This window comes from Streptomyces megasporus (genome assembly GCF_000718985.1).
GTDB classification, from domain to species: Bacteria; Actinomycetota; Actinomycetes; order Streptomycetales; family Streptomycetaceae; genus Streptomyces; species Streptomyces megasporus.
This window is the reverse complement of record NZ_JODL01000004.1, coordinates 56,636-168,852: the sequence shown is the minus strand read 5'-3', so window position 1 is coordinate 168,852 and position 112,217 is coordinate 56,636. Positions and strand designations below refer to the sequence as shown.

The window sequence follows — 112,217 nt, the reverse complement described above, 5'->3', positions numbered from 1 at the left end:
CCGCGGACGGACAGGAGCACACCGCCGACCTCGTCGTCGCCGCCGACGGCGTCCGCTCCGCCGCCCGGCGGGCCCTCTTCCCCGACCACCCCGCGCCCCGCTACGCCGGATTCACCGCCTGGCGCTTCGTCGTCCCCGCACCCGAACGTCCCTTCAGCCCCCACGAGACCTGGGGTCGCGGCTCGCTGTGGGGCACCGTCCCGCTGCGCGACGGCCGGGTGTACGCCTACGCCACCGCCGTCGTCCCCGCCGGGGAGAGGGCCCCGGACGACGAACGGGCCGAACTCCTGCGCCGCTTCGGCGACTGGCACCATCCCGTGCCCGACCTGCTCACCGCGGTGGACCCCGCCGCCGTCCTGCGGAGCGACGTGTACCGCACCACCGCCGCGCTGCCCGCCCACCACCTCGGCCGCACCGCGCTGCTCGGCGACGCCGCCCACGCGATGACGCCCAACCTCGGTCAGGGCGGCTGCCAGGCCGTCGAGGACGCCGTCGTCCTCGCCCACCACGCGGCCCCCGACCCGGAGTCGACCCCCTCGGCCCTGGCCGCCTACACCCGCGACCGGCTGCCCCGCACCATGGCCGTGGCGCGCCGTTCCGAACGGGTCGGACGGCTGACCACCCTCACGTCGCCGCCCGCCCTCGCGCTGCGCACCGCGGCCGTCGCCGTCCTCGACCGGATCGGTCCGCGCCTGGTCCTGCGCGGCCTCGACGGCATCGCCGACTGGCGACCGCCGGAGCCGTATGCTGCCGGGACACAGGAGACGGAGACGGAAGCGGACCGACGGCAGCGACGTCGGCGACACCGGGAGGCCCCGTGAAGGTCGGTGTGATCGGACTCGGCGACATCGCGCGGAAGGCGTACCTCCCGGTGCTCGCCACCCGAGCGGGGCTGGAACTCCACCTCCACACCCGCACCCGCGCCACCCTGGACCGGGTCGCGGACGCCCACCGCGTCCCGACCGGACAGCGCCACGCCGACCTCGACTCGCTGCTCGCCGCCCGCCCCGACGCGGCGTTCGTCCACGCCCCCACCACCGAGCACCCGGGCATCGTCGCCCGGCTGCTGGAGGCCGGGGTGCCGACGTACGTCGACAAGCCGCTCGCCTACGAGTACGCGGAGGCCGAGCGGCTGGTGCGCCTCGCCGACGAGCGGCACGTCACGCTCGCCGTCGGCTTCAACCGCCGCCACGCCCCCGGCTACGCCCAGTGCCTGGAGCACCCGCGCGACCTGGTCCTGATGCAGAAGAACCGCGTCGGGCTGGCCGCCGATCCGCGCGTGGTCGTCTACGACGACTTCATCCACGTCGTCGACACCCTCCGCTTCCTGCTGCCCGGCCCGGCCGAGCACATCGACGTCCGCTCCCGCATCCGCGACGGGCTCCTGCACCACGTGGTGCTGCAGATGTCCGGCGACGGCTTCACCGCCATCGGCACGATGAACCGGATGAGCGGCAGCGCCGAGGAGATCCTGGAGGTCGCGGGGGAGGACACCAAACGCCAGATCCTCAACCTGGCGGAGATCGTCGACCACAAGGGCCAGCCCACCGTCCGCCGCCGCGGGGACTGGGTGCCCGTCGCCCGCCAGCGCGGCATCGAACAGATCACCCTGGCCTTCCTCGACGCCGTGCGCGTCGGAAGGCACCTGAGCGCCGAGGACGCCCTGCGCACCCACGAACTGTGCGAACGGATCGTCACCACCGTGACGGAGCGGGACGGGTGAGCGGCTCCCGCCCCCGCCGCGCGTCCGCCCCCACCGGGGCGCCGTCCGACCCGCGACCGGGCCCCCGCCGGAGCCGGCCGCCCGCCGCGACGGCACCCGACACCAGCAGCGCCGCCACCGCGACGGCGGCCACCCAGTCCCCGAACCGCACGTAGGGGCTGGCGCCCGCGGCGAGCGGCACCTCGTACACCGCCGATCCGATCCGATCGGTGCCCAGCCGTTCGCCCACCGGCTCGCCGCGCGGCCCGTGCACGGCGCTCACCCCCGTCAGCGTGGCGTGCACCATCGGCCGCCAGGTCTCCGCCGCCCGCAGCGCGGCCAGGGAGGCGTGCTGCTCGGGCGCCCAGCTCCCCTGGAAGGAGGACGTCGCCGACTGGGCGACCAGCACGCCCGCGCCGTCGCGCGCCAGCGCCCGGCTCATGTCGGGGAAGGCCGACTCGAAGCACACCAGCGGACCGACGCGCACCGCGCCGGTGTCCATCACCACCGGCGCGTCGCCGCGCCCGCGGTCCTCGTCGGCCGCCCGTCCCACCGCCGTCGCCCAGCCCAGCAGCGAACGGGCCGGGACGTACTCGCCGAACGGAACCAGGCGCATCTTGTCGTAGTGGTCCCCGGTGGGCCCGTCCGAGTCGACCAGCACCGAACTCTTGAAGATCCCCGGCCGGTCCGAGCGCCGCGCGTCCACGTTGACCAGCACCGGCGCCCCGACGCGCGCGGACAGCGCCGCCAGCCGCTCCCGCAGGTCGGCACGGTCGTCCAGGTCGTGGCCGACGCTGCTCTCGCCCCACACCACCAGGTCCACGTCCCGGCCCGCCAGGTCGCGGGTCAGCCGCTCGCCGGTGTCGAAGCGCACGTCCGGCCCGACCACGACGCCCGGCTGCACCACCGCGATCCGGACGGTTCCCGCGGGCCGCGGCGACGGCGCCCAGGCCCAGGCCGCGGCCGGGAGCAGCGCGCACACCACCGCGGCGACCACCGCCACCCGGCGGGCCGGGGGCACCGCGACGAGCAGCGTCAGCACCGTGTTGACGGCCACCACCCACACGGTGACCAGCCACACCCCGCCCAGCGACGCCAGCCGCAGCGCGGGCGGCACCTGCCACTGACTCGCCCCCAGCAGCGCCCAGGGCCCGCCCAGGTACTCCCAGGAGCGGACCAGCTCGATCACCAGCCACGCCGAGGGCACCAGCACCACGGCCGCGACCGCCCGCCCGGGAGTCGGCGAGCCCGCCAGCAGCCGCCGCGCCAGCCACCCCCAGGGCGCCCACAGCAGCCCCAGCAGGGCCGCCACCACCACGACGAAGACGTGCAGGTTGGGAGTCAGCCAGTGGTGGCCGGCCAGCAGGAAACCGGCTCCGCCCAACCACCCCTCCACGGCGGCCCGCCGCCCGTCGTCCGCCGTCCGCAACAGCAACAGCCACGGCACCAGCGCGACGTGGGCCCACCACCACAGGGACGGCTCGGGGAAGGCCAGGGCCGGCAGCGCACCCGCCACCGGCGCGAGCGCCCACCGCCGCCACCGCGCGTCCCGTGCCACTCGCATGCCGCGCCTCCTCGCCTCGGCCACGACCAGTGTGGGGGAGCACCGGCCCGAGGACAGGGCGCCGTGCCGCACCCACCTCCGTGAACCGTTCCCGCGGAACGCACCGGGGAACAGCCGGCCGAGAACCGCCTCTTCGGGGTTTCGGTGGTCCGTATATGGGTCCCCGTTCCCGGGAACCGGCCGGTGATGGCCCGGCCACGGCGGGGAACACGGACCGGAGAAGGCCGGATAAGACCGGAAAGACCAGAGAAGGCCGATAAAGGCCGAAGAAGGCGGAGCAGAACCGGAGCGGGACCGGAGAAAGAGGAGAAGGCGACGGTGGAACTTCCCCTGCTGGTGGGCGCCGACGGCTCCGAGTCCAGCCTGGACGCGGTGGACTGGGCCGCGGACGCGGCGGTCCGCCACGGAGTGCCGCTGCGGCTGCTCCACTCCTCCGCCGAGTGGACGGAGGAGGAGCCTCGGCCGGAGGATCTGACGGCCGCCGCCGCGGAACGCGCCCGCCGGCGCGCTCCCGGCGTGCGACCGACCACCGACATCCTCACCGAGGACCCCGCGGACGCCCTGGTCCGCGCGGGCCGCAACGCGTTCGCCCTGGTCGTCGGCTCCCGTGGCCGGGGCCGGATCGCCGGACTGCTGCTGGGCTCGGTGGGGCTGTCGGTGGCGGGTCGCGCCGACTGCCCGGTGATCGTCGTACGCGGCGGGGAAGCCGCCCGCCGGGGCAAACGGGGACGGATCGTCCTCGCCGTCGGAGACGGGCCGGAGGACGCGCCCACCACGCGCTTCGCCTTCCGTGAGGCCGCGGCCCGAGACTGCGAACTGCACGCCGTACGGGCCTGGCGCCGACCGGCGACCCAGGCGCGGAAACACCCGCTGATCCAGGGGAACCCGTCCGCGCTCCGCGAACGGGAGGCCCTGGAGCACGTGGACGGCGCCCTGCGCGCCGTCGCCCGCGACCACTCCGGGGTCGACCTGCGGATGCGGGCCGTGGAGGGCCCGACCCGGGCGGTGCTGCTGGAGGAGTCCGAAGGCGCGGATCTGCTCGTGGTCGGAGCGCACCGTCGCCGGGAGCACCTCGGCCTCCAACTGGGGATGGTCGACCACACCGTCCTCCACCACGCCGACTGCCCGGTCGCCCTCGTACCGGAGCACATCTGACCCGACCACCGGACGGAGACTCATGTCGTCTGCCGCCACCGAACCACGGGAGAACGGTCCCTACGAGCCCGGAGGCCCCACGACCCCGGGGCCGGCCGCCCACCGGGAGGAGACCGCCGCACCGGCCCGGTGCCTGCGCCGGGTCCGGGCCGTGATCTTCGACACCGACGGGGTGATCACCGACTCCGCCCGGCTCCACGCCGCCGCGTGGAAGAAGGCCTTCGACACCTGCCTGGAGACGTGGCGCGAACGCTCCGGCGCCACGAGGACGGGCCCACAAGACCGATTCCGCCCCTTCGACGTCGACGAGGACTACCGGCGCCACGTGGACGGACGGTCCCGCATCGACGGAGCCGCCGCCTTCCTCGCCTCCCGGGGCCTGGACCTGCCGATGGGCACCCCGCAGGACCCACCGGGAGACGACACCGTCCGGGCCGTTGCCGCCCGCAAGGAGAAGCTGTTCACCGACGCGCTGCGGGAACACGGCGTCGACACCTGGCCCGGAACGCTGCGGCTGCTGCGCGTCCTGCGCCGCGAGGGGATGCCCATGGCGGTGATATCCGCCTCCCGGCACGCCCGGGAACTGCTCTCCGGCGCCGGGGTGCGGGCGACGTTCGACGCCGTGGTGGACGGTCACGAGGCGGCCCGCCTGAACCTGCCGGGCAAGCCGGACCCCGCCGTCTTCCTGGAGGCCGCCCGGCGGCTGGGCGTGCCCGCGGCGGAGGCGGCCGTCGTCGAGGACGCGCTCGCCGGCGTCGAGGCGGGACGCCGGGGCGGTTTCGGCCTGGTCGTCGGGGTGGACCGGACGGCCGGCCCCACCAGCGCCGAGGACCTGCGCGAACACGGCGCCGACGTGGTCGTGCGCGACCTGGCGGAGCTGCTGACCGAACCCGGGGACGACCCCGGTGAGGAGAACCCCGGCCGGCGGGACACCGGCCGGCGCGACGAGGAGAGCTGAGACCGTGGAACAGTGGGTGTGGGGGTACGAGGGCTACGACCCTACCGAGGAGCGGCTGCGAGAAGCCCTGTGCACGCTGGGCAACGGCTACTTCGCGACGCGCGGCGCGGCGCCGGAGACCGACGCCGGCGAGGTGCACTACCCGGGCACGTACGTGGCCGGCTGCTACAACCGCCTGGCGTCCACCGTGGGGGACCGCGAGGTCGAGAACGAGGACATGGTCAACCTCCCCAACTGGCTGCCCCTGCGCTTCAGGATCACGGACGGCCCCGGACCGCGTCCCGAGGACGGCCCCGGACCGCCCTGGTGGACCCCCGACGGGGACGGACTCCTGGAGTACCGGCAGGAGTTGGACCTCAGGCAGGGCGTCCTGAACCGCGCGATCCTCCTGGAGGACGCCCGGGGACGGCGGCTGCGCGTCGAGCAGAGCCGCCTGGTCCACATGGGCGAGCCGCACCTGGCGGCCCTGCGCACCACGTTCACCGCGGAGGGCTGGTCCGGGACGATCGAGGTCGAGTCGGCCGTCGACGGCGGCGTCGTCAACGCGGGCGTCGCCCGCTACCGCGCGCTCAACGGTCGCCACCTGACCGGCCACCGGGCCGGCACGGCCGACCCCGACACCCTGTGGCTGCACTGCCAGACCACGACCTCCGAGATCTGCGTCGCCGTGGCCGCCCGCACCCGCCTCGCGGACGGGGAGCCCGAGACGGTCCGCGACGACCCCACGGCCCCGCGCCCCGCCCGTCGGCTGACCCTCGCCGTCCGGTCCGGGGAGCCCGTCACGGTCGAGAAGGTCGCGGCCCTCCACACCTCGCACGACCTGGCGATCAGCGACCCGTTGCAGGCGGCGCTGGAGGACATCGAGCACGCGCCCGGCTTCCCCGGCCTGCTGGAGACCCACCGCGCCGCCTGGGGGGAGCTGTGGCGCCACGCCGACCTGGAGGTGCCGGGCAAGGCGGGCCACATCCTGCGGGTGCACCTCTTCCACGTCCTGCAGACGCTCTCCCCGCACACCGCCGACCTGGACGTGGGCGTCCCCGCCCGAGGGCTGCACGGGGAGGCGTACCGGGGGCACGTCTTCTGGGACGAGCTGTTCGTCCTGCCCTACCTGAACATCCACTTCCCGGAGGTCTCCCGCGCCCTGCTGAGCTACCGGTACCGGCGGCTGCCCGAGGCCGTGCGCACCGCCGAGGCCCACGGGTACGCCGGGGCGATGTACCCGTGGCAGAGCGGCAGCGACGGCCGGGAGGAGACCCAGACGCTCCACCTGAACCCCCGCTCGGGCCGCTGGCTGCCGGACCACTCCCGGCTCCAGCACCACGTGGGCTCGGCCATCGCCTACAACGTCTGGCAGTACTGGCAGGCCGCCGGCGACACCGACTTCCTGCACTCCAGGGGCGCCGAGATGCTGCTGCGGATCGCCCAGTTCTGGGCGAGCGCGGCCCGGTACGACCCCGACCACGAGCGCTACCGCATCCTCGGGGTGGTCGGCCCCGACGAGTACCACGAGGCCTACCCGGACACCGACCGGCCGGGCCTGGACGACAACGCCTACACCAACGTCACCGCCGCCTGGACGATCGCCCGCGCCCTGGACCTGCTGAAGGAGCTCCCCGAGCCGCGCGGTCGCGAACTGCGCGAGGAGCTGGGGTTGGACGGCGAGACGGTCGAACGCTGGGAGGACGTCTCACGGCGGCTGCGGGTGCCCTTCCACAACGGTGTCATCAGCCAGTTCGACGGCTACGGGGACCTGGCCGAACTGGACTGGGAGGGGTACCGGGAGAAGTACGGCGACATCCGCCGGCTGGACCGGATCCTGGAGGCCGAGGGCGACACGGTCAACCGCTACCAGGCGTCCAAGCAGGCCGACGCGCTGATGCTCGGCTACCTGTTCTCGCCCTCCGAACTGGCCCGACTGTTCCGGCGGCTCGGCCACACCCTCGACGACGACCTGTGGCACCGCACGGTCGACTACTACCTGCACCGCACCAGCCACGGGTCCACCCTGAGCTCTCTGGTGCACGGCTGGGTGCTGGCCCGGGTGCGCCGTCCCGAGGCGTGGACGTACGTACAGGAGGCGCTCATCAGCGACGTCGCCGACATCCAGGGCGGCACGACCCCCGAGGGCATCCACCTGGGCGCCATGGCCGGGACGCTGGACCTGGTGCAGCGCGGACTGACCGGTCTGGAGACCCGCGAGGACGCCCTGTGGCTGGACCCGGCGCCGATCCCGGAGCTGTCGGAGTTCGGCTTCACCCTGCGCTACCGGCACCACTGGGGCGTGCGGGTGCGGATGCGCTCGGAGGAACTGAGCATCGGCCTGCCCGTCTCCGCCGAGGCCCCCGTCCGCCTGGTGCTGCCCGACCGGACCGTCACCATCGAACCCGGCGAGTCCTGCCGGCTGGGGCTGACCGGAGCCTGACGGGCCGCCCCACCGGTCCGGCGCGCGCTCGCGCGCCGGACCGGCACGGGCCGCCGGTCACGTGGCGGTCACGTGGTGGTCATGGACCCCGGTGCCGGTCCGGACGGTCCCCGCGGCGGTCGAGCCAACTCGCCGTCCCCATGACGAGGACGGAGACGAGCAGCAGCGCCCCGATCGCGGGGTGGAGGATCATCAGCGCCGGGACCAGGACCACGCAGACGCCGAAGAGCACCCACGGACGGCGCCGCGCCGGCGGGGCGTCCGGAGGCGGTCCGGGCACGGGCTCGCCGAACTCACGGAAGCGCGCCGCGAATTCGGCGTCCTCGCGCAGCGCCCGCTCGGTCTCGTGCAGGATGCGGAGTTCTCGGGGTGTGAGTCGGGATTCGTTCATGGTCTCGGATGAGTGTGGACGACGGTGGACGGTCTACTGCCGTCGGGTACCCCATCCGCGCGGGTCATCCCCGGTTCTCCCCATCGACGACACGCCGACGACGGCGAGAGCGAGGGACGTCCCCGTCCCTCCGCCGGCCTCCCCGGCGCACGCCTCCCCCGGCGTGTTCCGGCGTGTTCCCGCTCCGGCACCCGGGCGGTTTGTCAGCCCGGTCGGCCCAGTCGCGCCGGCCCCCGGATGCCGTCCGTCTCCGCTCGCGCTCACGCTGCCGGTGAGGAGGGCGACGCCGCCTTGAGGGAGCGGCGCGCCGCGACACACAGGAGGCGGACGATGCGCCGAACGGAACGAACGGGACCCGCGGCACGGACGGCACACCGGGGGGCGGCGCGAATACGGCGTCCCCTCCGGATACGCCGGGCGGTCCCGGCCGCGGCCCTGGCGCTCACCGGCCTGGTCGCCTCCCTGGCCTCGTGCACCGCGCACGGCGGCACCGACCGGGACGACGGGGCGCGTCCGGCGGACGACCGACGCCGGCCGTTCACCCTGCTCGCGACCGGCGACATCATCCCCTACCCCTCGATCATCCGACAGGCGGAGGAGGACGCGGGCGGCGACGGCCACGACTTCTCCCGCATCCTGGCGGGCGTGAAACCGATCGTGGCCTCGGCGGACGTGGCACTGTGCCACATGGAGACGCCCTACGGGGACGAGGACGGACCTTTCACCGGCTACCCGATGTTCCGCTCCCCGCCCCGGCTCGCGGAGGCGCTGCGCGCCACCGGGTACGACAGTTGCTCGACGGCCTCCAACCACAGCCTCGACGACGGTTTCGAGGGCGTGCGCCGCACCCTGGACGCGCTGGACGAGGCGGGTCTGCGGCACGCGGGCACGGCCCGCAGCGCGCGTGAGGCCGCCCGCCCCGCCCGGTTGAGGGCGGGCGGCGCCGAGATCGCCCACCTGGCCTATACCTACGGCACCAACGGCATCCCCCTCCCCGACGGCCGGCCGTGGGCGGTGAACCTGCTGGAACCGGACCGCGTGATCGCCGACGCCCGAGCGGCCCGCCGCGCCGGGGCCGACGTGGTCGTCGTCAGCCTCCACTGGGGGACCGAGTGGCAGCAGGCCCCCGACGACACGCAGCGGGAACTCGCCCGCCGGCTGACCGCCGCGCGCACCGACGGCCGCAAGGACATCGACCTGCTGATCGGCACCCACAACCACGTTCCGCAGCCGTACGAGAAGGTGAACGGCACGTGGGTGGTCTACGGCCTGGGCGACCAGATGGCCAGTTTCGTCCCGGCGGAGAAGCGCGGCGGCAACGAGGGCTCCATGGCCCGCTTCACCTTCACCCCCGAGCCCACCCCCGAGTCCGGGGAGGGAGGCTGGACCGTCTCCGCGGCGGAGTACCTGGTCGGCCACTCCGACACCGGGCCGCCCTTCCGCGTCGTCCACGCCACCGAGGAGAACTTCCCCGAGGTGCGCGAGCGGGTGCGCGAGGCGGTGCTGAGCCGGGGCGCGGCGAAGGACGGTCTCGTCGAGGGCCGGTGACGGAAGACCGGTGCCGGAAGACCGGCGACGGAGAAAAGCCGTTCGGGGGCCGACCCCCGAACGGCGCCGCGCGCGGCCCCTCAGCCCACCGACCCGCCCGCGTGCGGGGAGACCGCCCCGACCGCGATGAGCCCGAAGATCAACAGACCCAGCAGTATCCGATAGACCACGAACGGCATGAAGCTCCTGGTGGAGATGAACTTCATGAACCAGGCGATGACCGCGTAGGCCACCAGGAAGGCCAGGGCGGTCGCCAGCAGCGTCGGCCCCCACGAGACGTGCCCCTCGCCGATCTCCGTCAGCTCGAACAGACCGGAGGCGAGCACCGCGGGGATGGCCAGCAGGAACGAGTAGCGGGCGGCGGCCTCACGGCTGTAGCCCATGAACAGGCCGCCGCTGATCGTCGCGCCCGACCGTGACACGCCCGGCACGAGCGCCATCGCCTGGGCCATGCCGTACAGCAGGCCGTCGCGCACGTTCAGGTGGTCGAGCGACTTGCGCTCCCGCACCGCGCGGTGCCGCCCCCCGGAGGCGCCGCGCGCCGCGAGGCGGTCGGCCACACCCAGGACGACGCCCAGCAGGATCAGCGTCGTGGCGATCAGCCGCAGGTCGCGGAAGGGGCCCTCGATCTGGTCCTTGAGCGTCAGGCCGAGCACACCGATCGGGATGGAACCGACGATCACCAGCCAGCCCATCCGCGCGTCGGGGTCCCGCCGCGCCTCCCTGTCGCGCAGCGAGCGGAACCAGGCGGAGAGAATCCGCGCGATGTCCTTGCGGAAGTAGATCAGCACGGCGGTCTCGGTGCCGACCTGGGTGACCGCGGTGAAGGCCGCGCCCGGGTCCTCCCAACCGGCGAAGACCGCGGTCAGCCGCAGGTGGGCGCTGGAGGAGACGGGGAGGAACTCGGTCAGCCCTTGGACGAGCCCGAGGATGAGTGCTTCGAACCAAGACATGTCGGGGTGTGCTCGTCCTTGCGTTGCGATCATCGGTCAGGTCGGGCAGAGGCTAGGGCCGCCGAGCGACGGAAGGGGAAACGGCGGACGAACGTACACCTGTGGTGTGTGCCGAATCCGTCACCGTCCGGCCGGGGGCCGTGACCGAGGCTATCCGGCGGTCGCCAGAGCCTGACGCAGCCGCGCCCGTCTGCGCCAGGCGACGACGGCGGCGGCCGACCCGGAGACCGCGATGAAACCGAACGCGACCAGGAAGACGGGCGAGGTGGGCGTCGAGGCGGTGCTGCCCGCCACGACGTAGGCGGCGGTGTTGGGCACACTGCCCAGCGCGGTGGCGGACAGGAAGGCGGTCCAACCCATCCGGGAGACGGCGGCGCCGTAGTTCGAGACGGCGAACGGCACACCGGGGAACAGCCGGAGCGCCAGCATCGAACGGAAGCCGTGGCGGCTGAGCTGCCGGTCGCCGGCCGCCAACCAACGGCCGCGCAGCAGGGGCCGCAGCGCGTCCTGCCCCAGCAGCCGCCCGAGCCCGAAGGCGATCCCCGCGCCGAGCACCGTACCGGCCACCGCCGCGACCGTGCCCGGAACGAAGCCGAAGAACGCGCCCGCCGCCAGGTTCAGCACCGGCCGCGGCACGAGCGCCGCCGTGGACAGGCCGTACGCGGCGGCGAACAGCGCCACCGAGGCGCCGCCGGGAAGGCCGGAGAGCGCGGGGAGCCGCCCGTCGGCGATCAGCCGCTGCGGCTCGTGGGCGGCCACCACCACAGCGGCGCCGACCAGCAGCGCGACGAGCAGGGACAGACGGAACCACGGGGAGAACAGCAGCGCGGAGCATCGGGCGGCGAGTCCGGCGGGCCGTCGGGGAGCGGGGACGAGCACCGGTGGAGCGTAACCGACGAAGGTGAAGACGACGTACGCCCCCGTCTCGGGGCCCCGCGCGGACGCTTCGGCACGGAACGGGCCGCGCCGGCCGCCCCATCGGCCGTCCCCCGGTCGTCCCACACCCCCCACAATGGACCGATGGAGAAGACGGCGGACGAACCGGTGCCCGTGATCAGGGACGTGGACCAGGGCACCGCCCGGCTGCTGCCCGACGTGGACCGCGAGCGGGCCTGGCTGCTCACCGTGGACGGCGCCCCCCAGTCGTACGTGGACCTCGACGCCCCGGAGCACCTGGAGTTCGAGTACGCCCGCAGGATCGCCCACGTCCTGGACAGCGCCGCCGCGCCGGGCGAGCCGCTGGACGTCCTCCACCTGGGCGGCGGGGCGCTGAGCCTGCCCCGCTACCTGGCCGCCACCCGCCCCGGCTCGCGCCAGCACGTGGTGGACGCCGACCGGGCGCTGCTGGAGATGGTCGCCGAACACCTCCCGCTGCCCCGGGACAGCGGGATCACGGTGCGCGCCGAGGACGCCCGGGCCGCCCTGCGGAACCGGCGGCCGGCGTCGGTGGACGTGGTGATCGCCGACGTGTTCGGCGGTTCCCGCGTCCCGGCGCACCTGACCACCCTGCCCTACGCCCGCGCGGCGGCCCAGGTGCTGCGCCCGGAGGGGATCTACGCGGCCAACCTCGCCGACGGCGCGCCCTTCGCCTTCCTCCGCTCCCAGCTCGCCGGCTTCGCCGCGGTCTTCGACCACCTGTGCCTGATCGCCGAGCCCGCCGTGCTGCGCGGTCGCCGCTTCGGCAACACCGTGCTGGTCGCCTCCCGAGCCGAGCTGCCCCTGGAGGAGCTGGCGCGGCGGGCGGCGAGCGACCCGTTCCCGGCCCGGGTGGTGCACGGCGCCGCGCTGGAGAGGCTCGTCGGGGACGCCCGTCCCGTTCAGGAGGCCGACGCCGCGCCCTCGCCGGAGCCGCCGGACGGCGCCTTCACGGTCGGCTGACCCTCAGGACGGTCCGCGGGTTCCCCGGGCGGGGCGGAGGCGACGACCGTCTCGCGCCGGGTGAGGTTCCGCACGTCCGGCACGCACAGCACCGCGGCCGTCAGCAGGGCCACCAGGATCGAGCAGCCCCACAGCGCCGCGGGCCGCCCCACCAGCCCCTCGACCGGTCCGGCCGCGGCGGTGGCGACCGGCACCAGGGCGATGGAGCCCAGCCAGTCGTAGGCCGAGACCCGGGAGAACTTATCCTCGGGCACCTCCTGGTGGAGCGCCGTCATCCAGGTCACCCCGAACACCTCCAGGGTGACGCCGGTCACGAACATCGCCGCGATCAGCCACCCCACCGGCACCGGCACCGCGAGCGCCGCCGAGGGCAGCGCCAGCGGGAAGACGCACAGCGTGCCGGCGAGCAGGACGCGGCGCGGTCGCCAGCGGGTCATCAGCAGCCCGCCGAGCACCGTGCCCGCCCCGAAGGAGGCCAGTGCGACGCCCCACGGCCGGGCGCCGCCCAGGTGCTCCTCGGCGACCTGCGGCCCGTACACCGCCTCGGCCGCCGCGACCACCGCGTTGACGACGGAGAACTGCAGGACGATCGCCCACAGCCACGGTCGCCCCACCACCTCGCGCCAGCCGTCGCGCAGATCGCCGAGGAGGCCGCCGCCCGGCTCGCGCGCGGGCATGTCGGTCAGGTCGAGGAAGGCGCGCAGCGCGCCCGCCACCGCGAAGGCGGCGGCGTCGAGGGCCAGCACCCAGCCGGGGCCGACCGCGGCGATCAGCGCGCCACCGAGCGCGGCGCCGCCGATGGAGGCGCCGTTCACGCCCATCCGGAAGACGGCGAAGGCACGCCCGGCCTGCTCGCCGCGGACGCTGGAGAGCACCATCCCCTCGGCGGCCGGGGCGAAGAACGCGTGGCCGACGCCGCCCAGCGCGGACAGCAGCACCATCTGCCACAGCTCCGCGCTCCCGGAGATCACCAGGGCCGCGAAGACGCCCTGGGAGAGGCAGTTGAGCGCGTTGGCCGCCACCATCACCCGGTGGCGCGGCAGCCGGTCGGCGACGGCCCCGCCGACGAGGAGGAAGACGACGAGGGGAACGGTGCGGGCGGCGGCGACCAGGCCGACGTCGGTGCCGTCCCCGCCGGAGGCGAGCACGGCGAAGGCCGCCGCGATCAGCGCTCCGAAGTTGCCGAGACCGGTGATCACGGCGGCGGCCGTCAGCAGGGTGTAGTTGCGGCCCGCCCAGGTGGGTCGGCCGCCCCGTCCCACCCGGCCCGCCCCGCGGTCCGTCACTCCTCCTCGGCGTAGGGCCGCAGGCTGGCGGTCATCTTGTCGATGGTGGCCTGGGGCACCTCGTCCTTGACCCCGGCGTCAGTGACGATCAGCCAGATGCGCAGGTCGTTGGTGCCGTCGATCCAGGAGACGGCCACGACCTTGCCGTCGGACTCGCACTTGTTCTCCTTCTTGACCCCGGTGGCCGTGGCGGTGGCGATGTGCCCCTTGATGCCGTGCTCGTTGGAGAACTTCTCGGCCTTGGCGCGCTTGACGGTCTCCTTCTGCTCGCCGTAGGCGAAGTAGACGAAGTTCTCCGCGGCGACCTCCGCGGCCTCGGCGGTGTTGCGGGAGCCCTGAGCGCCCTTGCTGCCGACGATGGCCCGGGTGTACTTGCCGCCGCCGGACTCGCACCACCCCCTCTTGTAGCTGGCCGGGCCGCTGAAGGCGACCTGCGGTCCGGAGAAGGGGTCGTCCTCGTCCTTCTGCCCGTAGCCGATGATCGTCGTCTCCGAGTTCACCTCCCAGTCCGACGGCACGTCGAAGGCGTTGTGGTGCTTGGCGTTGGTGACGACCTGCCAGCCGGAGACCACCGGGTCGGGCTTCTCGGGGTTGAGGCCGTCACGCGGGTTGTTGGGGTCGTCCCCCCGCCGGCCGGACTCGTCCTCGTCCTCCAGGGCGCTCTCCTCGGCGGAGGGGCCGGCGGTCGGCGACGCGGTGCCCTCGGGCTTGGTGGTGGTGTTCTCCCCATCGTCCTTGAGGACGAAGATCCCGGTGATCACGGCGGCGGCGATCACCGCGACGGCCGTGACGACGGCGATCGCCACGGTCTTCCCGCTCTTCCCGTTCTTGCCCCCGCCGCCCTGCGGCGGCTGCGGGGAGCCGGGCATGCCGGGATATCCCCACTGGCCGCCCGGCTGCGTCTGCTGGTACGGGTTCGGCGCCTGGTACCCCGGCGTCTGGTAGGGGTTGGGCGCCTGGTACCCGGGCGTCTGGTACGGGTTGGGCTGCTGCGGGTTCTGCTCGCCCCCGGGCTGCTGCTGTCCTGGCCACATGGCCGAAACCATAGAGGCGTCCCGGGGGCGGAGCCACGCCCACCCCCGTTTCGGTACGGAGCCGGTACACAGGGGACCACACGGGGAACGCCTCTCCGCCTCTCCTGCGCTCGGCTCCCGCCGCTCAGCCCTTGCCGCCCTCCTGCTCCTGTCGGTGCATCCGGGCCAGGTCCCCGTACGCCGCCGCGTTCACCCGGATGCCCTCCCGCTCCTCGGCGGTCAGCTCCCGCTTGACGCGGGCGGGGACCCCGGCGACCAGCGAGCCGGGCGGGATCTCCATGCCCTGGGGCACCAGCGCGTGCGCCGCCACCAGCGAACCGGCGCCCACCCGGGCCCCGTTGAGCACGGTCGCGCCCATCCCGATCAGCACATCGTCCTCGACGGTGCAGCCGTGCAGCACCGCGTTGTGCCCCACCGAGACGCGCGCCCCCACGGTCAGGGGGAAGCCCGGATCGGCGTGGAGGGTGCAGTTGTCCTGGATGTTGCTGTCGGCGCCGACGGCGATCACGTCGCAGTCACCGCGCAGCACCGCGTTGTACCAGACGCTCGCGCCCGTGCTCAGCGACACCTCCCCGACCACCACGGCCGTCGGAGCCACGTACGCCCCCAGGGCGACCACCGGTTCCCTGCCGCCCACGCCCGCGATCATCGCTCGTCTCTCCATCCGCGCCGTCTCCCGTCGTCGAGGCCGTGCCGTTCCCCGCGCGCCGCCGCGTCGCCGTGCCGCGCTCCGGTTCACCGTTCCCGGGCATCGATCACCCGTCCACCGGCACCGTAACCGGTGGTTGGGGCGAGGATCACAGCACAGGGGGCGGTGTGCCACGCGCGGCGGCGTCTACGGTGAGCGGGTGCCGAACCGCAGGAACGTGTTCTCATCCCTGTTCTCCCGTGTTCTGTCCCGCACCGTGCACGCCCTGTGGCGGCACGCGCAGCGGGCGGGCGCCGTCACGGCCGAGCACCCCGGCCCGTACGTCTTCCGTCGGATCGGGGACGGCACCCGGCTGGCCTTCCCCCAGGGCACGCTGTTCGGCACCGAGTGGATCGAGCTGGGCGACCACTGTGTGATCGGCGCCGAGGTCACGCTGACGGCCGGGATGATGCCGGACCTCGACCTCGGGCCGGACACGGTGCTGCGGCTGGGCAACGGGGTGGTCCTCGGCCGCGGCAGCCACGTGGTCGCCGACACCTCCCGGGCGCGCGTGACCATCGGGGACGACGTCTTCTGCGGCCCGTACGTCTACATCACCTCCACCAACCACTCCTACGACGACCCCCACACGCCGGTCGGCCGGCAGTGGCCGCGCTCGGCGCCCGTGGAGATCGGCGCGGGCAGTTGGCTGGGCACGGGGGCGGTGGTGCTGCCGGGGGCGCGGCTGGGCCGGAACGTGGTGGTGGCGGCCGGGGCGGTCGTCCGCGGCGAGGTGCCCGACCACGCCGTGGTCGCCGGGGCGCCCGCGAAGGTCGTACGGCGCTGGGACCCCGAGGAGGGCTGGCTGCCCCCGCTGCGCACCCCGCCGCCCGTGCCGATCCCCGAGGGCGTCACCTCCGAGCAGTTGCGGGCCCTGGCGGCGCTCGACACCGCGGGGCCCGAAGCGGGCACACTGGACGCGGCGGCCGGCCACTGACGGGACCGGCCGGAGCCGAGACCTGTCGAGACCTGTGGGGTGGATGCGCGTGAGCAACCGGAATCTGCGACTCATCCTGCTCTTCGCCGTGCTCCTGCACGGCCTGGCGGTGCTGCTCTACGCCGCCCGGTACCACTGGTTCGCGTGATGTCCGGGCGGCGTCCGGGGGGCTTTCGCGCCGCCGCGCCGACCCCGCGCACCGGGCTCCCGGTCGTCCGGCGGGCCCGCCCACGGGGCTGCTAGCGTGCGGAGCATGCGTGCGCCCATCGGAGAGTTCACCGACGCCTGGCCGGTGACCGACAAGCTCGACCTGCTGCCCCCGCCCGTCGTCGCCGCGCTGCGCGGGCCCGTCCCCGCCGACGGCGTCGTCTACGTGGACAGCGACCCGGACGACGCCGACACCGCCCGTTTCTGCGAGGTCCACGCCATCCCACCGGAGCTGTCGGCCAACTGCGTGGTCGTCGCCGGCCGTCGGGGCCAGGAGACCACCCTCGCCGCCTGCGTGATCCTCGCCCACACCCGTGCCGACGTCAACCGCCTGGTCCGGCGCGAACTGGGCGCCCGCAAGGCCTCCTTCGCCCCCATGGAGACGGCCGTCGACGAGTCCGGCATGGAGTACGGCGGCATCACCCCGATCGGTCTGCCCGAGGACTGGCCGCTGCTGGTCGACGCGGCCGTGGCCGACGCCGAGTACGTCGTCGTCGGCAGCGGGCGCCGCCGCGGCAAACTGCTGGTCCCCGGCAAGCTCCTCGCCCACCTGCCCGGCGCGCGGGTGCTGGAGGGGCTGGGCGTTCCGGTCGCCTGAGCCGGCGCCGGCTCAGGCGACCGGAACGCCCGGGAGCGCTACTCTGCCCGCATGTCGATCCACGATGACCTGCTCGTCGACATCGCCGAGAAGGTGGAGACCGAGCAGAGCAACCAGATGCCTCTGACCGTCGTGGTGCCCGGCGCGGTCATCACCGGCAGGCTGGCGCCCGAGGCGGTTTGGAAGGCGCGAGTGGCCGAGGTCCTGCGGGATTCCGAACGGCTGAAGCCGTTCGCGGAGCTGTTCGAGCCCTCCGGGGCGGACGCCCGCCGCAGCGGGGAACGCTCCCGGCCCACCCACCTGCACCTGCACCTCGCCCGCATCCTCCAGGGCAGCTACGGCCTTCCCGACACCGGCGGGATGTACCGCGTCGCCATCGACGAGGTCAGTAGCTGGACGCTGGGAGAGCTCAGCTACTCGGACGGGTGATCCGTGCGCGGCGCGGCGGCGGTCCGGGCGCGTTCCGCCGGACCGCCGCCGTGCCGCCGCCGTTCAACCCAGCTTCGGGATCTCGATGGCCGGGCAGCGGTCCATCACCATGTCCAGCCCGGCGGCGCGGACGCGCTCGTACGCCGCCTCGTCGATCACGTCGAGCTGGAACCAGACGGCCTTCGCCCCGATCGCCACCGCCTCGTCCGCGACGCCGCCCGCCAGGGCGGAGTTGACGAACACGTCCACCACGTCCACCGGGAAGGGGATCTCGGCCAGGGAGGCGTAGCCCTTCTCGCCGTGCACCGTCTCGGCCTTGGGGTGGACGGGCACGATCCGCTTGCCGAAGCGCTGGAGCACCCGGGCCACGCCCCAGGCGGCGCGGTCGCGGTTGGACGACAGGCCGACCACGGCCCAGGTGTCGCCGGTCTCGGTCAGGATCCTGCGGACCGTCTCTGTGTCTGCGTACATGTTCAGGTCAACCGGGGTCCCGGCCGGGCCATTCCCGGTGGACGCGTGGACGCCGGCGGGCCTGCCGACGGCCGGACGGAGCCCGTCGGGGGAGGGCGCGGGAGCCGGAGCCGGGAAGCTGATCTAGGCTGGGCCGGGTGCGGGAGCAGTATGTGACGGTGGCGGGCGAGGGCGTCCACGAGACCGAGGTGAACCGGTCGCGCTTCATCTGCTCGCTGGCGCCCGTCGCCACCGAGGAGGAGGCGCAGGCGTTCGTCGCCCGGATCCGCGCCCGGTACGCGGACGCCACCCACAACTGCTGGGCCTACGTCATCGGCGCCGACGCCGGGGTGCAGAAGGCGAACGACGACGGGGAGCCCGGCGGGACGGCCGGGACGCCCATGCTCCAGATGCTGCTGCGGCGCGACGTCCGCTATGTCGCGGCGGTCGTCACGCGGTACTTCGGCGGGGTGAAGCTGGGCGCGGGCGGGCTGATCCGCGCCTACGGCGGCGCGGTCGGCGAGGCCCTGGACGCCGTGGGCACCGTCGTCCGGCGGCGGATGAGGCTGGTGACGGTCACGGTGGACCACCAGCGGGCGGGCCGGATCGAGAACGACCTGCGCACCGGCGGGCGGGACGTGCGCGGCGTCCACTACGGGGCCGAGGTCGCCATCGAGGTCGGGCTGCCCGAGGCCGAGGTCGACGGGTTCCGCGCCTGGCTCGCCGACGCCACGGCCGGAACCGCCCGGCTGGAGCTGGGCGGCGAGGCGTACGGGACGGCGTAGGACGGTAGGACGGAGTAGGGCCGCACAGGACGTCCGAGGCGGCCGGCGCCGTCGCGCCGGGCACCGTGTGAACCGCGCGTCGTGGTCGGTCACACCTTGGGTAAACAGCAGCGAAACGCACAACTGTGTTCTAGTCTTCACTCTCGGTACGGAGGCGACCGCACGACCGGCGCCGTCGGTGCCGTCGGTTGCGCGGGGGAGGAAGGTGCGCACGACCGAGTAGGGGGGCAAAGGGGTTGTCCGAAGCTGCCGGATCGCGGGTCATCGAGTCGCCCGCGGAGTTGGCCGAACCGTTCCGTGTCCGGGCACGCGAGCGAAGGGGGAGGAGGGGGCCGGAGGCGGAGTGGCGCCTTCCGGTGGCCCTGACGGTGGACGTGCTGGGGGCCTCCGCGCCGGTCGGCGCGCTGTGCGCCCTGACGGGCCGACCGCATCCGCTGTGGACCGGTGTGCTGGTCGGCCTGGTGTGGTCGTCGACCGGGGCGCTGCGCCGCCGCTACGCCGCCGACGTCCTGGGGGAGAGCGGGGCCGTGCTGCCGGTCGTCCGCGACTGGCTGGTGATGCTGGGCGTGCTCGCCGCCGTGTGCGTCACGGTGCGGGCCGAGGTCTCGGTCGCCGCCTGGGTTCCCGCGCTGTTGCCGTGCCTGGTGTTGACCGCCGTCCACCGCAAGGTGATGTTCCGCCACACCCTGTCCCTGCGACGCGACGCCCGGGGCCTGCGGCGGGTGCTGGTGGTGGGGGAACCGGAGGCCGTCGGGGACCTCCTGGCGCGGATGGGCACGCGCACCGACGGCCCGTACGTGGTGGTCGGCAGTTGCGTGATCGGGGACGGCGACACCGTCCCGGCGCCGCCCACGACCGCCCGACTGCCCCTCGACGGCGGCGTCGGCGGCGACCGGGTGGACGACGACGGCGCCGGGACGGTCCTGCGGTGCGCCGCCGGCCTCGACGCCGACCTGGTCCTCGTCGTCCCCGGAGCGGCGATGTCGGGGGAGCGGCTGCGCCGCCTGGCCTGGGCGCTCCACGACGACGGCCGCGACCTGGCCGTCGTCCCCGGCCTGATCGAGGTCGCGCGGCACCGATTACGGCCGGCCGAGGCCGCGGGAATGACCGTGCTGCACGTCGATCCCGCGCCACGCCGAGGGCTGCCGATGCTGCTCAAGCGGGCCACCGACACGGTGGGGGCCCTGCTGCTGACCGTGCTCCTCGCCCCCCTGTTGGCGGCGGTGGCGGTCGCCGTCCGGCTCTCCTCCCCGGGCCCCGCGCTCTACCGGCAGGTCCGCGTCGGCCGGAACGGGACGACGTTCCGGATGTGGAAGTTCCGCACGATGGTGGCCGCCGCCGACCGGATGCGCCCCGAGCTGGAGACGGCGAACGAACACGACGGGGCGATGTTCAAGATGCGTCGGGACCCCAGGGTCACCCGCCTGGGACGCTTCCTGCGCCGCTCCTCCCTGGACGAACTGCCCCAGCTCTACAACGTGCTGGTCGGCCACATGTCGCTGGTCGGGCCGCGCCCGCCGCTCCCCGAGGAGGTGGAGCGCTACGACACCACCGAACTGCGGAGGCTGTCCGTCAGGCCCGGCCTCACCGGGGTCTGGCAGGTCGGCGGACGGTCCGACCTGTCCTGGGAGGAGACCGTCGCGCTCGACCTGAACTACGTGGACAACTGGTCGTACGCCCGCGACATCGACGTCCTGGCCCGTACCCTCCGAGCCGTGGTGAGCGGCCGTGGCGCCTACTAGCCCCGGACGCGGCCCGGTCGGCCCGGACCGCTCAGACCGACTCCGGCGCCCGGCCCGACTCCGGGGCGTCCCGCCAGGCGCGGTAGGTCGCGGCGACGCCCTCGGCGAGAGCGATCGAGGGGGACCATCCCAGCGAACGGATCCGAGTGGTGTCGAGCAGCTTGCGCGGAGTGCCGTCGGGCCTGGTGGAGTCGAAGGCGATCCGGCCCTCGTACCCCACCACCGAGGCGACCAGTTCGGCCAGTTCGCGGATCGTCAGGTCCTCGCCGCAGCCGACGTTGACCGGCTCGTCGCCGTCGTAGCGGCGCAGCAGCACCTCACAGGCGGCGGCCAGGTCGTTGACGTGCAGGAACTCGCGGCGCGGTGTGCCGGTGCCCCACAGCACGACCTCGTCCAGGCCCTTCTGTCTCGCCTCGTGGAAGCGCCGCACGAGCGCGGGCAGGACGTGGGAGGTCTCCGGGTCGAAGTTGTCGCCCGGCCCGTAGAGGTTGGTCGGCATCGCCGAGACGAAGGAGGCGCCGAACTGCCGCCGGTAGGACTGGATCTGGACGATGCCGGCGATCTTGGCGATGGCGTACGCCTGGTTCGTCGGCTCCAACGGGCCGGTCAGCAGGGCGTCCTCGGTGATCGGCTGGTCGGCGTGCCGGGGGTAGATGCAGCTCGACCCGAGGAAGAGCAGCCGCCGTACCCCGGCGGCGTGGGCGCCGGAGACCACGCCGAGCTGGATGCGGAGGTTGTCCTCCAGGAACGGCACGGGATACGTGCTGTTGGCCATGATCCCGCCCACCCGCGCGGCGGCCAGGACCACGGCGTCGGGACGGGTGTCGCGCAGGTACGCGGCGGTGGCGGCGCCGTCGCGCAGGTCGAGTTCGGCGCGCGTACGGGTCAGCACCGTGTAGCCCCGGTCGGACAGCCGCCGGGCCACGGCGGAGCCGACCAGACCGCGGTGCCCCGCGACGAAGACGCGGGCGGGCGGAGGCAGCAGGTCGTCCATGGCGCGGATTCTGCCAGGGACGGACCGAACCCGTCGTACATCTCATGAAATACGACCAGTTGTCGCCGCCGGTCTCCGAACGGACGGGCACCGGCGGCGACCTTCCGAGGGGGGCACCATGGCGCGCACCGCTGTGATCACGGGCGTCACCGGACAGGACGGCTCGTACCTGGCCGAACTGCTGCTGGGCAAGGGCTACACCGTGCACGGCCTGATGAGACGCTCGTCCAGCTTCAACACCGAACGCATCGACCACATCTACGAGGACCCGCACACCCCCGACCGGCGGCTGGTGCTGCACCACGCCGACCTGTCCGACGGGGTGGCGCTGGTGAACCTGCTGCGCGACGTGCGGCCGGACGAGGTGTACAACCTGGGCGCGCAGTCCCACGTCCGCGTCTCCTTCGACGCCCCGCTGTACACCGGCGACGTGACCGGTCTGGGCGCCCTGCGGCTGTTGGAGGCCGTCCGCGCCAGTGGTGTGGAGACCCGGCTGTACCAGGCGTCGTCCTCCGAGATGTTCGGCTCCACCCCGCCGCCGCAGAACGAGACCACGCCGTTCCATCCCCGCAGCCCGTACGGCTGCGCCAAGGTGATGGCGTACTGGGCCACCGTCAACTACCGCGAGGCGTACGGCATGCACGCCGTCAACGGCATCCTCTTCAACCACGAGAGCCCGAGGCGCGGCGAGACCTTCGTCACCCGCAAGATCACCCGCGCCGTCGCCCGCATCCAAGCGGGCCTCCAGGAGCACCTGTACCTGGGCAACCTCGACGCCGTCCGCGACTGGGGCTACGCGCCCGAGTACGTCGAGGCCATGTGGCGCATGCTCCAGCGCGACGAACCCGACGACTACGTGGTGGCCACCGGGGTGGCCGCCACCGTCCGGGACTTCCTCGACGCCGCGTTCGGCACCGTCGGCCTGGACTGGGAGCGTTACGTCCGCCACGACCCCAAGTACGAGCGTCCCACCGAGGTGGACGCCCTGATCGGCGACGCCTCCAAGGCGGAGCGGCTGCTGGACTGGAGCCCGAAGGTCCACTACGACGAGCTGGCCCGGATCATGGTCGAGGCCGACATCCGGCAGTTGGAGGCCGAACTGTCCGGACGGCACGTGCGGGTGGACCGGTGAGCGCCCCGGCCGAGGAGCGCCGGCTGCGCGGCTTCACCGGCGCCGGCTACGACAAACAGCGCGGCCTGCTCGCCCAGGCCGCCTGGTTCGCCGCGCTCAACCTGCTGTTCGTCAAGTGGTGGTTCCCGCCGCGCTGGCGCCCCGCGCTGCTGAGGGCCTTCGGCGCGCGCGTGGGGAAGCGGGTCCTCATCCGGCACCGGGTGCGCGTGCAGTGGCCGTGGAAGCTGACGATCGGCGACGACGTCTGGATCGGCGAGGGCGCCTGGCTGATCAACCTGGAGCCCATCACGATCGACAGCGACGTGTGCGTCTCCCAGGAGGCGGTGCTGTGCACCGGAAGCCACCAGCGCCGCTCGCCCACCTTCGAGTTCGACAACGCGCCGATCCGCCTGGAACGCGGCGCGTGGGTGGCCGCCCGCGCCCTCGTCCTGCGCGGCGTCACCGTCGGGGCGGGCGCGGTGGTCGGCGCCGGGGCGGTCGCGCACCGCGACCTGCCCCCCGGAGCCGTGCACACCACCGGAGGCGCCCGGTGAGGATCCTCCACACCGTCACCCTGGTCGGCGACGACGGGGCGTACGGCGGCCCGGTGAGCGTGGCCACGGGCCAGTTGAGCGAACTCGCCGCCCGCGGCCACGAGACCGCCCTGGTGTCGCTGTGGCGCGGCGCGGCGCCGCCTCCGCCCACCGTGGACGGCGTCCCGCTGCGCGCCCACCGGGCCCGCGCGTTCGTACCCGGCCAGGGGTTCCTGGGCCTGTTCCACCCCCGTCTCGCCCTCACCCTGTGGCGGCTGACGGGCCGGGCCGACGTGGTGCACGTCCACGCCGGACGCGACCTGGTCTCCCTCGCGGCGCTCGCCGTGGCCGTCCTGCGCCGTCGCCCCTTCGTGGCGCAGACGCACGGCATGATCCAGCCCCGCCGCTCGATCGCGGTCCGCCTCTTCGACCGCTGCCACGTCCCCCTGCTGCGCCGGGCGCACGCCGTTCTGGCCCTGACCGACTCGGAGGAGGCCGGACTGCGCGAGGTGCTGGGGCCGGACGGCCCGCCACCGGTCCGACTGCCCAACGGCGTGCGCCCTTCGGGCGGGGAGGGCGACGAACGCGACGAGCACGACGAACGCGGTGAGCCCGAGGAGGAGGACGTGCTCTTCCTCGCCCGGCTCCACCCCCGCAAGCGTCCCGAGGCGTTCGTCCGGATGGCCGCGCTGGTGCGCCGCGAGCGCCCCCTGACCCGCTTCACCCTCCACGGCGCGGACGAGGGACGGCTGGCGGAGGTGCGCCGGCTGATCGAGGCCGAGGGCCTGGCGGGAGCGGTGGAGTACGGCGGGCCGCTGGACCACGCCGCCGCCCTGCGGCGCCTGGCCCGCGCCACCGTGTACGTCCTGCCCAGTGTGGACGAGCCGTTCCCGATGAGCGTGCTGGAGGCGCTGGCCGCGGGCACGCCCGTGGTGTGCACCGACCGGTGCGGCATCGCCGCCGACCTGGAGCGGCGCGGGGCCGCCGCCGTCACCGACGGGACGCCCGAACGGCTCGCCGAGGCGGTGCTGCGCCTGCTGGCGGACCGTCCGCTGCGGGAGAAGACCGTCGCCGCGGGCCGCGCCGCCGTCGAGGAGGAGTACGCGATCGCCGCCGTGACCGACCGGCTGGAGGACCTGTACCGGTCCGCCGTCCGGTCCGGGGCGCGGTGAGGGGCGGTCGGCGGCCGAGGCCGCCCGCGCGCCGCTCACCGGGCCCCGGTCACCCGCCGCCCGGTCCCTCGGGCGCCCCCTCACCCGGCGTCGAGCGCCTCCCGCAGCAGGTCCGTGACGCGCGCCAGGCCGGCTTGGCGGCTCAACCGCCGCTCGACGTACTCCCGCCCCCGTCCGCCCAGTTCGGCGCAGCGCCCGGGATCGGCGGCCAGCGAGCGGACCGCCGCCAGCAGCGCCTCGGGGTCCTCCGGAGCCACCACCACCCCGGCACCGGAGCGCTCCACCTCCAGCGCGGTGCCGCTGCCGGGGGCGACGGAGGCCACCACCGGCCGGCCGGCGGTGAAGTACGAGGTCAGCTTGGACGGCAGGCTCATGTCCACCACCGACGCCTTCTGGGTGACGGCCAGCACGTCCGCCGCGGCCAGGACCTCGGGGAACTCCGCGTCGCCCGCGGGCGGCAGGAAGGTCAGCGACTCCACCCCCACGGCGGCCTTCCGCAGCCGCTCGCGTTGGTGACCGTCGCCCATCAGCACCACCCGCACCCCGCCGCCGTCCCGGTCGGCGAGCCGGGCGGTCTCCACCAGGACCTCCAGCCCCTGCTTGAGCCCCATGTTGCCGGAGTGGAGGACGACGGCGACGTCCTCGGGCCAGCCCAGCCTCGCCCGGGTCAACGTGCGGTCGCCGGCGGGAGGACGCACGTGCGTCCAGTTGGGCACCACCCGCACCCGCTCGCGCGGCACGCCCATCGCCGTCACCCGGTCGACGAACGACTCGTGCACCACCGCGACCACCGTCGCCGAGCGCAGCACCCGGCCCTCCACGCCCCCCGTCACCGCCGCGACCCGGCCGCCGCCGCGCATCCCGCTCTGCCCGGCCGCCGCGCCCATCAGGTCCTGGACGACCACCACGTGCGGCACCCCCGCGCGCCGCGCGATCCGGGCGCCCAGCACGCCCCCGGCCAGGGTGGGCATCTGGGTGAGCACCACATCGGGGCGGACCGGGGGCGGCGCCAGCACGCCGTGCGCCAGGAAACTCGCCTCGAACAGCCCCCGCCGCACGGCGGTCTGACGAGCCGGCACGGTGTGCCGCCGGCGGTGGACCACGACCCCCTCACGGACCTCCCGCATCCGCCACCTGCCGCGGTAGCCCTCGCGCACGCGCCACGCCGGGTAGTGCGGCATCCCGGCGAGCACGTGGGTGTCGGCGCCCGAGGCGGCCAGGTGCTCGGCCGTCTGCGTCGAGTACGGGCCGATCCCGGCGTGCTCCGGCGCGTAGTTGGTCGAGACCACCAGCACACACCGGCCCGCGAAGAAGTCCTGCACGGCCGTCCCCCCTCCGAAGTCGAGGTCGTCACGGGTGTCCACGGGCCCCCGTGGACCCGGAACACACGGGGAACGGCGAACGACCACGGCCCCGCCCACCCCCGCCCCACGGATTGTGGGGCCGGCCGGGAAGCGGGGGAAGGAGATCCGGCCATGCCCGGCAGGGAACCGGCCCACACCCGACCGGACGGCGGACGCCCCGAGCGCCCCGAGCGGCGCGACGTCGGCGCGCTGTGCTGCTGGACGGCCCTGCTCGTCCTGGTGCTGCCCGTGCTGGTCCTGTACGGGCAGGACGTCCGACCCTCCGCCGCGCTCGCGCTGCAGTGCGTGGTGGTCGCGCACGCGGGGGCGGCACTGGCCCGCGTCCTGACCGATCCCCGGACACGGATCGTCGCCCTCGGTTTCTGGCTCTTCTGCTACGTCTGGCTGGGACTGGCCCCCCTGGCGATGCTCGCGACCGACACCTACCCGTGGGGCTTCGCCGTCGACGCCGACACCGCCTTCACCGCGACGCTCGTGGTGGAGACGGGCCTGCTGGCCCACAGCGCCGGCTCGGCACTGGGCCGGGAGCGGCCGGGCCGTCCCTCCACCGTGCTCGAACCGGTGCTCGCCCGCCGGCCGGCGCCCGCGCGCGTGCTGCTGCTGTGCGGGATCGCGTTGGCGCTGGCCGCCGTGCTGGTCCCCGCCCAGGGCGGCGTCCCGGCGTTCTTCACCAGCCGTCAGGCCGTCAACGAGGCGGCCGGCCAGGCGGCGCCGGGCGGTGCCGCGGACCAGGCCATGGCGGCGTGGCTGCTGTCGGTCCCGGCGTTCTGGGCACTGGCCGCGCTGCTGTACGTGCCGCGCGTCGAAGGGGGCGACCGGGTGCTGCGCGGGCTGCGCGTACTCCTCCTACCGGTCCTGATCGCGGTGAACGCCGTGGTCAACAACCCCGTCAGCCAACCCCGCTTCTGGGCCGGGACGGTCCTGCTGACCCTCCTGTTCGCCGCCCCCGTGCTGCGCCGGCCGAGGGCCTTCCGCGTCGGGGCGGCGGCCGTCACCGCCGCGGTGCTGGTGGCCTTCCCCTACGGCGACTACTTCCGCCACGACGAGCGCGCGCCGATCGAGGTGGTCTCGCTCGCCGAGCAGTTCACCTCCAACGGCGACTACGACGCCTTCCAGCAGATCGCCACCGGGGTCGACCGCGTCCGGGAACACGGCCACTCGCCCGGCGACGCGCTGGGGCCCCCGCTGTTCTTCGTGCCGCGCGCGGCCTGGCCCGACAAACCCGAGGACGCCGGCATCCTCCTCGCCCGGCACGCCGGCTACTCCTTCGAGAACCTCTCCGCCCCCCTGTGGATCGAGAGCCACCTGTGGGCGGGACTCCCCGGAGTCGCCGCGGTCTTCGTCGCGCTGGGGGCCGCGAGCCGGCGGATCGACGACGTCCGGCACCGGCTGCGGGGGCACGGCGGCACCCTGGCGGCGATGCTCGTCCCCGCGTTCGGCTTCTACCAGCTCATCCTGTTGCGGGGCAGCCTGATGTTCGTCGTGGGGCCGCTCACCCTGATGATCCTCGTGCCGTTGCTGATCACGAGGAGGGCGGACCGCCGGCCGTCCCCGCGGCCACCGCGACCGCCCGCCGTCGGGCCGCTTCCCGCACCCCTGCCCGCCGGCGCCGCCGCGCACCGGACCAGCACCCCGCCCCCGCCCACAGGAGAGACACGCACGTGAGCGCCCTCGACCACTCCCCACGGGAACCGGACCAGCTCCGCGACCAGGTGAACCGGCTCCTCCGCCACCGCGCCGCCATCGCCTCCGGCCTGCTGCTGGGCACCCTCGCCGGCGGAGCCGTCGCCGCCCTGGGAGGCGACGACTACACCGCGACCGGCGAGGTCGTCGTCCAGCCCGTCGGCACCGCGTCCCCGGAGAGCGGGAGTTCCGCGGACCGGCGGATCAGCATGGGCACCGAGCGGCGGATCGCGCTCGGCGCGGCGGTCGCCGACCGCGCGGCCGAGGCCCTGGGCGGGGGGACCGCCCCGGCCGACCTCCGACGCGACCTGCGGGTGACCAACCCTCCCGAGACGCACGTCCTGGAGTTCGAGTACACCGCGGACTCGCCCGAACTGGCCGCCCGAGGGGTCGACGCCTTCGTCCGGGCCTATCTGGACCACCGCCGGGACACCGCCGACCGGCGGATCGACGCCACCGTCGAGAAGCTGACCGGGGAGTTGGAGCCCCTCCTGGAGCGGCGTGGGGAGCTGGACCGCAGGATCGCGGCCGGCGGGCCCGACGCCTCGGCCGCCGAGTCCGAACGCGAGGGACTCACCGCCCGCACGGCCGACCTCCAAGGGCGCATCGCCGCCCTGAAGGCCCTGGACACCACCCCCGGCGAGGTGGTGCGCGAGGGCGAGCCGCCCGACGCCCCGTCCGGCCCCGGCGCGGCCGTGCTCCTCGCGGCCGGAGCGGTCGTCGGGTCCGCCGGGGGGCTGGTGGCCGCCTGGGTGCGCTCCCTCCTCGACCCCCGCGTACGGTCCGCCGACGAGGTGCGCGCCCTGCTGCGCGCGCCGGTGCTCGCCGGCCTGCCCCGCCGCCGCGCCGGCGGGGGCGCTCGGGGCATCGGCCTGGAGGTCGGCCCGTCCCACGAGGGCGAACGCGCCGAGACGTACCGGACGCTCGCCCGGCGGATTCTGGGCCACGAGCGGTTCGCCGAGCCCGGCGGCCTGTTGGTCGCCTCCCCGGGGGAACCCGACGCCGCCGCGGCCGTCGCGGTCAACCTCGCCGCCGCCCTGGCGGAGACCGGCCGCGACGTGCTCCTGGTCGAGATCGACCCGCGCGCGCCGCGTCTGGCCGGAGCGCTGCCCCTGCGCGGCGCGTCCCCCGCCGAGTGGCCCGGCCGCGCGCGGCTCACCGTGGACGCCGGCACCGCCGGGAGCCTCGAACTCCTCCCCGGGGACCGGTTCCCCGACGTCCCGCGGGCCCTGAACTCCCCCGAGATCGCGCGCCTGCTGAGCGGGGGGACCGGCCGGGACGAGTACGTCGTCGCCGTCACCCGTCCCCTGCTGTCCCACGCCGACGGCACGGCCGTCGCCCCGCTCGTGGGCGGCGTGGTGGTGGTCTGCGACCCGGACGCGACCCGCGGGGAGGAACTGGAACGGGTGCGGGAGCTGGTGCCCGCCGTCGGCGGTCACCTGCTGGGCGCGGTGCTCCACCACGGCGCCCGCCGCGACCGCCGGTCCCGCCGCGCCCCGGACGGAGCCCCGCCGGACTCGCCGCGTCCAAAGACCCCGCCCACCGCCCCGCCGCCGGCCGGCGGCAGGGGTCCGGAGCCGTCCGAGATCCGGCAGGACACCGCCTACGGCTCGTACGGGCGGTACCGCCGCACCGGTGACGGCACCACCTCGCGCACATGACCGGCGTCCGTTCCGCTCCGGGCGCCTCCGAGGACGCTTCCGACGGTGCCCCGGGGGGCACCGAGGCCCGGGACCGGGGCGTCGCGGCGACCGTGCGCGGCGGCTGGTTCGGCCTGGCGGGCTCGGCGGTGAACGCGCTGTTCGGCTTCGCCCTGGTGGCGATCGTCACCCGTGGACTGGGCGCGCACGGCGCCGGCGCGGTCTTCGCCGGCGTCGCGGTGTTCACCATCCTGGGCAACGCCTGCAAGCTGGGCGCCGACACCGCGCTGGTGCGCTTCGTCTCCCGCGACGTGGAACTCGCCGGAGGGGCCGGGGTGCCCGCGCTGCTGCGCACCGCGGTGCCGCCCGCCCTGCTGGCGAGCACGGCCGTCGCGGCGGCGCTGTTCGCCGTGCCCGATCTCGCGGCCCGGCTGCTGCCCGACCTCCCCGCGGACCAGGCGTCGGCGGTGCTGCGGCTGTTCGCCGTCTTCCTGCCGCCGGCGACCGTGACGCTGGTCCTGCTCGGAGCCACCCGAGGTTACGGCTCGGTGGTGCCCTTCGTGGGCGTGGAGCAGATCGGCAAACCCGTGCTGCGGGTCGGGGCGGCCCTCCCCGTGGTGCTGCTCGCCCCGAGCGTGTTCGCGCTGTCCGCCGCCTGGCTGGCGCCCACGCTCCTGGGCGCGTCGGCCGCCTGGCTCGCGCTGCGCCGGGCGCGCGCGGCCCACCCGGGCACCGGCGGGCCTCCGCCGGCCGGCCCCGGCGAGTTCTGGGCCTTCGCCGGGCCGCGCGCGCTGTCCTCGATCTTCGACATCGCCGCGGTGTGGGTCGGCGTGGTCCTGCTGTCGGCGCTGGGCACCAGCGCCGAGGCCGGTGTGTACACCGCGATCGGCCGCCTGGTGACGGCCGGCACGCTGCTCCAACTCGCGGTCCGGCTGGCGGTCGCCGCACAGCTCGGCAGGTTGCTCGCGGGCGGCCGGGAGCGGGATGCCGAACACCTCCACCGCCTGTCGACCCGGTGGATCGTGCTGTTCTCCTGGCCGGTCTTCGCGCTCTTCGCCGCCTTCCCCGGCACGGTGCTCTCCCTGTTCGGGGCGGAGTTCGACCGGGGCGCGGCGGCGTTGGCGGTGCTCTCGGCGGCCTGCGCGATCAACGTCGGGGTCGGCAACGCCCAGACCGTCCTCCTCATGGCCGGACGCAGCGTCTGGAACCTCGCGGTCGCCGGTGCCGGCTTCGCCGTCCAGGTGGGCCTGGGGATCTGGCTGGTGCCGCGGTACGGGGTGGAGGGCGCGGCGGTGGCCTGGGGGACGGCGATCGTGGTGGACAACGTGGCCTCGGCGCTGCTGGTCCGCCGGCGGCCGGGCTTCCGCACCGTCGACCGCGGCTACCTGTACGCCGCGGCCGTCGCCCTCGGGGCGGTCGCGCCGTCGGCGTTCGGCGTCCGCGCGCTGCTGGGCGACACGGGTCGGGGAGCGCTTCTCGGTCTTGCTTTGGCCATCTGTGCCTTCGGGGCGGCGGCCTGGCGCTATCGTGAGCCGTTGGGGGTGGGGGATTTCCTCCGGGTGGTGCGCAAGGGCGACGGGGGGAGCCCACGGTGACCGCGGGCGGCTTCTCGGGCGCGTCACCCACCGCGGACACGGTCCCTTCCCTCCGGCTCGTGCCGTTCTCGCTCGCGCTGCTTCCAGGGGGGAACCATGCGCAGAAGAAGATCCGTCACAACCCTGCTCGCCGCCGTGCTCCTCGGACTGTCGTCACTGGCGCTGGGCACCGGGCCGGCCCACGCGGCCGGCGAGCCCACCCTGACCGCCGACCCGCTGAGCACCTGGCAGACCGACGGCGTGGTGTGGGCCCTGGCCCACGCGGGCGGCGTCGTCTACGTGGGAGGGACCTTCGACCACATCCGCCCGCCCGGTGCGCCCGCCGGCACCGACGAGTTACCGCGTGAGAACTTCGCGGCCTTCGACGCGGTGACCGGCGAACCCCTGCCGTGCGCGCCGCGGTTCACCGGGGGATCGGGGACGGTCCGGGCCCTGAAGGCGTCGCCCGACGGCTCGCTGCTCTTCATCGGAGGCTCGTTCGGCAACGCCGGGGGAGTGGGCCGCTCCAACACCGCCGCCCTCCGCACCGCCGACTGCACCGTCGACCCCGCCTGGAAACCGGTGGTCTCCTCCACCGTCCGGGCCATCGACGTCACCGACACCACCGTCTACATCGGCGGCCAGTTCTCCACCGTCCAGGGCCAGACCCGCACCCGTGTCGCCGCGCTGACGTACAGCGGTGGACTGCTGCCCTTCAACGTGACCGTCGAGGGCTCGTCCATCTCCAACGACCCCACCCCGGGCATCAACGCCATCACCGTCGCCCCCCGGTACAACAAGGTCATCATCGGCGGACGCTTCACCTCGGTGAACGGCAGCCTGCTCAACTCCGTCCACGGACTGGTCGGTCTGGACGCGACCACCGGACGGATCACCAACACCTTCACCGGCTGGATTCCCCGCCGCTCCGCCGTCAAGGCGCTGGTCAACGACGGCACCAACTTCTACCTCGGCGCCGAGGGCACCGGCGGAGGGGTCTTCGACGGCCGGGCGGCCGGGCGGCTGTCCGACGGCGCGATGCTGTGGAAGGACACCTGCCTGGGCGCCACCCAGGCCGTCGTCCCCCACCAGGGCGTGCTCTACAGCGGATCGCACGCGCACGACTGCGGGCAGACCCCCGGAGGGTTCCCCGAACACAACAACCGCCAGCACCTGCTGGCCCAGTCGATCGCCGACAAGACCATCCTCCCGTGGTTCCCGGACACCAACGACGGCATCGGCGAACAGATCGGCCCGCGCGCCATGGTGATGGCCGACGGAATCCTGTGGACGGGCGGCGAGTTCACCACCGTCAACGAGCAGCCGCAGCAGGGGCTGACCCGCTTCGCGGCCGAGCCCGACACCGGGGCCCCACAGGTGCCGCTGATGAGCGGGGCGCCCGGCACCAGGCCGGGCGAGATCATCCTGAGCTGGAAGGCCTCCTGGGACCGGGACGACGGCGTCCTGACCTACCGGATCCACCGGGACGGCGTGTACCTGACCTCCATCGAGAAGGAGTCCCGCTACTGGGACCGGCCCACGATGACCTTCACCGACACCGTGGAGCCCGGCTCGACGCACCGGTACTCGCTGGAGGTCACCGACGGAACCAACCTCTCGGGTCGCAACGGACCCGTGTACGTGACGGCCCCCGACGCGAGATGAGCCGAGGAGAGCCACGGATGACGTACCGAGTGGGCTACGCGCCCGGGGTCTACGACCTGTTCCACGTCGGACACCTGAACATCCTCCGGCACGCCAGGAACCACTGCGACCACCTGGTGGCCGGCGTGGTCTCGGACGAGATGGCCGAGCTGGCCAAGGGGAGGGCGCCGGTCGTCCCCCTCACCGAACGGCTGGAGATCGTCCGCAGCATCCGGTTCGTGGACGCGGCGTTCGTCGAGACGGTGCCCGACAAGCTGGAGACCTGGCGCCAGGTGCGCTTCGACGCCATCTTCAAGGGCGACGACTGGAGGGGGACGGAGAAGGGGGAGAAGCTCGAACGGGACTTCGCCACCGTCGGAGTCGACGTCGTGTACTTCCCCTACACCGTGCACACCTCCAGCACCCTGCTGCGCGGGGCGCTCGACGGGCTGGCCGGGACGGCCCGACGGACCGGGACCTAGATCGGGTCCCGGACCGGCTCCCGGGCCGGTTCCCGGGGGGCCGGGGCGGACAGCTCGCGGTACCACTTCACCGAGAACGCGACCAGGAACAGCAGGTGGGCGGCGCACAGCGCGCAGTACAGCGCCGTGAAGGGCCCACGGGCGCCGAGGAGGAGGAACACCGCGCAGAACACCCCGTAGTCCACGGGCAACAGCGCGACCGAACGGAGGGTGGAGGGCGGCGCCGCGGGAGCCGGCCGCTCCGCCCTCCGTTTGAGCTGCTCGGTCAGGACGCCGCCGAAGAAGACCAGCACGGCGGCGAACTGGAAGACGACCGGCACCAACAGCCACCGGGGGTCGGGGAGGTCGAAGTGGCGGTGGAAGGAGACGAGCACCGCCATGTGGAGGGCGAGCATCTTCGCGCAGTCCACCACGTGGTCCAGCCACTCGCCGGCCGCGCTGCCCTTCCCCGTCAACCGGGCGAGCTGCCCGTCGGCCGAGTCCAGCGCGAAGCCCACCACCAGCGCGGCGAACACCCCCGCCCCCACGGCGTGGGACGGCGGCAGGGCGGCCAGCAGCGCCACCCCCGTGAAGGTGAACACCGCGCTGACCACCGTGACCTGGTTGGGCGACAGCCTCAGGGCGTAGGCCGCCGCGGCCAGTAACCGTCCCGCCGGACGGTTGACGTACCGCGAGTACAGCGACACCCCCCTGCCCGACTTCTGCGCCGCCGACAGCCGTCCGATCGCGTACCGGAACCGTCCCATCGCCCCCACCCGCAAACCCGTCCGAACCCCACCCGAACCCCGCCCGAACCTCCGTCCGGACGGTGGCCCGCCGAACACACCCCCGAAGGAGCACCATCATGGCAGGCGAACCCCGTCCCCGAACGGCGAACGGCGCCGGCCGCCGGACGGCCCCGACGGCGGGCACGGCGGACGCGGTGGGCGCGCCTCACCGCTCGCCCGGACCGCCGAACGTCCGAATTCCCCCGTCCGGGGCGATCCGCCGTTCGGGGCATGCCACAATCCAGACCATGACCCACGAGGGCGACGGAGACAGGGACACGCGGGGCGGAGCGGGCCGTTGAGACTGCTGCACACCTCCGACTGGCACCTGGGGCGGAGCTTCCACCGGGTGAACCTCCTGTCCGCCCAGGCGGCCTTCGTCGACCACCTGGTGGAGACGGCGCGGCGGGAGCGCGTCGACGCGGTGCTCGTCGCCGGCGACGTCTACGACCGGGCGGTGCCGCCGCTGGCGGCCGTCGAACTCTTCGACGACGCCCTCCACCGCCTCGCCGCCCTCGGCGTACCGACGATCATGATCTCCGGCAACCACGACTCGGCCCGCCGGTTGGGCGTGGGCGCCGGACTCATCGAACGGGCCGGCGTCCACCTGCGCACCGACCCCGCTACCTGCGCCACCCCCGTCGTGCTGGCCGACGAGCACGGCGAGGTCGCCTTCTACGGGCTGCCCTACCTGGAACCCGCCCTGGTCAAGGACGTCCTGGGGGTGGAGAAGGCCGCCCACGCGGCCGTGCTGGGCGCCGCCATGGACCGGGTGCGCGCCGATCTGGCCGGCCGCCCGTCCGGCACCCGCTCCGTCGTCCTCGCCCACGCCTTCGTCACCGGAGGCGAACCGTCCGACAGCGAGCGGGACATCACCGTCGGCGGCGTCGCCTCCGTCCCGGCCGGCGTCTTCGACGGCGTGGACTACGTGGCACTGGGCCACCTGCATGGCTGCCAGACCCTCACCGACCGCGTCCGCTACTCCGGCTCGCCGCTCGCCTACTCCTTCTCCGAGACCCACCACCGCAAGTCGATGTGGCTGGTGGACCTCGGGCCCGGCGGCGAGGTGCACGCCGAGCGGATCGACTGCCCGGTGCCGCGCCCGCTGGCCCGCGTCCGAGGCCGCCTGGAGGACCTGCTCGCCGACCCCGCCCTGGAACGCCACGAGGAGGCGTGGGTGGAGGCCACCCTCACCGACCCGGTCCGTCCGCGCGAGCCGATGGCCCGGCTCGCCGCCCGCTTCCCCCACGTCCTCACCCTCGTCTTCGATCCCGAACGCCCCCCGGAGGACACCTCGCTCTCCTACGGGCGGCGCCTCCGCGACCGCACCGACCAGGAGATCCTGGAGGGCTTCGTCGCCCACGTCCGGGGCGGCGAGGGGCCCGACGACCGTGAACGCGCCCTGCTGAGCCGGGCCCTGGACGCCGTACGCGCCGAGGAAGCCCGCACGGAGACGCCCCGATGAGACTGCACCGGCTCACCGTCACCGCCTTCGGGCCGTTCGGCGGCACCCAGACCGTCGACTTCGACGCGCTGTCCGCCGCCGGGTTGTTCCTGCTCCACGGCCCCACCGGCGCGGGCAAGACCTCCGTGCTGGACGCCGTCTGCTACGCCCTCTACAACGGCGTGCCCGGCGCCCGCCAGGCGTCCGGACCGAGCAGGCTGCGCAGCGACCACGCCGACCCCGACACCCGGACCGAGGTGGTCCTCGACCTCACCGTCGGCGGACGCAGGCTGGAGGTCACCCGGCAGCCCGAACAATTGCGCCCCAAGAAGCGCGGCACCGGCCTGACCACCGAGAAGGCCCAGTCCTGGCTGCGCGAGTACGACTCCGCCACCGGCGCCTGGAAGGCGCTCAGCCGCTCCCACCAGGAGATCGGCGAGGAGCTCACCCAGTTGGTGGGCATGAGTCGCGAGCAGTTCTGCCAGGTGGTCCTGCTGCCCCAGGGCGACTTCGCCCGCTTCCTGCGGGCCGGGGCGGAGGAGCGCGCCAAGCTGCTGGGCCGCCTCTTCGACACCCGTCGCTTCGCCGCCGTCGAACAGCACCTGGCGGAGCTGCGCACCACCGCGCAGCGCCGGGTGCGCGGCGCCGACGAGCGGCTGCTGGCGGTGGCCCACCAGATGTCGCAGGCCGCCAGCACCGACCTCGGCACCGATCTCGGGCCCGCCGACGGGGTGTTCGACGAGCTCTCGCCCGGCGATCCGGGGCTGGCCGACGCCGTGTTGGAGTGGGCCGCCCTGGCTCGCTCCACCGCCCGGGAGCGGCGGGACGTCGCCACCATCGCCCTCCGGGCCGCCGAGGAGGCCCACACCGCGGCCCGCCGGCGCCTGGAGGAGACCCGGGAACGGGACCGCCTGCGGCGCCGGTACGCCGCCGCCCGCCGCCGCGCCGACATCCTGGCCGCCGGGGCGGAGGAGCACGGCCGGGACCGCGCCCGGCTGGAACGGGCCCGCGCCGCCGAGGCCGTCGCGCCCGTCCTCGACGCGCGCGAGCGGGCCGAGGCCGAACTCCGCCGCACGGCGCTCGCCGAGGAGCGGGCCCGCGACCGGCTCTCCGGCGACCTGGCCCAGGCCCCCGCGGAACGGCTCGCCGACCTCGAACGCGCCGCCCGGCAGGAGCTGGGCGCCCTCGACGCCGCCCGGCACGCCGAGGAGCGCGGCGCCCGCCTCGCCGCCGAACTCGACCGGCTGGAGCGCGAGTCGGGCGAGGACGAGGATCTGCTCCACGAGGTGGAGGAGTGGCTGACGGGTTGGGAGGACGTCCGCGACGCCCATCAACGGCGCCTCGACGCCGCCGCGGAGGCCGCGTCCCACGCCGAACGGCTCGCCGGCCGGCTCGACACCGTCCGGCGCAGCCTGAAGGCCGCCCGCCTCCGCGACGACCTCATCGCCGCGGAGGCCGGCACCCGTGCCGAACTGTCGGCGGCCCACGAGAAGGCCCTGGCCGCCAAGGAGGACTGGCTGGACGTCAGGGCCCGTCGGCTGGACGGCATCGCGGCCGAACTCGCCGGCGAACTGAGCGACGGCACGCCGTGCATGGTGTGCGGCTCGCCCGACCACCCCGCCCCGGCCCGCCCCGGCGCGCGACACGTCGATCGGCGGGCCGAGGAGGAGGCCTTGGAACGCCACCGGCGGGCCGAGGAGGCGCACCGGCTGGTCGAGCGGCGGCTGGACACCCTCCGGGAGCGGCTGACCCTGGCCGCCGAGGAGGCGGGGGAGACGCCCGTGGCCGAACTCGCCGACGAGGTGGCCGCGTTGGAGACCCGGTGCGCCGAGGCACGCCGGACCGCCGCCGACGCCGCGGACGCCCGCGCGGCCTTCGACCGGCTCCTGCGCGAACACGAGACCCGCCAGGCCGCCCGCCGGGACGCCGAACGCCGCATGGCCGCCCGCACCTCCCGGCGCGACGCGCTGGTGGCGGAGCGGACGAGCCTGGCGGAGCAGGTGGCCCGCGCCCGAGGCGAGGCCGTCTCCGTCGCCCACCGCGCGAGCGAACTGGAACGGCGCGCCGCCCTGCTGGCGGAGGCGGCCGAGGCCGCGTCCGCCGCCGAGACCGCCGCGCTGCGGCTGAAGGACGCCGACGCCCGACTCGCGGACGCCGCCTGGCGCGCCGGCTTCGACACGCCGCAGGCCGCCGCCGACGCCCGGCTCGCCGACCACGAGCAGCGCGTCCTGCAACGCCGCATCGACGACCGGCAGGCCGAGGAGGCGGCCGTCGCGGCCGAACTCGCCGACCTCGAACCGGCCGGCGCCGCCGTCCTCCCGCCCGCCGACGTGGACGCCGCCGAGGCCGAACTGGACGAGGCCGTGGCGAGGCTGAACGCGGCGTCCGCCGCCGACGCCGAGGCCCGTCGACGCTGCGACGAACTCGACCGGCTCTCCGCCCGCGCCCTGGCCGACGCGCGGGAACTCGCCCCGCTGCGCGAGGAGTACGACCGCGTCGCCCGGCTCGCCGGTCTCGCCGCCGGAACGTCCACGGAGAACGAGCGCAGGATGCGCCTGGAGTCGTACGTCCTGGCCGCCCGGCTGGAACAGGTCGCCGCGGCGGCCAGCGCCCGCCTGACGCACATGTCCGGCGGACGCTACACCCTGGTCCACTCCGACGCGCGCGGTCCGGGCCGGGGCCGCTCCGGTCTGGGCCTGCACGTCATCGACGCCTGGACGGGCAGCGAACGCGACACCGCCACCCTCTCCGGCGGGGAGACGTTCTTCGCCTCGCTCGCCCTCGCGCTCGGCCTCGCCGACGTCGTCACCGAGGAGGCGGGCGGGCTGCGTCTGGACACCCTCTTCATCGACGAGGGGTTCGGCAGCCTGGACGACCAGACCCTCGACGAGGTGCTGGACGTGCTGGACTCCCTGCGCGAGCGCGACCGCAGCGTCGGCATCGTCAGCCACGTCCCCGACCTGCGCCGGCGCATCCCGGTCCAGTTGGAGGTGGTCAAGGGCCGGGCGGGCTCGGTCATCCGCCATCGGGGCGCGAAAACCGAGTGACGCCCGCCCCGCCCGCCGGGTGCGGCGGGCGGTGCTGCCGTGTCACGGGCTGCCGGGCGTGGAACCCGGCGGCCCGTGGGAGGAATCGTTTCTCCGGCTCAGGAGACGGGCTTGAGGTGGACCGGCAGGGAGCGGTGGCCGTTGGCGATGAACGACGCCTGGGGCACCAGCTCGGCGGGCTCCACCGCCAGACGCATGTCGGGGAAGCGCTCGAAGAGGGCCGGGAGCGCGATGGAGGCCTCCAGACGGGCCAGGGGCGCGCCGAGGCAGTAGTGCACCCCGTGCCCGAACGCCATGTGCTCCCGCTCCTCGCGGGTGAGGTCGAAGGCGTCGGCGCTCTCGCCGTTGAGGGCGGGATCGCGGCCGGCGGCGCCGAAGGCGAGGATGATCGCGTCGCCCTTGCGGATCGTCACGCCGTCGAGGTCGATGTCCTCCACCGCGTACCGCAGGGGCATGTGCATGATCGGGCTTTCGAGGCGCAGCGTCTCCTCGATCACGTCGTCCCAGCTCGCCTTCCCCTCCCGCACCAGGGCGAGCTGGTCGGGGTGGGTGAGCAGGGCGTGGGTGGCCTTGGCGATCAGGTTGACGGCCGTCTCGCTGCCGGCGCCGATCATCAGGACGAGGGTGCTGATCAGTTGGTTCTCGTCGAAGGCGAAGTCGCCGTCGCGGGCGGCGATCAGGTCGCTGGTCATGTCGTCGCCCGGCCTGACGCGCTTGATGTCCGCGAGCGCGCGCATGCAGGCCCACATCTCGGCGTAGTCGGCCCGGGCCTGCTCGGGGGAGGCACCGGTGTTCAGGACGGCGTCCATGACCCGACGGGTCCAGGCGCGCATGTCGGCCGGGACGCCGAACAGCTCGCAGATGACCTCGTTGGGAATGATGTAGGCGAACTCGGCGCGCAGGTCCACCGGCTCCCCGGGATCGGCGGACTCCAGGTCGGTGATCAGTCCGTCGACGATGGCCTGGACGCGGGGACGCAGCGCCTCGGTGCGGCGGGGGGTGAAGGACGGGGCGATCATGTTGCGCAGACGGCGGTGCTCTTCGCCGTAGCTGGTGAAGGCGCTGACCACGCGCACCCACACGTTGAGGGCCCAGTCCTGGGGTATTCGCTCCAACTCGGGCCAGTGCCGGCGGGGGTCGCGGGAGACCCGGCGGTCCGCCGCGAGCCGCTTGACGTACTCGTGTCCGGTCACCGACCACGCAACCACGCCGCCGGGGAGCTCCACCGGCGTCGCCGGTCCCTCGGCGCGGAGTCGGGCCGCCTCGCCGTGGAGGTCTCGGCCGGTGGGATCGAGGACGTGGACGTCGGAAACGGGGCGTTCCAAGGCTGACCTCCGGATGTCGGATCGGACACGGTGGGCGCGGAGTCGGGCACGGGTGCGGAATCGGACGCGAGAACGGGCCCGGAGTCGGGCCCGGAAACGGGTGCGGAGAGTGCGGGGAAGGTCACGGGAAGCGCCGTCAGGCTACGGTGGAAGGGACCGTGGCGCCAGGTCAACTCGCTTGCGGGGACGGCGAGTTGGAGGTCCGGGAGCATGTCGAGCAGGGTCTCGATCGCCACGTCGGAGACGATCTCCGAGATGCTCTGCGCGGGACACACGTGCGGGCCCGCGCCGAAGGCCAGGTGCGCGTGGTTGGCGGTGCGGCGGTCCGCGTCGATCTCGCGCGCCACCTGGTTGTTGGCGGCCTCGTGGCTGATGAGCACCGGGACGCCCGGGGGGATCACCAGCCCCGCCCCGGAGTCGTCGCGCAGGTCGTACTCGGTGATGGCGTAGTGGAAGCAGAAGTTCGCCATCGGGGACCGCTCCCACAGCACCTCGTTGAGCGCGTCGGAGACGGTCAGGCTGCCGCCGGAGAGGTCGCCGGCGAAACGGTCGTCGGTCAGCAGCAGCATGATCGCGCTGGAGATCCAGGCCGTCTGCGGCACGACGCCCGCGCCGATGAGGACCACCAGTTGGTGGAGCATCTCCTCGTCCGTCAGCCGCAGCGGGTGGTGCAGCAGCCAGGTGGTGACGTCGGCGCCGGGGGAGCGGCGCTTGTCGGCGACGAGGTCGGCCAGGCAGCGGGCCAGGTCCTCGCTGCCCCGCTGGGCGACCTCGGGCTCGGCCGCGATCATCTGGAGGCACGCCGTGGCCATCCGCTCCGTCTGCTCGTCGGAGCAGCCGAAGAGTTGGGTGAAGACCAGCGCCGGGATGCGCCTGGCGTACTGGGAGACCAGGTCCGCCGAGCCCACGGGACCGAACTCGTCGATCAGCCGGGCCGCGCTGCGCTGCACGAAGGACCGGACCCGGTAGGAGTCGACGCGGGCCAGGGCGTCGTCGATGGTCCTGCGGAGCCGCAGGTGCCGGTCGCCGTCGGCGAACAGCAGGCTGGGGCGGAAGCCCATCATGGGGACGACCTCGTTGTCCAGGGGGATCAGGCCCTGGGCCAGGGCGGTCCAACGGCGGGCGTCCTTGCTGAACCGCGAGCTGCGCAGCACCTCCAGCGCCGCGTCGTAGTCGGTGACCACGATGGCCGGGACGCCGGGGGCGAGTTCCACCCAGTGGGCGGGCCCGCGCGGACGGAGTTCGGCGTAGACGGAATCCGGGTCGGCGGCGAAGCCGGGGCCGTACAGCGCGGGCAGGCCGCCGCCCGCGGAGCCGCCGACGGCCTGGTGGGCCGGGCAGCCCGGCGGAGGAACGGAGCCCGGGCCGGGGGGCGGGGACGTCACGGAAGGTGCTCCCGGTAGTAGGTGTGGACGTGTTTGACCAGGGCGATCAGAGCCCGCGCGGCGGAGGCGCGGTCCCGCGCGTCGCAGTCGACCAGGGGCGTCTCGGGGCTCAGGTCGAGGGCCTCGCGGATCTCCTCCTCCGGGAAGTGCGGCGAGTCGGGGAAGGAGTTGAGGGCGACCGCGTAGGGCAGGCCGTGCTTCTCCACCATCTCCATCGCGTCGAAGGAGGCGTCCAGGCGACGCGTGTCGGCCAGCACCAGGGCCCCGTAGGCGCCGTGGGCGAGCTGTTGCCACACCGGCGCCACCCGCATGAAGCGCTGCTGGCCGGGGGCGCCGAACAGGTACAGCACCAGATCCGGGGCGAGGGTGAGACGACCGAAGTCCATCGCGACCGTGGTGGTCCGCTTGTCCTCGACGCCCTTCAGGTCGTCCACCAGCGCGCCGGCCTGCGTCATGACCTCCTCGGTCCGCAGCGGCTCGATCTCGCTGACCGCCCCTATCAGCGTGGTCTTGCCGACCCCGAACGGTCCGACGACGAGGAGCTTGGCGGCGGTCTCGACGGTGTCGCGCACGTAGATGCCGCTGTCAGAGGATGTTGTTGAGGCCATCCAGAACCTTCTCCAGGACGTCGAGATCGGTGGGTCGGGCCGCGGGCGGAGGCTTGCGCACGACCATGTGGCCGCTGTCGATCAGGTCGGCCAGCAGGATCGTGGTGACGGACACGGGAAGCCGTACGTGACCGGCGACCTCCGCCACCGACAGGTAGCCGCCCTGGCAGAGCCGGACCATCTTCTGCCGCTCCGGGTCCAGCTCTCCCAGGGGACGGTCGCCGGTGGCGGTGACCAGCGAGACCAGCTCCAGGGAGTGGGTGTTGCGACTGGGCTGGTGGCGACCGCCGGTGATGACGTACGACCGGACCAGGTCCGTACGCACGCGGCGGGGAGTCATGTCGGACTGCCGGCGTCGTGCCGGGGTTCGCTGGCCATCTGCCCTCCGAGCTGGGCCACCAACTGGTGCATCCGGAAGCCGACCGCCTCCACGTCGGCCGCGGCGGACGTCGCGACCGTCAGGAAACTGCCCTCCCCGGCCCGGATGGTGATGACGTAGCCGTCGCGGAACTGCGTCAGGCTCTGCTCCCAGGAGTCGGGCTCGGAGCGGCACAGCCGCGCACTGGCGCTGGAGGTGGCCTGCACTCCGGCCAGCGCCGCGGCCATCTGCTCGGCGGTGTCCCTGTCCAGGCTCGGGGTGCAGGCGCGGACCAAGCCGTCCCCCGACACCAGCAGGGCGTCGTAGACCTCGGGCTGGTCCATGAGCTGCCCCAGCATCCAGGCCAACTTCTCGTTGTCGAAGATCATGATTCGCTGTTCCCTTCGGACCTTTCGGACCCTTCGGACGTCGACGTGGAGCGCTGGGCGGCCCGTGCCGCGCGGGTGAAACCGCCCAGCGTGGCGGCGGACTCCCGTGGTGAGCGGCCGGGCGCCGCGGGTCGGGCGGGCCGTACGGCGGGTGCCTCGGACGCCGGTGTCCGTGTGGCGTGCCGTCGCCGTTTGGGGAGGCCGCCCGCGGTCGTCTCCCGCGCCGTGGACTGTGGGGCCGGTGCGGAGGCCTGCGCGACGGTCCCGGGCCGGGAGGAGGTCGCGGCGGCCGGCGGCAGGTCCGGCACGCTGTCGGTGAGCAGCGCGCTGGGCAGGAACGCCACGGCCCGCACCCCGCTGTAGGGGGACTTGGTCACCGACACCTCGAACCCGTACCGGGCGCTGAGCAGGCCGATGACGGCGAAGCCGAACTTCGGCGGGTCCCCGAGCCGGGTGATGCTGACGGAGCCCTCGCCCGACAGCAGACGCATGGCGCGCTCCCGCTCACCGGGCTGGAGACCGACTCCCTTGTCGTCGACGACGACGGACAGCCCGTTGTGCGCGCGCTCGAACTGCACCAGCACCGTGGTGTCCGGATGCGAGTAGCGGGTGGCGTTCTCCAGCAGTTCGGCGAGCGCGAGCACCAGCCCCTCCACCACCCGTCCGACGACGGCGCGCTCACCCTCGTCGTGGAAGACCTTGACGCGCTGGAAGTCCAGGATGCGGCTGACCGCGCCCCGCACCACGTCGCTCAGCGGGGTGGCGTTGTGCTGCCGTCCCGGGTAGGAGCCGCACACCACGGTGATCGCCTGGGCGCGGCGCAGGATCTGGGCGGTGGCGTGGTCCACCACCTGCAGGTCCTCCAGCACCTCCGGGGAGTCGTGCTTGCGGAGCATGTCGGTGACGGCCATCTGCTGCTTGTTGGCCAGCGCCTGGAGGGTGCGGGCCACGGACAGCAGCGTGGCCTGGGTCATCCGCGCGGTACGGCCCTCGGCCTCGGTGAGGGCGCGCGCGATCTGGGTCTGGAGGTCGTGGAGGTGGTGCGCGAACGGCGTCCCGGCCAGCTCCGCCGAGACCGGCGGCGGCTGGGGGACGGGCTGTCGGTCGCCGGCGGCCTGGAGGGTCGCCGGCATGCTCACCCCGGTCAGACGGGCCAGCTCGGCGTCCCGGGCGCGATTGCCGGACCGGGCCTCGGACAGGTGCGCCCGCAGCGCGCGGATCCGGCGTGCCTGGTGCACCGCCACCGGCGTGAGTGCCACACCCAGGCCCGAGCCGAGCAGGCTCGCCACAGTCGTCATATCGGTCATCGGCTTTCCTCGCGGACGCGTCGTTGCGGGAATGAGGCGGTCGGGCCGTCGGGTGGGGCCGACCGACGAAGATCACGGTTCGCGTGCGACAGCAGCGTAGGAGCCCGGTGGAGGAGAGGGAGAGGAAATGGCCGACTTGCAGAGGACCGACGACGGGCCGAAACACCCCCGGAGGGGGGGGCGGGTCGGGGCGAGCCGGCGGGCGTGGCGAGGGCGGTGGTCGGGGCCCTCGCCCGGTGGGGCACACGGCGTGGCGGCGTGCCCCACCGGGGGCGTGACGGGGGTTCAGGCAGTGTCTCGGACGGCGCGGACGGCGTCTCGAACCGCGCCTCGGACGGGCCTCAGAGGGCGGACAGCTCCGCCACCAGGTCGTCCAGGCCCAGCGACCCCAGGGAGAGGGCGTCCATGTGCCACTTCTTGAGGTCGAAGGCGTCGCCGTGCGCCGCGCGGGCCGCCGCACGGCCCGCCAGCCAGGCGCGTTCGCCCAGCTTGTAGCCGATGGCCTGCCCCGGCATGCCCAGGTACCGCACCAGCTCGCTCTCGACGTGGTCGGCCGGGAGTCCGCTGTGCCGGCCGAAGAACTCCTGGGCCAGGGCGGGCGTCCACCGCTCGCCGGGGTGGAAGGGGGAGTGGCCGGGGATCTCCAGCTCCAGGTGCATGCCGATGTCCACGATGACCCGCAGGGAGCGCATCATCTGCGCGTCCAGGTAGCCCAGCCGCAGCTCGGGGCTGTCCAGGAAGCCGAGTTCGTCCATGAGCCGCTCCGCGTACAGCGCCCAGCCCTCGGCGTTGGCGCTGACCATGCCGACCGTCGTCTGGTAGCGCGAGAGCCGGTCGGCGACGTGGGTCCACTGGGCGAGCTGGAGGTGGTGGCCGGGAACGCCCTCGTGGTACCAGGTGGTGACCAGCTCGTAGAGGGGGAAGCGGGTCCGGCCCATCACGGGCAGCCAGGTGCGTCCGGGGCGGGAGAAGTCCAGGGACGGCTCGGTGTAGTACGGCGCGGCGGCGCTGCCGGGCGGGGCGATCATGGACTCCACGCGTCGGACCGGCTCGGCCAGGTCGAAGTGCGTGCCGTCCAGCTTCTCGATCGCCTCGTCCATCAGCTCCTGGAGCCAGACCCGGGTCTCCTCCACGCCCTCGATCGCCGTGCCGTGGGTGTCCAGCCGGCGCAGCGCCTCCCAGGGGGTCGCGGCGCCGGGCAGGACCTTCTCGGCCTCGGCGCGCATCTCGGCGTGGATGCGGTGGTACTCCTGCCAGCCGTACGCGTACGCCTCCTCCAGGTCCAGGTCGGTGCCGTTGTAGTGGCGCGCCCACCGCCGGTACCGCTCGCGGCCCACGGTGTCCGGGGCGTCGGCGACGGCGGGGGCGTAGGTGTCGCGCAGCCAGTCGCGCAGGTCCTCCAGGGCGCCGCCGGCCTCGGCGGCGCCCCGGTCCAGCTCGGCGCGGAGGACGTCGGGGCCGTCGGCGGCGAGGGCGGCGAACCAGTTCCTCCCGTCGGTGTCGATCCACTCGCCCAGTTGACCGAGCACCGTGGTCACCTGGCGGGGGCCGGCGGGGAGGCCCTTGGCCAGGCCCTCCGCCAGCGAGGCGCGGTAGCCCTCCAGCGCCGCCGGGACGGCGCGCAGCCGTCGGGCGAGGGCGGCCCAGTCCGCGTCGTCGGCGGTGGGCATCACGGTGAAGACGCCCCGCACGTAGTGCAGCGGGGAGCTGAGGTTGCCGACGGCACGCAGCCCCTCGCCCGCGTCGTGCACGGCGAGTTCGGCGGTCAGCCTCTCCCGCAGCAGACGGGCGCAGCGCCGCTCGACGGTGCTGTCGCCGCCGGGGCGCCGCTCGGCCTCGGCGAGCCGTTCCAGGGTGGCGCGGGCCAGCTCGGCTTGGGCCTCCTGACCGGCCGGGGAGAGGTCGGGCAGCCGCTCCGAACTCTCGGGGAGGCCCAGGTAGGTGCCGAGGACGGGATCGAGTTCGACGAGGGCGTCGACGTACGCGTCGGCGACCCGACGGGGCAGGAGGGCGTTCTTCGTGGCTTCGGACATGGGGCACATCCTCGTACGGAACCCCCGCCGCGTCACCGTGGATTCGGAACCCGCCGATCTTCCCGCCCGACGCTCCCGCCCGACACCCCTGCCCGACGCCCCTGCCCGACGCCCTCGTCGGCGGTTCACGCCTGCGGCACGGGCGGCAGCAGCGGTCCGCACGTCCACTGCTGGAAGATAAGCCGCGTCTCGACCCGGGCCACCTCCCGGCGCGAGGTGAACTCGTCCAGCACCAGCCGCTGGAGATCGGCGGTGCCGGCGACCGCCACGTGGACCAGGTAGTCGTCGGGGCCGGTCAGGTGGAACAGGGCCCGGGACTCGGGCAGAGCCCGCACCCGCTCCACGAAAGGACCGATCAACTCCCTTCTGTGTGGCCGGACTTGGACCGAAAGGAGGGCTTCCAGGGGCCTCCCGACTTTGGCCGGATCCATGCGGAGGGCATGACCGAGGATTACCCCGCCGCGGCGGAGCCGTGATACGCGGTCCAGGCAGGTCGAGGGAGCGACGCCGACGGCCGCGGCGAGGTCGCGGTAGGTCGTCCGGGCGTCGTTCTGCAGAAGGCGCAGAATCTCCAGATCGACCGAATCAAGAGCGACGGAATCGGGCATTCGCCGAACGTAGCACGGACATTTCCCGCTACACGCCGGTAACTGTTCAGCATCGCCCCATGAACATGGACAGCATGGACACGACACCGCCGGCGCCCACCCGCGCGCGGGCCACCGAGGCCGTGCACGCCGGGCGCGAGGACCTCGCCGCCCTCGGCCTGCACGCCGCCCCCCTGGACCTGTCCACCACCTATCCGTCCCGTGACAGCCGGGCCGAGGCGGCCCGGCTGGACGAGTTCGCCGCCACCGGAGCCCGGCTGGAGGGGCCCCCGGTCTACGCCCGGCTCGACAACCCCACCGTGGCGCGCTTCGAGACGGCCCTGGCCAGGCTGGAGGGCGCCGAGGCGGCCGTCGCCTTCGCCAGCGGGATGGCGGCCCTGAGCGCCGTCCTGCTGCTGCGGGCCTCGCAGGGGCTGCGCCACGTCGTGGCGGTGCGCCCCCTGTACGGGTGCAGCGACCACCTGCTCACCACCGGCCTGCTGGGCACCGAGGTGACCTGGACGGACCCGGCCGGAATCGCGAGCGCCCTCCGGCCCGACACCGGGCTGGTGATGGTGGAGACACCGGCCAACCCCACACTGGCCGAAATCGACCTGAAGGCCGTGGCGCACTCTTGCGGTTCGGTGCCGCTGCTGGTCGACAACACCTTCGCCACCCCCATCCTGCAGCGCCCGCTCGAACAGGGCGCCCGGATCGTGCTGCACAGCGCCACCAAGTACCTGGGGGGCCACGGCGACGTCCTCGGCGGCGTCGTCGCCTGTGACGAGGAGACGGCGCGCGGGCTGCGGCGGATACGGTTCGCCACCGGCGGCGTCCTCCACCCGCTCGCCGGCTACCTGCTGCTGCGGGGCCTGTCCACGCTGCCGGTGCGGATGAAGGAACAGTCGGCCACGGCCGCCGAGCTGGCCCGGCGCCTGGCGGACGACCCGCGCGTCGCCCGCGTCCACTATCCGAGGCTGGGCGGCGCCATGGTCTCCTTCGAGGTGCACGGCGACCCGCACGCGGTGATCGCCGGAGTCCGGCTGATCACCCCGGCGGTCAGCCTGGGCAGCGTGGACACCCTCATCCAGCACCCCGGGTCCATCAGCCACCGCATCGTCGACGAGGACGACCGCCGCACCGGCGGAATCGGCGAGAAGCTGCTGCGGATGTCGGTCGGGTTGGAGGACGTCGAGGACCTGTGGCGCGACCTGGACACCGCCCTCGGCGCCGCTCCGGGCGCCGCGTCGAGCGGCGCCGAGGACGGCGTCACGGGGCTCGGTGCCCGCCCTGCCCGCCCTGCCCACCCGTCGTCTCCGCGGGAGCGGGAAGCGGAGCGAGCCGGGCGGTGATGACGAGAGTGCCCTCCTCGACCTGGTAGTCCAGCGGCAGCCCCAGGCCGCGCATCGCCGACACCATGCCGGTGTTGTCGGCCCGCGTCACGGCGTAGACGCTCTCGCAACTCGCCTCGACGGCCATGTCCACCAGGCGGCGCAGCAGTTCGGCGCCGATGCCGCGACGCTGCCAGACGTCCTCGACGAGGAGGGCCACCTCGGACTCGTCCCCGTCCCACAGCAGGTGGCCGAGCGCCACCAGCTTCCCCGTGGCCGTCTCGGCGGCCAGGGTGCGGCCGAAGCGCGGGCCGAGCAGGTGGTTCAGGTAGCGGTCGGCGTCCTTCACCGGACCGTGGTAGCGGGCGGAGAGCGTCCGTGCCGAGCACCGTCGGTGCATCGCCCTGGCGGCTTCCAGGTCGGACGGGCCCGCCCGCCGCACGGTGATCTCGTTCCCCTCCGGGAGGGTGAGCGTCTCGTGGTGGCGCGGCATCCTCGCGCCCGCCCCCGTCGAGGGGGAGACCGCGTCCAGACGGGTGTCCAACTCCACCAGGGCGCGCGCCCGGGCGAACTCGGTGGGGGTGAAGGGCAGGTGGGGACGTTCGACGACGAGCGTGCCGCCGCGCGGGTCGCGCAGCCGCAGGACCGTCTCCTCCAGGAGGCCGTCCTCCGGGACCGGCCTTCCGTCCGTCCCACCGTCGGACAGGTGCGCGGGCACCGAGCGGATCGTGCAGCGTCCCAGCAACTGCCGTAGCGCCAGGGGAAGTTCGGCGGTGTCCAGGGCGGTGCGGGTGGCCAGCCCCAGCACCCGGGTGGGGACGTCCGCCAGGTCGTGGGCGTCGGCCCGCTCCAGCCAGGTGTCCCGGCCGCCCGCCGTGGCCACCGCCCGGGTCAGCTCCCCGGGCTCCAGCGACAGGGGAGCCCGCAGCAGGAACTCGTCCACCGTCACCTCGCCCAAGGGGTGGGTCTGGAGACTGAGCACGTCCACCCGGTGCTCCGCCAGCGCGGCGCACAACGCGGCGAGCGAGCCGGGCTTCTCCGGCACGGTGGTGCGCAGTCGCCACAGCGTCGACCGCCCCTCCTCGGGGTGCGCGCCGTCCACGGCCTCCGCTGTTCCGGCCTGCCCGGCCGTGGGCGGTTCGGGTCGTTCGGGATCGGGCGGCGGATGGTGACGGCGCCGCGCCCACCAGGTGTGGATTCCGGCGGTGAGCAGCAGGGCGGCGGCCGACAGGATCAGCAGGACGGGGCCGTCCGGCCCGTGCGCCACCGTCTTCGCGACGCCGTCCGCCACGGTCACGGCGGTGAACAGCGCGGCCAGCTCGACCAGGTCGTGCCGCCAGTGGTGGGAGCCGTGGGTCCCGCGGCGGCGCCTCGTGCGGGTCGCCGCGCGGTGTGCGGAGGATTCGGTCATGCCGTCACTCTCGCCGACCGGTGTTGCCTGGCCACGAACGATCTGTGTCCGATGGGTTAAAGGGCCTTCCGGGAGACTTCCGGGAAAGATGCCCGTTCTGCCGTCTTGTGCCGCCTTTCTATTGTCTTTCTGTCGCCCTTCTGTCGTCCGTCCGGCGTCCTTCCGGCATCACCGGACCAGTCGCCGCAGCGTCACTCCGCACCACCGGCCGTACAGCCGCTGGAACAGCGGGACGAGCGGGCCCGCGGCCCGCGTCCACCACAGCGCGGGCCGGCTGAACGCCCGCACCTCCAGCCACACCGCCCCGTCCTCCGCCCGCTCCACGACGAACGCCTCCTCGCCGTGCTCCGGATGCCCCGGCAGCGTCCCGTAGCCGAAACCGGCCCGGCGCCCGCCGTCCTCGGACCACACCACCCGGCACGGGGCCCGCAGCCGCAACCGACCGACGCCCAGCCCCACCACCACGCGCACGCCCGGCTCGGCGCGCGGCGCGTCCGCGGTGATCTCCACCCCCATGCCCCGGTGCATCCGCCAGCTCAGCACGGCGTCGGCGGCGGTCTCGAAGACGCCGGGGCCCGAACCGATCCGGGTGCGGACCCGCAGCCGCCCGAAGCCGGGTGGGAAGCGCCCCTCGCGGGTCGCCCCCACCTCGGCGTACGTCAAACCGGCCGAGGGGCCCTGGTGCTCGCTCATGGACGCCAGCGTAGGCGTCCCACGGCGCGCGCCTGCGACTACTGCCCCACCAGGCCGGGGCGCAGCGTCCTGGTGAACAGCACCGCGCCGCCCTCCTCGCGCAGCCGCACCGTCAACTCGCCGCTGTCACCGTCGATGTCCACCTGACCGTAGAACTGGTAGCCCTCGCTCGGCGCGACGTTCCCCCGCTCGGGGGCCTTGACGAAGACCCGCTCCGGGCCGAACGTGCCGTCCAGCGAGCTCGCGGGGAAGGCGCCCGCGTTCAACGGACCGGAGACGAACTCCCAGAAGGGCGCGAAGTCCTTGAACGCCGCGCGCTCCGGGGAGTAGTGCTGGGCCGAGGTGTGGTGCACGTCGGCGGTCAGCCACACCGTTCCCGTGATCCGCCGGTGCTTGACGAACCGCAGCAGTTCGGCGATCTGCAACTCCCGCCCCAGCGGCGCGCCCGGATCGCCCTGCGCCACCGCCTCGACGTTCTCGCCGTCGGGGACGATCAGGCCCAGCGGCATGTCCGAGGCGATCACCTTCCACACCGCGCGCGAGCGCGCCAACTCACGCTTCAACCAGGCGAGTTGTTCGGCACCCAGGACGCCTTGCGGGTCGGAGGTCTCCAGGCCGGGGGAGTTGGCGCCCCGGTGGGTGCGCATGTCCAGCACGAAGACGTCCAGCAGCGGGCCGTGGCGCACCACCCGGTGGATGCGTCCCTCGCCGTTCCGGTGGAGGGAGGAGAGGGGGAAGTACTCGCCGAACGCCTGCCGCGCCCGTGCCGCCAACACGTCCGCGCGCCGCTCGGTGTAGCGCTCGTCGGTCAGGATCTCGCCCGGATACCAGTTGTTGACCACCTCGTGGTCGTCCCACTGCACGATCGAGGGCACCCGGGCGTTGAACCGCCGCAGGGACTCCGCCATCAGGTTGTAGCGGAAGTTCCCCCGGTACTCCGCGAGGGTCTCGGCGACCTTCGCCTTCTCCTCGGTGACGACGTTGCGCCAGAGCCCGCCGTCGGGCAGTTCGACGGTCTCCGTCAGCGGCCCGTCGGCGTAGACGGTGTCCCCGCTGAAGAGGAAGAAGTCCGGGTCCAGCCGGGCCATCTCGTCGAAGATCGGGTAGCCGCCCCGGTCGGGGTTGATGCCCCAGCCCTGTCCGGCCAGGTCGCCCGACCAGAGGAACCGCACCCCGTCCCGGCGCCGGGACGGGGCGGTGCGGAAGGCGCCGTACACCGGCTCGCTCGTGCGGCGGGGGTCGTCCGGGTCGGTCAGCACCACCCGGTAGTGCACCTGCCGGCCGGGCGGCAGCCCGTGGAGCGCGGTCGTCCCGGTGAAGTCGGTGCCGGGACCGAGGAGCGGGCCGCGCAGCCGCCGGGGGTTGCGGAAGGACTCCGTGGCGGAGGTCTCCACCCACATCCGGGCCGGGCGGTCCGAGCGCACCCACACCAGGGCGGAGCCGGCCGTCACGTCACCCGCCTGCACCCCCCAGTCGGCCCGCGGCCGTCCCGACAGCAGTTGCGCGGGCGCGGCGCCCGTCCGCACGGGGGCGCCCACCGCAGTCCCCGCCGTCAGGCCCGGCAGCGCCAGCGCCGCCGAGGCCACCAGCGAGCCGCGCAGGACCGCGCGCCGGTCGGGTGCCGGGTGCCCGGACGCGTCTGCTCGTGCCATGGACGAACCTCCTGAGTTCGAGGGAGCGGATCGTATGGCCGTTCATGGTGATCACACGAGGAGAACAGCGGGGAACCGCCCCGCCGCGTGGACACCTGTTCCGGGTGAACGCCGAGGTACCTCGCCCTGCGCCGTCCGGGGGCGACGGCGGTGCGCGCCGCCCCCCGCGGGCGCCCGGGGCCGGCGGGTGGGCCGTCAGCGCACGGTGTCCAGGACGACCCGCGCCACCAGCGCCGGATCGTCGTTCATCGGCACGTGCCCGCAGTCCGGCAGCCGCACCAGCCGGGCGCCGGGCACCGCGTGCTTGGCCCGGACGCCCTGCCGACGCGGCAACAGCCGGTCCCGCGTGCCCCAGGCGATGGTGACGGGGATGTCCGGGACGTCCGCGGTGTACGCCTCCTCGTCGCCCGCCAGGCCGGCCGCCAACGTCGCCTCGAAACCGGGCGCCTCGCGCAGCGCGCGGGTCTCGGCGACCACGGCGTGGGGCGAACGGCGGGCGGGACGGGCGTAGATGGTGCCGGTCAGCGCGGCCCGGCCGATCGCGTTGCGGGCCATCTGCTCGACCACCGGCTGGGGCAGCAGCCGGGCGCCCGCCCGCATCCCGGTCAGGACGGCGAAGGCGTAACGCCGTTCGAGCTCGGTCCAGAAGCCGGCGGGGGAGAAGGCCGTCACCGAGCGGGCGTGGCCGCGGCGGCCCAGTTCCAGGGCGAGCAGACCGCCGAGGGAGTTGCCCACCACGTGCGGGCGGTCCAGGCCGAGTTCGGCGAAGAACGCGGCCAGCAGCGGCACCACCGTGAGGTGGTCGTGCGGCAGACCGTCCGGCAGCGCGGGCGATTCGCCGAAACCGGGCAGGTCCAGGGCGATGACCTCGTGCGAGGCCGCCAGGATGTCGGTCACCGGCTGCCACGCCTGCCGGTGGTGGCCGATGCCGTGCAGCAGGACCACGGGCTCGCCGGAGCCGTGCCGCTCGTACGCGATGGTGAACGCGGGGTGGTCGGCGGGCTCGACGCGGGCGAAGGAAGCCGCTGGGGTCATGGAACCCTCCTGGGAACATCGGGCGGTCGGTCGCGTGCGCGTGGACACCATGCGCGTGGACACAATGTCAGCAGCGGGCCTTCGGAGGGAAGGGCGGGCGTCGGACCGTCCGAAGCCGCTCGGACGCGCCCGGCCGGACCGGATGGGATGATCCCCCCGTGAACGACAGCGCGACCGGCGCCGCGTCCGGTACGGACCCCGACGGCGTCGACGTCTTCGAGGAGCACCGGCCGCTCCTGCTCGGGGTGGCCTACCGCATGCTGGGCCGGGTGGCCGACGCCGAGGACGTGGTGCAGGAGGCGTGGCTGCGCTGGTCCGCGGCCGACCGCGCGGCCGTCCGCGCACCTCGCGCCTACCTGGTGCGGACCACCACCCGCCTGGCCGTCGACCGCCTGCGGCAGATCGCCTCCCGGCGCGAGGCGTACGTCGGGCCGTGGCTGCCCGAGCCGCTGGCCACCGACGTCGAGCACACCGTCGAGCACACCGTCACGGACGGCGCCGAGCGCGTGATGCTCGCCGAGTCCGTCTCCCTGGCCGTGCTGGTCGTCCTGGAGTCCCTCTCGCCCCTGGAGAGAGCGGTGTTCGTCCTGCGCGAGGCCTTCGGCCTGCCCTACGGCGAGATCGCCGAGACCCTGGACCGGAGCGAGGCCGCGGTGCGGCAGCTCGCCGCGCGCGCCCGCCGGCACGTCGCCGAACGCACCCCGCGCTTCGAGGTCGACCCCGAGCAGCGGCGGAGGCTGACCGAACGCTTCCTGGCCGCCGCCGTCGAGGGCGACCTGGCCGGACTGCTCGCCGTGCTCGCCCCCGACGCCCGCCTGGTCGGCGACGGCGGCGGCCGGGCCAAGGCGCCGCTGCGGATCATCGTCGGCGCCGACAAGGTGGCCCGCTTCCTGGCCGCGATCTCGCGGACCCCGATCCCCGACCCGGAGTTCGTGCCCCTCGAACTCAACGGCGGACCGGCCCTGTTGGTCACCTCGGAAGGCCGTCCGTACGCCGTCTTCGCGCTGGAGGCGGCCGACGGGCTCGTCCGCTCCGTCTACATCGTCTCCAACCCGGAGAAGATCGCCCACCTGGCGCGGTGACGGCCGCGGGCGGCCGGCGCTCCACGCCCTCGCGGCACGTGCGTCACATGAAGTTGCGGGTGTGCAGCGCGGACAGCTCGGCGGCCTCGTCCGGGGGGAATCCCAGGTGGACCAGCCGGCGCTGCCGGCCCTCGTCCATCTCGGCCCGGAGCCTCACGACCGCGTCGTACCCGCGCGCCACGGCCTCGGGCGTCCACTCCCCGGCGGCCAGGACCACCAGGGCGTCGAAGACGTCCTGGTTCAGCCCGGCGGTGTCCACGAGCGCGTCGTGACGGCGCTCGACGGCGGCGCGGAGCCGGGCGCGGAAGGCGGGGTCGAGGGTGGCGCGGTGGTGGAGGTGGGCGACCCCGAAGGCGACGTGCCGGGCCTCGTCGCGCCGCGCCAGGCCGGTGATCCGGCGGGTGATCGGGTCCGGGGCGTGTCGCTCCAGGAAGCCCAGGAGGTTCAGGAAGCTGCCTTCGCCGAGCACCGACAGGAGGAACGAGGCCAGCGAGAAGTCCGCCTCGGTGAGCAGCGTGTCCAGGGACTGTCGTCCCCCGGCGGAGGAGGTGCCCAACGCGCCGCCCCTCAGGAGGGCGCGGCGGGTGAAGACCTCCATGTGCCGGGCCTCGTCCGCGGCCTGGACGGCCAGCAGTTGGAGCACCTCCCGGAAGTGCGGGTGGATCCGGGCCAGCAGCCGGGCGGGGACGACGAGGGCGGCCTGCTCGTTCTCCACCAGGTAGGTCATCACCTGGACGACGGCCCGCTCGATCTCCTCGGGCAACTCGAAGGGGGTGTCCCAGTCGACCGCCGAGGCCGGGTCCCACTGTTCCGCGGCGGCGCGGGCGTAGAGGGAGGGGGCGACGTCCGCCCAGACGTGCTCCCGGTCCGCCAGGTCGAAGGGCCCCGCCGGCCCCCCGCTCTCGACCAGGGCGCCACGCGCCGCCAGCCCCCAGGCGGGCGAGGGCCTCGCCAGCACCCGGCCCGGCCCGGCCTCCCCCGCCCGCTCGGCGTCGGACCAGCGGTCGAGGTCGAAGCGCCCCCGGACGACCCACTCCCGCACGCCGCCCTCCCCGGGCCCCGGCGCCCGCACCCGGTGACCGTGCCCGCGGCACCACGCCCGCAGATGGACGGAGAGCGCCGGGTCCTCGCCCGCCACGCCGAGCTCCTCGCCCGGCCGCAGCGCGCGCAGGGCGCGCTGCACCAGCAGGTGGGCGCCCCGCTCGAACCCCAGCCCTCCCAGGTGGAGGACGGGAGGGGGCGGAGCGGTCACGGCTCGTACTCCCGGGCGGTGATCCTCCCGGCGGAGTCGTAGAAGCCCGCCTCGTCGACCGCGGCCTCCAGCAGCGCGTAACCGGTGGTGCGCCCCGGCCGCCACTCCGTCAACCCTTCGAGATCCAGCAGCGGACGCACCTCGGGGTCGGCGGCGGACATCGACAGCAACAGCCGCGCGAACTCCTCGACGAGCTCCGAGGGAGCGGTGTCGACCACCGTCATGTTGCAGTGGTCGTAGGGCGCCGACTGGGCCAGCACCCGGGTGCCGCCCGGCGGGAGCGTCCCCTCCTGGGCGAACAGCAGGTGGTTGCCGTCCAGGACGCACGCCGCGTCCACCTCGCCCGCCACCAGGGCGCGCACCGCCTCCCGTTCCCCGCCGACGTGGTCGCCGTGGAGCCCGGTGCCGATGTCGAACCGGCGCACCGCGACGTCCTCGCCGGGACGCAGGCCCGCCCGGCGCAACAGGGAGAGCGGCAGGAGGGTGGCCTGCGGCGAGTCGACCGCGCCGACGGCCACCACGCCGTCCTTCAGATCCAGCGGAGTGGTGTGGGGCGAGTCGTGCCGGACGAGGACGACGGAGGTGAGGTCGAGGTCGGTGTCCCTCATCACCAGCGGACGGACCCGCCGCCCCCGTGCCCTCGCCATCCTGGAGGCCCGCACCCAGGCCAACGGCGAGTTCCAGGCGGCGTGCGACCGGCCCTCCAACAGCTCCTCCACCTGGCGCTCGTAGGTGGAGTGGAGGACGAAGTCGAAGGGAAGCCCACGACCGCGCAGCCACGCGCGGAAACCCGTCCAGATGGTGACGGTCTTCGGGTCGTAGGCCACCGCGCCCATCAGCAGCGTCATGCGCGGACCTCCTCGGCGGGACGGGACGGGGCGTCGAACAGGGGGAGACCGAGCCCCGCACGGCCGACGAAGTCGTGGAGCGCCTCGGAGGTCGGGGCCATCACCCGTGCCGCCATCGCGTCCCTGAAACGGCGCTCCACCCCCGTCTCCCGTCGGAAGGCGGCCCCTCCGCACAGCCGCATCGCGCCGTCGGTCACCTCGCAGGCCGCCTCGGCGGCCACCGCCTTCACCTGCAGGACCCGCAACGTGGCGTCCGCGCGGCCCGTCTCCAGTGCCCGGAGGGTGTCCGTCAGGAAGGCGCGCACCCCGTCCACCCGGGTGCGCAACTCGGCGTACCGCGCCCGGGGAACGGGCTGCTGCGCCAACGAGCGCCCCAGGTGCTCCAGTCTGGTGGTGACCAGATGAGTCCCGGCCTGCTCCAGGGCGGAGTCCATCAACCCCAGGGAGACCGCCGCGTTGAGCACCAGGAAAGCCGGCAGCGCCGTCGCCAGGGCGAGGTCCAGGCCGGCGCCGTCGGCGCCCAGCATCGCGTCGCGGGGAATGCGGACGTTCCGGGCGGAGACGGGGCTGGAGGCGTTGCCCCGCAGCCCCAGACCGTCGAACCCCCCGGCCACCCGCAGGCCCTCGGCCGTGCTCGGCACCAGCCACAGCGTCATGGCCCCCTCGCCCTCCAGGGGGAGGCTGGACCACACGTAGCTGTCGGCCTCGCCGGCGGAGGTGACCCAACTCTTGTCGGCGTTCAGGGCGACCGTCCCGCCGTCTCGACCGTCGTGCCGCGCGGTGCCGACCGGGGCCCAGAAGTGGCTGCGGGAGCCCTTCTCGGAGAAGGCCAGGGTGGTCAGGTGCTCGCCCTGCGCGATCGCCCGGCGCACCTCCTCGGGGCCGTGGGCCTCGATCAGGGTGGTGGCCGCGTAGTGCATCATCACGACCATGGCGGTCGATCCGCAGCTCGCGGCCAGCCGCTCCACCACGTGCGCCGCCGCGGACAGGCCCCGACCGAGCCCGCCGACCTCCGGGGCGCTGACCAGCCCCAGCAGGCCCGACGCGGCGAGCGCGTCGACGCCCGCGCGGGGGAAGCGCCCCAGCCGGTCGATGTCGGCCGCCAGGGGGGAGACGGTGCCGTCGACGACCGAGCGCACCGCCTCGGCGTGGTCGATCCGCCTCTCCGGCGTGGGCTCGGGGAGTCTGTGGTCGGCCGGCGGGGCCGCGGTGTCGTCGAGAGTCGGGGAGTTCACACCTGTTCACCTCACACGGTCATCACAATACTACTCAGAGTAGTCAAGGGAGGTGTTCCGGGCAACCTTCGCTCACTCTCGGTCGTCGTGTCCCCGCCCGTCGGGCCGTGGTCGAGCGGACGGGCGGGAGGGGGGCGGGCGAGGCGAGGTCAGAGCCCGCCGCTGACCCGCAGCACCGCGCCCGTGGTGTACGACGCCTCCGGCGACAGCAGCCAGGCGACCGCGCCGGCCACCTCCTCCGGCTCCCCGGGACGGCCCAGGGGGGTGATCTCGGCCTTGCGCCACGGTCGCCGCGGGTCACCCATCGTGGCGTGCATGTCGGTGAGGACCGTGCCGGGTTGCACGGAGTTCACCCGCACCCCCTCCGGCCCCAACTCCTTGGCCAGGCCGACCGTCATGGCGTCCAGTGCCGCCTTGGTCGCCGCGTAGTGGACGTACTCGCCCGGACTGCCGAGCGTGGCCGCGCACGAGGAGATCGTGACGATGGCGCCGCCGCTCCCGCCGTGCCGTGCGGACATCTCCAGCGCCGCACGCCGCGCGCACAGCAGCGTCCCCATGACGTTGACGTCCACCACCCGGCGCATCACCTCGGTGGAGGTCTCGGTGAAGCGGCCCAGCGGCCCGGTGATCCCGGCGTTGAGGACCGCGCCCGTGAGCGGTCCCAACCGCCGCGTCGTCTCCTCGAAGAGCGCGTCGACCTCGCTCTCCACGCTGGTGTCCAGCCGGACGGCGATCGCCTCCCGGCCCTCGGCCCGCACCGCCTCCACCGTGGCGTCGGCGGCGTCCCTCGACCGCTCGTAGCCGATGGCGACATCGTGCCCGGCCCGCGCCAGGCGTCGGGCGATCGCCGCCCCGATGCCCCGGCTGCCGCCGGTGACGATCGTGACCTGCCGTTCCGTGTCCCGCTGGGCCATGTGCGCTCTCCTCCGCTTGTCGACCGGGCCCGACCCGGTCGGTCCGGGACGGCACGCGGGCGATCCTATTGGTCTTGACCAAGTGGTTAAGGATCCTTAAGGTCGGCATACGAAACAACCTTTAAAAAACAAGCGCGCGTAAATCGACGGAACACGGCGACTGCGGAGGCAAGGGTGGGGACCACGCGACTGGAGACGGTGCCGGAGCCGAAGTACTGGCACCTCAAGACCGTGCTGTCGAACGCTCTTGACTCGGAGTTCGAAGTCGGGGAGATCCTGCCGAACGAGCGGGAGCTGGCCGCGCGCTTCGGTGTCGCCAGGGCCACGCTCCGCCAGGCCCTGGAGCAACTGGAGTTGGAAGGTCGCCTCCAGCGCCGCCGCGGGGTCGGCACCACCGTCGCCCCGCCGCGCGTCGGTGTCGAGGTGAACCCCGCCCAGCACGCCTGGCCCGGAGCCTCGGGAGACGCCTGGCAGACCGAGGGGTGCGAGGAGAGCGTGCCCCCCGCCGCGGTGGCCAGGGCGCTCGGCACGGACGCCGACGGGAAGGTGTACACCGTCCACCGCGTCCGGACGGTCCACGGCCAGCCGGTCGCCACCGAGCTGCTGTACGTCCCGGCCGCCTCCGTGCCGGGGATGTCGGGCATCGAGACCGACGCGGGCGCCGCCCGCGGCCGAGCCGTCCTCCGTGAGCTGAACCGCCTCGAACTGGGCGGCCAGGAGCGGGCCGTGGAGCTGGGCTCCGCCCGTGCCGAGGACGCCAAGCGGCTCGACCGCCTGCCCGGCGCGCCCGTCCTCGTCGTCACCACCCGCTACCTCGCCGCGGGCGGCACCGCGGCGGTCGCGATCTCCACCTACCGCGCCGACACCTGCCGGCTGACCTTCGGGGACACCGGCGGGCTCTCCCTGATGGCGAGCTGACGGCCCGACGGTCGACGGGTGGGGGCGCCCCGGAAAATCCGGGGCGCCCCCACCCGTTCCGCGCGTCGGAGGGCTCGTGGCGGAGAGCCGGTGGCGGAGCTCGCGTCAGAGGGCTTCGGCGCCCTCCACGGTGAACAGCTCCTCCTCGACGTGGTCGAGCGCCAGCCGCAGCGCACCGGTCGCGATGGCGTCCCCGCCGAGCCGGGAGAGCTCGACCCGCGGCGGCCGCAGGCAGTAACGCTCCAACTCCCGGCGGAGCGGCTCCAGTACGCCGTCCAGCCCGGTGGCCCAGCCGCCGACGACCACCAGCTCGGGGTCGAGGGCCAGCACCAGCGCCGCCACGTCGTGCACCAACCGGCGGATGAACCGGTCCATGGCCCGCCGAGCCCGCTCGTCCCCCTCACGGGCGAGGGCGAAGACCTCGGCCACCGCCGCCTCGTCCAGCGGGTGGAGCGGTTCGCCGGTCGTCGACAGCAGGTGCTCCGGGGTGGCCTCGCGCCCCAACAGGTGCAGCGCGCCGATCTCCCCGGCCGCGCCGCCGAACCCTCGGTGCAGCCGTCCGCCGATCAGCGAGCCGGCGCCCGGACTCAGCCCCGCCAGGACGAACACCACGTCCTCGGCGCCGACGGCCGCGCCCTTCCAGTGCTCGGCCAGCGCGGCGGCGTTCGCGTCGTTCTCCACCAGCACCGGGCACCGGAAGGAACGCCGCAGTCGTTCGCCCAGCGGCAGCCCGGTCCAGCCCGGCAGCGCGGTGCACAGCCGTACCGTGCCGCCGGCCTCCACGATGCCGGGGGTCCCCACGCCCACCGCCCGCAGGGTGCTGCGCGGTGTCCCGCAGGTGCGCAGCAGGTCGGCCACCGCGCCGCGCACCCGCTCCAGCCGCTCCTCGGCCGGAGCGCGGTCGGACACCTCCCGCCCGACCGCGCCCAGTCGGCGGCCGGACAGGTCGGCCAGGACGGCCGCGACCCGGTGCGGGCCGATCTCGATGCCGAGCAGATGACCGGCCTCGGACCGGAAACGGAACCGGCGGGCCGGCCGACCCTGCCGTCGGACGTCCTCGGGGCCGCCGGACGCCTCGGCCACCAGCCCGGCCGCGACCAGTTGCTCCACCACGCCCTCGACCGTCGGCCTGGACAGTTCCGTGACCTGGGCCAGGTCGGACAGCGTCGGTGGGCCGTCGGCGGCGCGCAGCGCCCGCAGGACGACCGTGGAGTTGATCCTGCGCAGCAGGGAGGGATCCCTGCCGGTGAGCCGCCCCAACGTTCGCCTCCCGGTAGGTGCACATCAGTGGGCGGATGGTATCCGGCGGGCGTCGGCGCGGCGAGCGGTGGGGGAGCTCGGTGGGGCGGCCGTCATCCGGGGTGCCCGGGTGCCCGGGGTGGCCGAGGTGTGGGCCCGGTGTGGCGCGTCCCGGCTCGTGGCCGGTGGTCACCGCCGGGGTGCCGGACCCTCACGCCGACGGGGACGGGCCGGTCCGGGAGGCCATGCGGGCTCCGAGGCCCGGGCCGCGTCCGGCGTCCGGCGTCCGGACGGCACTCCGCCGGGCGGTGCTCCGCCGACCGGCGCGGCGTCCCTCACCGCTGCGGGTCGAACGCGGCGGCCCGCAGCCGGCCGTACTCGTCGGCCATCGTCTCCAGCGTCCAGTGGGCGTTGAGTCCGCTGGGGTTGGGCAGCACCCAGACCCGGGTGTCGCCGATCGCCGCCTCCTGCGGGCCGATCCGTGCCTTCCGGTCGCCGAAGGCCGCCCGGTAGGCGGTCACCCCGACCACCGCCAGCCAGGCCGGTCGCAGCCGTGCCACCTTCTCGATCAGCACGCGCCCGCCCTCGCGGAACTCCTCGGCGGTCAGCTCGTCGGCGCGGGCGGTGGGGCGGGGGGAGATGTTGGTGATGCCCAGGCCGTACTCCAACAGTTCGCGCTGTTCGGAGGGTTTCAGCCGCCGCGGGGTGAACCCGGAGGCGTGCAGCACCGGCCAGAAGCGGTTGCCCGGATGGGCGAAGTGGTGGCCTAGCCGGGCGGTCGTCAGACCGGGGTTGATCCCGCAGAACAGCACCCGCAGCCCCTCGGCCACCACATCCGGGACGGTACGGGAGCGCAGCTCCTCCATCTCGTCGCCGGACATGCTCCTTCCGGGGCCGCTCGCCCCGGACCCGTTCGTCCCCGACACCGTGTTCTCCGTCATGGCCCTCCCGGCTGTCGCTCGCGGGTTTCTCCTTCCCGGGAGGGCCCGTGTCAGTCGGACGGGTCGGTCAGAGGATCGCGCCCGGGGTGTAGGCGGCGGCCTCCGGGTGGCGCTTGGCGATCTCCTCGATCCGGGCCACCACCGAGGCGACCTGGTCGCCGGCCGCCCCGGTGAAGGACAGCCGGTCGGCCAGCAGTCCGTCCAACTTCCCCCGGTCCAGCGGGATGCGCTCGTCGGCGGCCAGCCGGTCCAGCAGTTCGTTGCGCTCGGCGCCCTCGCGCAGCGCCAGGGCGGAGGCGACCGCGTGCTCCTTGATGGCCTCGTGGGCCGTCTCCCGGCCCACCCCGGCCCGCACCGCGCCCATCAGCACCTTGGTGGTGGCCAGGAACGGCAGGTAGCGGTCCAGCTCGCGGGCCACGACCGCCGGGAACGCGCCGAACTCGTCCAGCACCGTCAGGAAGGTCTCCAGCAGGCCGTCGAGGGCGAAGAAGGCGTCCGGCAGGGCGACGCGGCGCACCACCGAGCAGGAGACGTCGCCCTCGTTCCACTGGTCGCCCGCCAGCTCGCCGACCATCGAGGCGTGGCCGCGCAGGATGACGGCGAAGCCGTTGACGCGCTCGCAGGAGCGGGTGTTCATCTTGTGCGGCATCGCCGAGGAGCCGACCTGACCCGGCTTGAAGCCCTCGGTCACCAGCTCGTGGCCGGCCATCAGCCGGATCGTCTTGGCCAGGGAGGAGGGCGCCGCGGCCAGCTGCACCAGCGTGGTCACCACCTCGTAGTCCAGCGAGCGCGGGTAGACCTGGCCGACGGAGGTGAGGGCGTGCCCGAAGCCGAGGTGCGAGGCGATCCGCCGTTCCAGCTCGGCCAGCTTCCCCGTGTCCCCGCCCAGCAGGTCCAGCATGTCCTGGGAGGTGCCCACCGGTCCCTTGACGCCGCGCAGCGGGTAGCGCGTCAGCAGCTCCTCCAGCCGGGCGTACGCCACCAGCAGTTCGTCGGCGGCGGTCGCGAAGCGCTTGCCCAACGTCGTGGCCTGCGCGGCGACGTTGTGGGAACGCCCGGCCATCACCAGCTCGGAGTGCTCGGCGGCCAGCCGGCCCAGCCGGGCCAGGGTGGCGACGGCGCGGTCGCGCACCAGCTCCAGCGAGAGCCGGATCTGGAGCTGCTCGACGTTCTCGGTCAGGTCCCGGGAGGTCATGCCCTTGTGCACGTGCTCGTGCCCGGCCAGCGCGTTGAACTCCTCGATCCGCGCCTTCACGTCGTGGCGGGTGACCTTCTCGCGCTCGGCGATCGAGGCGAGGTCGACGTCCTCCAGCACCCGCCCGTAGTCGGCCAGGGCCCCGTCCGGCACCTCCACGCCCAGATCCTTCTGGGCCCGCAGCACGGCCAGCCACAGTCGCCTCTCCAGCACCACCTTGTGCTCGGGGGACCACAGGCGGGCCAGTTCCGCCGAGGCGTAACGGTGGGCCAGGACGTTCGGGATGCGCGGCTTGTCGGTCACACCCGGGGATTCTACGGGGTGTGATCGGGGGCCGGAGGCGTCAGGTCCGGCGCCGGGTACCGCTCCCGGTCCACGGCCGGGACCAGGGGCGCCAGGTCGGGCCGCTTGGGCGGGAGCCCGTCGCCGGAGGAGCGCCCGGTCAGGCGCCGCCCGATCCAGGGGAGCAGGTGTCGGTGGGTGAAGCGAAGGTCCTCGACGCGCCGCGCGTACCACTTCGGGAGGACCGCGGGCGGCAGGTCCGCCCGCCAGTCCGACTCGGCCGGGTACCCGAGCCGCTGCCAGACGGCCTCGGCCACCCGCCGGTGCCCCTCGGTGGTGAGGTGCAGCCGGTCGTCCGCCCACAGCCGCGGATCGCTCAGCGCCGCACAGCCGTACAGGTCCACCACCAGGGCCCCGTGCTCCTCGGCCAGGGCGTCGATGAAGGAGAACAGGTGCTCCATCCGCGACCGGTAGCGCTCCAGGACCGGTCCGCGCCGGCCCGGACTGCGCATCAGCACCAGCCGCCCGCAGTTCGGGGCGAGCTTGGCGACGGACCGTTCCAGCAGCCCGCACACCCGGTCCATGTCGCACTTCGGGCGCAGGACGTCGTTGAGGCCGCCGACCAGCGTCACCAGATCCGCGCCCATGGAGGCGGCGACGTCCACCTGCTCCTCGACGATCTGTCCGATCAGCTTGCCGCGCACCGCGAGGTTGGCGTACCGGAAGCCGTCGACGCGCTCGGCGAGACGGCCGGCGAGCAGGTCGGCCCAGCCCCGGTAACCGCCGTCCGGCAGCAGGTCGGACATGCCCTCGGTGAAGGAGTCCCCCAGGGCGACGAAACTGGTGATGACCGGTGGGGCGGGAGAGGTGGATGTGCTGTCCATGGCGTGGGCCATCGTAACCGACCGGCTGGTATGGCGTCCCGCGCGGCTCGCTGCGCGATCGGCCGTGTCGGCCCATGCCGGCGACGCGGGTGGAAGTGGTCAGCGACCCACCAGTTCGCGCAGCACGTCCTCCATGGTGACCAGTCCGACCGTCCGGCCGTCGGTCCCGATCACCGCCGCGAGGTGGGTGCCGCTGTCGCGCATCGCGCCCAGCACGTCGTCCAGGGGGGTCGTCGCCCGCACCCGGGCGATCGGCCGCAGGGCCGCGACGGGGAACGGCACATCGCGCGGCGAGGCGTCGAGCGCGTCCTTGACGTGCAGGTAACCCAGCGCCCGACCGCCGTTGTCCACCACCGGGAAGCGGGAGAAGCCGCTGCGCGCGGAGAGCTTCTCCAGGTCTTCGGGGGTGATCCCGAACCGGGCGGAGACGACCCGCTCGGAGGGCCGTACGACCTCGACCACCGGGCGACGGCCCAGCTCCAGCGCGTCGCGCAGCCGCTCCGTGGCGCGCTCGTCCAGCAGCCCGGCTTCGCTGGAGTCCGCCACGAGGCGGGCCAGCTCGTCGTCGGAGTAGGTCGAGGACACCTCGTCCTTGGGCTCCACCCGCAGCAGGCGCAGCAGGGCGTTGGCGAGGGCGTTGATGCCGAAGATCGCCGGCCGCAGGGTCCGGGTGAGGGCCACCAGCGGCGGCCCGAGCAGCAGCGCGGTGCGTTCGGGGGCCGCCAGCGCGATGTTCTTCGGCACCATCTCGCCGAACAGCATGTGCAGGTAGGTCGCCAGGGCCAGCGCGATGACGAAGGAGATCGGATGGATCAGGCCCTCGGGAACGCCCACGAGGTGGAAGAGGGGCTCCAGCAGGTGCGCGATCGCGGGCTCGGCGACCACGCCCAGCACCAGCGTGGAGAGCGTGATGCCCAGTTGCGCGGCGGCCATCAGGGCCGACACGTGCTCCAGCCCCCACACCACGCCGCGCGCCCGTTTCTCGCCCCGCTCGGCGAGCGGCTCGATCTGGCTGCGGCGCACGGAGATCATCGCGAACTCGGCGCCCACGAAGAAGGCGTTGGCGACCAGCGTCAGCAGGCCGATCAGCAGTTGGACGGCGGTCACCGGCGCATCTCCCCCTCACCGTCGTCGTCGATGGCGGCGCCGACGACGTCGGGGCCGTGGTGGCGTCCGCCGCCGTGGTACCGGTCGGCGCCGTAGGTGTCGCCCTCCGGCTCCGGGGGCGCGGTCAGGCGCACACCGGCGGCCCGCCGCCCGGTCGCGTCCACGACGTCCAGGCGCCAGCCGGCGATGTCGAGGGCGTCGCCGGCGACGGGAATCCGGCCCAGCTCGGTGGCGATCAGCCCGGCCAGGGTGTCGTACGGGCCCTCCGGGGCGCGCAGGCCGATGTTCTCCAACTGGTCGACGCGGGCCGCGCCGTCGGCGTCGTAGAGCGTGCGGCCCTCCTCGTCCTCGCCCGCCGGGACCAGCTCGGGCGTCTGGAGCGGGTCGTGCTCGTCGCGGACCTCGCCCACGACCTCCTCGATGATGTCCTCCAGGGTGACGACACCGGCCGTGCCGCCGTACTCGTCGATCACCACCGCGATGCCGTTCCTGCCGGACAGGCGGTCCAGCAGGCGGTCCACGGTCAGCGACTCCGGCACGAGCACCGGCTCGCGCAGCAGCTCGGTGATCGGATGCCGGGGACGGCGGTCGGCGGGGACGGCGATCACGTCCTTGACGTGGGCGATGCCGACCACGGTGTCGAGGCTGTCGCGGTACACCGGGAAGTGGGACAGGCCGGTCGCCCGCGAGACGTTGACCACGTCCTCGGCGGTGGCGTGCTCCTCCAGGGCCGTCACCTGGACCCGGGGCGTCATCACGCTCTGCGCCGTCAGCTCGGAGAGGTGGATGGTGCGGACGAACAGTTCGGCGGTGTCCGCCTCCAGCGCGCCCTCCTTCGCCGAGTGGCGGGCGAGCGCCACCAGTTCCTGGGGGGAGCGGGCCGAGGCCAGCTCCTCGGTGGGTTCCAGACCGAGCCGGTGCAGCACCCGGTTGGCGGTGTTGTTCAGGTGGGTGATCAGCGGACGGAAGGCGGTGCTGAAGGCGCGCTGGGCGACGGCGACCTTGCGGGCGACCGCCAGCGGACGGGAGATCGCCCAGTTCTTCGGCACCAGCTCGCCGACGACCATCAGCAGCACGGTGGACATCGCGGTGCCCAGCACCAGCGCCGTCGAGGACGCCGCCGCGGCGGGCAGTCCGACCGCCCGCAGCGGGCCGCTGAGCAGCCGGGCGATCGACGGTTCGGCGAGCATGCCGATGATCAGGCCGGTCACGGTGATGCCGAGCTGGGCGCCGGAGAGCTGGAAGGTGAGCGACCGCACCGCCCGCAGCGCGCTGTCGGCGCCCGGTTCACCGCGTTCGACGGCCCGTTCCAGTTCACTGCGCTCGACGGTGGTCAGGGAGAACTCCGCCGCGACGAACACGGAACAGGCGAGGGTCAGCAGCAGGGCCAGGAGCAGGAGGAGGACTTCGATCATCGGGTCACCCCCGTCCCATGGCCGGGCCGGACGGAGAGGTCCGCTCGGCGGTGGGGGCCGAAGAATCCGCTGCCGGGAGGCTCGCCCATGGGCGGACGTTCACACCCCTTTCCTCAGCGTGGCCGGGGCCGTCCACCGCGGGCGGACGGCCGTTTCCCCACCCGGTTCCCCACGACCGTCCCTTTCAGTCCAGCGGTTTCACCCACCGGCTCCACCGCGGCTGCGGCGCGTAGCCCGCGGCACGCCACGCCCGGTGGGCCGGCGCGTTGTCGTCGAGCACCATCGCGTCGCCGCGCCGTCCGCCCAGCGCGACGAACCGCTCCTCGGCCGCCCTCAGCAGGGCCGAGGCCACCCCGCGACGGCGGTGCGTCGGACGGACCGCGAGCCGGTACAGATGGCAGCGCCAGCCGTCGAAGCCGGCGATCACCGAGCCGATGAGCACCGGCTCCGACCGTCCTCCGTCCGACTCGGCCAGCAGCAGCGCGTCCGGGTCCCGCTCGATCAGCCGCGCCACGCCCGCGCGGTCGTCGCTGACGCTCGTCCCCTTGGCGGCGTCCTTCCAGAAGGCCAGGACGGCGTCGACGTCCGCCGCCGTCGCGGTGCGAATCCGGACCCCAAAGCCGTGTGAAAGATCGTCCATACGGGCATCCCACCAGCGGTCGCACACCGTGCGCGGGGAGTTTCACCATGCGGGCATCAGCCGCTCCGCAACTCCTCGATCACCGGCCCGAACGCCTCCATCCAGGGTTCGAGGACGCAGATGTAGGTGAAGCCGTACCGCTCGCGGTGGGCGCGCACCTGCTCCGCGATCTCCTTGACACCGCCGGTGAGCAGGGCAGGGTGTTCCAGGATGTCGTCCTCCGTCATGCCCGGGGCGTACGGGGCCAGTTCGCGGGCCACCGCGCGTCGGTCGCGGGTGGCCTCCACCCGCTGGACGAGGTAGTTCAGCTCCGCGGGCTCCCGCCGCCCCGCGGCGGAGCGCCGGTAGGAGGCCACCCGCTCCTCCAGCTCGGCGGGGGAGACCAGGTGGAGGGCGCCGTCCGGTGCTCCGGGCGCCTGCCGCGCCCCGGTGAAGGCGGCGATGTCGGCGTGGCGGGCGGCCAGCCGCAGCACCCGGTCGCCGTTGCCGCCGATCAGCAGGGGCGGCCGGGGGCGCTGCTCGGCCGCCGGGGCGTGTTCGGGGTCGGTCAGCAGACGCTCCAGTTCGGCGACGGTGTGCTCCAGGCGGTCCACCCGCTCGCCCGGGGAGCCCCAGGGGAGTCCGGCCCGCTCGTGCTCGGACCGCACGTACCCGGTGCCCAGGCCCAGCTCCAGCCGCCCGCCGGTGAGCCGGTCGCAGGTGGCGACCTCCCGGGCGAGGAGGGCCGGGTTCCAGAAGCCCGCGTTGAGGACGAAGGTTCCCACCCGGGGACGCTCGGTCGCCTCGGCCGCGGCGACCAGCGCCGGGAACGGGGCGAACGTGCCGAGATGGTCGGGCACGAGCAGCACGTCGTAACCCAACGCCTCGGCGCGGCGGCACTTCGCGCGCCACCCGTCGCCGGATTCGGGGGTGACGAGGTTGACACCGAAACGGAACGGTCTCGCCAAGGTTCCTCCTCCGCGCTCTCGGGACTCTCGGGGTTCGGATTCCCGAACTTACCGAATCTTCCGGACTTTCTGGTTCTTCTCTGGTTCTTCCGGATGTGAGGCGGGCGGGTCCGGCGGTGTCGGAGGACGTCGGGAAGGTGTCGCTCAGGGCTGCCGTACGGTGTCGAACCGCTTCATGCGCTCCAGGACGGCCCCGGCGGTGGGTTCGGACATCTCGTCGACGATCCGGCCGTCCGCGAGGAAGAGCACCAGGTCGGAGTGGGCGGCGGCAACGGGGTCGTGGGTCACCATCACCACCGTCTGCCCCAACTCGTCCACGGCCCGGCGCAGGAACTCCAGCAGGTGCAGACCGGAGCGCGAGTCGAGGTTTCCGGTCGGCTCGTCGGCGAAGATCAGCCTGGGCCGGGAGGCCAGCGCGCGGGCGATGGCCACGCGCTGCTGCTGACCGCCGGAGAGCTGTGTGGGCCGGTGCTCCAGCCGGTCGTGGAGGCGGAGCGCGTCGATCACCGTGTCCAGCCACCCCGGCTCGGGCCGGCGGCCCGCGATGTCCATGGGCAGGGTGATGTTCTCCAGCGCCGTCAGGGTGGGCAGCAGGTTGAACGACTGGAAGACGAAGCCGATCTCGTCCCGCCGCAGCCGTGTGAGCCTGCGGTCGTCGAGCCCGGTGACCTCCGTGTCGCCCACCCACACCCGCCCGTCGGTGACCGAGTCCAGCCCGGCCAGGCAGTGCATCAGCGTCGACTTGCCCGAGCCGGAGGGGCCCATCACCGCCGTGAACCGGCCGGCGGCGATGTCGACGTCCACCGAGTCCAGCGCCACCACGGCCGCCTCGCCACTGCCGTACGTCTTGGTCAGCGAACGGGCACGGGCGGCCGGCCGCCCGCCCTCGGGCGCCTCGCGCGTCTTCTCCGCCTGTGTGGACACCGCACCCTCCCGGTCAGGACGGACGGCCCCTCCGACGGGAGCCGTCACCACTGCCGTACCCGGTGCGCGGCGGTGCATCCACCGAGCGGCCCGGCCACGGACCCCCCTGCGCCGATGCGCCGAACACGGACGGGCCGCCCGCCCCTCGCCGGCGCACGTGTCACGGACGCCGCGCGCTGCCCAGGACATGGGCCGAGACCGGGGTCGGCACGCCGCCCTCCGGCACGCGCAGCCGCCGAAGGGAGACGGAGACGAAACCCGCCGCCCCGATCGCGGCGACCGTGTCCCGGCCGGTGTGGCAGCCGCCGAAGAGGCGCGGCCACACCGTGCGGTCCAGCGTCCGCTGGAGCAGGAACCCCGCGGCCCCCTCGGACCGGATGTGCTCGTAGAAGCGCAACTCGCCACCCGGCCGCAGCACCCGCCGCAGCTCCGCCAGCGCGCGATCGGGGTCCCGCACGGAGCACAGCACCAGCGACACCACGGCCGCGTCGAACTCCCCGTCGGCCGCGGGCAGCGCCTCCGCCACCCCCGGCACCACGGAGACCGGGACGGCGGCCTCCCGCGCGGCGTCCGTCGCGACCCGCCGCAGACGGGGCTCCGGTTCGACGGCCACCACCTCGCGGACACCGGCCGGGTAGCGGGAGAAGTTCAGCCCACTGCCCGCCCCGACCTCGACCACCCGGCCGGACAGCCCGGCCAGCAACTCGGCACGGTGGGCCCCGATGCCCGCCCGGACGTCCAACGCCGGGGCGAGACGGGCGTAGTAGCGGGCGAAGATCGGGTGGCGCACGGCGTCGTCCCGGCCACCGACGGTGGAGACCCTGTCACGGTTCGGCACGGCAACCCTCCGATCGCACCGGTCACCCCCAGTCTGCCCCCGCGGACGGCTCCGCGCCCTCCCAGGCGCCGCCGAGAGCCGGGGACAGCCACGCCCCGGCCCGCCGTCGGAAGACCTCGGGGGCCAGGGCGCCCGCCCCTTGCGGGAGCAGCCCGACCAGGGGCGCGCCCGCCGCGACCGGCAGGTCGGCCAGGTTGCAGCGGGCCGCGAGGTCCGGCTCGCGCGGCCAGCTCCCGACCACCACCCCGGCGCACGCCAGGTCACGGGAGCGCAGCGCCTCCGCCGTCAGCGCCGTGGCGTTCAGCGTGCCCAGTCCGGCGGCGGCGACCACCAGCACCGGGGCGCCCAGCAGCCGGGCCGCGTCGGCCAGCGTCGAGCCCCGGTCGTCGAAGCGCACCAGGAGCCCGCCCGCGCCCTCGACCAGCACCAGGTCGTGCTCCTTCGCCAACGTGCGGGCCGTCTCCGCCACCGCGTCGGGGGACACCCGGGGGAGACCGGCCCGCCGCGCGGCGGTCTCGGGCGCCAGCGGCTCGGGATAGCGGGCGAGCTCCACGGCGGTCACCTCCGCCCCGGCCAGTCGCCGCACCTCGGCCACATCGCCGGGCTCGCCCTCGGCGACCCCGGTCTGCGCGGGTTTGAGCACGGCCACCGAACGGCCCGCCGCCACGGCCGCGGCGGCCAGCGCCGCCGTGGTCACGGTCTTGCCGACCTCCGTGTCCGTCCCGGTGACGAACAGCACCGACATCCTCGTGCCTCTCCTCGAATCCTCGGGCCTCCTTCGGCCCCTCGGCCCCCTTCCCCCCGGTGTGCGGGCCCCCGGCGTGCGGCCTTCGCGTGTGGGGGTGTGTTCAGCCCGCGCGCGCCGCCGCGCACACCGCCGCCGCGATGCGCGCCACGTCCTCGTCACCGGTGACGTAGGGCGGCATTGTGTACACCAGATCCCGGAAGGGCCGCAGCCACACGCCCGCGCGGACCGCCGCCTCGGTCGCCGCCGCCACGTCCACCTCGTGGTCGAGCTGGACCACGCCGATCGCCCCCAGCACCCGGACGTCCCGCACCCCGGGCAGCGCGGACGCCTCGGCGAGCCCGGCGCGCAACCCCGCCTCGATCCGCCGCACCTCGCCCGCCCAGTCCTGCCCGAGCAGCAGATCGAGCGAGGCGTTCGCGACCGCGGCGGCCAGCGGATTGCCCATGAAGGTCGGGCCGTGGGCCAGCACCGGCACCTCGCCCCGCGAGATGCCCTCCGCCACCCGCGACGTGCACAGCGTCGCGGCCATCGTCAGATAGCCGCCGGTCAGTGCCTTGCCGACGCACATCACGTCGGGGGAGATCCCCGCGTGGCAGGACGCGAACAGCGCGCCCGTCCGCCCGAAGCCGGTGGCGATCTCGTCCAGCACCAACAGCACGTCGTGCTCGTCGCACGCCTCGCGCAGCACCCGCAGCCAGGCGGGGGAGTGGAAGCGCATCCCGCCCGCGCCCTGTACCACCGGCTCGACGATCACCGCGGCCAACTCCCCGGCGTGGGAGGCGATCAGCTCCCGCAGGTGCGCCTCGTACGCCGGGTCGGGCGCCGGGTCGAGCTCGGCGTTGAAGCCGTCCGGCGGGGCGTCCGCGAAGACCTGCTCGGGCAGCACGCCCGACCACAGGTGGTGCATGCCGCCCTCGGGGTCGCACACCGACATCGGCTGCCAGGTGTCCCCGTGGTAGCCGCCGCGCCAGGTCAGCAGCCGCCGCTTTTCCGGCCTGCCGAGCGAGCGCCAGTACTGCAGGCACATCTTCACGGCGACCTCGACGGACACCGAACCGGAGTCGGCGAGGAAGACGTGCTCCAGCCCCTCCGGCGCGATGTCCACCAGCCGCTTGACCAGCCGTACGGCCGGCTCGTGGGTGAGCCCGCCGAACATCACGTGGCTCATCCGCTCCACCTGGGCGCGGACCGCGTCGTTGAGCACCGGGTGGTTGTAGCCGTGGATCGCCGCCCACCACGACGACATGCCGTCGACCAGCTCCTCGCGCCCCCAGGCGGGCCGCGCGAGCCGCAGCCGGACCCCGGAGGCGGAGGAGACCGCCAGCGGCTCGGAGCGGCCCGGCATCGGACCGTAGGGGTGCCAGACGTGCCGGCGGTCGAGGTCCAGCAGTTCGTCGGGGGAGAGCTCCGGGGCGGTTCCGGGGAGCCCGGACACCTCGGACACCTCGGAGGAAGATCCGGGGGAGAGGTCGGGGGAGAGGGGGAGCGGTGCGTCAGGCATTGGGCGGCAACTCCGTGCCCGTGCCCCGCCGCCGTACGGCCACCAGGTCGGTACGGGCCCGCTCGGCCGGCGGAACGCTTCCGGGGGAGCCCCCGCAGACGCCTTCGCCGTTCGCGTCGCCGCACGGTCCGTGGCCGCCGGCCGCGAGGTCCGCCCGGTGCTCGGGCAGGGTGCGCTCGTCCGCGCCCTCCACCTCGAAGCCCGCGTCGGCGATCATCTCCAGGTCGGCCTTGCCCGCCTGGCCCTCACTGGTGAGGTAGTCGCCCAGGAAGATCGAGTTGGCCAGGTGCAGGGCCAGCGGCTGCAACGACCGCAGGTGCACCTCGCGCCCGCCGGCCAGCCGGACCTCCACGTCGGGGCAGACGAAGCGGGCCATCGCCAGGATGCGCAGGCAGCGCTGCGGGGTGAGGTTCCACTCCTTCGCCAGCGGCGTCCCCTCGAAGGGGATGAGGAAGTTCACCGGCACCGAGTCCGGGTCCAGCTCGCGCAGCGCGAAGACCACGTCCACCAGGTCCTCGTCCGACTCGCCCATGCCGGCGATCAGCCCCGAGCAGGCCGAGAGACCGGCCGCCTGCGCCTGCCGCACCGTCTCCACCCGATCGGCGTAGGTGTGGGTGGTGGTGATGTCGCCGTACGTCGCCTCGGAGGTGTTGAGGTTGTGGTTGTAGGCGTCCGCGCCGGCCTCGCGCAACCGCTCCGCCTGGCCGTCGGAGAGCAGTCCGAGGCAGGCGCACACCTCGACGTCCTCGTTCTGTTCCTTGATGGCGGCGATGGTCTTCGAGACCCGGTCCACGTCCCGGTCGGTGGGCCCGCGCCCACTGGCCACCAGACACACCCGCTTGGCGCCCCCGGCCACGCCGGCGCCGGCCGCGGCGGCGGCCTCCTCGGGCTTCAGCCAGGTGTACTTGAGGATGTCCGCCTTCGAGCCCAGCCGCTGCGAGCAGTACGAGCAGTCCTCCGGGCAGAGTCCGGACTTCAGGTTCACCAGGTAGTTCAGCTTCACGCGCCGGCCGAACCAGTGGCGCCGCACCTTCCCGGCCGCGGCCACCACGTCCAGGAGGTCGTCGTCGGACGTGGCCAGCACGGCCAACGCCTCGTCACGTGTGGGCGGCTCGCGGCGCAGCCCCTTGTCCACCAGCGTGTTCAGCAGGTCCATGGCGTCGATCCTGTCCTACCCCGCCGTCCGCGGCCAAGGTCGCGTCCCACAACCGGCCGCCCGGAAGATGTGTGAATCGCCACACCCTGTACCGGTGCGTCCGCGGCTACCTTTGGGCAGACCCGACGGAAGGCGAGGGACGGCCGCATGCCCCAGGACCCACAGCACCCCTCACCGGCCCCCCGGGACCCGTTCGACCGGCTCGACGAGGAGCGCGAACGGCGTCGCCGCGCGGGCCTGGTGCGCTCCCTGCGCCCCCGTCCCGCCGACTCCCCCCTGCTCGACCTCGCCGGCAACGACTACCTGGGGCTGACCCGGCATCCGGACGTCACCGCCGCCGCGGCGGACGCCGCCCGGCGCTGGGGCGCGGGCGCCACCGGCTCCCGCCTGGTCACCGGCAGCACCGAACTGCACGCCGAACTGGAGGCGGAACTCGCCGACTTCTGCGGCTTTGAGGCAGCCCTGGTGTTCTCCTCCGGCTACACCGCCAACCTCGCAGCCCTCACCGCCCTCACCGACCGCGGCACCCTGGTGGTCTCCGACGCCGCCAACCACGCCTCCCTGATCGACGGCTGCCGGCTGTCCCGCGCCGAGACCGCCGTCGTCCCGCACGCCGCCCCCGAGGCCGTCCGCGCCGCGCTCGACGGCTTCCGGGGCCACGCCCTGGTCGTCACCGACGCCGTCTTCTCCGTCGACGGCGACGCCGCGCCGCTGCCCGACCTGGCCGCCGTCTGCCGCGAGCGCGGCGCGGCGCTGCTGGTGGACGAGGCGCACGGCCTGGGCGTCCTCGGCGAGGGGGGCCGGGGCGCCCTCCACGCCGCGGGCCTGGCCGGCGCCCCGGACGTGGTGGCCACCGTCACCCTCTCCAAGTCCCTGGGCAGCCAGGGCGGCGCCGTGCTCGGGCCGGCCCGGGTGATCGACCACCTGGTCAACACCGCCCGCACCTTCGTCTTCGACACCGGGCTGGCCCCGGCCGCCGTCGGCGGCGCCCTGGCGGCGCTGCGGCTGCTGCGGCGCGAACCCGCCCGTGCCGCCCGCGTCCGCGACGTGGCCGAGGGCCTGTACGCGCGCCTGACGGCCGCCGGACTCGACGCCGGACGTCCGGACGCCGCCGTGGTGTCCGTCCGCGCCCCCTCCCCGGAAGCGGCCCTGGGCTGGGCCGCCGACTGCCGGGACGCCGGACTGGCCGTGGGCTGCTTCCGGCCGCCCTCGGTACCCGACGGCGTCTCCCGGCTGAGGTTGACGGCGCGTGCCGACCTGACGGACGCCGAGCTCGACACGGCGGTCGACACCGTCGTCCGCACGGCGCCGACGGGCCGATCGGGGCCGACGGGCCGATCGGGGCGGGTGGGCTGATCGGGGCGGGTGGGTCAACACCACGCGCCCCACGCGGAGTTCACCGCTTCGGGTTACAGAAAACGGCACAAGTCGGGGTAACGGCCGTATCGGAGTCCATGTGATGGCACTCTGACGCGCAGCAGCCATCCGTGGGCGGTCCCGCCTCCACACGCCCGGCACCGCGCCGGAGTCCCGCCCCGATGGGAAAGGGACGAAGCTCGCCATGGCAGACCATCAAGAAGCGTCCGTCACCCTCCTCAGCGCCCCGGCATCGGTCACCATCGCGCGCAGATACGTCACGGACGTCCTCGCCGAGTGGGGCATCGCGGGCGGAGCCGGCCGGAACGAGCTGGCGGACGCCATCCGACTGATCGTCTCCGAATTGGCCGCCAACGCCGTCCTGCACACCTCCGGCCGGTCGCCCGTCTTCACCGTCGACGTCCGGCTGGAGCGCGACGAGACGCTCCGGGTCGGGGTGACCGACAGCGATCCGAACCAGCCCCGGCGGCTGCCCGCCGCCGTCCGGCAGGACAACGGCCGCGGAATGGTCATCATCCGCGGCCTCACCGCCGAACTGGGCGGCGGCCTCACCGTCGAACCCACCGCCGAGGGTGGGAAGACCGTCCTGATCACGCTGCCCCTGCGGCCCCCGCCGTCCTGATCCGGACGCGCCCACGCGCCCACACCGTGTCGGACCCGACCGTGCCGGCCCGCGTGTCCCCGGATCAGCCCGCTCCTTTGCGGGCGAAGCCACCACGCAGCAGCGCCCGCAGCGTGTCCGCCGCCGGGGAACGCTCCCCGCCGCGGTAGGCCACCGAGATCGTGCGCCCCAACTCCGGCGGTCCCAGCCGCCGCGTCCCCAACGGGGTCACCGCCACCGAGGCCGTCATCTCCGGCACGACGGCCACCCCCAGCGCCGCGCTGACCAGCGCGCACACCAGCACGTACCCCGGTGTCTCGCAGCGCACCGCCACGCTCGCGCCCGCCCGGGCCAACTCCGCCTCCACCTCGCGCCGGTGGGAGTTCACGGGCGCGCTGCTGATCAGGGGCAGGCCGGCCAACTCGGTGAGCGGCAACCGCCCCGCCCCCGCCGACAGCGCGTGCCCCGGTGCCGTGACCAGCACCAACTCCTCGGTCAGCAGCGTCTCCAGCCGTACTCCCGCCGGCGGCGCCGCCACCGGACCCGGCCGGTAGGTGTGGGTGAGGGCCAGATCCACCTCGCCCCGGGCCACCGCCTCCACCCCGGAGGGCGGCTCGAACTCCACGACGCTCAACTCGACGTCGGGATGCGCCCGCCGGAAGGCGCTCAGCACCGGCGGCAGGACGTGCGTCCCCGCCGTCATGAAGGTGCCCACGCGCAACCGGCCGCCCGACAGGCCGGTCAGGGCGGCCAGTTCGTACCGTGCCCGATCCAGTTCGTCGAGCACCCGCCGCGCCCGTGCGGCGAGGAGCTCGCCGGCGGCCGTCAGCCGGGTGCCGTGACGGTGGCGCACCAGCAGCGCGGCGCCCGCCTCCCGCTCGAGTTTGGCGAGCTGCTGGGAGAGCGCGGACGCGGTGTAGCCAAGCCGGGCGGCGGCCCGAGTGATCGAGCCGGCCTCGGCGACCGCGACCAGGGCGGCCAGCCGTGTCGGATCGTACATAAGGAGTTCTTAACGCAGGCCCGGAACATTCTCCATACCCGTCGCAGGCCGGCCCCGGCCAGGATGAGGAGCATGGACACACACCTGGTCGCCTTCACCGGGGTCGCGGCGGGCATGGTCGCCCTGCCCGGCGCCGACTTCACCGTCGTGGTACGCAACGCGCTGGACTCCCGCCGGGCCGGACTCGCCGCCGCCCTCGGAGTCGCGGGCGGTCTGTTGGTGCACACCGCGCTCGCGGTCGCCGGGGTGGCCGCGATCCTGGTGGCCGTGCCCGCCCTGTTACAGGCCCTGCGGCTGGCCGGCGGCGCCTACCTGCTGTACCTGGGCGTCCGCGCGCTGGCCGGCGCGCTGCGCGCCCCGGCCGGGCGGGCGGGATCCGAGCCGCGGGCGACCGCGCGCGGGCTGCGCGAGGGTTTCCTCACCAACGTGCTCAACCCCAAGGCGCCGGTGCTCTTCCTCGCCCTCCTCCCGCAGTTCGTCCCCGACGGACAGCCCGTACTGCCGCGCACCGCCCTGTTGGCGGGACTGGTGGTGCTCCTGGCGCTGCTGTGGTTCCCCGCCGTGGCCCTGCTGGTGGACCGGCTCGGCGGTCTGCTGCGCCGCCCCCGTGTCGTCCGTGTGCTCGACGGGCTTACCGGCCTCCTGCTGACGGGCCTGGGGGTCGCCCTGCTGTGCGACCCCCTGTTCTGAACCGCCGGATTCCCAGGGGGAGCAGGGCCCACATCACCGCGCAGAAGGCGAGCACGCACGCCCCCACCGTGATGCCCGCCGCCCGCCCCAGCACCACGTCGGCCACCAGCAGCACCGCCCCGGTCAGGGTGAGGGAGAGCACCACCAGCCCGGCGGCGGCCAGCCGTGAGGACACCTCGACCAGCAGCCGCTTCACCCCCCGCCGGAACAGCGCCCGGTGCAGCGCGGCCGGGGCCGTGAAGAGGACGGACGCGACGACGGCCAGCAGCAGCGTCGTGACGTAGGTGCCGCGCTGCACCGCGTCCAGCTCGTGGAAGCGCTGGGTGAAGGCGAGCGTGAGCAGGAAGGCGAAGAGGATCTGGACGCCGGTCTGGATGACCCGCAGCTCCTGCAGCAGCTCGACGAAGTTGCGGTCGTCGCGCTCCAGGGGCGTCTCACGGCGGTCGCCGCGCGGGCGGTCGTCACTCATGGGGTGCGGGGTGCCCTCGCGCCGCCGGCTCACGCGCCGCCGGGCCGGTGGGTTCCGCTCACGCGCCGCCGGGCCGGCCCTCCGGCTCGGGCGGCGGCGCGACCAGGGACGTGCGGCGTGGGCCGTCCAGGACGCGCAGGGCCCGCGTCAGAGTGGCCGCGTGGATCTCGGCTTCACCGCGCTCGTGCATCACGGCCAGCGCGTCCCGCAGCGCGGTCGCCCGGCCGACCAGCGCCTGGGCGGCCCGCAGGGCCCCGTAGGTGTCGCGCCCCCGGGCCGGATTGATCCGGGCCAGCAGGTCGACCACCTCCAGGTAGCGGTCGATCAGTTCGCCCTCGGCCCGGGTCAGGGCGGGCAGGGGCGGCAGTTCGGGAGGCAGCACGGCCCACGACTCCTCTCGCCGGTCGCTCACCCGGCCGCGCGCGCGGTGCGGGAACCCTTGCGCCCCACCGTCAGCCGGTCCGCGAGTCCGTAGGCCACCGCGCCCTGGGCGTCGAGGAACAGGTTCCGTTCGATGTCCTGCCGGACGCGCTCCACGGACCGGCCCGTGTGCAGGGCGAGCATCTCCTCCAGTTTCTCGCGGGTGCGCAGCGCCTCCCGGGCGTGGATCTCCAGGTCGTGGATCCGCCCCTGGGCCGGTTCGGCGAGGGAGGGCTGGTGGATCAGCACGCGCGAGCCGGGCAGGACCAGGCGCTTGCCGGGGGTGCCCGCCGCGAGCAGCACGGCCGCGGCGGAGGCGGCCTGGCCCAGGCAGACGGTCTCGACGTCGCAGGAGACGAACCGCATCGTGTCGTAGATCGCGGTCATCGCGGTGAAGGAGCCGCCGGGGGAGTTGATGTAGAGCGAGATGTCCCGCTCCGGGGCGGCGTGCTCCAGGTGCATGAACTGGGCCATGACGTCGTTGGCGGAGGCGTCGTCGATCTGTGTGCCCAGGAAGACGATGCGTTCCTCCAACAACTTGGAGTACGGGTCCAGAGTCCGGGCCCCGTAGGCGGTGCGCTCGGTGAGCTCGGGCAGGACGTGGCGGGCGATCGGGCTGTCCATGGCGGGTCCCCTCGTCGGTCCGGTGGGCAGGCCGGACGGGCTTACGTACGAAATGTACAGGATGTACGTATGTTTATGCTGGGAGCATGGCCTACGAAATTCCGGTCACGCAAGCCCGCGCGGAGCTCGCCGACCTGATCAACCGAGTGGTGTACGGCGGGGAGCGGGTGGTGGTGACCCGTCACGGGAAGCCGTTGGTGGCCCTGGTCACCGCCGCTGACCTGGAACGACTGGAGAAGCAGGAGACGCCGGCGCAGGACGAGGTGATCAGCACCGTCTCGGCCGTGCGGGAGGTGCCGTCCGCTCCGGGCGAACGGGGACGCTTCGGCATCGCCGCCCACCACCCCGGTCCGCCCGCCGGAGACCGGCGTCCCGGCCATCGAGGCGTGTAACGAGGCGTGTGAGGGGACGGGACGGCGCGGCCGGGCGGCGCGCCGCCGTCGTCCGGTCGCCCATGGCGCGGCGACCGCCGGCGGACCGCGGACGGGGGCGTGGATCGGGAAGCGGGCCGGGACCGTGCGAACGGGGGCTCAGGGCGCGGCGTTCCCGGGCGCCGCTTCGGAGCCGTCGCCGCTCCTGCGGGCCGCGGCCTGCGCGGCCTTGGCGTCGGGGGCGTACAGGTCCACGTACTCCTGGCCGGACAGGTTCATGATCGCGTACATGATCTCGTCGGTGACCGCGCGGAGCACCGTGCGGTCACCGTCCATCCCCGCGAAGCGCGAGAAGTCCAGAGGGGCGCCGAAGCGGATGGTCACCCGGCCGATCTTCGGCAGCCGCCGGCCCGGCGGCTGGATCTCGAACGTGCCGACCATGGCGCACGGGACCACCGGCACCCCCGCCCGGAGCGCCATGACGGCGACCCCGGTCCGGCCCCGGTACAGCCGTCCGTCGTGCGATCGGGTGCCCTCGGGGTAGATGCCGAGCAACTCGCCCCGGCCCAGCACCTTCAGGCCCTCGTCGATCGCCGCCCGGCCGGCGCCGCGACCCGAACGGTCCACCGGGATCTGCCCCACGCTGCGGAAGAACGCCGCGGTCAACCGGCCCTTCAGCCCCGGACCGGTGAAGTACTCCGCCTTGGCGAGGAAGGTGATGCGCCGCTTGAGGATCGCGGGCATCAGGAAGTGGTCGGAGAACGACAGGTGATTCCCGGCGACGATGGCCGCGCCCTCCTCCGGAACGTGCTCCAGCCCCTCGATCCGGGGCCTGAACAGCAGCCGCAGCAGCGGCCCCAACAGGACGTACTTGAGCACGTTGTAGAACATGGGCTGGCTCCCTACCAGGTGGGCCTTCGACCCGCATTCTCGCAGGCGACAGGGCAGGCCGTGGAGGGGCGGCGGATGCGCGGGTTCCGCCACGTGCGACCACCTCCGGCCGGGCCCGTGTCGCCCCGATACCGACGTCTGTGACGAGCCGTCAGGTCGTTCCGTTCCCGGCTTGACGCTTACCCGCTCATCACCGGTACAGGCGTCGGAGCGCACGCGCCCGCGGACGGACACCGGTCTTTCACGGGCACTGCCGGCGGGCGCCGTCCGACCGGGAGGTCGAGCGCCGCGGTGGTGGCCGCCGTGAGCAGGAAGAAGGCCGCGATGCCGGTCCTGCCCCGACCTCGGTCGGCCGGCCCGGTGCCCGGTCGCGTGGGTCGCGGCCGCGTGGGTGGCGGCAGCGAGAAGCTCGTTCGCCACCGGTGACGTGGTGGCTCTCGGCGAGGTGTGAAACGCGGATCGGCCGCTGTTGCCGGCATTGGTGAACATGTCCGGACGCGGAAAAACCGCGCACCGCGAGGCGGCGAGGTATCGTGAGCAGACCCTTGTGGGGCGGGAGAGGGGGGGGATGCAAGAGGATACCGGCGTGAATGACGGGGGCGGCCGAGTTCAACGTTCTTCTTGACATCCTCACGACCCGTCGAGAAGGATGAAAGCGTTGTCCGTTCGGCGTACTGAACCGGTATGTTCCCGTCTGTCGATAAAACGTACTTCCGTTGTTCGGTGACCGGCGGTGGTGTGGAGTTCCCGGCCAATTCGACCCGGATCGGAATTCCGTGGACACATGTCGTGCTCTTCGGTGCCAAGCCCGGATCGAATGAGCGACTCTCCCGGGCGGCCCGACCGTTCCCGCCCGGCGTCGGTGCCGGTGCCGCGCCGCCTTCCGGGCCGGTTCGGCGCAGGTCGTCCAGGACGTGAGGAGATCGCATGGCCCCACCGGCCGGCTGCCCATCGGCACCGTCACCGGTGACGCCGACTCCACCGGCGCCGTCGCCGTGCGCACCGCGCCGGCCGCCTGAACCGGCGTCGCGCGGAGAATTCCCCGGACCGGCGCACCCTTGGAATCGGCCTTCCCGGAAAAGCACGTGCCGTCCGGGCACCTTCAAGAAAACCCGCACGAAAGGGCAGGAGCTCGAAGCATGACCGAAACAATGCGCGACAGGCTCAGAAGGATTCCCGTCTTCGCGCACGTGGAGCGGGAGGATTCCAAGGACTCCGAGCCGCCCGAGAATCCCGTGCCGACGGTGGCCGAGTGGATCCTCGCGGCGCACGAGGCCGGACAACCGGAACCGCACGCGATGAGCCTGTGCACGGTCAATGCCGAGGGAATTCCGTCGAGCCGGGTCCTGCTGGTGAAGGACATCGACGCCGACCGTCTTTTTTTCGCCACCCCTTCCGACAGTCGGAAGGGAATTGACATCGCGTCGAATCCGCATGTCGCCGCCCACTTCCACTGGCCCGTCACCGGTCGGCAGGTGCGGATCGTGGGGGTGGCTTCCGGCCAGGACCGGGACGCCTCCGAACGGGACTTCGCCGAACGGGGACGCGGCTCCCGGCTCTCCGCCCACCTGCACCGACCGGGCCCACTGCCCGACCGTCGAACCGCGTTCGACGAGTTCGAGCGCCTCGACGCGCGCTACCCGGACCAGGTGCCGTGCCCGCCGAGCTGGACGCTCTACGCGATCACCCCCACCGAGGTGGAGTTCTGGGAGGCGAGCGTGGACCGTGTCCACCACCGTGTGCGGTACCGCAGGGACGCCGGCGGCGCCTGGCGGCACGAACTGCTGTGGCCCTGAGGAGGAGGGCCCCATGACACCCTCGTCGGGGACCGGTCGCGCGCCGACGCCCTCGGCGCGTACGGGAACCCGGCGGCGCCCTGCGGTCCCGCCCGAGCGTCCCGAGCCACGCCGTGGGCCACACGGACCGCGCCACCGGGCTGTCCGACCGAGCACCGCGACGAGCCCTCGCTCGTCCTCGGCGCCTTTCCGTGCCCGCCAACCTGCCGCACGTCATTCTCGACAACGCCGTCCTCGACAACGCCGCCTACGAATCGACCGGTGGGCGGCCCGTGTCCTCGCCCGGCGCGGACTTCGCCGCGTCGAACTCGCGGACGCGGACGTGTGTCCCCGCGCGGAGTCGACGCGGTGGATGGTCGGCGACCCGCCGGCGCGCCCTCGGTGTCCCGGGAGTTCCCGACCGGCTGATCACCGGCCCGTACGGGGCGCGACCGAGCGCCGCGCCTTTTACGGAAGGCCGGGACGAGTCCGCGTCATTCGCGATGCCCGCCGGTGGGGCGCCACCGCTTCGACTTCCTGCCGCGCCCACCGGGCGTGGGCGCGGCGTCGCTGTAGCGGAAGGCCGTGATCCGTTCACCGTGCTGGACGTTGAGCCGGTGGATCACGAGGGCGCCGAGCATGATCATCCCGATGATCACTGCCACGGTGATGACGATTTCCATGGTCCTCACAGCCTCTGCGACCGCTACGTCTGCTGCGGCCTCTGCGTTCGGTGTTCGATCTCGGTCGGACGCGGCGGGAGAGTCCCACCGGCCGTCCTCGGCTCCCGGTCCAAGGCCCCCGCGACGGGCGCCGGCCAACCGGCCGTCGAGCCCGTCGTCTCCGGTGGGATCACCAGCAGTTCACAGCGGCCGGCGGCGTGGGAGAGCAGGATCAGCTCGTACGGGTGGCGCTCGTCCAGGAACCACCCGACACGCACCGTGCGCCCGGTGACGCGCACCATGCGCGGGACGACGGGCCAGCGGGTCGGATCGACGGTGACGCGGGTGACACGTCCCCAGCCGTCGTCCAGCGCGTCCGTCAGGGCGGGGAGTTCACGGGAGAGATCACGGGAGCGGGGCCACCAGGCGCCGTCCACGCAGGGACGCCCCGGAAGCACACGGATCGCCGTCAGGGCCACGCGGGCCGGTGGTGCGGGGACACGTCCGACGGTCGGCACGGGGTCGGTGGTGGTCATGGCGCGGACCCGCCTCCGGGCTCGGTTTCTCTCCGAACGCCCGGTGTCGTCACTCGCCGGGAACGACACCCGCAAGGTGGCGGGTGCGCGAAGTACTCCCGGTCCTTCCAGGCTACTCCGCCCCTGCCGTGTCGCGGGTCCGCGACCGGACGCCCCGAGAGTCGCCCCCGCGGGGGCTCAGTGGAGGCTCAGTGGGGGATGCGCAGGGCGAGGAGGGCGATGTCGTCGGTGCTGTCGGAGGACATGCGGGCCAGGACCTGATCGCAGAACTCGTCCAGCGGGTGGCGGGCGAGCGCGGCGGCGTGGCGACGGAGACGTTCCATGCCGGCGCCCAGATCGGTGCCGGGGACCTCGACCAGGCCGTCGGTGTAGAGCAGGAGGGTGGCACCGGGCGGCAGGGGAGTGGTGGCGTCGGGACGGCCGCCGTCGCCCAGGCGGGTGCCCAGGAGGAGGCCCTGCCCCTGTTCGAGGTGCTCGGCGTGCCCGTCGGGGGTGACCAGGAGGGGCGGTGGGTGGCCGGCGCTGGTCCACCGAAGCTGCCAGGGACCGTTCTCGGCCCCCTCGACGCGGGCCAGTACGAGGGTGGCCATGGGGACGTCGGTGATGGCGGGGATGGCGTCGTCGAGGCGGTCGACGACGGCGCTGGGCGGCCCGGTGCGGTCCCAGGCCAGGACGCGCAGCATGCCGTGGAGCTGGGCCATGCCCGCCGCTGCGGTCAGGTCGTGGCCGACGACGTCGCCGATGACCAGCGCGGTGGCGCCGTCGCGCAGGAGGAAGGCGTCGTACCAGTCGCCGCCGACCTGGGAACCGACGGGCGCGGGCTGGTAGCGGGCGGTCAGGCGCAGCGGGCCGGGCCGGGGCAGGGAAGCGAGCAGATTGCGCTGCATGGCCTCGGCGATCTCGCGTTGACGACCGAAGAGGCGGGCGTTGTCGATGACCATGCCGGCGCGGCGGCCGATGTCGCCGGCCAACGCCAGGTCGGCGGCGTCGAACGGCGGGGTGGCGCCGGTACGGACCAGGGTGAGGGCCCCCGTGACCCGCCGGGCGGTCCCCAAGGGCACGATGACGACGGAGGCCGCTCCCAGCGACCGGAGAAAACCCGCCTGGACGGCGGCCAGCGGGGAGTCGGGCGGTGCGGCGATCTCACCGGGACCCAACAGGACGGGCTCGCCTCCATGCAGGACCCGTACCAGGGGGGAACGGGAACGCTCGACCGCCGCCGGAAGGGTACCCTGCCACGCCTCCCGCTCGGTGTCCCGGCCTTTGGGGCCGATCACCGCGACCCTGCGCACCTCGCCTTCGACGCGCAGGTCGACGGCGGCCCAGTCCGCCGTCCGGGGCACCAGGAAGCGGCCCAGCCGGTCGAGGGCCTCGTCGGTGTCGAGGGTCTGGGCCAGAAGCGCGGTGACCTCCGCCACCAGGGCCATCCTGCCGGTGAGGTCCTCCAGCGCGGTCGCGTGCGCCGCCCGGTCCTCGGAGGTCTCCCGGCCGACGCCGGCGCGGGTGAACAGCACGGTCATGCCCACCGCACGGCCGTCCCCGCGCAGGGGAGCGCCGGACCAGGAGACCGGGACCAGGCGTCCGTCGCCGCGCAGGAAGCCGTCTCCCTCACCGTGGGCCGGGGCACCGCGGGCGAGTGCCGCGAGCAGTGGGCACCGCTCGCGGGGTGCCGTCGTGCCGTCGGCGCGGCGGTGCAGCAGGGTGTGGAAGTCCTCTCCCACCATCGCCGCCGCGGTGCGGTCCAACAGTTCCTCGGCGGCGGGGTTGACCGCGACGATCAGGCCGGAGGAGTCCACCACGGCCAGACCGGCCCCCAACTGGTCGAACACCTCCCGCCAGAACGTCGGTTCCGCCGCCCACCGCCGCCCCTCGCCGCCTGCCGCATCCTGGACCACGCCGATTCCTCCGTCGACGACTGTTGTCATCGACGGTTCCCGCGAGCGGGGAACCGTATCGGGCGGAGCGGTGATTTTCCGGAGCCGGGCCGTGCCCGTCCACGACGGCGCGGGGACGGGCACGGACGCTCAGCGGTCGTCGGAGGGGGTGGTTCCGGGCCGGGCGTCGATCCAAAGGACGGTCGGGGCGGCGCAGCAGCCGCAGTCGTCCTCGGCCGCCTCGGGCCGGTCGAACAGCCCACTGCCGCCGCACACCCCGGTCTCGGGCAGGGTCAACTCGACCCGCTCGGCGGCCTCCAGGTCTCCGGCCAGGGCGGCGGCGACGGAACGGACCTGTTCGTACCCCGTCATGGCCAGGAAGGTCGGCGCGCGGCCGTAGGACTTCATGCCCACCAGGTGGATCCCGGTCTCGGGGTGGGACAGCTCGCGGTGGCCGTGCGGGTGGACGGTGCCACAGGAGTGGACGTTGGGGTCGATCAGCGGCGCCAGCGCCACCGGCGCCTGGAGGCGCTCGTCCAGGTTCAGGCGGATCTCGGAGAGGAACGACAGATCGGGCCGGAAGCCGGTGAGCGCGACGACCTCGTCCACCGGCTCGGTGCGGCGGCCGTCCTCGGCGACCAACACCAGGCGCCCGGCGGCGTCGCGTTCGACGGCGGCGGTGCGGAACCCGGTGACTGCGCTCGCGTGCCCGGCCTCCACGGCGGCCTTGGCGGCGAGCCCGAGGGCCCCACGGGCGGGGAGTTGGTCGGCCTCTCCGCCCCCGAACGTGGCGTCGGTGATGCCGCGCCGCAGGATCCACAGCGCGTGCGTGCCGGTGCCGTCGTCGGAGCGGGCCAGGTCGGCGAGGGCCGCCAGGGCGGTGAAGGCGGAGGCGCCGGAGCCGAGCACGGCGGTGCGCCGGCCCGCGTACCGGGCGCGGACGGCCGGGTCGGTCAGGTCGGGGACGCGGTAGGTGATGCGGTCGGCCGCCGCGCGCTCGCCGAGGGCGGGCAGACCGTTGCCGCCGGCCGGATTCGGGGTGGCCCAGGTGCCGGAGGCGTCGAGCACCGCGCGGGCCAGGATCCGCTCCTCGCGTCCGTCGGCGTGGATGACGTGCACGACGAACGGCCGGGTCTCGCGGTCGGCGTCGACGACGCGGTCGCGTCCCGCCCGGGCGACGCCGGTGACGGTGGCGCCGTAGCGGACGCGACCGCCGAGGGCGTCGGCCAGCGGCTTCAGGTAGTGCTCGGCCCAGTCGGCGCCGGAGGGACAGGCGGTCGGGTCGGGCCGGGTCCAGCCGGTGGGGGCCAGGAGCTTCTCGGCGGCCGGGTCGATCACCTCGCCCCAGGGGGAGAACAGCCGTACGTGTCCCCAGGCGCGGACGGCCGTGGCGGCCGATGGTCCGGCTTCCAGGACCAAGGGCTCAAGCCCCCGTTCGATCAGGTGCGCGGCGGCGGCCAGACCGACGGGACCGGCTCCGATCACGACCACCGGGAGTGGCTGTTCGCTCATGGTCGTTCCTCTTCTCGTGTTCTCGTGTGCCGGTTCTCGCGGGGCTCCCCTGCCGTGCCGCCGTGGGCTCGGCGGTGGCGTCGGCGGCTGTGAGCGTCCACGACGAGACGGGTGCTCGTGGGGCGCGGTGAGCGGAGGCGCACACGGACATGGATGGTCACGGAAGCCATTGCTTCGATGGCCGTCGATGTAGCCCACCTTGTCACTGGCTTCGACGGGTGTCAATATTGATTCATGTCGAAGTCAGAGACGGTGTCGGCGGCGTCCGCGCCCGGTCCCGAGAGCGTGGTCCCCTGCTGCCCGCCGCTGGACGAGCGTCCGTTGACGGCCGAGGAGGCCGAGACGGCCGCACGGATGTTCAAGGCGCTCGGCGACCCGGTGCGCCTGCGGCTGTTCTCGCTGGTCGCCTCCCACAAGGGCGGCGAGGCGTGCGTGTGCGACATCTCCGACGTGGGCGTCTCCCAGCCCACCGTCAGCCACCACCTGAAGAAGCTCAAGGAGGCCGGACTGCTCACCTCCGAGCGGCGCGGCACCTGGGTGTACTACCGCGTCGAGCCGTCGGTGCTCGCCGCCATGGGGCGGCTGCTGACCACCGCCGCCGCCCGGAAGTGAGGCGTCAGCTCCGCCTGTCCGGCGCGGCGGGCGTCGGCCGCGCGGCCGTGAACCTCTTGCGCCAGGCCAGGGCGACGTACACCAGGGCGATGAGGATGGGGACCTCGATGAGCGGGCCGACGACACCGGCCAGCGCCTGGCCGGAAGTGACGCCGAAGGTGGCGATCGCGACCGCGATGGCCAGCTCGAAGTTGTTGCCCGCGGCGGTGAACGCCAGGGTGGTGGTGCGGTCGTAGGCCAGGCCGATGGCCTTGCCCAGGGCGAAGGTGCCGAAGAACATCACCGTGAAGTAGATCAGCAGCGGCAGCGCGATCCGGGCCACGTCCAGCGGCTGGGAGGTGATCGTCCTCCCCTGGAGGGCGAAGAGGATCACGATGGTGAACAGCAGCCCGTACAGTGCCCAGGGGCCGATGCGCGGCAGGAAGCGCTCCTCGTACGCCGCGCGGCCCATGCGCCGCTCGCCGAGGCGGCGGGTGAGGAAACCGGCGAGCAGCGGGATGCCGAGGAAGATCACCACGTTGAGGGCGATCTCTCCCATGGAGATGTCCAGCCGTTCGCCGTCGCCCAGGCCCAGCCAGCCGGGGAGCAGGTCGAGGTAGAACCAGCCGAGCAGGCCGAACGCGAGGACCTGGAAGAGGCTGTTGAGGGCGACGAGGACGGCGGCGGCCTCGCGGTCGCCGCAGGCCAGGTCGTTCCAGATGATCACCATGGCGATGCAGCGGGCCAGCCCGACGATGATCAACCCGGTGCGGTACTCGGGCAGGTCGGGCAGGAAGATCCAGGCCAGGGCGAACATCACCGCCGGCCCGATCAGCCAGTTGACCACCAGCGAGGAGACCATCAACCTCCGGTCGCCGGTGACCGCGTCGAGGCGGTCGTAGCGGACCTTCGCCAACACCGGGTACATCATGACCAGCAGGCCCAGCGCGATCGGCAGGGAGATCCCGCCGACCTCGATCCTGCTCAGGACGTCGTTCAGACCGGGGATCAGCCGGCCCAGGCCCAGGCCGGCGGCCATGGCCAGCAGAATCCACACCGCCAGAAACCGGTCGAGGGTGGAGAGCCTGGCGACGATCCCGGCGGCGTCGGCATCCGCCGCTCTGTGCGCCTTCTCCGGCGTGGTCTCTTCGGCGGTGGTCACGGGCAGGCCCTCTTGGTCTCGGCGGCGCGGGTGGTGCGGGCGGTGCGGGCCAACTCCAGGAGGGAGCGGCCCAGGTGCTCGATGACGTCCGGGCGCAGCCGGTAGTAGGTGTACCGGCCGCACGGCTCGGTCTCCACGACCCCGGCCTCCCGCAGCACCCGCAGGTGGTTGGAGAGGTTGGTCTGCTTCGCCCCGGTCTCGTCCACCAGATGGGTGGTGCACAGCGTCTCGGTGGCGAGCAGGGTCACGATCCTCATCCTGAGCGGATCGGAGAGAACCCTAATCAGGTCAGTGTCGACTGACATCAGCATGCGCTGATACTGTCACATCGGCCGAGCCGATGCCGGCCGGCCCACCGCGGAGACGAGAGGTCCACCGATGTCCGACAAGCCGTCCGTGCTGTTCGTCTGCGTCCACAACGCCGGCCGCTCCCAGATGGCCGCCGGATTCCTGAACCACCTCGCCGGCGACCGGATCGAGGTGCGCTCCGCCGGCTCGCTGCCCGCCGACCGGGTCAACCCCGCCGCCGTCGAGGCCATGGCCGAGGTCGGCGTCGACATCGCCGACGCCAGGCCCACGGTGCTCACCACCGAGGACGTCCAGGCGTCCGACTACGTCGTCACCATGGGCTGCGGGGACGCCTGCCCGGTCTTCCCCGGCAAGACGTACCTCGACTGGCAACTGGACGACCCCGCGGGCAAGGGCGTCGAGGCCGTCCGCCCGATCCGCGACGAGATCCGCCGGCGGATCGAGGCCCTGATCGCCGAGATCGCCGAGATCGCCGAAATCGCCGGGAACGACACCACGGCGGCCGTGAGCGGAGCTGAGCGCGGGACGACGGCTTTCCGCTGACACGCCCGGCGCGCGGAGAACGCCGATCGGCGGGAGAATCGAGAGGGTGAACCCGCCCGCGGGGGAACGGAACTCCCCAGGCCGGACCGTGCGCGGCGACGGCACCACGTCCGCGCTCCGGGACTTCCTGCGCACGGAGACCGGCAGCGCCGTCGTCCTGGTGGCGTCGGTGCTCGCCGCACTGGGCTGGGCCAATCTCGCCCCCTCGGCGTACGAGGAGTTCTGGCGGACGCACCTGTCGGTGCGGGCCGGACCCTACGGCGTGTCGCTGGAGCTGCGGGAGTGGGTGAACAGCGGCCTGATGGCCGTGTTCTTCCTCGTCGTCGGCCTCGAGACGCGTCGCGAGTTCGACATGGGCGAGCTGCGCGAGCGCGGACGGCTCACCCTGCCGCTGCTGGCCGGCATCGGAGGGATGGTCGTGCCCGTGGCGGCCTACCTGGCCGTCAACGCGGGCCACGGCACGACGTACGGCTGGGGCGTCGCCATGTCCACCGACACCGCGTTCGCGCTCGGCCTGCTCTCCCTGGTGGGCAGGCGCATGCCCGCCGGGCTGCGGGTCTTCGTCCTCACCGTGTCCGTCGTCGACGACTTCGCGGCGCTCGGCGTCATCGCCCTCGCCTACAGCGGCCACGTCACCGTGCCGGCGCTCCTGACGGCCCTCGGCGCCTTCGGCGTGGTGCTGCTGGTACGGGCCCGGGGCGTGCGCCGGGGCGGGGTGTACGCGCTGCTCGCGGTGGCGCTCTGGCTCGCGCTGCTGGAGTCCGGGGTGGAGCCGGTCGTCGCGGGACTCGCGATGGGACTGCTGACCTACGCCTACCCGGCGGCGCGCGGCGACCTGGAACGCGCCGGCCGGCTGTTCCGCCTCTTCCGCGAGCAGCCGACACCGGAACTGGAGCGGACCGTGCGGTACGGCCTCGCCACGGCGATCTCCCCGAACGACCGGCTGCAGCGGATGTGGCACCCCTGGAGCAGCTACCTCGTCGTGCCGCTGTTCGCCCTCGCCAACGCCGGCATCACCGTCGGTGGCGAGCAACTGGCGCGGGCGCTCGGCTCGCCCGTCACGCTGGGCGTCCTGCTCGGCTACACGCTGGGCAAACCGCTCGGCATCCTCGGCGCCTCGGCCCTGGGCGCCCGGCTGAGCCGAGGACGGCTGCTGCCCTCGGTCGGCTGGGGCTCGGTGGCGGTGGGCGGCACCATCTCCGGAGTGGGCTTCACCGTGTCCCTGCTGATCGCCGCCATCGCCTTCGACGGCGCCCGGCTGGAGGAGGCGAAGGTCGGCGTCCTCGGCGCGGTGGTCTGCTCGTCCGTCCTCACCTGGCTGGTCGTCCACGGCCTCGGAGCCCTGCCGCGGCGCATGCGCCTGCGGGCTCTGTACGGCCGGGCCGAGGGCGTCGTGGACCTCGCCGTACCCGTCGACCCGGACCGCGACCACGTGCGCGGACCCCGCGAGGCCCCCGTGACGGTCGTCGAGTACGGCGACTTCGAGTGCCCGTACTGCGGGCGGGCCGAGCCCGCCGTCCGCGATCTCCTCGCGAGCGACGGGGACGTCCGCTACGTCTGGCGACACTTCCCCCTCGACGACGTCCACGTCCACGCCCGGCTCGCCGCCGTCGCGGCCGAGGCCGCCGCGGCGCAGGGCCGCTTCTGGGAGATGCACGACCTGCTGTTCGCCCACCAGGACGCGCTGCGCCCCTCCGATCTGAGCGGATACGCCGAGGAACTCGGCCTGGACGCCGAACGGTTCCACCGCGACCTCGCCGAGCGCGCCGGCGCGGCCCGCGTCACCGCGGACGAGGAGTCCGCCGACCTCGGCGGCGTGTCCGGAACCCCGACCTTCTTCGTCAACGGACGGCGCTACCAGGGAGCCTTCGACCTGGCCGGCCTCACCGCCGCCGTACGGGCCGCGCGGGAGCGCGCCGCCCTGACCCGGTAGGCGCTCCCGGCCCCACCGGAGGGAGCTTCGTCACCCGGTGGGGGGACGGCACCGGTGCGGCCGCTTGCCCGTGACGGGCCGGTGCGGTGACCTGGAGCGGGCGATCGTGCCCCCGAATCGTGTGCACCCCGAGGAGACCCGTCATGTTCCCGCGCCCCCGTGCCACCGCCGCCGCGGCCGTCGCCGCACTCCTCGCCCTCGTCCCGACGTCCGCCGCCCGCGTCGGAGCCACCGAGCCGCCGCGGCCCCACGGCGAGCTCTTCCTGACCGTCTCCGACGCGGACGGCACCTGGACGCGAGGCGTGCGGCTGGTCTGCCCGGACCAGGGCGGTCCCCACCCCAGGGCGGACGAGGCCTGTGCTGCCCTCGACCGGACCCAGGGCGAGTTCCGAACGCTCTCCGACGGCACGGGGCACTGCACCATGGAACACGCGCCGGTGATCGCCACGGCCTCGGGAACCTGGCGGGACGGCCGGATCACCTGGGAGGGGAGGTACCCCAACGCCTGTGACCTCGCCAGGCGGACCGGGGCCGTGTTCGACTTCTGAGCCCGGACCGGGCCCGGGGACCGACCCATGACGAGGGCGGGGCACGTCCGTGCCCCGCCCTCGTTCCGGCTCACTTCTCCCGTGCCGCCACCAGCCCCAGAGTGGCCAGCCCCAGGACCACCCAGGCGAACCACAGCCACCCGTTGCCGCCCAGCGCGGCGGAGTAGGCGGTGGCCAGCACCAGGGCGGCCACGGTGATCACCAGCATGGCCTTGGCCCGCTCCGACACGGTCCGCGTCCTCTCGGGCATCGCGCCCACACTCCTCCCGACATCGGTCGGCAGGCGGATCGGCGCCGCCTCCACCGCGGCCCGGGCGCCGCGCGCCCCGGCCCCGGTCCGCCGCGTCATTGCCCGCGGGCCTGCAACGACGCCAGGTAGGCGTTGTAGGCCGTCAGCTCACGGTCGCCGTCGCGGTCGGCGGCCCGGTCGCTCCGTCGAGCCTGCCGCTGTTCGGAGAAGTACCACTGAATGAGCAGGGCAATCAGCACGATCACCGACGGAATCTCGCTGAAGGCCCAGGCGATGCCGCCCGCCATCTCCTGGTCGTCGAGCGCGGTGACCCCGAGCGAGGCCGGCGGGTTCGCGTAGGTGTCCACCAGCGGCGTGCTCGCCATCATCATCGCGATGCCGAAGAAGGCGTGGAAGGGCATGCCGGCGAACAGCTCCAGGATCCGCATCACGTAGCCGGGGCGGTGCGGGCCCGGGTCGACCCCCATGATCGGCCAGAAGAAGATCAGCCCCACCGCCAGGAAGTGCACCATCATCGCGATGTGCCCGGGCCTGGAGCTCATCAGGAAGTCGAACAGGGGCGTGAAGTACAGCGCGTACAGGCTCGCGATGAACATGGGGATAGTGAACAGGGGGTGCGTGATCACCCGCATGTACCGGCTGTGCAGCAGGGCCACCAGCCATTCGCGGGGGCCCTTGCGTCCGCGTCCGGCGGACGGGAGCGCCCGCAGCGTCAGCGTCACCGGGGCGCCCAGCAGGACCAGGATCGGCGACAGCATGCTGATCACCATGTGCTGCACCATGTGCACGCTGAACAGCACCATGCCGTAGTTGTTGAGCGCGGTGCACATCACCAGGGCGACCGTCAGCACGCCCAGCACGAAGGAGACCGTGCGGCTCACCGGCCAGGCGTCGCCGCGCCGCCGCAGCCGCACGACGCCCCAGCCGTAGAGTCCCAGCGCGAGCAGGCAGCCGATCAGGAAGAACGGCTCACCGGAGAACTCCAGACCACGCGCGAGGGTGAAGGGCGGAAGATCCGCCATGCCGTGTCCGCCGTGGTCCATTCCGTCGTGGTCCATCCGTGGCTCTCCCGATTCATGCTGATCCGCTCGAACCAGAGTAGAGCCGGCCCCGCCCGGACATCCGGGCGGGGTGGCACGGTCAGGCGGGCTGTGTGGCCGCCGCGATCCGCTCGGCGCGCAGCGCCTCGTACCAGCGGTCGTCCACCGGCGGGAGGGCGTTCACATCCAGGGCCAGCTTGAGCAGCAGGTCCGCGATCTGCGGGTTCCTGGCCAGCACCGGTCCGTGCATGTAGGTGCCGAAGACGGTGTCGTTCCAGGCGCCCTCGGTCCCGTCGCCGGTGCCGTTGCCCCGGCCCAGCCGCACCCGGGCCAGCGGACGCGCCGTCGGGCCCAGGTGCGTGACGCCCTGGTGGTTCTCGAAACCGGTGAGCTGCGGCAGTCCCAGCCGCTCGTCCATGTCGGCCAGGACGTCGCCGACGCACCGCTCGCCCTCGCCGCGGGTGCTGGTCACGTCCAGCAGCCCGAGGCCCGGCTCGCGCTGCCCGAGGTCGTTGACGAACTCGTGTCCCAGGATCTGGTAACCGGCGCACACCGAGAAGACGATCGCGCCGTTGTCCACGGCCCGGGTCAGTCCGCCGTCGCGGCGCAGCCGCTCGGCGGCCAGCCGCTGCGGACGGTCCTCGCCGCCGCCGATCAGGTAGATGTCCCCGGAGGTGGGGATCGGCTGGTCGGACCGGACGTCGATCCGGTGCACCGCCAGGCCGCGCTGCCGTGCGCGCCGCTCCACCACCAGTACGTTGCCCTGGTCGCCGTAGGTGCTCAGCAGGTCCGGGTAGACCCACACCAGGCGCAGGCCGCTCTCATTCATGCTCGCCATGCTCGCCATCCTCGCCGTCTCTTCGGCCGTGTTGTCGCTGGGCGTTGTCGGTGGGCCCGGGATCAGTTGCCGACGATGCGGCGCAGATCCTGGAACGCGGTGTAGTTGGCGATCGCCTCGATCCGGCCGGGCGGACACTGCCGGACGGCCTCGGTGGCGTTCTCGCAGACCTGGAAGTCCACCCCGGCGACCTCCAGCCGGACCGCCAGGTCCAGTTTGCGGTCGCCGATCACGCAGATGGGGCGCCCGGCCAGACGGGAGTAGTCCACGTCCCACAGCCAGGAGGTGTCCGTGCCGTCCGCGCCGCGGGCGTTGACCGACAGGATGACGGGGGCGGGCGGAGGGTCGATCAGGGAGAAGGTCTCCAGCCAGCCCGCCGGGTTCTTCGCCAGCAGCAGCCGGATCTCGCGGCCCTGGTAGGACACCACGTCGTAGCGGCCCGCCACGGCGGTCACCGAGTACATCCGCTCCAGCGCCACCTGCGGGGGGACGCCGAAGGCGGCGGCGACGGCCGCCGAGGTGGTGGCGTTGGCCTTGTTCGCGCGGCCGGGGAGCTGGAGGTGGATCGGCCAGGCCGAACCGTGCGGGTCCAGCACGTGGTCGCCCGACAGCGCCCAGCTCGGGGTGGGACGGCGGAAGCCGCACTCCCCGCAGAACCAGTCGTCGCCGGGCCGCTGCATCACTCCGCCGCAGGCGGGGCAGGACCAGGCGTCGTCCTTCCACTCCTGTCCGGCGGCCACCCACACCACGTTGGGGGAGGAGGACGCGGCCCACACCACCAGCGGGTCGTCGGCGTTGGCCACGATCACGGCCTTGGAGCCGGACAGGCCCTCGCGCCACCGCTCGGCCAGCATCCGGGTCTCGCCGGCGCGGTCGAGCTGGTCGCGGGAGAGGTTGAGCAGCGCGATGGCCTTGGGGGTCGTGTCGCGGGCGACCGCGGGGAGGTACTTCTCGTCGACCTCAATGACGCCGTAGCGGGCGTCGCCGCTCCCGGCGAGCGCCGCGGTGATGCCGGCCGGCATGTTGGCGCCCAGCGCGTTGGAGACCACCGGGCCGACGGCCCGGAGGGCCTCGGCGATCAGCCGGGTCGTGGTGGTCTTCCCGTTGGTGGCCGACACCAGGACGACGTCCAGGTTCTGGGCGAGTCGGGCCAGCAGGTCGGGGTCGAGTTTGAGAGCCACCTTTCCGCCGATCACCGATCCGCTGCCACGACCCGCGGCCCGTGACACCGCCGCCGCGGCCTTGCCCGCCGTCACGGCCAGTTTGGCCCGCGGCGGCAACGGCTCCGTGTTGCCTGCCATCGTTCTCGCTCCTCCTTGCCCCTGGATCGGGCCTCAGCCTACCGAGGTCCGTCTCCGGTCCCGAACCGCGCCACCCCAGGATGATCACTCCGGTGCGGGCGGCGCACGCGCGCCGGGCGTGTTTCCCCGAAAGCTCCGGTTCTGTCCGCCCGCGCGGTCGGCGCGCGGCTCGATTCCGGAGGTCCGCGCCGGAGCGAGCGGTGCCCGTGCGACGGCGCTCGCTCCGGCCGGGGCCGTGCGGACGTTCGTCAGAGGTTCTCAGAGGCCGGGGCCGTCCGCCCGGTCCTCCGCCGTGACGAGGCCGCCCCACAGCAGGTCCGTCAGGTGCTCCACCAGTCGTTCCCTGGGGCAGGGGCGCTCGCGCAGCCACCAGTCCCCGGCGGCGTGCATCATGCCGACGATGCCGTGACCCCACACCCGAGCCCGTTCCTCGCCCTCGGGACCGAGTTCGATGCGTTCGGCGATGACGGTGGCCAACTCCTCGCCCAGCCGGCGCAGCAGGGGGGCCGAGTGCTGTCCGACGTCGAAGCCGCGGTCGCCGGCGGGGTCCTCGGCGGGGTCCTCGGCGGGGTGCATCAGGAAGCGGTAGACCTGCGGGCGGGCCTCGATGGCGGCCAGGTAGGTGTCCAGGGCCGCCTCCACGCGCTCGCGCCGGTCGCTGGGGGCGTCCAGCGCGGCCCGCAGTGAGTCCACCAGGGCGTCGGTGTGCCGTACGGCCAGGGCCCGGTACAGCCCGCCCTTGTCGCCGAAGTGCCGGTAGAGGATCGGCTTGGTGATGCCGGCCTCGGCGGCGATGGCGTTCATCGAGGCGCCGGGACCGTCGCGCAGCACCACGCGCTCGGCGGCCTCCAGCAGTTCCCTGCGGCGGCGCTCCGCGGTGCTGAGCCGGTCCTGTCGGTGTGTGGTCTCCATCGCCTCGGCCTCCCGACCCTGTGACGCCTTGCGGCACCTCCGCGCAACGTAACACCCGTCGCGGCGGGGGGAGCGAATCGTCGTGGGAGGTTGACACCGGACTGATCGGTAACATATTTCTGTTACCGCTAGTAACAGATGGATGGAGGGCTTCCATGGCGGAGTTCGCACTCGAGCTCAACGAGGACCAGAAGGCCGTGAGGGACTGGGTCCACGGCTTCGCCGCCGATGTGATGCGTCCCGCCGCCGCGGAGTGGGACGAGCGCGAGGAGACTCCCTGGCCCATCATCCAGGAGGCGGCGAAGATCGGCCTCTACTCGCTGGACTTCTACGCCCAGCAGTACTTCGACCCCACCGGCCTGGGCATCCCCGTGGTGATGGAGGAGCTGTTCTGGGGCGACGCGGGCATCGGCCTGTCGATCGTCGGCACCGCCCTGGCCGCCGTCGGCGTCCTCGCCAACGGCACCGAGGAGCAGATCGGCACCTGGATCCCGCAGATGTACGGCGACGAGAACGACGTGAAGGTCGCCGCCTTCTGCTCCTCCGAGCCGGACGCCGGCTCGGACGTCTCGGCGATGCGCACCCGCGCGGTCTACGACGAGGCCAAGGACGAGTGGGTCCTCAACGGCACCAAGACCTGGGCGACCAACGGCGGCATCGCCAACGTCCACGTCGTCGTCGCCGTCGTCGACCCCGAGCTCGGCGCCAAGGGGCACGCCTCCTTCGTCATCCCGCCGAACACCCCCGGCCTCTCCCAGGGGCAGAAGTTCAAGAAGCACGGTATCCGCGCCTCCCACACCGCCGAGGTCGTGCTGGAGGACGTCCGCGTCCCCGGCCACTGCCTGCTGGGCGGCAAGGAGAAGTTGGACGAGCGCCTGGCCCGGGCCCGCGAGAAGGCGAAGAAGGGCGGCGGCGAGCGCGTGCGCAACGCCGCGATGGCCACCTTCGAGGCGTCCCGCCCGGCCGTGGGCGCCCAGGCCGTCGGCATCGCCCGCGCCGCGTACGAGGTCGCCCTGGACTACGCCAAGACCCGGGTCCAGTTCGGCCGGCCGATCATCGACAACCAGGGCATCGCCTTCCAACTCGCCGACATGCGCACCCGCGTCGACGCCGCCCGCCTGCTGGTGTGGCGGGCCTCGTGGATGGCCGCGGCGGGCAAGCCCTTCGAGGCGGCCGAGGGATCGATGTCCAAGCTGTTCGCCGGAGAGACCGCCAAGGCCGTCACCGCCCAGGCCATCCAGATCCTCGGCGGCAACGGCTTCACCCGGGAGTACCCGGTGGAGCGCATGCACCGGGACGCGGCGATCTACTCCATCTTCGAAGGCACCAGCGAGATCCAGCGGCTGGTCATCGCCCGCACGATCTCCGGCATCCACATCCGCTGAACCCCCGCCGGGCCCGTGGACGCGGTGCGAACCGCCCGCGTCCACGGGCCCGGACCGTTCCGGCGGCGCGCGACTCGCGGATCACCCGACACGAGGGCGGCCATTCGGGCTGATCACACCGGCGTGCGCGGTGGGCGGGGAGCGCGCCGACCACGTCGCCGCGCTCCGGACGCATTCCTCGACAACCGCTGCTCACAGGCCTTCTCGCGAGCGGTCCGCGGGCGGCCGGACCGGGCGGTGGGACGGCCTGACGGTCCGGCCGGCGCGGAAGTGAACAAGTTCACAGAAACCGTCAGATCTCGCATCCGGACGCTTTCTTGACGCACTATCCGTAGACAACGGCAAGTCCCCGCCGCCTGGCGGGGCCTCCCGGGCGGACGCCGAATCCTGCCGCCGTCCGGGTGAGAGACGGACCATGACGAATCGGCAGGAGCGGGAGACCCAGGTACGGCGGACCGCGCACCACGCGGTCCTTGGGGTGAAGCCACATCAGGTGGCCGGGCAACTTCGCCGGCCCGAACCCGACAGGTCATCTTTCGCAGGCGGATGACGAAGGGTTGTTCCATGTCCGCGTACCCGCGCATACCCGGACTCGTGTCCCGAGCGGCCGTCACCTCCGCCGTCACCGCGGTGACGCTCGCGGGGACGGCACTGGTGCCGGCCACGACGCCCGAGGCGGAGGCGATCACCCCCTCCGGCAAGGCACTCAAGGTGGCGGCCTCCAAGAAGGGCTCCCCCTACCAGTACGGTGCCGCAGGACCGAACCGTTTCGACTGCTCGGGACTCACCCAGTACTCCTACAAGAAGGCGGGCAAGAAGCTGCCGCGCACCGCGGCGGCCCAGTACAACCGCGCCAAGAAGATCTCCGCCACGTCCCGCAAGAAGGGCGACCTGGTGTTCTTCCACTCCGGCGGCAATGTCTACCACGTGGGCATCTACGCCGGCGACGGGCGGATCTGGCACTCCCCGAAGCCGGGGAAGACCGTCCGCAAGGAGAAGATCTGGACCAAGAGCGTGCGGTACGGGCGCGTGAGGTGATCCCGGACCGGGCCCGAGAGTCACGGTGACGGCGCGCCGCGGACGTCCTCCGCGGCGCGCCGTCGGCGTGTTCGGGCCTGGCTCGGTCCTCGGACGAACCGGGGAGGGAAGCGGGCCGGGCGCGCGGTCAGTGGTTCGGCCGCTGTGCCGCGTGGTGGTCCAGGATCTTCGTCAACAGCCGGATGAGGCGGTCCCGCTCGTCCGCCGAGAGCCCGGCGAGTAGTTCGTCCTGGGCCCGGCCCAACACCTCGTCGAGCCGGGCGAGCTGCCGGAGCCCGGCCGGGGTGACCGTGACGATGTTGCGCCGTCGGTCCGCCGGGTCCGGGGAGCGCGTGACCAGGCCCCGGCCGGCGAGTTCGTTGAGCGCGGCGACGACGTCGCTGCGGTCGATGCCGCACCGCCGGCCCAGCTCCGCCTGGCTGGCCGGGCCGTGCTCCTCCAGCGCGGAGAGCAGGGCGTAGTGGTGGTTGCGGGCGTCGGCGGAGCCGAACGCCCCCCACACCAGCCGGTGGGCGTGCGTCGTCACCTGCGACAGCAGCCAGCTCGGCGTGTTCCTCAGACGGGTGGGGGCGGCGTTGTAGGCCGTCGTGTCCATGCGGGGGAGCCTAGCAAGGGCGTTGGTGCCACCCACGGCGGCGCGGGCGGTCGGGGACCGACCCGGATGGACCGGATCGAACTGTGACCATCGTCCGCACCGGGGTACAGGTGGGGCTATGAGCACTGAACAGATGGAAGAGAGCGCGAGCCTGGTCGAGGTCGAGCTCCCCGACTGCACCTCCGAGAACGCCGCGGCCGTCTTCGCCGTGCTGCGGTCCGCGTTCCCGCGCTCGCCCCAACTGGGGAACGGACAGGACAAGGCCGAGGAGGGCGGCGAGCCGAAGCGGAAGTTCTGGGTCGGCACGGTCGACGTCCGCACGCACGGCGAGGTGGAGTGCTCCCTGGAGTTGAAGGAGCCGACGGAGGCCGACATCAGCGGCAGTCCCGACGCGGTGCGGCAGGTCCAGGAGGCGCTGGCCGGTTTCTACGACGTGACGGCCGAGCCCCGGATCTCCGGAGACCAGGAGGTGGAGGTCAGGCTGCGACTCGCCCAGAGGTGACCGGGCGCGGCGCGGGCGTTCCGTGAACCTCGCCGCGCGGTCTCCGCGGACGTCCGGGGGCGTCCGCGAGTCCGTGGGCCCGCGGGGAGAGGGCGCCCGACGGCGTGGAGGGGGAGTGGCGGAGGGAAGCGCGATCATTCTCGCGCCGCCGTCCCGGTGAAGCGATCACCGTATGCGGGATTCCGTTCGCGCTCTGTCAAGAAGCGCCGGAAACAGGCAACTGTTTCCCCTGGACGAACACCGAGCGTAATGTCGTGCTGCCACCTTGATTCTCCCAGCACGAAGGGGCGGCACGACGTGGCCGTATGGAACGGCGCAACCGACCACACCATCGCCGTGGAGGGACTGAGGCCGGGGGACCACGCCTTCGTCGGGTACGCGGACGAGCCGCTCTGGCCGGGGCTGGCGGCCTTCACCCACGACGGGCTGGTCCGGGGGGAGAAGGTCGTCCTCTTCCCCGACCCGGCGCTCCCCGTGGCGGAGACCGAGCGGCGTCTGCTTCCCTTCGCGTCCCTGGCCGAGGCCGCCCGCTCCCGAGGGCAACTCCTCCACAGCAGCGTCCGGGAACTGATCCGGCCGGATGGCGGCTTCACCCCCCGACGGCAGACGGGACGGCTGAGGGAGGAGACCGAACGGGCACTGCGGGAGGGGTACGCGGGCCTGCGCGTCTACGTCGACATGGCCTGGGTGTGGGACCTCGACGTCGACATCGAGACGGTGACGCACCGCGAGGCCCACGCCGAGCACCTCTTCGCCGACGGTCGGTACACGGAGGTCTGCGCCTACGACCGGCGCCGCTTCGACGACGAGGTGCTCACGGCCGTGCGGAGGCTCCACCCGGTCGACCTGCTGGAGCGGCCCGGCGACCTCGGGGCCGTGTACGGGACGGACGAGGTCGGGATCATCGGCGACGCCGACCTCGCCACGCGCGACGGGTTCCACGCGGCGCTGCGGACGGTGCTGACGCCGCGCGGGCGCACCTCGCCGGTGCGCGTGGACCTGTCGCGGCTGTGCTTCCTGGACATCGGCTGCGCCTCGTTGCTGCTCCGTCAGGCCGCCGGCGCCGGCGCCCGACGGGTGGAGATCCTGTGTGGCGCGCCCCAGGCCGACCTGCTCCGACGGCTGGGGGCACACTCCGTGGAGAACCTCGTCGTGGTCGAGGTGTGACGGGCGCGCGCCCGCTCGGGACCGCACTCCGCGCACGGAGACGGGGAAGGGAACGGCCGGTGCGCGGTCCGGCGCGCGAGGGTGGCTAGGCTCGGACGCGGAGGTGTTCCATGCCCAACGAGCGGGACGAGCTGATGGCCGCGGTCGACGCCCTGTTGGCCCGCCCGAAAGAACTCCCGCCGCCCGCCGAACGCAAGCGGCTGCGCACGGCCGCGGGAGTGACGCGGAGCGAACTCGCCGAGGTCTTCGGCGTACGGCGGGAGACCGTGGCCGGCTGGGAGGCCGGCCGCAGCGACCCGCGTCCTCCCAAGCGCGAGGCGTACGCGCGTCTGCTGGAGGGCTGGGCGGCCAAGTACCCGGCCGAGGAGGAGGAGCCCGTCCCCGCGCGCGCTGCGGGGCCGGTCGGGGTGCCGGTCGCGGGGTCGGTCGCGGGGCCGGTGGTGGAGTCGGCCGCCTCCGTGCCCCCCGTGGAGCCCGCCGCTCCCGCCGTTCCCGCAGTCGCCGAGGCGGACCGCGCCGGGGGTGGCGAGCTCGTCACCGGGGAGCCGCTGCCGTGCGTACTGTGCGGGCGGCCGACGCCCTACCGCGCGGCGGGACGGCCTCAGCACATCGGCGGCTTCTGCCGCACCGTCCCCACGGCCCCACCGGCCCCACCGGCCCCCGCCGCCCCGACCGTGCCCGTGTCCGTGTCCGCGCCGGCACCCGTCGCCGTGTCCGCGCCCGCCTCCCCGCCGGCACGGACCACCGCGCCCGCGCCGAGGCGGCCGGTGGTGAAACCGCCCGCGCGACGCGCCCCCGCCCCCGCCTCCGCACCCCCGGCCCCCGACTCCCGCTTCCCGAGCGGCCCGCTCGCCGTCCTGGACGGGGAGGGCACCGCCCACCTCGCCGACGGCCGAACCCTCCACTGCCCGGCGCGGACCGTCCCGGAACTGGCGGAGTGGGCGCTGAACGACGCCGGACTCGGCGCGCCGCGACTGCACCGCTCCGGCCGGGACGCCGACCCGCTCGTCGTCCTCACCGGCGACGCCGCCGAACGCCTGGGCCTGCCCGTGGAGCTGACGGACCGCCGCGGCCTGCGCCTGCCCGACTCGCACCCCGCCGTGCGGGGACTCACCAAGGCCGGGTGGCGGCTCACCCGGCGCGGTTTCGGCCCCTGGGCGCGCGTCCACCGGCCCGCGCAGGCCGGCCGGCGCCTGTGCGTGCAGTTCGCCGTCCTCCCCTGGGGCGCGCTGGACTCCCGCTCCTGGGGCGACGCGGCCGACTTCCCCCCGGCCGAACTGGCCCGGACGCTGGGCGACTACGCCGCCCGCGTCCTGACTCCCTGCGGCTCCACCGCCGTCTGCGGTCTGGAACTGATGACCGCCGTGCGCCCGCCGACCCGCGCGGTGCGCGACGAGACCGGCGGCGCGTGGGTGTCCGCCCCGGTGCCCGGATCGCTCACCACCCCCGTGGACCCCGCCCCGCCCGAGGCCCCCGACGAACATCCCGTCGCCGCCGGCCGCGCCGCCACGGACGTCCTGGACGAGGAGGCGTACGAGTGGCTCCGCGATCCGGAGCTGGTCGCCGACGACGAGCGCGCCCGCCCCTGGGCCGTCGGCATCGACGTCAACACCGCGTTCCTCGCCGCGGCGAGCCGGCTGACGGTCGGTCTCGGACCGGCCGTCCACGTCACCGCCCCCGACTTCGACGGAAAACTGCCCGGCTGCTGGCTGGTCGACCTCTCGCACGTCGATCTCGACCCCCGGCTGCCGAGCCCGTTCACCCCGCACGGCGGCCGGCCGCGGGGACCGGCCTGGTACGCCACCCCCACCGTCGCCTACGCCGTCGAACTCGGCGCCGAGGTCCGGCCGGTGGAGGCGTGGGTGAGGCCCGACCGCGGCCCGTACCTGGACCCGTGGCACGCCCGACTGCGCGCCGCCTACCTGGAGACGATGGCCGCCCTCGGCGTCACCGCCGATCTCGACGAGGCCGCCTACCTGGCCGCCATGGAGAGCCACAAGGACACCGACCGGCGTCAGGCCGCCGTGCTGTCCGCCGTCAAGGCCACCGTCAAGGGCGGCATCGGCAAGCTCCGCGAACGCCCCCAGGGCCTGGGCTACCGCCCCGGCGAGCGGTGGCCCGCGCTGGAGCGTCCCACCTGGCGTCCCGACATCCGCGCCGCCGTCATCGCCACCGCGCGGGTCAACATGCACCGCAAGATGGTCAGGACCGCGGCCACCGCCGGGCTCTACCCCCTCGCCGTGCTGTCGGACTGCGTCGTCTACCCCGGTGACGGGCCCTCCCCGCTGGACGTCCTGCCCCGCGCGGAGGACGGCAGGCCCGCACCGGGCACGTTCCGGCTCGGCGTCTCGCCGGGCATGGTCAAGCACGAGGGCACCCGGCCCCTGGCCTGGGCCCTGGAGCTGATGGAAGCCGGTCACAACCCGGCCCGCCACATCAAGGACGGCGTGGACGCCGTCGCCGAGGGGGAGTGATCGATGGGGAAGATCGCCGAAGGACTGGAGACGGCCGAGCGGAACGTCTTCACCCGGCCCATTCCGAAGTCCGCCGGCGCGCGGATGCGGTTCCTGGTACGGCAGGCCAAGGGGTCCACCAAGGCCGTCGCCCGACGGTTGGGGGTCTCCCAGCGCACCGTTCAGCGCTATGTGGCCGGGCAGCGCAAGCACCCGCCCAAGGCCCTCGCCGAGGCCCTGGAGCGCGAGGTCCGCAAGGACTGGCAGCCCAGGGTCCGCCGCCGCGCCGAGCGGAAGGCCGCCACCAGCACGGGGATCGCCGTCGAGGCCCGGGCCCGCTTCGGCTTCACCGCCGCGCCCGGCACCACCGACGACGGCCGGATGCGCCGCATCACCCAGCACCTCCCGCCCGTCTACGCGCGGCGGCTGTTCGACGCGCGGGCCGCCGGGGCGAGCGAACAGGAGCTGCGGGACATCGTCGCCGAGGGCCTGCAGGAGGTCTACTTCAAGGACGGCGGCCGACGGGCCCCCGGTCTCGTCGTGGAGTTCACCGACATCGACTACGTGGAGATGAGCTACTGAGCCGCCGGGACGCGCCGACCTCCGGCGCGTCCCGGCGCCGGAAGCCCTCCCGGTCGTCCCGGTCGTCCCGGTCGCGCGGACCGTCGAACCGGTGTGGCGGCGGGCCGTCCTCCCCGGCGATCCCGCGCCCGTCGAGTGAGAGGGCCGCAGGCGGGTACGCGGGGTCGCGAACACGGGCCGTCGGCCACCGGCCGCGCCGCCTCCACCGCTTCCGAGGAGGAACCCCATGCCCATCGCGACCACCAACCCGGCGACCGGGGAGACGCTGCAGACCTTCGAGTCCCTGGGCGCGGAGGAGATCGAGAAGCGACTGGACCTCGCCCGCGCCACCTTCGAGACGTACCGCAGCACCGACTTCGCCGAGCGCGCCGAACTGCTGCGCAGGGCGGCCGACCTGTTGGAGAAGGACCAGGACGACATCGCCCGCACGGTGACCACGGAGATGGGCAAGCCCGTCACCGCGGCCCGCGCCGAGGCAGCCAAGTGCGTGAAGGCGATGCGCTGGTACGCCGAGCGCGCCGAGGAACTGCTGGCCGACGAGCACCCCTCGCCCGCGGACGTCGAGGACAGCGGAGGGACCAGGGCGTACGTGCGCTACCGCCCGCTGGGACCCGTCCTGGCGGTGATGCCGTGGAACTTCCCCCTCTGGCAGGTGATCCGCTTCGCCGCGCCCGCGCTGATGGCGGGCAACACCGGCCTGCTCAAGCATGCCTCCAACGTGCCGCGCACCGCGCTCTACCTGGAGGAACTCTTCCGCCGCGCCGGATACCCCAAGGGCTGCTTCCAGACGCTGCTGATCGGCTCCGGCGCCGTCGAGAAAGTCCTGCGCGATCCGCGCGTGGCCGCCGCGACGCTCACCGGCAGCGAGCCCGCCGGACGCTCGGTGGCGAGCGTCGCCGGTGACGAGATCAAGAAGACCGTCCTGGAGCTGGGCGGCAGCGACCCCTACATCGTCATGCCCTCGGCGGACATCGAGAGGGCGGCCGAGGTCGCGGTGACCGCGCGGACCCAGAACAACGGGCAGTCCTGTATCGCCGCCAAGCGCTTCATCGTGCACCGGGACGTGTACGACGAGTTCACCCGGCTCTTCGTGGACGGCATGAAGGCCCTGCGGGTCGGCGACCCGATGGACGAGTCCACCGACGTCGGACCACTCTCCAGCGAGAAGGGGAGGGCCGACCTGGAGGAGCTGGTCGAGGACGCCCGGAACCACGGCGCGACCGTGCTGTGCGGGGGACGGCGGCCGGCGAGCCACCCGGCGGGCTGGTTCTACGAGCCGACCGTCCTGGCGGACATCACCCCCGAGATGCGCGTCCACCGGGAGGAGACCTTCGGACCGGTGGCGACCCTCTACAAGGTGGCGGACCTGGACCGGGCGATCGAGGTGGCCAACGACACCACCTTCGGCCTGAGCTCCAACGTCTGGACCAGGGACGAGGAGGAGCAGGAGCGCTGCGTGCGGGACCTCGGCGCGGGCGGCGTCTACATCAACGGCATGACCGCGTCGCACCCGGCGATGCCCTTCGGCGGAGTGAAGCGTTCCGGTTACGGCCGGGAACTGGCGGGGCACGGCATCCGCGAGTTCTGCAACGTCACCACGGTCTGGTACGGCACGCCGCCGGACATGCCCGCCGGAGAGTGACACGCACGGCGCGTACGGCGCGTACGGGCGGAGCGGGGGAAGAGGAGAGAGCGGAGGCGGACGCCCGGCGCGTCACGCGCCGCCCAACCTCAGCTCCGCCCACACGACGCGCCCGCGCGTGCGGGACGCGGGGATGTCCCCCCAGGAGTCGGTCAGGGCGTCGACGAGTTGGAGGCCGCGTCCGTTGGTCGCGTCGGTGTCCGCGGAGCGCGGCGTGAGGGCGAGCACGCCGGTGCCCTGGTCGTGCACCTCGATGCGCAGCCACCGCTCGGACTGCTGGATCCGGCAGACGATCCGGTCGCTGTCGGTGTGGAGCACGGCGTTGGTGGTGAACTCGGAGACGACCAGTTGGGCGGTCTCGACGGTGTCCGGGGGACAGTGCCAGCGGTTCAGCCACTCGGCGAGGAGGCGCCGCGCCACTCCCACGGAGGATCGCTGGGCCGGCACCTCGAACTCCGCCCGGAGCCGTGACCGTGGGGCGGGCACGGCGGAAAGCGTGGGGGCGATGCGCGCGGAGTAGGGGAGAAGAGCCATCACAGGCTCGCCTTTCGTATGCCGGCGAGCGAGGGAGGCACCGCCTCGAGATCCGACTCGCGGAGGGCGTCGGTGCTCGGAAACGCCCGCTGACCAGTCGCTGCGCCCGGCGCGTCACCGCACGGCGGAGCGGCGAGCACGCGGGCTCCGCGAGTGGGGCGGGACGGCCCGCTTTCCGGGATGGCTCGACGCTGGGACGATCGCGTCGTGGACTGGATCACCCGGCTACTATGCTCATTGACGTCCGCAAAAGGCAAGAAGAGTTCTGCAATTTGCAATATTTAAGCGACAGTCTGGCTGTGGCACCCGGGACGTGGCACACTGCTCTGCCTGCGGTACGGAGGCGGGCAGAGAGGGAGACGTCATGGCCGAATCCCGGTCGGCGCCGACCGTGGGGCAGATCGTCCTGGGGCTGCGGTTGCGCGATCTGCGCGAACAGGCCGGGTGGTCGTTCGAGGAAGCGGCCAAGGTACTGAGCGTCACCACCTCCACGGTCCGTCGCATGGAGAAGGCCGAGGTGGGCCTGCGCCCCCTCTACGTCAAGGCGCTGCTGGAGAGCTACGGCGTCGAGAAGGACGAGATCGACGCCTTCCTCGCCCTGGTGGAGAAGGCCGGCAAGCCCGGCTGGTGGCACCGGTTCCGCAGCGTCCTGCCGGACTGGTTCAGCCTCTACGTCAGCCTGGAGAGCGAAGCCTCCCTCATCCGCTCCTACGAGCCCCACTGCGTCCCCGGCCTGCTCCAGACCGAGGACTACGCCCGCGCCCTGCTGCGGACCGGCTTCCCCGGGGCGGACGAGGAGGAGCTCGACCACCGGGTCGCGCTGCGCATGGGACGGCAGCGACTCCTGACCAAACCCGACGCCCCGCGCCTGTGGATGGTGCTGGACGAGCAGGTGCTGCGGCGGCCGGTGGGCGGTGCGGACGTGATGAGGGCCCAGATCGACCGGCTGATCGAGGAGAACGCGAAGCCGAACGTCAGCCTGCAGATCATGCCGTTCAGCGCCGGCCCGCACCCCGGCATGTTCGGCCCCTTCCAGCTCTTCCGGTTCAGCTATCCGGAACTGCCGGACGTCGTCTACACCGAGAGCCTGACCGGCGCCGTCTACATCGACGAGCGCCCCGAGGTCACCACCTACCTGGAAGCGCTCGACCGCATGGTCACCCAGGCCGTTCCGGTGCAGGAGACCGAACGCGTCCTGCGGGAGATGCGCGACGACTTCTGATCGACGGCCGCTTCCGATCACCGGCCGCTTCCGATCGACAGCCGCCCGGTGCGTCACCGAACGTGACGGACATCACGCAAGAAACTGTCACTTTTCATACAACCCTTGTGCGGGCGTGTGCGGAAGTGTAGGAATGGCGCGCTTGATCATCGTCTTCGTGCCCGCGCGCGACTCGGAAGAGAACGGAAGAACAGCGCCATGCCCGTCCAACCACCCGGCCCCGGGAACGACAGGAACGAACCGGGAGACGCATCGGGAAGCGAACCGGGAGGGCGGCCGGCGGTGCCGGACGAGGCATGGGAGCGCTTCGTCGAGGAATGCGCGTCGGAACGTCCCGCCCCGCAGGAGCCGTCGGCCCGAGCGCGGATGGTGACCGCCCACCTGCGGCACCGGGACGAGGAGGCCGCGCGGAACAGGCCCCTGCGGGGCAGGCTCCGCAGGCGGCGGCCCGAACCCTGGCAGCCCGAGGGGTGGCGCACCGGACCCGCCTGGCGGGAGATGGAAGGGGGCCGGCGCGGAAGCGGAGGAATGGGCCGGGTCGGGACGGGCGTCGGCGTGGCCGTGGTCGCCCTCGCCCTGCTCTACGCCCTCAACCCGCCCCTCGTGCGCTCCTGGATACCCGGCGGGGACGACGGGTCGGCGCCCCTGCCCGCGGAGACCGCGAGACCGGCCGGCGCCCCCGATGAGGAGACCTTCCCGGACCGTCCCACGGTGGAGAAGCCCTTCGCCGGATCGCCCGCGCTGCGGTGGGCCGACGGCGCGGACGCCATCGAGGTGCCGAAGGCCACCGCGGTCGGGAACGTGCCGGCCGCCGCGGTCGAGGCGGCGCTGGAGCGCACCAAGCGGTTCCTCGTCTCCGCCAACCTCGATCGGGACGTGCTCCACGGTGCCGAGCCGACCGAGGCCCTGACGCTGCTGGACCCGCTGATGGGGGACTTCGTCACCGACCTGCGGGCCTCGCTGGAGAAGCCCACCGAGGAGAACGACCCCACGACGCTGTTCACCCGCTTCGACGAGGACGAGGTCCGGCTCGTCGGCGAGGTGGTCAAGGTCCGCGGCCGGATGGAGGTGCGGGAAGGGGAACAGGGCGTGCCGCGCATCCACGCCGACTACACCTTCGTCTACCCCGTCGTCAGGACCGAGGACGGCGACGAGGTCGCGCGCACCATCGTGCGCCGCATCCTCGACGTCGACGTGCTCCACGGGCCGGGGTGGGAGCACACCGAGGGAAAACTGTGGGTTCACGGGGCCAACGTGAGCATCGCCAACGGCGGTTGCGAGGAACGCGACGGGTTCCTCCACCCGCGGTTCGTCGACGACCTGTACGACGACCCCGTGCCCACCGGACCGGAGAGCGACCCCTACGACCGCAGCAAGCCCATCGAGACCCCGGACGGGGCCGAGGAGTGCAGAGCGGTCTCGCGGACCTGAACGCCTCCGGCCGCCCGGTCGGACACGCTCAGCCGCGCGGCGGGCGGCCGGTGCGCAGCATCCGCAGCACGGCCCCCTCGACGGCCCCCTGGGTGGCGGGCACCCCGAATCCCGCCCCGTCGCCGAGGCGGGTCAGGGCGGGGGCGATAGTCACGCCCTCCTCGTACAGCTCGATCACCCGCGGATCGATGTACGAGGCGCGGCACACCGCCGGGGTGTTGCCGAGGTAGGAGGAGACCTCTTTCACGGCGCGCGTGACCGCGCGGCGCCGAGCCGTCCGGCTCCGGTCGGCGTACCGCGAGACGGCCAGGGCGACGGCGGCCAGCACGGTGGCGTGCCAGGTGCGGAAGTCCTTGGCGGTGATGTCCACCCCGCTCAGCTCCCGCAGGTGGGCGTTGAGGTCCTCGCCCGTCACCTCGTGCCAGGTCGGCCGCTCCCACCAGGCGAACAGCCGGTCGCCGCCACCACGGCGACGCTTCAGGGCGCGTACGGCCCGGACGGTCGCGGGGTCGGCCACGGCCCGCACCACCTCCTTGCCGTGCTTGCCGGGGTAGGAGAAGGTCACCGCGTCGCTGCCGCAGGAGGCGTGCTCGCGCAGCAGGGTGGTCAGGCCGTAGGAGTTGTTCAGTTCCGCGTAGCGCTCGCCGCCGACGCGGAAGAAGCCCAGGTCCAACAGGCGGGCCGCGGTGCCGAGCACCCGTTCCCGGACGAGTCCGCGCAGGCCCAGATGGGCCTCGACCGCCTCGCGGAGACGGGGCAGCGCCTCGGCGACGTCGAGCACGTGGTCGTGTTTGGCCTGCTCCTGCTCCGCCCGGAACTGCGGGTGGTACAGGTACTGGCGGCGTCCCGCGGCGTCGGTGCCCACGGCTTGGAGGTGGCCGTTGGGTCTCGGACAGATCCACACGTCCTCCCAGGCCGGTGGGATGGCCAGGGCCTTGATCCGTGCCAGCTCCGCCGGGTCGCGCAGCGGGCGGCCCGAGGAGTCGAGGTAGCGGAAGCCGCGGCCGTGACGCCTGCGGGTGTGGCCGGGGTCGCCGGGGCGGGTGTGGCACAGACGCATGCGGGCCTCCTCGATCCTCCGTTCCCCTCGCCTCTTTCATCCCCCTCGCCCCCCTCGTTCTTCTCGCTCCTCCCGTCCCTCCAGGGGCGGACTCGACGCCGCTCGCACGGGCATCGCCGGGTGCGACGGGGCGTCGGGGCGGCGGGGCGCCGGGGCGCCGGGGACGCTCTCCTCCTTCCCCCGTTCGGCTCCGCCATGACTTCACCCGTGCCCCGCTGGACGGCAGGCCGGGAGCGGCGGCGTACTCCGACCGGAGCGGGGAATCCGCTGGACGGGCTACCCAGAGGAGGCTGTGGCGATGAGAAGCGTGGGTGTCGAGGAGGAACTGCTCCTGGTGGACGCGGACACCGGTGAACCGCGGGCCGTCTCGGGCGCGGTGCTGGCCTCGGCCCGGGAGGAAGAGGAGTTGGAGAAGGAGCTCCAGCGCGAGCAGTTGGAGACCGGCACCCGCCCCCGCCGGCAGATGACGGACCTCGCGGTGGAGGTGCGCCGGTGGCGCGGCGCGGCGTCGCAGCGGGCACGGGCGGCCGGCGCGGAGGTCGCGGCGTTGGCCACCTCGCCGGTGCGGAACCACCCCTCGCTCAGCCCGGGCGACCGGTACCGACGGATGGCGCAGGAGTACGGGCTGACCGCGCAGGAGCAGCTCACCTGCGGATGCCACGTCCATGTGAGCGTCGAGTCCGACGAGGAGGGGGTCGCGGTCCTGGACCGGATCAGGCCCTGGCTGGCCCCGCTGCTGGCGATGAGCGCCAACTCGCCGTTCTGGCAGGGCGCGGACAGCGGGTACGCCAGTTACCGCAACCGGGTCTGGGGGCGGTGGCCGTCGGCGGGCCCGGTGGAGGTGTTCGGCTCGGCCGAGCGCTACCACGAGCAGGTCCGCGCGATGCTGGAGACCGGGGCGCTGCTGGACGAGGGGATGGTCTACTTCGACGCGCGGCTGTCACGCCACTACCCCACGGTCGAGATCCGGGTCGCCGACGTGTGCCTCGACGTCCACGACACGGTGGTGATCGCCGCGCTGGCCCGCGCCCTGGTGGAGACCGCGGCACGGGCCTGGCGCGCGGGCGAGCCGCCCGCGCCGGTCGGCGTCGGTCCGCTGCGACTGGCCGCCTGGCGGGCGAGTCGCTCCGGACTCTCCGGCGACCTGGTGCACCCGGTGACCTTCAAGCCCGCCCCGGCGGAGACCGTGGTGCGAGCCCTGCTGGACCACGCGGGCCCGGCCCTGTCGGACGCCGGGGACCTGACCCTGGTCAAGGAAGGGGTGGAAGAGGTGTTCCGGCGGGGCAACGGAGCGGACCTCCAGCGCGCCGTCTTCGACGACACGGGCGACCTGAGCGCCGTGGTGGCCGAAGCCGTGCGCACGACGGTGGCCTGAAACCCCGCCCGACGCGCCGCCCGCCCCTCAGCGCTTGGCGGTGTCCTTGTCCAACGCCCGGGACAGCACCATCTGCTTGAGTCGCCCGACGCACTCCTCGCAGGCGTGGAAGAAGGTCGTCCCGCCCCGGTGCTCGACCTCCGCGAGCGGGACCAGGGGCACGTCGTCGCGTCCGCACCACAGCCAGCAGACGGTGTTCCGACCGGCGGGGGAGGCGCGCACCTGCTCCTCCAACCGGCGGATGCACTCCTCGCACGCGTAGAACGGGGCGTGGGTGCCCCAGGAGATGACCGGACCGAGCCAGGTCACCGCGGTGTCGGCACGTCCGCACCACAGCCAGCACTCGCCGACGACCCATGCGCACCGGTCGGTCGCGTCCGCCTCCGGGTGTGGGGCGCCGCCGGGAACGTCGGGCTCCCACCCGGCGTCCGCCTCGGTCCCGGTGAGCACGGGGCGGCCTCCTCTCGCCTCGGGCGGAGGGCGGGCCGCTCGGCGGTGCGCCCCCGTTCCTGTCCGTCCCTCCCATGCCTACCCCGGATCGACCGGTGGGGACAGCCCGGCTTCGGCCACCCTCGTCCCTCCCCGCGGACGGTGGCCCGGCGGTGGGAACCGACCCCGCCGACCTGTGCGTCCACCGTTCGCGGCCGTCAGGGGGACGGCCGCGAACAGGGGGTGGACCACCATGTTTCGGACAACCAGAGGATTCCTGCGCCCGGCGGTCGTCGCCGCGCTCGTGGCCGTCGTGGCGGTGACCGGCTGCCGGCCGGAGGACCTCCCGGCGTCGCCGGACCCCTCGAGCCCCGCCTCGCCCGATGCGTCGCGGCCCGCCGCCGACGGCACGCCGTCCGCCGCGCCCGACGGCGAGCGGAGACTGGTGGACGCCCGGGAGGCGGGAGGTCTGCGCAGGCTCACCGGGGACGGCGCCGTCACGGACGTGCCGGTCGACCCGGGGGAGATGCGGGACGGCATGCGGTTGGTCGTCGCGAACTTCGCCGCGCCGGACGGCGGCGAGCCGATCCTCTTCGAAGGGGTCGACAGAGTGCCGGAGGACCCGGTCAAGCGCCGTGAGCACCTCTTCCGCGGCATGCTCGACCACATCCGCTGGGACCCGGAGTCGGGGCAGCCCGAGGCGCGGCCGGTGGCGGACCCGGGCCCGCTGGGCGGCTCGGTGGAGTGCCTGTCGGCGTCCCCGGCCGAGGACGGCGACGTGATCTGCGGCTGGGCGGACGAGAGCACCGCCGCGGTGGCCCTCTTCCCGAACAGCACCCCGGCCGACGCCGGGAGGCTGTTCGTCGCCATGCGCTCCGACCTGGAGCGCTGAGCCCGCCCACCGGTCCGTGGCGCCCGGGCGCCACGGACCGGCTGGTCCGCGCCGGGCGTCGCATCCGGGAGCCTCGTATTCGGGAGCCTCACACCTGGGAGAGGGCGAAGGAGACGAGGAAACCGGAGACGACGATCAGCCCGATGGCCAGGTGGGCCTCCTCGAACGCCTCCGGGATCATCGTGTCCGCGATCATGGTCAGGATGGCGCCGGCGGCGACCGCCGTCACCGCGGCCACCACGGAGGGCGACAGCGCTCCGGCGGCGACGTTGCCGACGACGGCGGAGAGCATGCTCACGACCGCGATCGTCCCCCACAGGCCGAAGACGTAGCCCTTGCTCCGCCCGGCCCCGCGCATGCCGGCCGAACTGGACAGTCCCTCGGGCACGTTGCTGATGAACACCGCGGCGACGGTCACCATGCTCACCGCGCCGCCCTCGGCCAGGCCGATCCCGATGACCGCCGACTCCGGGACGCCGTCCAGCAGCGCGCCCAGCGCGAGTGCCAGTCCGGACCCCTCCTGCCGGCTCTCCGAGGGCTGCCCCCGGCCCCTCACGTGTCCCGAGCGTTTGCGGTGCCGTGCCCCGTGCCGCGCCAGCAGCGCGTTGCCCGCGGTGTAGAGGAGCGCGCCCCCGACGGCGCCGATCGTCACCGGAACCATCCCCGACCGCTCGTACGCGTCGGCGACCAGTTCGAACGACACCGCCGACAGCAGCACCCCGGCGCCGAAGGCCATCACCGAGGCGATCACCTGGTGGGGAATCCGCAGGAGGTACCCCGGCACCGCGCCCATCAGCAGCGCCGAGCCGGCCAGCAGCCCCCAGCCCCCCGCCTCCAGCACTTCGCTCATGCGGTCGCACGTACCCGATCCCGATCGCTCGATCCCGTTCCGCACCCCTCCGGGCGAGGGCTCACACGGGACGGCAAAACGCCCGAACAACCCCCTGATGGTACGAATCGGCCGTATCGGGGTACAGGCACTCGCGCGACGGGCTCGAACCCGCGCTCACCGTTCGTAAGGAGACCAGCACTGTGACCGACACGGCGAAGCAGGGCGCCGCCAAGGGCGACACCCGGCCTGTGCTCACCAACAGGCAGGGACACCCGATCCACGACAACCAGAACCAGCGCACGGTCGGCGCCCGAGGTCCGGCCACGCTGGAGAACTACCACTTCCTGGAGAAGATCAGCCACTTCGACCGGGAGCGCATCCCGGAGCGCGTGGTGCACGCACGCGGCGTGACGGCCTTCGGGTTCTTCGAGGCGTACGGCTCGTGGGGCGACGAGCCCATCAGCCGCTACACCCGCGCCAAGCTGTT

General features: G+C 73.8%; 107 protein-coding genes and 1 riboswitch (2 of these 108 running past the window's edge). Of the genes, 46 read left to right on the top strand and 61 right to left on the bottom strand.

Going from position 1 to position 112,217, the window contains the following annotated elements:
* Positions 1–821, top strand: partial view of an FAD-dependent monooxygenase gene (locus IF47_RS0105560; protein WP_051717049.1) — the 3' portion only. 427 nt of this gene lie to the left of the window's left edge; only the last 821 of its 1,248 coding nucleotides appear in the window; the start codon falls outside the window, past its left edge; its stop codon occupies positions 819–821.
* A complete protein-coding gene (locus IF47_RS0105555; protein WP_031507085.1) occupies positions 818–1,723 on the top strand; it encodes a Gfo/Idh/MocA family protein in 906 nt (301 codons plus the stop codon). The genes IF47_RS0105560 and IF47_RS0105555 overlap by 4 nt, the downstream gene beginning before the upstream one ends.
* On the opposite strand, the gene lnt is transcribed toward IF47_RS0105555, so the two are convergent.
* The gene (lnt, locus tag IF47_RS0105550) at positions 1,695–3,266 is read right to left on the bottom strand and encodes an apolipoprotein N-acyltransferase (RefSeq protein ID WP_051717046.1); all 1,572 of its coding nucleotides are present in this window, start codon (positions 3,264–3,266) and stop codon (positions 1,695–1,697) included. The two genes, IF47_RS0105555 and lnt, sit on opposite strands and share 29 nt — an antisense overlap.
* A 318-nt stretch (positions 3,267–3,584) precedes the next feature.
* On the opposite strand from lnt, the gene IF47_RS0105545 reads away from it, so the two are divergent.
* From IF47_RS0105545 to IF47_RS0105535, 3 genes are read left to right on the top strand one after another with little or no spacing between them, the layout of a single operon-like run.
* Positions 3,585–4,421 (top strand): universal stress protein, encoded by an 837-nt coding sequence (locus tag IF47_RS0105545; protein WP_031507082.1) that lies wholly within the window; start codon positions 3,585–3,587, stop codon positions 4,419–4,421.
* Positions 4,422–4,443: 22 nt separating this feature from the next.
* On the top strand, positions 4,444–5,379 hold the full coding sequence (locus IF47_RS0105540; protein ID WP_078591581.1) for an HAD family hydrolase: 936 nt from the start codon (positions 4,444–4,446) through the stop codon (positions 5,377–5,379).
* 4 nt (positions 5,380–5,383) lie between these two features.
* Positions 5,384–7,801, top strand: a complete 2,418-nt coding sequence (locus IF47_RS0105535; protein ID WP_031507079.1) for a glycoside hydrolase family 65 protein — start codon at positions 5,384–5,386, stop codon at positions 7,799–7,801.
* A 79-nt stretch (positions 7,802–7,880) separates the two neighbouring features.
* Here the strand turns inward: IF47_RS0105535 and IF47_RS0105530 are convergent, their stop codons facing one another.
* A complete protein-coding gene (locus tag IF47_RS0105530; RefSeq protein ID WP_031507078.1) occupies positions 7,881–8,192 on the bottom strand; it encodes a DUF3040 domain-containing protein in 312 nt (103 codons plus the stop codon).
* 330 nt (positions 8,193–8,522) lie between these two features.
* On the opposite strand from IF47_RS0105530, the gene IF47_RS0105525 reads away from it, so the two are divergent.
* A complete protein-coding gene (locus IF47_RS0105525; RefSeq protein WP_078591580.1) occupies positions 8,523–9,740 on the top strand; it encodes a CapA family protein in 1,218 nt (405 codons plus the stop codon).
* A gap of 80 nt (positions 9,741–9,820) precedes the next feature.
* On the opposite strand, the gene IF47_RS0105520 is transcribed toward IF47_RS0105525, so the two are convergent.
* Positions 9,821–10,693, bottom strand: coding sequence for an undecaprenyl-diphosphate phosphatase (locus IF47_RS0105520; RefSeq protein ID WP_031507075.1), 873 nt, complete (start codon positions 10,691–10,693; stop codon positions 9,821–9,823).
* Between the two features lie 150 nt (positions 10,694–10,843).
* On the bottom strand, positions 10,844–11,572 hold the full coding sequence (locus IF47_RS0105515) for a TVP38/TMEM64 family protein (protein WP_037732044.1): 729 nt from the start codon (positions 11,570–11,572) through the stop codon (positions 10,844–10,846).
* A 141-nt stretch (positions 11,573–11,713) separates the two neighbouring features.
* On the opposite strand from IF47_RS0105515, the gene IF47_RS0105510 reads away from it, so the two are divergent.
* Positions 11,714–12,571: a spermidine synthase gene (locus tag IF47_RS0105510; protein WP_031507072.1), complete on the top strand. Its 858-nt coding sequence runs from the start codon at positions 11,714–11,716 to the stop codon at positions 12,569–12,571.
* Here the strand turns inward: IF47_RS0105510 and IF47_RS0105505 are convergent.
* The 3 genes from IF47_RS0105505 to IF47_RS0105495 all read right to left on the bottom strand — a co-directional run bounded on the left by IF47_RS0105505 (position 12,511) and on the right by IF47_RS0105495 (position 15,555).
* Positions 12,511–13,857 carry an MFS transporter gene (locus IF47_RS0105505; protein ID WP_031507071.1) on the bottom strand — a complete coding sequence of 449 codons (1,347 nt, stop codon included), beginning with the start codon at positions 13,855–13,857 and terminating at the stop codon, positions 12,511–12,513. The two genes, IF47_RS0105510 and IF47_RS0105505, sit on opposite strands and share 61 nt — an antisense overlap.
* Positions 13,854–14,891: a DUF8017 domain-containing protein gene (locus IF47_RS0105500; RefSeq protein WP_031507070.1), complete on the bottom strand. Its 1,038-nt coding sequence runs from the start codon at positions 14,889–14,891 to the stop codon at positions 13,854–13,856. The genes IF47_RS0105505 and IF47_RS0105500 overlap by 4 nt, the downstream gene beginning before the upstream one ends.
* 124 nt (positions 14,892–15,015) lie before the next feature.
* On the bottom strand, positions 15,016–15,555 hold the full coding sequence (locus IF47_RS0105495; protein WP_031507069.1) for a gamma carbonic anhydrase family protein: 540 nt from the start codon (positions 15,553–15,555) through the stop codon (positions 15,016–15,018).
* Between the two features lie 184 nt (positions 15,556–15,739).
* On the opposite strand from IF47_RS0105495, the gene IF47_RS0105490 reads away from it, so the two are divergent.
* The 3 genes from IF47_RS0105490 (at position 15,740) to IF47_RS0105475 (ending at position 17,750) form a co-directional block, all read left to right on the top strand.
* Positions 15,740–16,516, top strand: a complete 777-nt coding sequence (locus tag IF47_RS0105490; RefSeq protein WP_031507067.1) for an acyltransferase — start codon at positions 15,740–15,742, stop codon at positions 16,514–16,516.
* Positions 16,517–16,769: 253 nt separating this feature from the next.
* A complete protein-coding gene (locus IF47_RS0105480) occupies positions 16,770–17,321 on the top strand; it encodes a YbaK/EbsC family protein (protein ID WP_031507065.1) in 552 nt (183 codons plus the stop codon).
* A 51-nt stretch (positions 17,322–17,372) separates the two neighbouring features.
* Positions 17,373–17,750, top strand: coding sequence for a hypothetical protein (locus IF47_RS0105475; protein ID WP_031507064.1), 378 nt, complete (start codon positions 17,373–17,375; stop codon positions 17,748–17,750).
* A 63-nt stretch (positions 17,751–17,813) separates the two neighbouring features.
* Here IF47_RS0105475 and IF47_RS0105470 read toward each other — a convergent pair whose 3' ends face one another.
* The gene (locus tag IF47_RS0105470; RefSeq protein ID WP_031507063.1) at positions 17,814–18,221 is read right to left on the bottom strand and encodes a CoA-binding protein; all 408 of its coding nucleotides are present in this window, start codon (positions 18,219–18,221) and stop codon (positions 17,814–17,816) included.
* Positions 18,222–18,358: 137 nt separating this feature from the next.
* On the opposite strand from IF47_RS0105470, the gene IF47_RS0105465 reads away from it, so the two are divergent.
* Positions 18,359–18,985, top strand: coding sequence for a YigZ family protein (locus IF47_RS0105465; protein ID WP_031507062.1), 627 nt, complete (start codon positions 18,359–18,361; stop codon positions 18,983–18,985).
* Positions 18,986–19,341: 356 nt separating this feature from the next.
* A complete protein-coding gene (locus tag IF47_RS0105460) occupies positions 19,342–20,727 on the top strand; it encodes an exopolysaccharide biosynthesis polyprenyl glycosylphosphotransferase (protein ID WP_106982490.1) in 1,386 nt (461 codons plus the stop codon).
* A 31-nt stretch (positions 20,728–20,758) separates the two neighbouring features.
* On the opposite strand, the gene IF47_RS0105455 is transcribed toward IF47_RS0105460, so the two are convergent.
* Positions 20,759–21,721, bottom strand: coding sequence for a GDP-L-fucose synthase family protein (locus IF47_RS0105455; RefSeq protein ID WP_037731993.1), 963 nt, complete (start codon positions 21,719–21,721; stop codon positions 20,759–20,761).
* 118 nt (positions 21,722–21,839) lie between these two features.
* Between IF47_RS0105455 and gmd the strand changes: the two genes are divergently transcribed.
* Genes gmd through IF47_RS0105440 form a run of 3 tightly spaced genes read left to right on the top strand, consistent with a single transcriptional unit; the run spans position 21,840 to position 24,537 of the window.
* On the top strand, positions 21,840–22,853 hold the full coding sequence (gene gmd / locus IF47_RS0105450; protein WP_031507058.1) for a GDP-mannose 4,6-dehydratase: 1,014 nt from the start codon (positions 21,840–21,842) through the stop codon (positions 22,851–22,853).
* Positions 22,850–23,386 (top strand): LbetaH domain-containing protein, encoded by a 537-nt coding sequence (locus tag IF47_RS0105445; protein WP_031507057.1) that lies wholly within the window; start codon positions 22,850–22,852, stop codon positions 23,384–23,386. Before gmd ends, IF47_RS0105445 begins: the two co-directional genes overlap by 4 nt.
* On the top strand, positions 23,383–24,537 hold the full coding sequence (locus IF47_RS0105440; protein ID WP_031507055.1) for a glycosyltransferase: 1,155 nt from the start codon (positions 23,383–23,385) through the stop codon (positions 24,535–24,537). Before IF47_RS0105445 ends, IF47_RS0105440 begins: the two co-directional genes overlap by 4 nt.
* A gap of 80 nt (positions 24,538–24,617) precedes the next feature.
* On the opposite strand, the gene IF47_RS0105435 is transcribed toward IF47_RS0105440, so the two are convergent.
* On the bottom strand, positions 24,618–25,826 hold the full coding sequence (locus IF47_RS0105435) for a glycosyltransferase (RefSeq protein WP_051717103.1): 1,209 nt from the start codon (positions 25,824–25,826) through the stop codon (positions 24,618–24,620).
* 186 nt (positions 25,827–26,012) lie between these two features.
* Between IF47_RS0105435 and IF47_RS0105430 the strand changes: the two genes are divergently transcribed.
* The 5 genes from IF47_RS0105430 to IF47_RS0105410 all read left to right on the top strand — a co-directional run bounded on the left by IF47_RS0105430 (position 26,013) and on the right by IF47_RS0105410 (position 32,924).
* On the top strand, positions 26,013–27,566 hold the full coding sequence (locus IF47_RS0105430; protein WP_051717043.1) for a hypothetical protein: 1,554 nt from the start codon (positions 26,013–26,015) through the stop codon (positions 27,564–27,566).
* Positions 27,563–29,245, top strand: a complete 1,683-nt coding sequence (locus IF47_RS0105425; RefSeq protein WP_051717042.1) for a hypothetical protein — start codon at positions 27,563–27,565, stop codon at positions 29,243–29,245. Before IF47_RS0105430 ends, IF47_RS0105425 begins: the two co-directional genes overlap by 4 nt.
* Entirely contained in the window at positions 29,242–30,819 is a 1,578-nt protein-coding gene (locus IF47_RS0105420; RefSeq protein ID WP_031507050.1) for an oligosaccharide flippase family protein, read from the top strand. The genes IF47_RS0105425 and IF47_RS0105420 overlap by 4 nt, the downstream gene beginning before the upstream one ends.
* A 96-nt stretch (positions 30,820–30,915) precedes the next feature.
* Complete coding sequence (locus IF47_RS0105415) at positions 30,916–32,463, top strand: hypothetical protein (RefSeq protein ID WP_037731992.1); 1,548 nt, start codon at positions 30,916–30,918, stop codon at positions 32,461–32,463.
* Between the two features lie 17 nt (positions 32,464–32,480).
* Entirely contained in the window at positions 32,481–32,924 is a 444-nt protein-coding gene (locus IF47_RS0105410; RefSeq protein WP_031507046.1) for an FAD synthase family protein, read from the top strand.
* Here IF47_RS0105410 and IF47_RS0105405 read toward each other — a convergent pair.
* The gene (locus IF47_RS0105405) at positions 32,921–33,670 is read right to left on the bottom strand and encodes a CDP-alcohol phosphatidyltransferase family protein (RefSeq protein ID WP_051717041.1); all 750 of its coding nucleotides are present in this window, start codon (positions 33,668–33,670) and stop codon (positions 32,921–32,923) included. The genes IF47_RS0105410 and IF47_RS0105405 overlap by 4 nt on opposite strands.
* A 319-nt stretch (positions 33,671–33,989) precedes the next feature.
* On the opposite strand from IF47_RS0105405, the gene IF47_RS0105400 reads away from it, so the two are divergent.
* Both IF47_RS0105400 and IF47_RS0105395 read left to right on the top strand, forming a co-directional pair.
* Positions 33,990–35,156, top strand: a complete 1,167-nt coding sequence (locus IF47_RS0105400; RefSeq protein ID WP_031507043.1) for an exonuclease SbcCD subunit D — start codon at positions 33,990–33,992, stop codon at positions 35,154–35,156.
* Positions 35,153–38,182 carry an AAA family ATPase gene (locus tag IF47_RS0105395; RefSeq protein ID WP_031507042.1) on the top strand — a complete coding sequence of 1,010 codons (3,030 nt, stop codon included), beginning with the start codon at positions 35,153–35,155 and terminating at the stop codon, positions 38,180–38,182. The genes IF47_RS0105400 and IF47_RS0105395 overlap by 4 nt, the downstream gene beginning before the upstream one ends.
* A 98-nt stretch (positions 38,183–38,280) precedes the next feature.
* Here IF47_RS0105395 and IF47_RS28560 read toward each other — a convergent pair whose 3' ends face one another.
* The 8 genes from IF47_RS28560 to IF47_RS0105355 all read right to left on the bottom strand — a co-directional run bounded on the left by IF47_RS28560 (position 38,281) and on the right by IF47_RS0105355 (position 46,195).
* On the bottom strand, positions 38,281–39,375 hold the full coding sequence (locus tag IF47_RS28560) for a cytochrome P450 family protein (protein WP_245641004.1): 1,095 nt from the start codon (positions 39,373–39,375) through the stop codon (positions 38,281–38,283).
* The gene (locus IF47_RS31405) at positions 39,372–40,892 is read right to left on the bottom strand and encodes a cytochrome P450 family protein (protein WP_037731991.1); all 1,521 of its coding nucleotides are present in this window, start codon (positions 40,890–40,892) and stop codon (positions 39,372–39,374) included. Before IF47_RS31405 ends, IF47_RS28560 begins: the two co-directional genes overlap by 4 nt.
* Positions 40,889–41,500: a GTP-binding protein gene (locus IF47_RS0105380; protein ID WP_031507037.1), complete on the bottom strand. Its 612-nt coding sequence runs from the start codon at positions 41,498–41,500 to the stop codon at positions 40,889–40,891. Before IF47_RS0105380 ends, IF47_RS31405 begins: the two co-directional genes overlap by 4 nt.
* Positions 41,478–41,825 (bottom strand): DUF742 domain-containing protein, encoded by a 348-nt coding sequence (locus tag IF47_RS0105375; RefSeq protein ID WP_342667230.1) that lies wholly within the window; start codon positions 41,823–41,825, stop codon positions 41,478–41,480. The genes IF47_RS0105380 and IF47_RS0105375 overlap by 23 nt, the downstream gene beginning before the upstream one ends.
* Positions 41,826–41,836: 11 nt before the next feature.
* Positions 41,837–42,247: a roadblock/LC7 domain-containing protein gene (locus IF47_RS0105370; protein WP_031507035.1), complete on the bottom strand. Its 411-nt coding sequence runs from the start codon at positions 42,245–42,247 to the stop codon at positions 41,837–41,839.
* The gene (locus IF47_RS0105365) at positions 42,244–43,554 is read right to left on the bottom strand and encodes an ATP-binding protein (RefSeq protein ID WP_037731990.1); all 1,311 of its coding nucleotides are present in this window, start codon (positions 43,552–43,554) and stop codon (positions 42,244–42,246) included. The genes IF47_RS0105370 and IF47_RS0105365 overlap by 4 nt, the downstream gene beginning before the upstream one ends.
* A 341-nt stretch (positions 43,555–43,895) precedes the next feature.
* A complete protein-coding gene (locus IF47_RS0105360) occupies positions 43,896–45,587 on the bottom strand; it encodes a DUF885 domain-containing protein (RefSeq protein ID WP_031507033.1) in 1,692 nt (563 codons plus the stop codon).
* 125 nt (positions 45,588–45,712) lie between these two features.
* Positions 45,713–46,195: an Lrp/AsnC family transcriptional regulator gene (locus IF47_RS0105355; RefSeq protein WP_031507031.1), complete on the bottom strand. Its 483-nt coding sequence runs from the start codon at positions 46,193–46,195 to the stop codon at positions 45,713–45,715.
* A gap of 65 nt (positions 46,196–46,260) precedes the next feature.
* On the opposite strand from IF47_RS0105355, the gene IF47_RS0105350 reads away from it, so the two are divergent.
* Complete coding sequence (locus IF47_RS0105350; RefSeq protein ID WP_031507030.1) at positions 46,261–47,526, top strand: trans-sulfuration enzyme family protein; 1,266 nt, start codon at positions 46,261–46,263, stop codon at positions 47,524–47,526.
* Here the strand turns inward: IF47_RS0105350 and IF47_RS0105345 are convergent.
* The 4 genes from IF47_RS0105345 to IF47_RS0105330 form a co-directional block, all read right to left on the bottom strand.
* Positions 47,444–48,916, bottom strand: a complete 1,473-nt coding sequence (locus IF47_RS0105345) for a GNAT family N-acetyltransferase (protein ID WP_051717038.1) — start codon at positions 48,914–48,916, stop codon at positions 47,444–47,446. The two genes, IF47_RS0105350 and IF47_RS0105345, sit on opposite strands and share 83 nt — an antisense overlap.
* A gap of 168 nt (positions 48,917–49,084) precedes the next feature.
* Positions 49,085–49,609 (bottom strand): DUF1990 domain-containing protein, encoded by a 525-nt coding sequence (locus IF47_RS0105340; protein WP_031507027.1) that lies wholly within the window; start codon positions 49,607–49,609, stop codon positions 49,085–49,087.
* Between the two features lie 38 nt (positions 49,610–49,647).
* Positions 49,648–51,261, bottom strand: coding sequence for an alkaline phosphatase D family protein (locus tag IF47_RS0105335; RefSeq protein WP_031507026.1), 1,614 nt, complete (start codon positions 51,259–51,261; stop codon positions 49,648–49,650).
* Between the two features lie 195 nt (positions 51,262–51,456).
* Entirely contained in the window at positions 51,457–52,296 is an 840-nt protein-coding gene (locus IF47_RS0105330; protein WP_031507025.1) for an alpha/beta fold hydrolase, read from the bottom strand.
* A 158-nt stretch (positions 52,297–52,454) separates the two neighbouring features.
* Here IF47_RS0105330 and IF47_RS0105325 point away from each other — a divergent pair, with 158 nt between their 5' ends.
* Positions 52,455–53,378 (top strand): RNA polymerase sigma-70 factor, encoded by a 924-nt coding sequence (locus IF47_RS0105325; protein ID WP_037731989.1) that lies wholly within the window; start codon positions 52,455–52,457, stop codon positions 53,376–53,378.
* A 43-nt stretch (positions 53,379–53,421) separates the two neighbouring features.
* Here the strand turns inward: IF47_RS0105325 and IF47_RS0105320 are convergent, their stop codons facing one another.
* The 4 genes from IF47_RS0105320 to IF47_RS0105305 all read right to left on the bottom strand — a co-directional run bounded on the left by IF47_RS0105320 (position 53,422) and on the right by IF47_RS0105305 (position 57,627).
* The gene (locus IF47_RS0105320) at positions 53,422–54,630 is read right to left on the bottom strand and encodes a ferritin-like domain-containing protein (RefSeq protein WP_031507022.1); all 1,209 of its coding nucleotides are present in this window, start codon (positions 54,628–54,630) and stop codon (positions 53,422–53,424) included.
* Positions 54,627–55,478: a phosphate/phosphite/phosphonate ABC transporter substrate-binding protein gene (locus tag IF47_RS0105315; protein ID WP_031507021.1), complete on the bottom strand. Its 852-nt coding sequence runs from the start codon at positions 55,476–55,478 to the stop codon at positions 54,627–54,629. The genes IF47_RS0105320 and IF47_RS0105315 overlap by 4 nt, the downstream gene beginning before the upstream one ends.
* Entirely contained in the window at positions 55,475–56,713 is a 1,239-nt protein-coding gene (locus IF47_RS0105310) for an acyl-CoA dehydrogenase family protein (protein ID WP_245641003.1), read from the bottom strand. Before IF47_RS0105310 ends, IF47_RS0105315 begins: the two co-directional genes overlap by 4 nt.
* A 149-nt stretch (positions 56,714–56,862) precedes the next feature.
* Positions 56,863–57,627, bottom strand: coding sequence for an SDR family oxidoreductase (locus IF47_RS0105305; protein WP_031507018.1), 765 nt, complete (start codon positions 57,625–57,627; stop codon positions 56,863–56,865).
* 174 nt (positions 57,628–57,801) lie between these two features.
* Here IF47_RS0105305 and IF47_RS0105300 point away from each other — a divergent pair, with 174 nt between their 5' ends.
* Positions 57,802–58,545: a GntR family transcriptional regulator gene (locus IF47_RS0105300; RefSeq protein ID WP_031507017.1), complete on the top strand. Its 744-nt coding sequence runs from the start codon at positions 57,802–57,804 to the stop codon at positions 58,543–58,545.
* Between the two features lie 105 nt (positions 58,546–58,650).
* On the opposite strand, the gene IF47_RS0105295 is transcribed toward IF47_RS0105300, so the two are convergent.
* The 13 genes from IF47_RS0105295 to bioB form a co-directional block, all read right to left on the bottom strand.
* Positions 58,651–59,805 carry an ROK family transcriptional regulator gene (locus tag IF47_RS0105295; protein ID WP_031507016.1) on the bottom strand — a complete coding sequence of 385 codons (1,155 nt, stop codon included), beginning with the start codon at positions 59,803–59,805 and terminating at the stop codon, positions 58,651–58,653.
* Positions 59,806–60,119: 314 nt separating this feature from the next.
* Positions 60,120–60,665: a G/U mismatch-specific DNA glycosylase gene (gene mug / locus IF47_RS0105290; protein ID WP_031507014.1), complete on the bottom strand. Its 546-nt coding sequence runs from the start codon at positions 60,663–60,665 to the stop codon at positions 60,120–60,122.
* A gap of 127 nt (positions 60,666–60,792) precedes the next feature.
* The gene (gene purB / locus IF47_RS0105285) at positions 60,793–62,223 is read right to left on the bottom strand and encodes an adenylosuccinate lyase (protein ID WP_031507012.1); all 1,431 of its coding nucleotides are present in this window, start codon (positions 62,221–62,223) and stop codon (positions 60,793–60,795) included.
* 11 nt (positions 62,224–62,234) lie between these two features.
* Positions 62,235–63,086: an SGNH/GDSL hydrolase family protein gene (locus tag IF47_RS0105280; protein ID WP_078591599.1), complete on the bottom strand. Its 852-nt coding sequence runs from the start codon at positions 63,084–63,086 to the stop codon at positions 62,235–62,237.
* A gap of 99 nt (positions 63,087–63,185) precedes the next feature.
* Positions 63,186–64,193 (bottom strand): hemolysin family protein, encoded by a 1,008-nt coding sequence (locus tag IF47_RS0105275; RefSeq protein ID WP_031507009.1) that lies wholly within the window; start codon positions 64,191–64,193, stop codon positions 63,186–63,188.
* On the bottom strand, positions 64,190–65,608 hold the full coding sequence (locus tag IF47_RS0105270) for a hemolysin family protein (RefSeq protein ID WP_078591579.1): 1,419 nt from the start codon (positions 65,606–65,608) through the stop codon (positions 64,190–64,192). Before IF47_RS0105270 ends, IF47_RS0105275 begins: the two co-directional genes overlap by 4 nt.
* Before the next feature lie 184 nt (positions 65,609–65,792).
* Entirely contained in the window at positions 65,793–66,248 is a 456-nt protein-coding gene (locus IF47_RS0105265; RefSeq protein ID WP_031507007.1) for a GNAT family N-acetyltransferase, read from the bottom strand.
* Positions 66,249–66,304: 56 nt separating this feature from the next.
* Positions 66,305–67,195 carry an LLM class F420-dependent oxidoreductase gene (locus IF47_RS0105260; RefSeq protein ID WP_031507005.1) on the bottom strand — a complete coding sequence of 297 codons (891 nt, stop codon included), beginning with the start codon at positions 67,193–67,195 and terminating at the stop codon, positions 66,305–66,307.
* 144 nt (positions 67,196–67,339) lie between these two features.
* Positions 67,340–68,119 carry an ABC transporter ATP-binding protein gene (locus tag IF47_RS0105255; protein ID WP_031507004.1) on the bottom strand — a complete coding sequence of 260 codons (780 nt, stop codon included), beginning with the start codon at positions 68,117–68,119 and terminating at the stop codon, positions 67,340–67,342.
* Between the two features lie 160 nt (positions 68,120–68,279).
* Positions 68,280–68,957: a class I SAM-dependent methyltransferase gene (locus IF47_RS0105250; protein ID WP_031507003.1), complete on the bottom strand. Its 678-nt coding sequence runs from the start codon at positions 68,955–68,957 to the stop codon at positions 68,280–68,282.
* 22 nt (positions 68,958–68,979) lie between these two features.
* On the bottom strand, positions 68,980–69,864 hold the full coding sequence (gene bioD, locus IF47_RS0105245) for a dethiobiotin synthase (protein WP_281179450.1): 885 nt from the start codon (positions 69,862–69,864) through the stop codon (positions 68,980–68,982).
* Positions 69,806–71,050, bottom strand: a complete 1,245-nt coding sequence (locus tag IF47_RS0105240; protein ID WP_245641012.1) for an adenosylmethionine--8-amino-7-oxononanoate transaminase — start codon at positions 71,048–71,050, stop codon at positions 69,806–69,808. The genes bioD and IF47_RS0105240 overlap by 59 nt, the downstream gene beginning before the upstream one ends.
* 148 nt (positions 71,051–71,198) lie before the next feature.
* On the bottom strand, positions 71,199–72,362 hold the full coding sequence (gene bioB, locus IF47_RS0105235; RefSeq protein WP_031507000.1) for a biotin synthase BioB: 1,164 nt from the start codon (positions 72,360–72,362) through the stop codon (positions 71,199–71,201).
* A 147-nt stretch (positions 72,363–72,509) separates the two neighbouring features.
* Between bioB and IF47_RS0105230 the strand changes: the two genes are divergently transcribed.
* Both IF47_RS0105230 and IF47_RS0105225 read left to right on the top strand, forming a co-directional pair.
* Complete coding sequence (locus IF47_RS0105230; protein ID WP_031506999.1) at positions 72,510–73,718, top strand: 8-amino-7-oxononanoate synthase; 1,209 nt, start codon at positions 72,510–72,512, stop codon at positions 73,716–73,718.
* 205 nt (positions 73,719–73,923) lie between these two features.
* The gene (locus IF47_RS0105225) at positions 73,924–74,361 is read left to right on the top strand and encodes an ATP-binding protein (protein WP_031506997.1); all 438 of its coding nucleotides are present in this window, start codon (positions 73,924–73,926) and stop codon (positions 74,359–74,361) included.
* A 64-nt stretch (positions 74,362–74,425) separates the two neighbouring features.
* Here IF47_RS0105225 and IF47_RS0105220 read toward each other — a convergent pair whose 3' ends face one another.
* On the bottom strand, positions 74,426–75,340 hold the full coding sequence (locus tag IF47_RS0105220; RefSeq protein ID WP_031506996.1) for a LysR family transcriptional regulator: 915 nt from the start codon (positions 75,338–75,340) through the stop codon (positions 74,426–74,428).
* Between the two features lie 72 nt (positions 75,341–75,412).
* Here IF47_RS0105220 and IF47_RS0105215 point away from each other — a divergent pair, with 72 nt between their 5' ends.
* On the top strand, positions 75,413–76,030 hold the full coding sequence (locus IF47_RS0105215) for a LysE family translocator (protein ID WP_031506995.1): 618 nt from the start codon (positions 75,413–75,415) through the stop codon (positions 76,028–76,030).
* Here the strand turns inward: IF47_RS0105215 and IF47_RS0105210 are convergent.
* The 3 genes from IF47_RS0105210 to IF47_RS0105200 are packed head-to-tail and all read right to left on the bottom strand — an operon-like array spanning position 75,972 to position 77,543.
* Positions 75,972–76,499, bottom strand: coding sequence for a DUF6328 family protein (locus IF47_RS0105210; RefSeq protein WP_106982496.1), 528 nt, complete (start codon positions 76,497–76,499; stop codon positions 75,972–75,974). The genes IF47_RS0105215 and IF47_RS0105210 overlap by 59 nt on opposite strands.
* A gap of 58 nt (positions 76,500–76,557) precedes the next feature.
* Positions 76,558–76,881: a hypothetical protein gene (locus IF47_RS0105205; RefSeq protein WP_031506993.1), complete on the bottom strand. Its 324-nt coding sequence runs from the start codon at positions 76,879–76,881 to the stop codon at positions 76,558–76,560.
* A gap of 26 nt (positions 76,882–76,907) precedes the next feature.
* Positions 76,908–77,543, bottom strand: coding sequence for an ATP-dependent Clp protease proteolytic subunit (locus IF47_RS0105200; RefSeq protein ID WP_031506992.1), 636 nt, complete (start codon positions 77,541–77,543; stop codon positions 76,908–76,910).
* An 86-nt stretch (positions 77,544–77,629) separates the two neighbouring features.
* On the opposite strand from IF47_RS0105200, the gene IF47_RS0105195 reads away from it, so the two are divergent.
* Positions 77,630–77,935: a type II toxin-antitoxin system Phd/YefM family antitoxin gene (locus IF47_RS0105195; RefSeq protein ID WP_031506991.1), complete on the top strand. Its 306-nt coding sequence runs from the start codon at positions 77,630–77,632 to the stop codon at positions 77,933–77,935.
* A gap of 138 nt (positions 77,936–78,073) precedes the next feature.
* Here the strand turns inward: IF47_RS0105195 and IF47_RS0105190 are convergent, their stop codons facing one another.
* Entirely contained in the window at positions 78,074–78,805 is a 732-nt protein-coding gene (locus IF47_RS0105190) for a lysophospholipid acyltransferase family protein (protein WP_031506990.1), read from the bottom strand.
* A 1,139-nt stretch (positions 78,806–79,944) separates the two neighbouring features.
* Between IF47_RS0105190 and IF47_RS0105180 the strand changes: the two genes are divergently transcribed.
* Positions 79,945–80,601, top strand: a complete 657-nt coding sequence (locus IF47_RS0105180; protein WP_031506988.1) for a pyridoxine/pyridoxamine 5'-phosphate oxidase — start codon at positions 79,945–79,947, stop codon at positions 80,599–80,601.
* A gap of 473 nt (positions 80,602–81,074) precedes the next feature.
* Here the strand turns inward: IF47_RS0105180 and IF47_RS27495 are convergent, their stop codons facing one another.
* From IF47_RS27495 to IF47_RS0105160, 4 genes are all read right to left on the bottom strand, one after another.
* Complete coding sequence (locus IF47_RS27495; protein ID WP_037731985.1) at positions 81,075–81,263, bottom strand: hypothetical protein; 189 nt, start codon at positions 81,261–81,263, stop codon at positions 81,075–81,077.
* A gap of 23 nt (positions 81,264–81,286) precedes the next feature.
* Positions 81,287–81,778 carry a DUF5994 family protein gene (locus tag IF47_RS0105170; protein ID WP_051717033.1) on the bottom strand — a complete coding sequence of 164 codons (492 nt, stop codon included), beginning with the start codon at positions 81,776–81,778 and terminating at the stop codon, positions 81,287–81,289.
* Positions 81,779–81,966: 188 nt separating this feature from the next.
* On the bottom strand, positions 81,967–83,703 hold the full coding sequence (locus IF47_RS0105165; RefSeq protein ID WP_031506986.1) for a SpoIIE family protein phosphatase: 1,737 nt from the start codon (positions 83,701–83,703) through the stop codon (positions 81,967–81,969).
* Between the two features lie 99 nt (positions 83,704–83,802).
* Positions 83,803–85,164, bottom strand: coding sequence for an FAD-dependent oxidoreductase (locus IF47_RS0105160; RefSeq protein ID WP_031506985.1), 1,362 nt, complete (start codon positions 85,162–85,164; stop codon positions 83,803–83,805).
* Between the two features lie 234 nt (positions 85,165–85,398).
* On the opposite strand from IF47_RS0105160, the gene IF47_RS0105155 reads away from it, so the two are divergent.
* Positions 85,399–85,776, top strand: coding sequence for an ArsR/SmtB family transcription factor (locus IF47_RS0105155; RefSeq protein WP_031506984.1), 378 nt, complete (start codon positions 85,399–85,401; stop codon positions 85,774–85,776).
* A 4-nt stretch (positions 85,777–85,780) separates the two neighbouring features.
* Here the strand turns inward: IF47_RS0105155 and arsB are convergent, their stop codons facing one another.
* A complete protein-coding gene (gene arsB, locus IF47_RS0105150; protein ID WP_031506983.1) occupies positions 85,781–86,917 on the bottom strand; it encodes an ACR3 family arsenite efflux transporter in 1,137 nt (378 codons plus the stop codon).
* Positions 86,914–87,228, bottom strand: a complete 315-nt coding sequence (locus IF47_RS0105145) for an ArsR/SmtB family transcription factor (protein WP_031506982.1) — start codon at positions 87,226–87,228, stop codon at positions 86,914–86,916. Before IF47_RS0105145 ends, arsB begins: the two co-directional genes overlap by 4 nt.
* A gap of 67 nt (positions 87,229–87,295) precedes the next feature.
* Here IF47_RS0105145 and IF47_RS0105140 point away from each other — a divergent pair, with 67 nt between their 5' ends.
* The 3 genes from IF47_RS0105140 to IF47_RS0105130 all read left to right on the top strand — a co-directional run bounded on the left by IF47_RS0105140 (position 87,296) and on the right by IF47_RS0105130 (position 90,250).
* Positions 87,296–87,769 (top strand): arsenate reductase ArsC, encoded by a 474-nt coding sequence (locus IF47_RS0105140; protein WP_078591577.1) that lies wholly within the window; start codon positions 87,296–87,298, stop codon positions 87,767–87,769.
* Between the two features lie 46 nt (positions 87,770–87,815).
* The gene (nhaA, locus tag IF47_RS0105135; protein ID WP_031506979.1) at positions 87,816–89,702 is read left to right on the top strand and encodes a Na+/H+ antiporter NhaA; all 1,887 of its coding nucleotides are present in this window, start codon (positions 87,816–87,818) and stop codon (positions 89,700–89,702) included.
* Positions 89,703–89,845: 143 nt separating this feature from the next.
* Positions 89,846–90,250 (top strand): SSI family serine proteinase inhibitor, encoded by a 405-nt coding sequence (locus tag IF47_RS0105130; protein WP_031506978.1) that lies wholly within the window; start codon positions 89,846–89,848, stop codon positions 90,248–90,250.
* A gap of 70 nt (positions 90,251–90,320) precedes the next feature.
* Here IF47_RS0105130 and IF47_RS0105125 read toward each other — a convergent pair whose 3' ends face one another.
* From IF47_RS0105125 to IF47_RS0105105, 5 genes are all read right to left on the bottom strand, one after another.
* Positions 90,321–90,500 carry a hypothetical protein gene (locus IF47_RS0105125; protein ID WP_031506977.1) on the bottom strand — a complete coding sequence of 60 codons (180 nt, stop codon included), beginning with the start codon at positions 90,498–90,500 and terminating at the stop codon, positions 90,321–90,323.
* A 95-nt stretch (positions 90,501–90,595) separates the two neighbouring features.
* A complete protein-coding gene (locus IF47_RS0105120; protein ID WP_031506976.1) occupies positions 90,596–91,543 on the bottom strand; it encodes a cytochrome c oxidase assembly protein in 948 nt (315 codons plus the stop codon).
* Between the two features lie 97 nt (positions 91,544–91,640).
* Positions 91,641–92,369 carry a type 1 glutamine amidotransferase gene (locus IF47_RS0105115; RefSeq protein ID WP_031506975.1) on the bottom strand — a complete coding sequence of 243 codons (729 nt, stop codon included), beginning with the start codon at positions 92,367–92,369 and terminating at the stop codon, positions 91,641–91,643.
* A gap of 71 nt (positions 92,370–92,440) precedes the next feature.
* Positions 92,441–93,679 (bottom strand): MurT ligase domain-containing protein, encoded by a 1,239-nt coding sequence (locus IF47_RS0105110; RefSeq protein WP_031506974.1) that lies wholly within the window; start codon positions 93,677–93,679, stop codon positions 92,441–92,443.
* 258 nt (positions 93,680–93,937) lie between these two features.
* The gene (locus tag IF47_RS0105105) at positions 93,938–94,591 is read right to left on the bottom strand and encodes a TetR/AcrR family transcriptional regulator (RefSeq protein WP_031506972.1); all 654 of its coding nucleotides are present in this window, start codon (positions 94,589–94,591) and stop codon (positions 93,938–93,940) included.
* 155 nt (positions 94,592–94,746) lie between these two features.
* On the opposite strand from IF47_RS0105105, the gene IF47_RS0105100 reads away from it, so the two are divergent.
* Complete coding sequence (locus tag IF47_RS0105100; RefSeq protein WP_031506970.1) at positions 94,747–95,976, top strand: acyl-CoA dehydrogenase family protein; 1,230 nt, start codon at positions 94,747–94,749, stop codon at positions 95,974–95,976.
* Positions 95,977–96,382: 406 nt separating this feature from the next.
* A riboswitch (cyclic di-AMP (ydaO/yuaA leader) is annotated at positions 96,383–96,537 on the top strand.
* Between the two features lie 3 nt (positions 96,538–96,540).
* Positions 96,541–97,014 carry a C40 family peptidase gene (locus IF47_RS0105095; protein WP_031506969.1) on the top strand — a complete coding sequence of 158 codons (474 nt, stop codon included), beginning with the start codon at positions 96,541–96,543 and terminating at the stop codon, positions 97,012–97,014.
* 127 nt (positions 97,015–97,141) lie between these two features.
* Here IF47_RS0105095 and IF47_RS0105090 read toward each other — a convergent pair whose 3' ends face one another.
* Positions 97,142–97,609: a MarR family winged helix-turn-helix transcriptional regulator gene (locus tag IF47_RS0105090; protein ID WP_031506968.1), complete on the bottom strand. Its 468-nt coding sequence runs from the start codon at positions 97,607–97,609 to the stop codon at positions 97,142–97,144.
* 118 nt (positions 97,610–97,727) lie between these two features.
* Here IF47_RS0105090 and IF47_RS28555 point away from each other — a divergent pair, with 118 nt between their 5' ends.
* From IF47_RS28555 to IF47_RS0105065, 5 genes are all read left to right on the top strand, one after another.
* Positions 97,728–98,111 carry a hypothetical protein gene (locus IF47_RS28555; RefSeq protein ID WP_157839919.1) on the top strand — a complete coding sequence of 128 codons (384 nt, stop codon included), beginning with the start codon at positions 97,728–97,730 and terminating at the stop codon, positions 98,109–98,111.
* A 297-nt stretch (positions 98,112–98,408) separates the two neighbouring features.
* Positions 98,409–99,278, top strand: coding sequence for an MEDS domain-containing protein (locus IF47_RS0105080; RefSeq protein WP_031506964.1), 870 nt, complete (start codon positions 98,409–98,411; stop codon positions 99,276–99,278).
* A 110-nt stretch (positions 99,279–99,388) separates the two neighbouring features.
* Positions 99,389–101,752 carry a telomere-associated protein Tap gene (tap, locus tag IF47_RS0105075; RefSeq protein WP_031506963.1) on the top strand — a complete coding sequence of 788 codons (2,364 nt, stop codon included), beginning with the start codon at positions 99,389–99,391 and terminating at the stop codon, positions 101,750–101,752.
* Between the two features lie 3 nt (positions 101,753–101,755).
* A complete protein-coding gene (gene tpg / locus IF47_RS0105070) occupies positions 101,756–102,313 on the top strand; it encodes a telomere-protecting terminal protein Tpg (protein ID WP_031506962.1) in 558 nt (185 codons plus the stop codon).
* Positions 102,314–102,539: 226 nt separating this feature from the next.
* Positions 102,540–103,955 carry an NADP-dependent succinic semialdehyde dehydrogenase gene (locus IF47_RS0105065; protein WP_031506960.1) on the top strand — a complete coding sequence of 472 codons (1,416 nt, stop codon included), beginning with the start codon at positions 102,540–102,542 and terminating at the stop codon, positions 103,953–103,955.
* 72 nt (positions 103,956–104,027) lie between these two features.
* On the opposite strand, the gene IF47_RS0105060 is transcribed toward IF47_RS0105065, so the two are convergent.
* Positions 104,028–104,489 (bottom strand): ATP-binding protein, encoded by a 462-nt coding sequence (locus IF47_RS0105060; protein ID WP_051717030.1) that lies wholly within the window; start codon positions 104,487–104,489, stop codon positions 104,028–104,030.
* A 364-nt stretch (positions 104,490–104,853) separates the two neighbouring features.
* Here IF47_RS0105060 and IF47_RS0105055 point away from each other — a divergent pair, with 364 nt between their 5' ends.
* Together IF47_RS0105055 and IF47_RS0105050 are read left to right on the top strand one after the other, a co-directional pair.
* The gene (locus IF47_RS0105055) at positions 104,854–105,711 is read left to right on the top strand and encodes a helix-turn-helix domain-containing protein (RefSeq protein WP_031506958.1); all 858 of its coding nucleotides are present in this window, start codon (positions 104,854–104,856) and stop codon (positions 105,709–105,711) included.
* A gap of 282 nt (positions 105,712–105,993) precedes the next feature.
* Complete coding sequence (locus IF47_RS0105050; protein WP_051717028.1) at positions 105,994–107,142, top strand: hypothetical protein; 1,149 nt, start codon at positions 105,994–105,996, stop codon at positions 107,140–107,142.
* Positions 107,143–107,170: 28 nt separating this feature from the next.
* Here IF47_RS0105050 and IF47_RS0105045 read toward each other — a convergent pair whose 3' ends face one another.
* A complete protein-coding gene (locus IF47_RS0105045; protein ID WP_031506955.1) occupies positions 107,171–108,202 on the bottom strand; it encodes a DNA topoisomerase IB in 1,032 nt (343 codons plus the stop codon).
* Between the two features lie 298 nt (positions 108,203–108,500).
* On the opposite strand from IF47_RS0105045, the gene IF47_RS0105040 reads away from it, so the two are divergent.
* Positions 108,501–109,577, top strand: coding sequence for a glutamate--cysteine ligase (locus IF47_RS0105040; protein ID WP_031506953.1), 1,077 nt, complete (start codon positions 108,501–108,503; stop codon positions 109,575–109,577).
* A 27-nt stretch (positions 109,578–109,604) separates the two neighbouring features.
* Here IF47_RS0105040 and IF47_RS27490 read toward each other — a convergent pair whose 3' ends face one another.
* The gene (locus IF47_RS27490; RefSeq protein WP_037731982.1) at positions 109,605–110,027 is read right to left on the bottom strand and encodes a hypothetical protein; all 423 of its coding nucleotides are present in this window, start codon (positions 110,025–110,027) and stop codon (positions 109,605–109,607) included.
* Between the two features lie 232 nt (positions 110,028–110,259).
* On the opposite strand from IF47_RS27490, the gene IF47_RS0105030 reads away from it, so the two are divergent.
* Positions 110,260–110,898: a hypothetical protein gene (locus IF47_RS0105030; RefSeq protein ID WP_051717025.1), complete on the top strand. Its 639-nt coding sequence runs from the start codon at positions 110,260–110,262 to the stop codon at positions 110,896–110,898.
* A gap of 88 nt (positions 110,899–110,986) precedes the next feature.
* On the opposite strand, the gene IF47_RS0105025 is transcribed toward IF47_RS0105030, so the two are convergent.
* Positions 110,987–111,748 carry a ZIP family metal transporter gene (locus tag IF47_RS0105025; protein ID WP_031506949.1) on the bottom strand — a complete coding sequence of 254 codons (762 nt, stop codon included), beginning with the start codon at positions 111,746–111,748 and terminating at the stop codon, positions 110,987–110,989.
* 182 nt (positions 111,749–111,930) lie between these two features.
* Here IF47_RS0105025 and IF47_RS0105020 point away from each other — a divergent pair, with 182 nt between their 5' ends.
* Positions 111,931–112,217: the 5' end (the start) of a catalase gene (locus IF47_RS0105020; protein ID WP_031506947.1), read on the top strand. It continues 1,369 nt past the right edge of the window; 287 of the gene's 1,656 nt are visible here — the first part of the coding sequence; its start codon is at positions 111,931–111,933; its stop codon lies beyond the right edge, outside the window.

Coding starts and splice junctions, on each gene's coding strand:
- lnt (WP_051717046.1), bottom strand. CDS start 3,266: ATGCGAGTGGCACGGGACGCGCGGTGGCGGCGGTGGGCGCTCGCGCCG.
- IF47_RS0105540 (WP_078591581.1), top strand. CDS start 4,444: ATGTCGTCTGCCGCCACCGAACCACGGGAGAACGGTCCCTACGAGCCC.
- IF47_RS0105530 (WP_031507078.1), bottom strand. CDS start 8,192: ATGAACGAATCCCGACTCACACCCCGAGAACTCCGCATCCTGCACGAG.
- IF47_RS0105525 (WP_078591580.1), top strand. CDS start 8,523: ATGCGCCGAACGGAACGAACGGGACCCGCGGCACGGACGGCACACCGG.
- IF47_RS0105520 (WP_031507075.1), bottom strand. CDS start 10,693: ATGTCTTGGTTCGAAGCACTCATCCTCGGGCTCGTCCAAGGGCTGACC.
- IF47_RS0105510 (WP_031507072.1), top strand. CDS start 11,714: ATGGAGAAGACGGCGGACGAACCGGTGCCCGTGATCAGGGACGTGGAC.
- IF47_RS0105500 (WP_031507070.1), bottom strand. CDS start 14,891: ATGTGGCCAGGACAGCAGCAGCCCGGGGGCGAGCAGAACCCGCAGCAG.
- IF47_RS0105495 (WP_031507069.1), bottom strand. CDS start 15,555: ATGGAGAGACGAGCGATGATCGCGGGCGTGGGCGGCAGGGAACCGGTG.
- IF47_RS0105480 (WP_031507065.1), top strand. CDS start 16,770: ATGCGTGCGCCCATCGGAGAGTTCACCGACGCCTGGCCGGTGACCGAC.
- IF47_RS0105475 (WP_031507064.1), top strand. CDS start 17,373: ATGTCGATCCACGATGACCTGCTCGTCGACATCGCCGAGAAGGTGGAG.
- IF47_RS0105470 (WP_031507063.1), bottom strand. CDS start 18,221: ATGTACGCAGACACAGAGACGGTCCGCAGGATCCTGACCGAGACCGGC.
- IF47_RS0105455 (WP_037731993.1), bottom strand. CDS start 21,721: ATGGACGACCTGCTGCCTCCGCCCGCCCGCGTCTTCGTCGCGGGGCAC.
- gmd (WP_031507058.1), top strand. CDS start 21,840: ATGGCGCGCACCGCTGTGATCACGGGCGTCACCGGACAGGACGGCTCG.
- IF47_RS0105430 (WP_051717043.1), top strand. CDS start 26,013: ATGCCCGGCAGGGAACCGGCCCACACCCGACCGGACGGCGGACGCCCC.
- IF47_RS0105420 (WP_031507050.1), top strand. CDS start 29,242: ATGACCGGCGTCCGTTCCGCTCCGGGCGCCTCCGAGGACGCTTCCGAC.
- IF47_RS0105415 (WP_037731992.1), top strand. CDS start 30,916: ATGCGCAGAAGAAGATCCGTCACAACCCTGCTCGCCGCCGTGCTCCTC.
- IF47_RS0105410 (WP_031507046.1), top strand. CDS start 32,481: ATGACGTACCGAGTGGGCTACGCGCCCGGGGTCTACGACCTGTTCCAC.
- IF47_RS0105405 (WP_051717041.1), bottom strand. CDS start 33,670: ATGGGACGGTTCCGGTACGCGATCGGACGGCTGTCGGCGGCGCAGAAG.
- IF47_RS0105395 (WP_031507042.1), top strand. CDS start 35,153: ATGAGACTGCACCGGCTCACCGTCACCGCCTTCGGGCCGTTCGGCGGC.
- IF47_RS0105380 (WP_031507037.1), bottom strand. CDS start 41,500: ATGGCCTCAACAACATCCTCTGACAGCGGCATCTACGTGCGCGACACC.
- IF47_RS0105370 (WP_031507035.1), bottom strand. CDS start 42,247: ATGATCTTCGACAACGAGAAGTTGGCCTGGATGCTGGGGCAGCTCATG.
- IF47_RS0105365 (WP_037731990.1), bottom strand. CDS start 43,554: ATGACCGATATGACGACTGTGGCGAGCCTGCTCGGCTCGGGCCTGGGT.
- IF47_RS0105360 (WP_031507033.1), bottom strand. CDS start 45,587: ATGTCCGAAGCCACGAAGAACGCCCTCCTGCCCCGTCGGGTCGCCGAC.
- IF47_RS0105355 (WP_031507031.1), bottom strand. CDS start 46,195: ATGCCCGATTCCGTCGCTCTTGATTCGGTCGATCTGGAGATTCTGCGC.
- IF47_RS0105350 (WP_031507030.1), top strand. CDS start 46,261: ATGGACAGCATGGACACGACACCGCCGGCGCCCACCCGCGCGCGGGCC.
- IF47_RS0105345 (WP_051717038.1), bottom strand. CDS start 48,916: ATGACCGAATCCTCCGCACACCGCGCGGCGACCCGCACGAGGCGCCGC.
- IF47_RS0105340 (WP_031507027.1), bottom strand. CDS start 49,609: ATGAGCGAGCACCAGGGCCCCTCGGCCGGTTTGACGTACGCCGAGGTG.
- IF47_RS0105335 (WP_031507026.1), bottom strand. CDS start 51,261: ATGGCACGAGCAGACGCGTCCGGGCACCCGGCACCCGACCGGCGCGCG.
- IF47_RS0105330 (WP_031507025.1), bottom strand. CDS start 52,296: ATGACCCCAGCGGCTTCCTTCGCCCGCGTCGAGCCCGCCGACCACCCC.
- IF47_RS0105315 (WP_031507021.1), bottom strand. CDS start 55,478: ATGACGCTGCTGATGGGCGCGGTGGCCTACGACCCGAAGACCGTCACC.
- IF47_RS0105305 (WP_031507018.1), bottom strand. CDS start 57,627: ATGGCCCAGCGGGACACGGAACGGCAGGTCACGATCGTCACCGGCGGC.
- mug (WP_031507014.1), bottom strand. CDS start 60,665: ATGTCCGGCGACGAGATGGAGGAGCTGCGCTCCCGTACCGTCCCGGAT.
- IF47_RS0105280 (WP_078591599.1), bottom strand. CDS start 63,086: ATGGACAGCACATCCACCTCTCCCGCCCCACCGGTCATCACCAGTTTC.
- IF47_RS0105270 (WP_078591579.1), bottom strand. CDS start 65,608: ATGATCGAAGTCCTCCTCCTGCTCCTGGCCCTGCTGCTGACCCTCGCC.
- IF47_RS0105265 (WP_031507007.1), bottom strand. CDS start 66,248: ATGGACGATCTTTCACACGGCTTTGGGGTCCGGATTCGCACCGCGACG.
- IF47_RS0105240 (WP_245641012.1), bottom strand. CDS start 71,050: ATGCCGGGCCGCTCCGAGCCGCTGGCGGTCTCCTCCGCCTCCGGGGTC.
- bioB (WP_031507000.1), bottom strand. CDS start 72,362: ATGGACCTGCTGAACACGCTGGTGGACAAGGGGCTGCGCCGCGAGCCG.
- IF47_RS0105230 (WP_031506999.1), top strand. CDS start 72,510: ATGCCCCAGGACCCACAGCACCCCTCACCGGCCCCCCGGGACCCGTTC.
- IF47_RS0105225 (WP_031506997.1), top strand. CDS start 73,924: ATGGCAGACCATCAAGAAGCGTCCGTCACCCTCCTCAGCGCCCCGGCA.
- IF47_RS0105220 (WP_031506996.1), bottom strand. CDS start 75,340: ATGTACGATCCGACACGGCTGGCCGCCCTGGTCGCGGTCGCCGAGGCC.
- IF47_RS0105215 (WP_031506995.1), top strand. CDS start 75,413: ATGGACACACACCTGGTCGCCTTCACCGGGGTCGCGGCGGGCATGGTC.
- IF47_RS0105210 (WP_106982496.1), bottom strand. CDS start 76,499: ATGAGTGACGACCGCCCGCGCGGCGACCGCCGTGAGACGCCCCTGGAG.
- IF47_RS0105200 (WP_031506992.1), bottom strand. CDS start 77,543: ATGGACAGCCCGATCGCCCGCCACGTCCTGCCCGAGCTCACCGAGCGC.
- IF47_RS0105195 (WP_031506991.1), top strand. CDS start 77,630: ATGGCCTACGAAATTCCGGTCACGCAAGCCCGCGCGGAGCTCGCCGAC.
- IF47_RS0105190 (WP_031506990.1), bottom strand. CDS start 78,805: ATGTTCTACAACGTGCTCAAGTACGTCCTGTTGGGGCCGCTGCTGCGG.
- IF47_RS0105180 (WP_031506988.1), top strand. CDS start 79,945: ATGACCGAAACAATGCGCGACAGGCTCAGAAGGATTCCCGTCTTCGCG.
- IF47_RS27495 (WP_037731985.1), bottom strand. CDS start 81,263: ATGGAAATCGTCATCACCGTGGCAGTGATCATCGGGATGATCATGCTC.
- IF47_RS0105170 (WP_051717033.1), bottom strand. CDS start 81,778: ATGACCACCACCGACCCCGTGCCGACCGTCGGACGTGTCCCCGCACCA.
- IF47_RS0105165 (WP_031506986.1), bottom strand. CDS start 83,703: ATGACAACAGTCGTCGACGGAGGAATCGGCGTGGTCCAGGATGCGGCA.
- IF47_RS0105160 (WP_031506985.1), bottom strand. CDS start 85,164: ATGAGCGAACAGCCACTCCCGGTGGTCGTGATCGGAGCCGGTCCCGTC.
- IF47_RS0105155 (WP_031506984.1), top strand. CDS start 85,399: ATGTCGAAGTCAGAGACGGTGTCGGCGGCGTCCGCGCCCGGTCCCGAG.
- IF47_RS0105145 (WP_031506982.1), bottom strand. CDS start 87,228: ATGCTGATGTCAGTCGACACTGACCTGATTAGGGTTCTCTCCGATCCG.
- IF47_RS0105140 (WP_078591577.1), top strand. CDS start 87,296: ATGTCCGACAAGCCGTCCGTGCTGTTCGTCTGCGTCCACAACGCCGGC.
- IF47_RS0105130 (WP_031506978.1), top strand. CDS start 89,846: ATGTTCCCGCGCCCCCGTGCCACCGCCGCCGCGGCCGTCGCCGCACTC.
- IF47_RS0105125 (WP_031506977.1), bottom strand. CDS start 90,500: ATGCCCGAGAGGACGCGGACCGTGTCGGAGCGGGCCAAGGCCATGCTG.
- IF47_RS0105120 (WP_031506976.1), bottom strand. CDS start 91,543: ATGGACCACGGCGGACACGGCATGGCGGATCTTCCGCCCTTCACCCTC.
- IF47_RS0105115 (WP_031506975.1), bottom strand. CDS start 92,369: ATGAATGAGAGCGGCCTGCGCCTGGTGTGGGTCTACCCGGACCTGCTG.
- IF47_RS0105110 (WP_031506974.1), bottom strand. CDS start 93,679: ATGGCAGGCAACACGGAGCCGTTGCCGCCGCGGGCCAAACTGGCCGTG.
- IF47_RS0105105 (WP_031506972.1), bottom strand. CDS start 94,591: ATGGAGACCACACACCGACAGGACCGGCTCAGCACCGCGGAGCGCCGC.
- IF47_RS0105100 (WP_031506970.1), top strand. CDS start 94,747: ATGGCGGAGTTCGCACTCGAGCTCAACGAGGACCAGAAGGCCGTGAGG.
- IF47_RS0105095 (WP_031506969.1), top strand. CDS start 96,541: ATGTCCGCGTACCCGCGCATACCCGGACTCGTGTCCCGAGCGGCCGTC.
- IF47_RS0105090 (WP_031506968.1), bottom strand. CDS start 97,609: ATGGACACGACGGCCTACAACGCCGCCCCCACCCGTCTGAGGAACACG.
- IF47_RS28555 (WP_157839919.1), top strand. CDS start 97,728: ATGAGCACTGAACAGATGGAAGAGAGCGCGAGCCTGGTCGAGGTCGAG.
- tap (WP_031506963.1), top strand. CDS start 99,389: ATGCCCAACGAGCGGGACGAGCTGATGGCCGCGGTCGACGCCCTGTTG.
- tpg (WP_031506962.1), top strand. CDS start 101,756: ATGGGGAAGATCGCCGAAGGACTGGAGACGGCCGAGCGGAACGTCTTC.
- IF47_RS0105065 (WP_031506960.1), top strand. CDS start 102,540: ATGCCCATCGCGACCACCAACCCGGCGACCGGGGAGACGCTGCAGACC.
- IF47_RS0105060 (WP_051717030.1), bottom strand. CDS start 104,489: ATGGCTCTTCTCCCCTACTCCGCGCGCATCGCCCCCACGCTTTCCGCC.
- IF47_RS0105055 (WP_031506958.1), top strand. CDS start 104,854: ATGGCCGAATCCCGGTCGGCGCCGACCGTGGGGCAGATCGTCCTGGGG.
- IF47_RS0105045 (WP_031506955.1), bottom strand. CDS start 108,202: ATGCGTCTGTGCCACACCCGCCCCGGCGACCCCGGCCACACCCGCAGG.
- IF47_RS0105040 (WP_031506953.1), top strand. CDS start 108,501: ATGAGAAGCGTGGGTGTCGAGGAGGAACTGCTCCTGGTGGACGCGGAC.
- IF47_RS0105030 (WP_051717025.1), top strand. CDS start 110,260: ATGTTTCGGACAACCAGAGGATTCCTGCGCCCGGCGGTCGTCGCCGCG.
- IF47_RS0105025 (WP_031506949.1), bottom strand. CDS start 111,748: ATGAGCGAAGTGCTGGAGGCGGGGGGCTGGGGGCTGCTGGCCGGCTCG.